We start from the raw sequence: 114,956 nt of genomic DNA on the forward strand, positions 1-114,956 counted from the left end.
GCACGGAGCGTTCCTCGGTGACGACCGTTTCGTGTGGGGCCCGGAGGGGCTGGACGAGGCGGAAGCCTGCCTGCTGGGCCCGGCCGGGTCGCTGAAGGGACTCGACGTTCTGGAGATCGGTGCGGGCGCCGCGCAGTGCTCGCGCTGGCTCGCCGCACAGGGCGCCCGTCCGGTGGCCCTCGACCTCTCCCATCGGCAGCTCCAGCACGCGCTGCGGATCGGCGGCGGCGCTGTTACCGGCGTGCCCCTGGTGCAGGCGGACGCGGGAACGCTGCCTTTCAAGGACGCGTCCTTCGACCTGGCGTGCTCGGCGTACGGGGCGGTGCCGTTCGTCGCCGACCCGGTGAATGTCTTCCGCGAGGTACGGCGTGTCCTGCGGCCCGGTGGGCGCTGGGTCTTCTCCGTCACGCACCCCATCCGCTGGGCCTTCCCCGACGAGCCCGGACCCGAGGGCCTGTCGGTCGCCGCTTCGTACTTCGACCGCACCCCGTACGTCGAGCAGGACGACCAGGGGCGCGCGGTTTACGTGGAGCACCACAGAACGATCGGCGACCGTGTACGGGACGTGGTGGCGGGCGGCTTCCGTCTGGTCGACCTCGTCGAGCCCGAGTGGCCCGCCTGGAACACGCAGGAGTGGGGCGGCTGGTCCCCGTTGCGCGGGAATCTGATCCCGGGAACGGCGATTTTCGTGTGCGTACGAGACTAGGGGCGTGATCCGCACCGACGCCCTTGGGCAGCTTCCCGTACGCACCGCTGTGCCCACTCTGGAGCGCGCCCTGGACGCGCACGGAACCGCGGTGCTGTGCGCGCCGCCGGGGACGGGCAAAACGACCCTTGTTCCGCTCGTACTGGCCGGGCTGCTCGACGAGGGGCGGCCCGTGCGGAGGGTCGTCGTCGCGGAGCCGCGCCGTATCGCGGCCCGGGCCGCCGCCCGGCGCATGGCCTGGCTGCTCGGCGAGAGCGTCGGAGGGCGTGTCGGCTTCACCGTGCGCGGCGAACGGGTGGTGGGGCGCGACACGGTGGTCGAGGTCGTGACCACGGGCGTACTGCTTCAGCGTCTCCAGCGTGACCAGGAACTCGCCGGCGTCGATGTCGTCGTTCTCGACGAGTGCCATGAGCGGCACCTGGACGCGGACACAGTCGCCGCTTTCCTCCTCGACGTACGGGCGACCCTGCGTCCGGAGCTGCGGCTCCTCGCCGCCTCCGCGACGACGGACGCCGAGGGCTGGGCGCGGCTGCTGGGCGACGCCCCGGTGGTGGAGGCGCGGGGCGTCTCGCACCCCGTGGAGACCGTATGGGCGCCGCCCGCCCGCCCGGTGCGTCCGCCGCACGGCATGCGCGTCGATCCGGCGCTGCTGACGCATGTGGCGGCCGTGGTGCGCAGGGCGCTCGCCGAGCGGGAGGGCGACGTGCTGTGCTTCCTGCCGGGCGTGGGCGAGATCGCGCGGGTGGCCGGCCAGCTGGCGGGGGTGGGCGCCGAGGTCCTACAGGTGCACGGCCGGGCGCCGGCCGCCGTGCAGGACGCGGTACTGGCCGGCTCCGCCGGTACGCGCAGGGTGGTGCTGGCGACCGCGGTGGCCGAGTCGAGCCTGACCGTGCCCGGCGTACGGGTCGTTGTGGACGCGGGACTCGCGCGTGAGCCGCGCACGGACCACGCGCGGGGCCTGAGCGCGCTGACGACCGTACGGGCCTCACAAGCCGCCTCACGGCAGCGCGCGGGGCGCGCCGGGCGGGAGGCGCCCGGTGCGGTCTACCGGTGCTGGGACCAGGCCGACGACGTACGGCTGCCGCGCTTCCCGTCCCCCGAGATCAAGGTCGCGGACCTGACCGCGTTCGCCCTCCAGGCGGCGTGCTGGGGCGACCCCGACGCGAGCGGTCTCGCGCTGCTGGACCCGCCGCCGGGCGGTGCGATGGCGGCCGCCCGTGCGGTGCTGGCCGCGATCGGGGCCGTGGACTCTTCCGGCCGGGCGACCGAAAGGGGCGTACGGATGTCCCGCCTCGGCCTGCATCCCCGGCTCGCGCGGGCGCTCGTCGACGGCGCACGGGAGGTCGGCGCGCGCCGTGCGGCCGAGGTGGTCGCCCTGCTCAGCGAGGAGCCGCCGAGGGAGTACGGCGACGACCTGGCCGCCGCCTGGCGCGCGGCCCGCCGCGGGAACGACGCGTACGGGGCGCGCTGGCGCCAGGAGGCGAGGCGGCTGGCTTCGGCGGCGGGCGGTTCGGGCGCCCGGGTCCCCGCGGACGGAGGAGACGATGCCGTTGCCGGCCTCGTGGCCGCCTTCGCGTTTCCCGAGAGGGTCGCGAAGGGCCGGGGTGAGGGCGCCTTCCTCATGGCCTCCGGAACCGGTGCCGAACTCGGCGACGGGTCCCGGCTGCGCAGTGCGCCGTGGCTGGCGGTCGCCGTCGCCGACCGTCCCGTCCATGCCGCGTCGGCGCGCGTACGCCTGGCCGCCGTCATCGACGAGGGCGCCGCGAAGCTGGCGGCCGAGCATCTGCTCGTGTCCGGCGAAGAGGTGCGCTGGGAGGACGGGGATGTCGTGGCGCGGCATGTGCAGCGCCTCGGTGCGGTGGAACTGACCGTACGGACGCTCAAAAAGCCGGATTCGGAACGCGTACGGGAAGCGCTGCTCGACGGTCTGCGGCGCGAGGGCCTCGGGCTGCTGCGCTGGACACGCGACGCGCAGGCGCTGCGGGAGCGCCTCGCCTTCCTGCACAGGGTGCTGGGTGAGCCCTGGCCGGACGTGTCCCACGCGGCGCTGACGGAACGTACCGGCGAATGGCTGGAGCCGGAGCTGTCACGGGCGCGGCGCAGGGCCGACCTGGGCCGGATCGAGGCGGGCCAGGCACTGAACCGGCTCCTGCCGTGGGCGTCCGGCGACGCGGCCCGGCTGAACGAGCTGGCGCCGGAGCGGATCGAGGTGCCGAGCGGGTCGCGGATCCGGGTGGAGTACGGCGGGGAGCAGCCCGTACTGGCGGTGAAGCTCCAGGAGATGTTCGGGCTGGCCGAGACGCCGCGCGTGGCCGGGGTGCCGTTGCTGGTGCACCTGCTGTCCCCCGCGGGGCGCCCGGCGGCCGTCACCGCCGATCTGGCGTCCTTCTGGCGGGACGGCTACCGCGCGGTGCGGGCGGAACTGCGCGGCCGCTACCCGAAGCACCCGTGGCCGGAGGATCCGGCGGCGGCGCCGGCGACGAAGTACACGAAGGCGCGTCTCGGGCGGGGCTGAGCCCGGCGGAAGCGGGAACGCTCACGCGCCGACCGGCTCCGGACGCAGCGCTTCGTCTTCGGCCGTATCCCCCGGCCGGCGGCTGCGCGCCTCCAGGTACAGGGCGAGCGCGAGCAGGGCCCCGCCGAGGAACAGAAAGCCCCAGGGAAGGTACGAGGTGAGCATGAGCACCGCGACGCGGTTCGTCCTGACCAGCTCGACGGTGGAGTCGATGTAGTCCTCGCGCATCTTCACGTGACCGGCGAAAGCGGTGACCTTGTCGCGGCCGCCGAGCAGACTGCCGCCGCGCAGCTCCTCACGGTGGATCTCCTCGCCGTTCACGGGAGCGCCCGTAACGGGGTCGACCCAGAACATGCGCTTGGTGGTGTACCAGCGTGTCGTGCCGGTCTGCTCCTCCAGCTTCGTCGCGTCGATCCCCGGCATGGGCATCTTCTTCGGGTACTTGACCTTCGTCCAGGGGATGGTCTGCTCGAAGTAATAGACGTCCATTCCACGGAACGTCCGCTCGCCCTTGTAGTGGATCGGGGCGGAGGTGCGGGTCTGGGCGTCGAAGTACTCGTAGTCGCGCTTCTCGGTGAGGAACGGCCACTTGAATTCGATGCCCTCGCGCCTGACCCGGTCGCCGTCGACCATCTCTCCCGTGGCGTGCACCGGGGCCTGACTGTGGGCGTCGAAGATGTATCGCTCGGGAATGGCCGAAACCATCTTGCCGTCGGGGCCCTGTACGTACGAGAGCGAGTCCCAGACGACCACGTCGCGGCCCGCGCTCCGCTCGATCTTCTCGGACTCCTCGACGTTGCCCTTGAGGGTCTGGACGATGGTGACCTTCTCGACCTTCTTCGCCTTCATGGAGCTGTACTCGAGAAGCGTCGCGGGCTTCGCCTCGAGCACCATCTCCTGGTACTGGCCGGCCGGGATCTTGGCGAGGCGGGGGAAGGCGTACCAGCGCAGCAGCGGTGACAGGGCGGCGAAGAAGACCGCGAAGGCGAGCAGGACCAGACTGGCTTTACGGCGCACTTCGGGTCCCCCTACTTCTTCGGCCCGGGAACGGTCGTCAGGAGCGGCTTGGGCGAGGTCTCCCCCGGCGGGGCGCCGACGGCCGTGACGGTGAGGACGAGCGCCAGGGCGGCTGCCAGCCCGATGGCGGCGGCGACGAGAGCACGCATGCTCGGCCTCCCGGGATCTGATACGGCGTCAGGGCGGGGGCACCGTAGCAATGCGGCGGCGAGATGAGAACACGTTGCACCGACATGCCGCTGCCCCGCCCGCAGTACGGTCCGGGCGGGGCAGCGTCGGCAGGTCCGTGAGGAGCGCCGTTACGCGGTGGGGGTGGCGGACGGGGACGGCGACGGGTCGTCCGCCGGTGCGGTGGTGGCCGCGGTGACGGTCAGTTCGACGGTGAGGACCACGCCGTCGGCGGTCGTGAGACGCAGCTTGTACGTTCCCGCGTTGCCGTCGGTGTAGATCTCGGGAAGCTTCAGCAGGCCGTTGGCGTCGGTCTTGAGAGCGGTCAGGGTACGGACCGTCTTGCCGTCGGCGTCCTTGAAGTACGGCCCCTTGTCGTTCTCGACGGGCTTGTCCGCGTCATCCGTGACCATCGTCGCGGTCACTCCGACACCCGCCGCGGCCTTGCCCTTGTACGTCGCCTTCACCTCGACCGCGTCGGCGAAGGAACCGCCGGTCCGGGCCTTGAGTTCCTCGTCGGAGGTACGGGCCAGCGCGTCGGACCGCGGGGCGGGGGCCGGCTTGGATTTGACGGTGGCGGCGAAGTCCACGGCAGGGGCAGCGGTGCCGAGCGCCTTGGCATGCACCATGAACCTGCCCGTCCGGCCGCCCGCGCTGAGCGCGGGCGCGGTGGCGATGCCGTCGATACCGGTGGTGACGACCACGCGGGTCGCGGCGCCCGGGAAGCGCGCCGCCGTCTCGCCGACGATCCAGAATTGGACCTTGGCGCTCGCGACGGTCTTGCCGGCGGAGGTCCTGGCCCGCACACGCAGCCGGTCGGTGAACTTCTCCCCCTCGGTGGCGGACACGCTCGCACTGCCGAGACGTTCCAGGGCGGCGACGGACGCCGGGGGCGGCGTGGGCGGAGGCGTAGTGGGCGGAGGCGTGGTGGTCGGAGGCGTGGTGGTCGGAGGCTTGGCCGGCGGCGTGGTCGGCGGCTTGACGCCATCGCCACCGGGCTTTCCGGGCTTTCCGGGCTTGGAGGTGTCCGGGTTCGACGGCGGGGTCGTCCCACCGGGAACGCCAGGGCGACTGTTGCCACCGCCGCGTCCGCTGCCGTCGCCGTGACTGTCGGGTTCGCCGCTGCCCGGCAGGACGCCGGAGCCGTCCGGCACCTCGTGGTTGCCGCGCCGGTAGTAGTCGAACCACGACATGACCGTACGCAGGTACTCCCGCGAGCGGTTGTAGCCGAGGATCGCCTGCTCGAGATCGTCCGCCACCGACAGGTCGCGGTTGTTGGCGCAGAGGTAGCGGCCGGCGGCGAGCGCGGCGTCGTAGATGTTGTTCGGGTCCTTGCGGCCGTCGTCGTTGCCGTCCTGGCCCCAGGTCGCCCAGGTGGAAGGGATGAACTGCATCGGGCCGACCGCGCGGTCGTGCGTCACGTCTCCGTCGTACGCACCGTTGTCGGTGTCGGAGATGTTGGCGAAGCCGACGCCGTTGAGCTGCGGGCCGAGGATCGGTGTCAGGGTCGTGCCGTTGGCGTTGACACGGCCGCCGCGCGCCTGGCCCGACTCGACCTTGCCGATGGCGGCGAGCAGCTGCCACGGGAGACGGCAGCCGGGTTTGATGTCCCTGATGGTCTCTTCGGCCCGCTTGTACGCGGCCAGGACCGTGGCGGGTATGCCGGCTTCGGCGGGGCCGGTCGCCGCGGGGAGGTCGATCGAAGTGCCCGGTTTGTTCGGCTTGTTCGGCGTATTCAGGGGCGGGAGGTCGGTGAAGTACGGCGAGTTGCCCGTCACCGCGGTGCCGGGCGGCTCGGTCGCCTCTGCGGCTCTCTCCCCGACGGTCGCCGAAGTACTGCCCGGCGCCTCGGAGGCGGAGAGCGCTGCCACTACGAGCGCTGCCACCGTCGTGGCTGTCGCCCCCTTGCGCAGCCTGCGACCGAATTGCGCTGCCATACGTCTGGCCCCTCCCGTCAACGGCTGTCCGCGCTCCCCAGCGCGAGGACTCAGGTGACACTACGACAACTCCGGGCGCCGGGACACCGGCCGCTGTCGTCTTATTGCTGGTTGTTCACCGAAACTCAACTCGGAACCATCGACAGCATCTGATCGTCATTGATCAGAAGCGGCCCAAGGGGGACTTTTGCCATTCACGCTCAGCCACGCGGCTGCGGTTCTGCCGGGCATCCGACGGGATGGCACCGCTCGCGGACCGCTGCTCGCATCGGCGCTCGTAGCCGGGTCGTTCGCGCCCGACATGACCTACTTCGCGGCCACAGCCGTACCGGCCGCGATGGCCTTCGGGGACGTCACGCACTCCCTGCCGGGCCTCGTCACTGTCGACGTACTGATCACGGCCGCGCTCGTCGGCCTGTGGCTGCTCATGCGCGAACCCCTGCTCGCGCTGGTGCCACGGCGCCGGCAGGCCCGCTTCCACGGCTTCGTACGCGGCCGGGACTGGAACGGGACACAACTGCCCTCACTGGCCTGGCGGTTCTTCCTCTCGGCCGTCATCGGCAGTTGCACGCATGTCTTCTGGGACAGCTTCACGCATCTCGACCGGTGGGGCACGAAGGTCCTGCCGGTGCTCGGCGAGACCGTCGCCGGCTTCCCGATGTACATGTACGCGCAGTACGGCGGCTCGGCGGTGGCCCTCGCGGTGATCGTGTGGTTCACGGTCTCGGCGCTGCGGCGCAGGCCGGACGGGCCCGCCCCCGCCTCCGTACCGCTGCTGGACGCGCGCGGGAGGTGGGCCGCCGGGGGACTGCTCGCGCTGTGCGTGCTGACCGGCGTCGTGCACCGGTGCGTTCGCTGGTACGCCGCTCAGACCGTGCAGCTGACGCCACTCGACCTCGTCCCGACAGCGTGCTTCGGCGCCGGCGCGGGGCTCGCCGTGGGGCTTGTGCTGTACGCCGTGGGGGTGCGGCTGTGGCTGCGCGGCGCGCCGCAGCGGGCCGCCGCCCTCACGGACGGCGGCCCTCAGTCGCCGGACGGGCGCGAGTTGCCCGTACGAGCCGGAACCTCCGGCCGGTCCGGCGGCTGAGGACACTCCTCCTGAGAGCGGGAACGGGTGCGAGTGCGCGTGCGGGCGCAGGCGCGGATGGCGGATGTCAGTGCGCGGCGGACTCCCAGTCGGTTCCCACGCCCACCGACACATCGAGCGGGGCGCGCAGGCTGACGGCGCCGGCCATCTCGCGGCGGACGATCTCCTCCACCCGCTCGCGCTCGCCGGGGGCCAGTTCCAGCACGATTTCGTCGTGGACCTGAAGCAGCATCCGGGTGTTCAGGTCCGCCTCCGTCAGCGCCCGGTCGACGTTCAGCATCGCGACCTTCACGATGTCGGCGGCCGTACCCTGGATCGGAGCGTTCAGCGCCATCCGCTCGGCCGCCTCGCGGCGCTGACGGTTGTCGCTGTTCAGGTCCGGGAGATAGCGGCGGCGCCCGAGCATCGTCGCCGTGTACCCGGTGGCCCGCGCCTCGTCGACGGCACGCCGCAGGTAGTCCCGTACACCGCCGAACCGCTCGAAGTACGTGTCCATGAGGACCCGGGCCTCGCCCGCGTCGATGTTCAGCTGCTGTGACAGACCGAAGGCGGAGAGGCCGTAGGCCAGGCCGTACGACATGGCCTTGATCTTGCGTCGCATCTCCGCGTCGACAGCGGACCGCTCCACGCCGAACACCTGGGAGGCGACGGTGGTGTGAAGGTCCTCGCCGGAGGTGAAAGCCTCGATCAGGCCCTCGTCCTCCGACAGGTGCGCCATCACGCGCAGCTCGATCTGGCTGTAGTCCGCCGTCATCAGCGACTCGAAGCCCTCGCCGACGACGAAACCGCGGCGGATGGCACGGCCCTCGTCCGTACGCACCGGCACGTTCTGCAGGTTCGGGTCGGTGGAGGAGAGGCGGCCGGTCGCCGCTACTGTCTGGCTGAAGGTGGTGTGGATCCGGCCGTCGCCGGCGATCGTCTTGATCAGCCCCTCGACCGTGGACCGCAGCCGGGCCTGCTCACGGTGGCGCAGCATGATCACCGGCAGTTCGTGCTCGGTCTGGGCGGCCAGCCAGGCCAGTGCGTCCGCGTCCGTGGTGTAACCGGTCTTGGTCTTCTTCGTCTTGGGGAGATTCAGCTCACCGAAGAAGACCTCCTGGAGCTGCTTGGGCGAGCCGAGATTGAACTCGTGGCCCACCGAAGCGTGCGCCTCCTTCACCGCCTGCTGCACCGCGCCGGCGAACTGCTGCTCCATCGCCTCCAGATGGGCGCGGTCGGCCGGAATGCCGGACCGCTCCAGCCGGGCCAGGAGCAGGGACGTGGGCAGCTCCACATCGTGCAGCAGCTCGGTCGCGCCCACCTCCTTCAGCTTCTCGCCGAACGCCTCGCCCAGATCGAGGACCGCGCGGGCCTGCGCCATCAGGGCATCGGCCTCCGCCTGATCGTCCTCCTCCGAGCCGAAGGCCAGCTGACCGTCGGCGGCGGCCGGGGCCAGCTCACGGTGGAGGTACTCGACGGACAGGGCGTCCAGCGCGAACGACCGGCGGCCGGGCTTGACCAGATAGGCGGCGAGCGCGGTGTCCATCGTGATGCCCGCGATGTGCCAGCCGTGCTCGGGGAAGACCCGCAGCGCGTCCTTGGCGTTGTGCATCACCTTCGGCCGGGCCGCGTCGGCGAGCCAGGCGACGAAGGCCCGCTCGTCCGACTCGTCCAGCTCGGTCGTGTCGAACCAGGCCGCCTTGCCGTCGGCGGCCGCCAGCGCGACCTCGCTGACATTGCCGACACCCAGGGCCCAGGTCGCCACGGTCGACACGCCGAGCGGCTGCCCGCCGTGCTGCTCCAGCCACGCCGCCACCTCGCCGGCGCGCAGCACCGTACCGTCCAGCTCGACACCGGCGTCCGGGGCCGGGGCCTCTTCCTCCTCCGCGCCGGGGTCGACGGCGAGCAGCCGCTCCCGCAGGCTCGGGTTGCGGATCTCCAGGACCTCCAGGAACCCCTTCAGCGCGGACCTGTCGTACGGCGCGCGCTCCAGGTCCGCCACAGCCTTCGGCAGATCCACGTCACGGACCAGCTCGGTCAGGTGGCGGTTGAGCTTGACCGACTCCAGGTGGTCGCGCAGGGCCTGCCCGACCTTGCCCTTGACCTCGTCGGCACGCTCGACCAGCTCCGAGAACGAACCGAACTGGTTGATCCACTTCGTCGCGGTCTTCTCACCGACGCCGGGGATGCCCGGCAGGTTGTCCGACGGGTCGCCGCGCAGGGCGGCGAAGTCCGGGTACTGCGACGGGGTCAGACCGTACTTCTCCGCGACCTTCTCCGGAGTGAACCGGGTCAGCTCAGAGACACCCTTGGTCGGATACAGGACGGTCACATGGTCGGAGACCAGTTGGAAGGAGTCCCGGTCGCCGGTGACGATCAGTACGTCGAAGCCGGCGGCCTCGGCCTGGGTGGCGAGGGTGGCGATGATGTCGTCGGCCTCGAAGCCGTCCACCGCGAACCGCTCCGCGTTCATGGTGTCCAGCAGCTCGCCGATCAGCTCGACCTGCCCCTTGAACTCGTCAGGGGTCTTCGAGCGGTTCGCCTTGTACTCCGGGAAGTCGGCCGAGCGCCACGTCTTGCGCGACACGTCGAAGGCCACCGCGAAATGCGTGGGCGCCTCGTCGCGCAGCGTGTTCGCCAGCATCGACGCGAAGCCGTAGATGGCATTCGTCGGCTGGCCGCTCGCGGTCGTGAAATTCTCCGCGGGCAGCGCGAAGAACGCTCGGTACGCCAGGGAGTGCCCGTCCATGAGGAGCAGGCGGGGACGGTTTTCTGCGGTCTTCTTCGATGCTGTCTCTGACACGCCTCCGATCCTAGGCGGCACCACTGACAATCCGGCCCGCACGGTCGGGACTGTCAGCGCTGCGTGGCAGGATCGGAGACGTACGTAACAGAACCGCACGCTCAAAGGGGAGCGCCATGGCTGCCAAGCCGCCCGCAGGTGACCCGGTCCAGGACGCGCCACAGGTCGCGGCCCCCCAGCACGCGGCGGCAGGGCTCCCCGCCATCGGGCACACGCTGAAGATGGCGCAGCAGCAGATGGGGGTTCGCCGCACCGCGCAGACCCTCCTCAAGGTCAACCAGAAGGACGGTTTCGACTGTCCCGGCTGCGCCTGGCCCGAGGAGGACAAGCGGCACACGGCGGAGTTCTGCGAGAACGGCGCGAAGGCCGTCGCCGAGGAGGCGACCCTGCGCCGCGTCACCCCGGACTTCTTCGCCGCGCACCCCGTCGCCGACCTGGCCACGCGCAGCGGGTACTGGCTGGGTCAGCAGGGCCGCATCACCCAGCCCATGCTTCTGGAAAGAGGGGCTCTCGCAGAAGGTGCCGACCGGTACGAAGCGGTGACCTGGGAGCGGGCCTTCGAGATCATGGCCGAGGAACTCACGGCACTCGACTCCCCCGACGAGGCCGTCTTCTACACATCGGGCCGCACCAGCAACGAGGCGGCGTTCCTGCTCCAGCTCTTCGCCCGCGAATTCGGCACCAACAACCTGCCGGACTGCTCCAACATGTGCCACGAGTCATCGGGCTCGGCCCTGACGCAGACCATCGGCATCGGCAAGGGCAGCGTCTCCCTCGAAGACCTGCACCAGGCCGACCTGATCATCGTCGCCGGGCAGAACCCGGGCACCAACCACCCGCGGATGCTCACCGCCCTGGAGAAGGCCAAGTCCGCCGGCGCGAAGATCATCTCGGTGAACCCGCTCCCCGAAGCCGGACTGGAGCGCTTCAAGAACCCGCAGACCCCCCAGGGCATGATCAAGGGAGCGGCTCTCACTGACCTCTTCCTCCAGATCCGCCTCGGCGGCGACCAGGCCCTCTTCCGCCTGCTCAACAAGCTGATCCTCGAAGCCGAAGGCGCCGTCGACGAAGAGTTCGTACGCGAACACACCCACGGGTACGAGGACTTCGCAGCGGCCGCCCGCGCCGCCGACTGGGACGAGACCCTCGCCGCGACCGGCCTGGAGCGCGCGAAGATCGAGCAGGCCCTCGCCATGGTCCTCGCATCGAAGCGCACCATCGTGTGCTGGGCCATGGGGCTGACCCAGCACAAGCACGCCGTGCCGACCATCCGCGAAGTCGTCAACTTCCTGCTGCTGCGCGGCAACATCGGCCGCCCCGGCGCCGGAGTGTGCCCCGTGCGCGGCCACTCCAACGTGCAGGGCGACCGCACCATGGGCATCTTCGAGCGCCCCGCCCCCGCCTTCCTCGACGCGCTCGACAAGGAATTCGGGATCACGTCACCCCGCCACCACGGATTCGACGTCGTACGGTCCATCCAGGCGCTGCGCGACGGCGAAGCGAAGGTCTTCTTCGCCATGGGCGGCAACTTCGTCGGCGCCACCCCGGACACTGACGTCACCGAAGCCGCGATGCGCAAGGCGCGCCTGACCGTCCACGTGTCGACGAAACTGAACCGCTCGCACGCCGTCACCGGCGCCCGCGCGCTGATCCTGCCCACCCTCGGGCGCACCGACAAGGACGTACAGGCGGGTGGCAAGCAGTTCGTCACCGTCGAGGACTCCATGGGCATGGTGCACGCCTCGCGCGGCAATCTCGCCCCCGCGAGCACCCATCTGCTGTCCGAGCCGGCCATCGTCGCCCGCCTCGCGCGGGCCGTCCTCGGCCCCGCGTCGCACACCCCGTGGGAAGACTTCGAGAAGGACTACGGCACGATCCGCGACCGGATCTCCCGCGTCGTCCCCGGCTTCGAGGACTTCAACGCACGCGTCGCCCGCCCCGGCGGCTTCACCCTGCCGCACGGACCGCGCGACGAACGCCGCTTCACCACAGCCACCGGCAAGGCCAACTTCACCGCCGCGCCCGTCGAGTACCCCGAGCTCCCCAAGGGACGGCTGCTGCTCCAGACGCTGCGTTCGCACGACCAGTACAACACCACGATCTACGGCCTCGACGACCGCTACCGCGGCATCAAGGGCGGCCGCCGCGTCGTCCTCGTCAACCCGGAAGACGCCCGCGAGCTGGGTCTCGCCGACGGGGCGTACACCGACCTCGTCAGCGAGTGGAAGGACGGCGTCGAACGGCGTGCCCCCGGATTTCGGGTGGTGCACTACCCGACCGCGCGCGGCTGCGCCGCCGCCTACTATCCGGAAACCAATGTGCTGGTGCCTCTCGACGCCACCGCGGACACCAGCAACACCCCCGCCAGCAAGTCCGTCGTCGTACGTCTGGAACAATCACCCACCGCCTAAGCGTTCGCTTAAGGACGATGGATGCCGTACGACGATCGGAGCCGGGCCCCATGGGCGAGCAGACCGCAGGTGTGAAGTTCCCGCAAGAGGTCATCGACGAGTACGCCCAGCTGGGCGTCGACCTGCCCGCTCTCTTCTCCGCCGGAGACCTCGGCACCCGCATGGGCGTACAGATCGTCGAGGCCTCCGCGGAGCGCGTCGTCGGCACCATGCCCGTCGAAGGCAACACCCAGCCGTACGGGCTGCTGCACGGCGGGGCCTCCGCCGTGCTCGCCGAGACCCTCGGCTCCGTCGGCTCGATGCTGCACGGCGGCGCCTCCAAACTCGCCGTCGGCGTCGACCTCAACTGCACACACCACCGGGGCGCCCGCAGCGGCCTGGTGACCGGTGTGGCCACCCCCGTCCACCGCGGACGCTCCACCGCCACGTACGAAATCGTCATCACGGACGAGCAGGACAAGCGGGTCTGCACGGCCCGCCTGACCTGCCTGCTGCGCGACGCGGACGGCGTCAAGGGCTGAGCGGGACCGGTCAGCCCCTCACGGAGCGACCGGCAGCGTCACACTGCTGACCCCGGCCCGGACCGTCATCCGCGTCCCGGCCGGGTACCGCAGCGTGTAGTCGTAGTCCGTCGAGATCAGCACCACACCCAGCCGGTGCCCCTTCTTGACGACGTACTCCTGCGGCTGCATGTCCCACTCCAGCCGGTACTCACGGCCCTCCACGACCCGGTCCTGGCGCGCCTCGGATGTCCGGTTACGGGCGTCCAGCCAGCCCCGTGACACGATCTTGAAGTCGGCCGTCTCCATACGGTGCCTCGTCCGGTATGCGCACCCCGTGTCCGCTGAGCCCGGGACGCCCTCGCCGTAACAGACCTGCTGCGAGGTGTCCGTCATCGTGCCCGCCGTCGCCCGGCTGTCCGAGCCGTAATCGACCAGCAGCGCCGTCACATACGGTGACGTCCCCGTGAGTGAGGCGCGCACCGAAACGCGCGGCACACCGTTCACCCGAAGATCCTCCGCCAGCGGTCCGCTCGTGTACGCCAGCCGGTTCCCGTTCGCCACGTCCGGGGCGGCCACCAGCCGCTCGGCCTTGACCGTACGGCCCGCATCCGTCAACGCCTGCCGCACCGGCGGCCCCGGCTTCGACGACAGCCCGGCGTCCGCGTTCAGCCGCAGCTTCAGCGCACGCGTACCGCGCGCCGGCCAGTCCGTCTGCCGCTGCCAGCTGAAGTCGGCCTGCTCCACATCCACCTTCGGCTCGTCCAGGGCGCCGTTCTTCAACCCGTAGAGCCAGTAGTCGAACCACTGGTGCGTCTGGCGCAGCCACTCCTCCATGCGCAGCGGCATCGGGTTGCTGTGCCCCGCCTGGTGCAGCCACATCTTGCGCGGAACACCGTGCTTCTTCAGCGCGTCCCACAGGGCGACGGAGTGCTTGGTCTTCACGTTCCAGTCGTTGAAACCATGGACGACGAAAACCCCGGCCTTGATCCTGCCGACGTCCTTGATGTAGTCGCGTTCCTTCCAGAACGGCCCGAAGTCCCCTGTCCTACGGTCTTGTTCGGCGGTCAGCCCGTCCAGCACCGGCTTGCAGATCTCCTGGTCGGCCCGGCTGTAGACGCCCTTGGCGAGGATGTCGGTGTCCTCGCCCTGATAGCCGCCGGGCGCCGCGACTCCGCCGTTGGCCCGGTAGTAGTCGTACCAGGAGGAGATCCCCGAGATCGGCACGATCGCCTTCAGGCCCTCAACTCCCCTGGAGGCTACGGCGGTCGGCAGTGTCCCGTTGTACGAGATGCCCATCATCGCCGCGTTGCCCGTCGACCAGGCCGCGCCGACCGGCTTGCCCTCCAGGTCCCAGCCCTTCGCGCGCCCGTTCAGCCAGTCCACGGCCGCCTTCGCGCCGAGCGTCTCGTTACTCCCGCCGGACGTCGGACAACCGGTCGCACCGCCCGTCCCCACGCTGTCGACCTGCGCCACCGCATAGCCGCGCGGCAGGAAGTAGTTGTCGTAATAGCCGGCGTACGGAACGGCAGGCCCGACCAGACCCGGCGTACGCACATCCGGGGCCAGCAGATTGCCTCGTCCTTCCGGCAGCCCGTCCTCGTCCAAGTCGACGTTGTGGAACGGGACATCGGGCCCACCACCCCAGTACGGGCTCGCCTCGATGATCGTGGCGGCCTTCAGCCCCGCGTCCGTCTCCTTCGGCCGCAGGATCCGCATCCGTACCGTGTCCCGCCTGCCGTCACGGTCGCTGTCCACCTCCGTCTCGATGTCCACCTGCTGGTAGACGGCGTCGGCGCGGGAGAACACCGGGCGGGTCTCATTGCCGACGATCTTCAGAGCGGGTACGGGTACGGGTGCCGGTTCGGCGGCGGGCTCGCCGTCCGCCTGCGCGGCGGGCGCGGGAAACGCCGCGAGCAGGGACGCGGCCAGCGCCGCCACGCCCAGCCGCCGCAGTGCCGTACCGCGCGTACGTATACCGGTTGATCTCGCCATCGTGGCTGCCTCCAAGGGGCCCGGGGCTGACGATCACGCGAAGAGCGCGCACACATTCCACCGCGCCCACCTCTTCGGCACCAGACCCCAACACCCTTCACGGGCACCCCTCTTGCCCCACCCTCGGCCCAACCGGTTCACTGTCCCCCACCGCCACAGGAGAACGCCGCCGGTCACCACCACCGGCGACACCCCCTGCAACGCCAGCAACGTCGCCCACCGGCTCGACACCCCTGGAGGGCGCGACTTCCTCGTGCCGTTCGCCCGGCTCACCTGACCTCCGGGCCGCCCGTACGGCAGCTCCATCCCAACCGCCCGAAAGTAACGGAGCGTAACAATAGGGCGATCCGCGAGAGGCTTCACAGACCCCGGAGCCGCACAAGCCGCCGCTTCACCCGGCGGCGTACACGACACCTCCACATCTCAGGTGTCAGCAGCATGATCGCCCCAAGCGCCTTAGCGGAACTGCAAATTCTCAGCATGTGAGAAGCCGTTGGGCCAGGCAAGAAGTTCCATTCTGTCCGCATTTATACACCAACCGTTCCCCATGGCATAACAAGACAGTCACACATACCGCTGCATGCTCCCCGAGTCCTTCACCTACGCCTAGAGTCACGGCCAGTCACCGCGCCGCCGGGCGCGTCTGCTGCACGGCCTTGTACCGACCCAGTACGGCCCGGCGATCGTCACGGCACCTCAGCAGAGGAGGCCGCGCCAGGGAAAGGACATTTCGTGCGACACCGTTCTTTGCTCATACTCACCACAGCGCTCACCACCGGAGCACTGACTCTCACCGCTTGTGGGTCGCGAGACGACACCGACAAGAAGAGCAGCGGCGACACCACCACCGTCGTCATCGGAGTCGACGCACCCCTCACCGGAGACCTCTCCGCCCTCGGCCTCGGCATCAAGAACTCCGCCGACCTCGCCGTGAAGAACGCCAACAAGGACAAGACCGTCCCCGGCGTCGAGTTCAAGATCGAAGCGCTTGACGACCAGGCGCAGCCTTCCACCGGACAGGCGAACGCCACGAAATTCATCGGCAAGAAGGACGTCCTCGGCGTCGTCGGCCCGCTGAACTCCGGCGTCGCCCAGTCGATGCAGAAGCCCCTCAACGACGCCAGTCTCACCCAGGTCTCCCCCGCCAACACGGGCACCGAGCTGACCCAGGGCAACAACTGGAAGACCGGCGACAAGAAGCGCGGCTACAAGACCTACTTCCGTACCGCCACCACGGACCAGATCCAGGGCGCCTTCGCGGCGAAGTACCTCTTCAACGACGCGAAGATCAAGGAGGTGTACCTGATCGACGACCAGAAGCCCTACGGCGCCGGTCTGGCAGCCTCCTTCAAAACCACCTTCACCAAGCTCGGCGGCAAGATCGTCGGATCGGACAACGTAAACCCCGACGACCGCGACTTCAACTCCGTCGTGACCAAGGTCAAGAAGACCGGCGCGAAGGCCGTCTACTACGGCGGTGAGTACCCCGCCGCAGGGCCCCTGAGCCAGCAGCTCAAGGCCAGCGTCAAGATCCCGCTCATGGGCGGCGACGGCATGTACAGCGCCGAGTTCATCAAGCTCAACAAGAAGGCCGAAGGCGACATCGCCACCTCGGTCGGCAAGCCCGTCGAGGAGCTCGACTCGGCCAAGAAGTTCATCGCCGACTACAAGGCCGCCGGCTACGAGGACGCCTACGAGGCCTACGGCGGCGGCACCTACGACGCCACCTGGTCGATCATCGAGGCCGTCAAGCTCGTCGTCTCCGAGAACGACGGCAAGCTCCCCGACGATGCCCGCGCCAAGGTCCTCGAGGCCATGAGCAAGATCAAGTTCGATGGTGTCACCGGCCCGGTCTCCTTCGACGAATACGGCGACACCACCAACACCATGATGACCGCCTACCAGGTCACCAATGGCGTGTGGAAGTCGAAGCTCAGCGAGGAGTACAAGGGCTGACCCGGTCCCCCTGATCCGACTCCCCGGATCACGCACAGACACCAGACCGCGCGGGAGCGCTACGAACGCTCCCGCGCGGCGCCACATCCGAACCACCCCACGGAGGCCCTGCGGTGCACGAACTGCCGCAACAGCTGGCCAATGGACTCATCCTCGGCGCGATGTACGGTCTCATCGCGATCGGCTACACGATGGTCTATGGAATTGTCCAGCTCATCAACTTCGCCCATGGCGAGATCTTCATGATCGGGGGCTTCGGTGCCCTCACGGTCTACTTCTGGCTGCCGACCGGTTTCTCGCTCCTCGCCGCAATCCCACTCATGATCCTCGGCGGCGTCATATGCGCCGTCGCCGTCGGCACCGCAGCTGAACGCTTCGCCTACCGACCACTGCGCAGCGCACCCCGGCTGGCACCACTGATCACCGCCATCGGCCTGTCACTCGTACTCCAGCAGGCCATCTGGATGTGGTACCCCGACGCCAAGAAGGACGTCTCCTTCCCCCAGTTCGACGGCGAAGGCTTCGAACTCCTCGGGGCCAACATCCAGCCCGGCGACCTCTTCGTGATCATCGCCGCGCCCCTGTGCATGATCGCCCTCGGCCTCTTCGTCTCGAAGACCCGCTCCGGCCGCGGCATGCAGGCAACCGCCCAGGACCCCGACACCGCCAAGCTCATGGGCATCAACACCGACCGCATCATCGTCATGGCCTTCGCCATCGGTGCCGCGTTCGCCGCGATCGCCGCAGTCGCCTACGGCCTCAAGCAAGGCCAAGTCGGCTTCCGCATGGGCTTCATCATGGGCCTCAAGGCCTTCACCGCAGCCGTGCTCGGCGGCATCGGCAACATCTACGGAGCCATGCTCGGCGGCGTCGTACTCGGAGTCGCCGAGTCCCTCGCCACCGGCTACATGGCCGAAGTTCCCGGCATGGAACTCTTCGGCGGCGGCGCCTGGAAGGACGTATGGGCCTTCGTGCTTCTCATCGTCGTCCTCCTCGTGCGACCCCAGGGCCTGCTCGGCGAACGCGTCGCGGATCGGGCGTGATACCCATGACCAGCACCAAGACCACCACCGCCCCCGCACAAAGGCACCCGGCAGCCATCCCGCTGCCCGCCCCCGCAGCCCGCCTCGCCACCACCACGGGCGCGTTCCTCACCCTGGCAGGCACCTTCCTCGCCTGGACCTGGACCGACGAGTTCCCCGGCGACCTCACCGTCACCGGCTACCCCGGCGGCCTCCAAGTCCTCACCCTCATCGGGTCCGCACTCACCCTGCTGTTCCTCCTCTCCGGATACGGCGTCCGCGGCCTCGGCTGGCTCACCCCGGGCGGCACCAACAGCCCGGTCATCCTGCTCACCCTCGGCACCCTCGGCACCACCGGCTACACCATCGGCGCCATCTCCACAACGCTCGGCGGCGTCGTCAACCTCGAACCCGGCGCCTGGGTCAGCGGCATCGGAGCGCTCATCGCCGCCGTCGCGGCCCTCGGCCTCCCCGCCGACCAGCCCCACAGGGAAGACCAGGGCAAACTCAACGCCTGGCAGCGCCTGCGGCACAGCATCACAGCCCCCGACCCGGAACGCGCCAAGGAGCTCCCGTCCTGGGCCGAGATCCTGATCATCGCCGCGTCCTTCGGAGTAGCGCTGTACGTCTTCACGTACGGCATCGACACCGACTACACCGAACTCTTCATCGGCTTCATCATCACGGTCGCCTTCGGCTTCACAGCACTCAGCCGCGCCGGACTCATCTCCCGCGTCACCGCGCTCACGGCCAAGCACCGCAACGTCACCCTCACCGCCGCACTCGTCGCAGCGTTCTGCTTCCCCTTCACCCAGCAGAACGAGGAATACGCCCTCATCGGCGCCAACATCCTCATCTTCGCGACCGTCGCGCTCGGCCTCAACGTGGTCGTCGGCCTCGCCGGCCTCCTCGACCTCGGATACGTCGCCTTCCTCGGCGTCGGCGCCTACGCCGCCGCCCTGGTCTCCGGCTCCCCGCTCTCCCCCATCGGCGTCCAGTTCCCCTTCTGGGCCGCCGTCCTCACCGGCGCCGCCGCATCGCTCATATTCGGCGTCGTCATCGGAGCACCGACCCTGCGGCTGCGCGGCGACTACCTCGCCATCGTCACCCTCGGCTTCGGCGAGATCTTCCGCCTCACCGTCAACGCACTCAACGGCAACAGCGGCCCCGATATCACCAACGGCTCCCAGGGCATCCCCAGCATCCCCGACCTCAACATCTTCGGATTCGACTTCGGGATCAGCCACAGCATCGCCGGCTTCACCCTCGGCAGGTCCGCCAACTACTACCTGCTGATGCTCCTCTTCACCGCCGTCGTCGTCCTCGTCTTCCGCCGCTCCGGCGAATCCAGGATCGGCCGCGCCTGGGTCGCCATCCGCGAAGACGAGACCGCCGCCACCGCCATGGGCATCAACGCCTTCCGCCTCAAGCTGATGGCGTTCGCACTCGGCGCCACCCTGGCCGGCCTCGCCGGCACCGTACAGGCGCACGTCTCGTACACCGTGACACCCGAGCAGTACCAGTTCGCCGGATCGGTACCGCCCAACTCCGCGTTCCTCCTCGCCGCCGTCATCCTCGGCGGCATGGGAACCCTCAGCGGACCCCTCGTCGGCGCCGCACTGCTCTACCTCATCCCGGCCAAACTGCAGTTCATGCAGGACTTCCAGCTCCTCCTCTTCGGGCTCGCGCTCATCCTCCTGATGCGCTTCCGCCCCGAAGGACTCGTGGCCGACCGCAGGAAGCAGCTCGAATTCCACGAGAACGACCAACTCGACGTACCTGACGAGGGCTTGCCCGAAGGCGCCACCGGCGTCACCAAGGCAGGGGCGTGAACAACATGACACCCACCACCACAACCAAGACGGACACCAGCGGAACCACCGCCGAAACCGTGCTCGACGCCAGCGGCGTCACCATGCGCTTCGGCGGCCTCACCGCCGTACGCTCCGTGGACCTCACCGTCCGCGCAGGCGAAATCGTCGGACTCATCGGCCCCAACGGCGCAGGAAAGACCACCTTCTTCAACTGCCTCACCGGGCTGTACGTCCCCACCGAAGGCAAGGTCTCCTACAAGGGCACCGTCCTGCCGCCCAAGCCCCACCTCGTCACCCAGGCCGGCATCGCCCGCACCTTCCAGAACATCAGGCTCTTCGCCAACATGACCGTCCTGGAAAACGTCCTCGTCGGACGCCACACCAGGACCAAGGAAGGCCTCTGGTCCGCCCTCCTGCGCGGACCCGGCTTCAAGAAAGCCGAAGAAGCCTCCCACAAGCGCGCCATGGAACTGCTGGAGTTCATCGGCCTCGACCACAAGGCCGACCACCTCTCCCGCAACCTCCCCTACGGCGAACAGCGCAAGCTCGAAATCGCCCGCGCCCTCGCGAGCGACCCCGGCCTGCTGCTCCTCGACGAGCCCACGGCCGGCATGAACCCGCAGGAAACCCGCGCCGCCGAAGAACTCATCTTCGCAATCCGGGACATGGGCATCGCCGTACTCGTCATCGAGCACGACATGCGCTTCATCTTCAACCTCTGCGACCGCGTCGCCTGCCTGGTCCAGGGCGAGAAGCTCGTCGAAGGCGACCCGGCCACCGTCCAGGGCGACGAGCGTGTTGTCGCCGCCTACCTCGGTACGCCGTTCGAAGGCGCACCGGGGGCGGAGGAGGTCGCCGAGGTGGAAGCGGCGGAGGCACACAGCGCGGCGAGCGCGGCCAGCGCCGACAGTGCCACCACCACCACCGACAGCACCACCAGCACCACCAGCGAGACCGGCGACACCAGCACGGAAGGAGAAACCAAGTGACCGCACTGCTCGAGGTCGAAGACCTCCGGGTCGCCTACGGCAAGATCGAAGCCGTAAAGGGCATCTCCTTCAGCGTCGAAGCCGGCCAGATCGTCACCCTCATCGGCACCAACGGAGCGGGCAAAACCACCACCCTGCGCACCCTCTCCGGGCTCCTCAAGCCGCTCGCCGGCAAGATCCTCTTCGAGGGCAAGCCGCTCCACGGAATCCCCGCGCACAAGATCGTCTCACTGGGCCTCGCCCACTCCCCCGAGGGACGCCACATCTTCCCCCGGCTGACGATCACCGAGAACCTCAAACTCGGCGCGTACCTCCGTGACGACAAAGCGGGCATAGAGAAGGACATCCAGCGGGCCTACGACCTCTTCCCCATCCTGGGTGAACGAAGGAAGCAGGCCGCCGGAACCCTCTCCGGCGGCGAGCAGCAGATGCTCGCCATGGGACGCGCGCTGATGTCCCGGCCGAAGCTCCTCATGCTGGACGAGCCGTCCATGGGCCTCTCCCCGATCATGATGCAGAAGATCATGGAGACCATCGTCGAGCTCAAGTCCAACGGCACGACGATCCTGCTCGTCGAGCAGAACGCCCAGGCCGCGCTCTCCCTGGCCGACCACGGCCACGTCATGGAGGTCGGCAAGATCGTCCTCACGGGGACGGGCCAGAGCCTGCTCCACGACGAGTCGGTCCGCAAGGCGTACCTCGGCGAGGACTGACCGTACGTCCATAAGGAAGGAGGCCGTCCCCGCGCAGTGCGGGGACGGCCTCCTTCTTACGTGTACTACTCGCCCTTCGCGGCCTTCTTCTCCTCGGCGTCCTCGATGACCGCCTCCGCGACCTGCTGCATGGACAGGCGACGGTCCATCGACGTCTTCTGAATCCACCGGAACGCGGCCGGCTCAGTCAGCCCGTACTGCGTCTGCAATACCGACTTCGCCCGGTCCACCAGCTTCCGCGTCTCCAGCCGCTGCGTGAGGTCCGCGACCTCGTTCTCCAACGCCTTCAGCTCCGTGAACCGCGAGACAGCCATCTCGATGGCCGGTACGACGTCACTCTTGCTGAACGGCTTCACGAGGTACGCCATCGCACCGGCGTCCCGCGCCCGCTCGACAAGATCGCGCTGCGAGAACGCGGTCAGCATGAGGACGGGAGCGATCGACTCCTCGGTGATCTTCTCGGCGGCGGAGATCCCGTCCAGCACCGGCATCTTCACGTCGAGGATGACGAGGTCGGGCCGGTGCTCACGGGCGAGCTCGATGGCCTGCTGCCCGTCACCGGCCTCGCCCACGACCGCATAGCCCTCTTCCTCGAGCATCTCTTTGAGGTCGAGGCGGATGAGGGCTTCGTCCTCGGCGATGACGACGCGGGTCGTCAGCGGCGGGACGTGCGACTTGTTGTCGTCGTCGGCGACGGGCTGGGGCGACTCGGGGGTGGTCACGGGGCTCCTCGTTCAAAGGCAGGTGCAGCTCTCCATGAGCCTACCTAGCTGCGGTATGGTGGACGCGCAGTGGGTCGAGGATAACCTTCGATTCCACGAGCCCCGGTAGTCCAATTGGCGAGAGACGATGGATTCAAAACCCATACAGTGTCGGTTCGAATCCGACTCGGGGCACTTTTCCTTGGATTCGAAGGCCGCAGCGGAATCCTCGGTTTCCACGTGAACGTGTGAACGTTGCGCCGTTCCAGCCCCGAGCCGACAAGATCGAGTCAGGCTCGGGCGCATGTACGACCTTGACACGCGCCAGAGGGCTCTGACACTTGTCGCCCAAGGCCACAGCCTCAACTCCGTGAGCAAGCGGACCGGAATATCCCGGTCCGCCATTCGAGAGTGGCAGACTCGAATCGAACCGGCGCCGCGCATGCTCGGACAAGCGGCACCATGCCCAAGGTGCCTGCCCGTAGCCGGAGTTCCCGCCGACACCTCCGCGTACGCATACTTGCTGGGCCTCTACCTCGGCGACGGCTGTATCAGCCCGCACCGTCGCGGCGGCTACCACCTTCGTATTGCGTGCGCTGATGCTTGGCCCGGGCTGATCGACCTATGCCGCGAAGCCATCACAGCGGTCCGCCCGGAAGATTCCGTCTACGTCCTCCAGAGGGAGGGCTGCGCGATGGTCACTAGCTACAGCCGCCATTGGCTGTGCCTTTTCCCGCAGCACGGCCCGGGCAAGAAGCACGAACGCGCGATCTCACTCGCCCCTTGGCAACAGGCCCTTGTGGACATCAATCCTTGGGAGTTCATCCGTGGTCTCATCCACTCGGACGGGTGCCGGATCACCAACTGGACCACCCGCCAGGTCGGCGGTGAGCGAAAGCGCTATGAGTACCCGCGGTACTTCTTCACCAACACATCCGTCGACATCCTGCGCCTCTTCACTGACAACCTCGACGCGGTCGGCGTCGAGTGGAAGCCGTCCCGTCAAAGCCGTGCCGCCCAGAGCATCTCGGTCGCCAAACGCGCGTCCGTCGCATTGATGGACGCCCACATCGGGCCGAAACACTGACTCCGTACGGGTAGGGCCCCCTGGGGTGGGGGGCCCGTATCCCGTGCCGACGAGGGTGGGTCAGCTGCGGGTGTCGTCCTCGCCGATGTGGTGGACGCGGAGGAGGTTGGTGGAGCCTGAGATGCCGGGCGGGGAGCCGGCGGTGATGATCACGACGTCGCCCTTCTTGCACCGGCCGATGCGCAGGAGGTGTTCGTCGACCTGGGCGACCATGGCGTCGGTGGAGTCGACGTGCGGGCCGAGGAAGGTTTCGACGCCCCAGGTGAGGTTGAGCTGGGAGCGGGTCGCCGGGTCGGGTGTGAAGGCGAGCAGTGGGATGGGTGAGCGGTAGCGGGAGAGGCGCTTGACGGTGTCGCCGGACTGGGTGAAGGCGACGAGGAACTTCGCGCCGAGGAAGTCGCCGATGTCTGCGGCGGCGCGGGCGACGGCTCCGCCCTGGGTGCGGGGCTTGTTGCGTTCGGTGAGCGGCGGGAGCCCCTTGGCGAGGAGGTCTTCCTCTGCGGCTTCGACGATGCGGCCCATGGTTTTGACCGTCTCGATGGGGTACTTGCCCACGCTGGTTTCGCCGGAGAGCATCACCGCGTCGGTGCCGTCGATGACGGCGTTGGCGACGTCGGAGGCTTCGGCGCGGGTGGGGCGGGAGTTTTCGATCATCGAGTCGAGCATCTGGGTGGCGACGATGACGGGTTTGGCGTTGCGCTTGGCGAGTTTGATGGCTCGCTTTTGGACGATCGGGACTTGTTCGAGGGGCATTTCGACGCCGAGGTCGCCGCGGGCGACCATGATGCCGTCGAAGGCGGCGACGATGTCGTCGATGTTTTCGACGGCTTGCGGCTTTTCGATCTTTGCGATGACGGGGAGGTGGCGGCCTTCTTCCTTCATGATGCGGTGGACGTCTTCGATGTCGTGTCCGCTGCGTACGAAGGAGAGGGCGATGATGTCGGCTCCGGTGCGCAGGGCCCAGCGGAGGTCTTCGATGTCTTTTTCGGAGAGTGCGGGTACGGATACGGCGACGCCGGGGAGGTTGAGGCCTTTGTGGTCGGAGACCATGCCTCCTTCGATGACGAGGGTCTGGACGCGAGGTCCGTCGACGCCGGTGACTTCGAGGGTGACCTTGCCGTCGTCGACGAGGATGCGTTCGCCTGTGGTGACGTCGCCGGCGAGGCCTTCGTAGGTGGTGCCGCAGGTGTGGCGGTCGCCTTCGACGGGTTCGACGGTGATGGTGAAGTCGTCGCCTCGTTCAAGGAGTACGGGTCCTTCGCGGAAGCGTCCGAGGCGGATCTTCGGGCCTTGAAGGTCGGCGAGTACGCCGACGCTGCGGCCGGTTTCGTCGGAGGCTTTGCGTACGCGCTGGTAGCGCTCCTCGTGTTCGGCGTAGGTGCCGTGGCTGAGGTTGAAGCGGGCGATGTCCATTCCGGCTTCGACCAGTGCCTTGATCTGGTCGTATGTGTCGGTGGCGGGCCCCAGGGTACAAACGATTTTTGCTCGGCGCATAGGTCGAGCCTAGGGCTTACCAGCCAGTAGACAATTGGCTGCACGTGACTGTCCAACGACCTTTGCATGAAAGGTTATTGACAAGTGTTGAATTGTGCACGGGGGTGCTCTGATGAGCAGTCAGAGTTGGGGCGGGGTCATGATGAAGCGGGCGTTGACGAGGGCGTGGACGGTCTGGCGTTGGGGTTCGAGGTCGAGGGCGGGGGCGTCTTCGGCCATTTCGGAGCTCATGGCCCGGCGTGCGAATCCGCCTGCGTAGCCGGCGTGTACGGGGTGGGCTTCTTCGGCGCCTGGGTCGGCCAGTTCGGTGAGGGCTGCGAGGTCGGCGCCGAGGGCCTGGGCGTATTCGCGGGCGCGTTTGACGGCTTCTCGTACGGCTTGGCGGCGCACTTCGCCGTATGCGGGTGAGTCGGGGCGCATGGCCCACCAGGGGCCGTCGACCTGGGTGAGTTCGAGGTCGGCGAGGCGGGTGGTGAGTTCGCCGAGTGCGGTGAAGTCGGTGAGTACGGCGGTGATGCGGACGCGGCCGTGGTAGGCGCGGATGCGGTCGCCGCGGCCGTGCTTGGTGAGTTCGGGGCTGATGGAGAAGGCGCCGGTTTCCAGCTTTTCGACGGCGTCGCCGTAGGTCTTGACGAGGTCGAGTGCGTGGCCGTTGCGGCGGGTGAGGTCTTCGAGTGCGGTGCGGCGGTCTGTACCGCGGGCGCTGACGGTGATGCCGATGTGGGCGATTTCGGGTTCGAATTCGAGGCGTGCTTCGCCTTGGACGGCGAGGCGGGGGGCTTCGGGGGTGCCGTACGGGGCGGCTGCGGGGCTCGGTTGGTCGGTCACGCTCTCCACTGTCGCACCCGGGTGTGACAACGGGCGGTCATCAGATCGAAACCCGCCAGGGGTGTTGCCCGATGTGGCTCCTGGGCCAGAATCTACGCGCGTCGCATTGCGCGTTGGATTGCGCGTTGGATCAAGTCAAGGAGACAAGAATGCCACTGAACCGTAGGACGTTCCTGGGCCGTTCGGCCGCTGCGGGGGCCGGTGTGGCGATGGCCGGCGGGGCTGTCGCCGCACCTGCCGAAGCGCACGGCGCCGGGCACGGGCGAGGCCGTCCGCCGAAGCGGTACTCCTTCACCGTCATGGGCACCACGGACCTGCACGGCAATGTCTTCAACTGGGACTACTTCACGGACAAGGAGTTCGACGACAAGGCGCACAACGATGTGGGCCTGGCGAAGATCTCCACCCTGGTCAACCAGATCCGCGAGGAGAAGGGCCGCCGTAACACGCTGCTCATCGACGCGGGCGACACCATCCAGGGAACGCAGCTTTCGTACTACTACGCCAAGGTCGACCCGATCACCGCGAAGCACGGCCCTGTGCACCCGATGGCGCAGTCGATGAACGCCATCGGGTACGACGCGGCCGCTCTCGGGAACCACGAGTTCAACTACGGCATACCGGTGTTGCGCAAGTTCGAGGAGCAGTGCGATTTTCCGCTCCTCGGTGCGAACGCTCTGGACGCGAAGACGCTGCGTCCGGCGTTTCCGCCGTACTTCATGAAGAGGCTGCGTACGCCGCACGGCCGTGATGTGCGGGTGGCGGTGCTCGGTCTGACGAACCCGGGTATCGCGATCTGGGACAAGCAGAACGTTCAGGGGAAGATGACGTTCCCGGGTCTGGAGGAGCAGGCGGCGAAGTGGGTGCCGAAGCTGCGTTCCATGGGTGCGGATGTTGTCGTCGTGTCGGCGCACTCGGGTTCGAGCGGGACGTCGTCGTACGGTGACCAGCTTCCGTACGTCGAGAACGCGGCGGCTCTGGTGGCCGAGCAGGTTCCCGGGATCGACGCGATCCTCGTGGGGCACGCGCACACGGAGATTGCCGAGTACGTCGTGGAGAACAAGGAGACGGGCAAGAAGGTCGTCCTGTCGGAGCCGCTGAAGTGGGGGCAGCGGCTGACGCTGTTCGACTTCGATCTGGTGTGGTCGAAGGGCCGTTGGGTGGTGGAGAAGGTCGGGGCGAAGGTCCTGAACTCCAATACGGTCGCCGAGGACCCGGAGATCACGAAGCTGCTCGGTGACGAGCACGAGAGGGTCGTGGCGTACGTCAATCAGGTCATCGGTACGTCGACGGCCGCGATGGCGACGGCTGAGGCGGCGTGGAAGGACGAGCCGCTGATCGACCTGATCAATCACGTACAGGCCCAGACGGTGAAGGCGGCGCTGGCGGGCGGGGCGTATGCGGCGATGCCGGTGCTGTCGCAGGCGTCGTGTTTCTCGCGGACGGCGAAGGTCCCTGCGGGCGAAGTGACGATCAAGGACGCAGCGGGTCTGTATCCGTTCGAGAACACGCTTGAGGCGCGGCTGCTCACCGGTGCGCAGTTGAAGGAGTACTTGGAGTTCTCGGCGCGGTACTACGTGCAGACTGCGGCGGGGGCTCCGGTGGACACGGCGAAGTTGACGAACGCGGGGAACACCCCTGATTACAACTACGACGTGGTGTCGGGCGTGACGTACGAGGTCGACATCGCGAAGCCGGCCGGTGCTCGGATCGTGAATCTCGCGTTCGAGGGCAAGCCGGTGGTTGCGGCGGCGGAGTTCGTGCTGGCGGTCAACAATTACCGGGCGAGTGGCGGCGGGGCGTTTCCGCATGTCGCGGGTGCGAAGCAGTTGTGGGCGAATTCGGAGGAGATCCGGAACACGATCATTACGTGGGTGAAGGCGAAGGGGACGCTGGATCCGGTGGAGTTCGCGGCGGTGGGGTGGAAGCTGACGCGCGACGGTGTGCCGGTGTTCTAGGTGGGTGCGGGATCTTCGGGAGTGTGTTCCCAATCGCCGGACGGGCTGATTTTGCCGGTGTACGGTCGTCGCGACGACAGCGGATCGAAGGCTGGAGTGGGGGATGGGGAGCGGCATTCGTTACCGGGCTGAGCGGATCGCTCTTGCCCTCATGGCTGCGGCCGGCGTTGGGGTTCTGCTCGCCGACATGCTGGGGTGGCTCGACAAGCTGGCTCCTGGTGGTGCGCTCCCGAAGATCACGTTGCTCATTTTGAGTACGGTCACGTTGTTCCTCCTGTTGGAGGTCGATCGCCTGAAGGTGCTCGATCATGTCGACGAGCAGCTTTCCAAGCTGGATATCGATGCCATTGCGCGCGAGCTGAAGCAGGAGCATTACGGGGGCGTGATCCGGGTGCACCAGCGCTTTCCGGAGGCGACGTTCACCGGGTGGGTCGGGGACGCCGGTCACGAGGTGACCATTCTTCAGACGTGGATTCCGAACCTCCACAGGTTCCACAGTGAGTTGAGGAAGGCGATCGTCGACCGGCGGGTGCAGGTGCGCGTCTTGCTGTTGCATCCCCACTCGCCCGTGGCGCGGCTGCGCGACGAGGCGTTGCGCACCGTACGGGACCCTGCGCAGGAGGAGGACGTGGAGCGAGGCATCGAGCGGTGCCTGTCGCTCCTCGGGTCCGTCTTCCACGACGTTCCGGAGGAGGAGCGGGCGCGGCTTCAGGTGTGCGTGTACAACTCCTTGCCGTCGGTTGCCGTGTTCAAGGCCGACGAGCATTATCTGGTCAGCTCGTTTCTGCACGGCCAGCTCGCCATCGAGTCCACCCAGATCGAGATCGACGGCGAGGACACCGTGATGGGCAGGGAGGTCCAGCGGGAGCTGGACACGTTGTGGAGCATCGGCCGCAATGTGGATCTCCGTGACTGGCGCCAGTCGGTCAGAAACATCAGCCTGTGATCTGGGGGACGGAGAACGGAGGATGGTCATGCGAGAGCTGGACAGGTTCGAGGACGAACTGATCGAGCGGTTCAAAGGGCATCCGGTACTGACGAACATCGCGTTGCTCGCGGAGGAGGACTTCGCCGCGATGCTGTTGCAGCGGCGGTTTGTGTCGCTGGCGTTCACGCCGTCGTACGACCTGGCGATCGATCTGCTGCGCGACGAGGCGGGGCTGCGGATCGCGCGGGTCATTCTGCGTGAGGAGTATCCGGACGGTCAGGGGAACACGCGCTCGCACCGCGAGGACATGAAGGACGATCTGCTTCGGCTCGGCGTCTCCAGGGGGGCCCTTGTCGGGTCGAGGCCGACAGCGGCGACGAAGCGGGTCATCGACGAGACGTTCGAGCTGATCGCTGATGCGGGTGCCCGTGACGACGCCGATGTGCGGTTGTTGACGATTCTGCGGTTCTGGGGAGAGGTCCTGGTCTCCGTCGAGTACGGGCGGTTGTGGGAGCGGATGGCGCCTGTGCTGACGCGCGAAGGTGAGAGCCGCTCGCGCTTCTACTATCCGCATCATGTGCACGACGCGAAGGCGAACTCGCTCGCGACCGTGTCTCTGCTGTCCACCACGCACTCGGATCGCCTGGCCACGCGGTTGAGCGAGCTTCTTGCCCGTGAGGCGTCGGCCGACTGCTTCAGGGAAGTGGAGGAGCGGTCCCTTCAGTTGAAGGAGAGCTTCTACGACCAGTTCCTGCCGGCCCTGGAAGGCGTCGGGGCCTGAAGCGGGCGCGGTGCCCGCTTCTCGCACATTGCGGCCTAGTTGCCTCGTGACCATGTGGCCTGATGGCCTAGTGGCTGAGTTGCTTAGTGGCCTTGGGCCAGCGGGGTCAGGGCCGGTTGCTGGGCGGGGACCCGGGGGGCCTCGCGGCGTTCCAGGCCGAAGTTGGTGAACGCTGTGCGGCTCGGCAGCGGGTAGGGGTCCTTGCCGGTCAGGGAGTTGAGGATCGTCGCGCTGCGCCATGCGGCGAGGCCGAGGTCGGGCGCGCCGACGCCGTGGGTGTGCCGCTCGGCGTTCTGTACGTACACCGATCCGGTCACGGCGGGGTCGAGGACGATACGGAACTGGTCGTCGATCCTGGGCCGCTCGGCGGCGTCACGGCGGATGTGGGCGTCGAGTCCCGCGAGGAGTTGCCCGAGGGGGCGTTCGCGGTAGCCGGTGGCGAGGATGACGGCGTCGGTGGTGAGGCGGGAGCGGGTGCCCTGCTGGAGGTGCTCGAGGTGGAGCTCGACCTTGGTGGTGCCGACGCGTCCTGCGGTACGTACGGAGACTCCCGGGGTGAGGACCGCGTCGGGCCAGCCGCCGTGGAGGCTGCGCTGGTAGAGCTCTTCGTGGATGGCGGCGATGGTTTCGGCGTCGATGCCCTTGTGGAGCTGCCACTGGCGGGGGCCGAGGTCGTCGCGTACGGACTCGGGCAGGGCGTGGAAGTAGCGGCTGTAGTCGGGTGTGAAGTGCTCCAGGCCGAGCTTGGAGTACTCCATGGGGGCGAAGGCTTCGGTCCTGGCGAGCCAGGTGATCTTTTCGCGGCCGGTGGGGCGGGCGCGCAGCAGGTCGAGGAAGACTTCCGCGCCGGACTGTCCCGATCCGATGACGGTGATGTGTTCGGCAGCCAGGAACCGTTGGCGGTGGGCGAGGTATTCGGACGAGTGGATGACGGGGACTGTGGGGGCTTCGGCGAGTGGTTTGAGGGGTTCGGGGATGTAGGGCTGTGTGCCGACACCGACGGCGACGTTGCGGGTGTAGGCGCGGCCGAGGGCTTCGGCTTCGCCGTCGGCGTCGAGCTGGGTGAAGTCGACTTCGAAGGCGTCGCGTTCGGCGTTCCAGCGGACGGCGTCGACCTGGTGGCCGAAGTGGAGGCCGGGGAGGTTGCCGCTGACCCAGCGGCAGTAGGCGTCGTATTCGGCGCGCTGGATGTGGAAGCGCTCGGCGAAGTAGAAGGGGAAGAGGCGTTCGCGGGTGCGCAGGTAGTTGAGGAACGACCAGGGGCTGGCGGGGTCGGCGAGGGTGACGAGGTCGGCGAGGAAGGGGACTTGGAGGGTGGCGCCTTCGATGAGGAGGCCGGGGTGCCAGTGGAAGGTGGGGCGTTGTTCGTAGAAGGCGGTGGTGAGGCCGCCGTGTACGCCGTCGGCGAGGGCGGCGAGGGAGAGGTTGAACGGGCCGATGCCGATGCCGACCAGGTCGTGGGGCTGTTCGGGTTCTTGGGGCTGTGGGGCGGCGGTCATCGGTGGGTGCTGCCTTCCGGGAGTGACACGGGTGAGGGGTTGGAGAGCAGTGACAGGAGTGTTTCCAGGTCGCTGTGGGTGGTGTGGGGGTTGAGGACGGTGGCTTTGAGCCAGAGTCGTTCGTCGGCGCGGGCGCGGCCGAGGACGGCTCGGCCTTGTGTGAGGAGGGTGCGGCGGATGGTGGCGATGTCGTCGTCGGTGGCGCCGGTGGGGCGGAAGAGGACGGTGCTGATGGCGGGGCGGTCGTGGAGTTCGAGGCCGGGGGTGTTCTCGATGAGGTCGGCGAGGTGCTGGGCGGCGGCGCAGGTGCGGTCGACGAGGTCGGCGAGGCCTTGGCGGCCGAGGGCGCGGAGCGTGACGGCGATCTTGAGGATGTCGGGGCGTCGGGTCGTACGCAGGGAGCGGCCGAGGAGGTCGGGGAGGCCGGCTTCGGTGTCGTCGTCGGCGTTGAGGTAGTCGGCCTGGTGGCCGAGGGGGGTCAGGGTGGCGGCGTCGGGGACGGCCAGGAGTCCTGCGGCGACGGGCTGCCAGCCCAGTTTGTGCAGGTCGAGGGTGATGGTGTGGGCGCGGTCGAGGCCGGCGAGGCGGGTTTTGTGTACGTCGCTGAAGAGCAGGGGGCCGCCGTATGCGGCGTCGACGTGGAGTTCGGCGTGGTGGCGTGCGCAGAGGTCGGCGATTTCGTGGAGCGGGTCGATGCGGCCGGTGTCGGTGGTGCCGGCGGTGGCGGCGACCAGGAGGGGTGGGTGGTGGTGCAGGTCGGTGAGGGCTTCGTCCAGTGCGGCGAGGTCGATGACTCCGGTGGGGGCGGGGACGGTCACCGGTTCGGGGAGGCCGAGGAGCCAGGCGGCGCGGGGCAGTGAGTGGTGGGCGTTGGCGCCGTGGACGAGTTGTACGGGGCCGTGGCGTTCGCGGGCGAGGAGGAGGGCGAGGTGGTTGGATTCCGTGCCGCCGGTGGTGACGAGGGCGTCGGGTGCGGGGGCGTGGGGGTAGACCTCGGCGGCGATCGTACGGGCGACGAGGGCTTCCAGGGCTGAGGCGGCGGGTGCCTGGTCCCAGGAGTCCATGGACGGGTTGAGCGCGGATGCGGCGAGGTCGGCGGCGACGGCCACGGCGAGCGGCGGGGTGTGCAGGTGTGCGACGCACAGGGGGTCGGCAGGGTCTGCGGCGCCGTGGGCGAGTGCGTGGACGAGGGTACGCAGGGCTTCTTCGGCTCCGGTGCCGATGTCGGGCAGTACGGGGCGGGCGGTGTCAAGGAGTTGTTCCGTGACGGCGTCCGGTCCGCCGGTGGGGAGTGGCCCGCCGCGGGCGAGGGCGCCTTCGTGGAGGGCGTCGAGGACGGTGGCGAGCAGGGGCCGCAGCGCAGCGGCCCCGCCCGCACCGCCGGCGAGGGGCGGGAGGGGGGTGCCGGGGGGCGGCGTACTCATGCGGGGTCCTTCGGGTGCGCTGGGCTGGCACACCAGCGTGTACAGGCATGAGCCGGCGCGTCCGGGGTGCTCAACGATCTCAACCCGAAAGTGGTACTGCCTTACGGGCGAGGGCGGTTGGTCCGCGCGGAGCTGGTATGGGGTCGGTGCCGCCCCGGGGCGTCTCCTCGGATGCCGAACGTTCGGGTACTGGGTGTTGTTCGGGCTGGTTGCGTTCGACACCCTGCGGGGAGCGCCCCGGTGCGTCCCCTCCCGGCACCGTGTGGTCCTACGGGGGTGGGGCGGGGCCGGAAGTCCGGGGCGCGGGCCGCGCCTACGGGGCGGCGGCGGGGCCCCGGGGGCAGCGGCCCTGCCTCGGTTGACCCCGCCTGGGGCCTGGGGTCAGTGGTCCCGTACTTGGAGCGCTCGGTGCAGGTCGTCGAGCTGGTCCAGCAGTTTGCGGCGTAGGGCCGGGATCATTTCGGTGTCGTGCAGGAATTCTTCGCCGAGGCGCAGGGAGTCCTTGTCGACGGCGAAGTGGGGGAATGCGTAGCGGCCCGCGGCTTCGGCGATAGCGGGGCCGCGGCGGTCCGCGACGGCCTTGGCGTCGCGGTAGTAGCGGGGGATGTAGTCGCGTACGAGAGGGGCCTGTTCGGGTTGCCAGAAGCCTTGGGCGGTGGCGCTGAAGAGGTAGTTGGAGAGGGTGTCGTCCTCGAACATGCGGGTCCAGGCCGCGGCTTTGGCCTCGGGTGTGGGCAGAGCGGCGCGGCAGCGGGCGGCGCCTTCCTGGCCGGCGGCGCTGGGGTCGCGGTCGAGTTCGGCGGAGATGGCGGCTTCGTCGGTGGCGCCGAGTACGGCGAGGCGGCGCAGGATGCGCCAGCGCAGTTCGGGGTCGAGTTCGGGGCCGCCGGGGACGCCGCCGCCGTGGAGCCAGTCCTGGATGCCGTCGGGCTGGGTGGCGGAGTCGATGAAGTGGCGTACGGCGGTGAGGCGCAGGCCGGTGCCGTTGCCGTCCTCGGTGCGGCGGAGGAGGTCTCGGCAGATGGTGGTGAGGGTGGCGAGGGCGGTGGGGCGTTCGGACAGGGGGAGGTAGCGGTCCGTGATCTGGGTGTGGGCGAAGGTGAGTACGCCCTGGACGATCGCGAGGTCGGTTTCCTCGGGGAGGTGGGCGCGGGCGGCTTCCAGGTATGCGACGGGTTCGAGTTCACCGTCGCGCACCATGTCGCGCAGCGCGTTCCACAGGACGGCGCGGGTGAGTGGGTCGGGGAGGGCGGAGAGGTTGCGCAGGGCCGGCTCTTCGGACTCCTCGTCGAGACGGATCTTGGCGTAGGTCAGGTCGCCGTCGTTGAGGACGACGAGTGCGGGTCGGCGGCCGGGGCGTACCGTCACGGAATCGCCCTGCGGTACGTCGACTTCGAACCGTTCGCGCAGGTTCAGGCTCCGGCCGTCGAGGGGGTCGCGGTCGTAGGCGCCGACGGCGATGCGGTGGGGGCGGCTGCCTCGCTGGTCGACGGTGAGGTGCCACATGCCCTCGGCCTCCCCGATGGCGGGGGTGAGGGTGTCGACGCCCGTGGTGCGCAGCCAATGGTCCGCCCAGGCGTGGACGTCGCGGTCGGTGGCGGAGGCGAGGTTGTCGATGAAGTCGGCGAGGGTGGCGTTGGCGAACTTGTGGCGGGCGAAGTGGGTGTTGATGCCGGCCAGGAAGTCCTTCTCGCCGAGCCAGGCGACGAGTTGGCGCAGGGCGGAGGCGCCCTTGGCGTAGGAGATGCCGTCGAAGTTGAGCATGGCGGACGCGGTGTCGGGGACGGCGTCCGGGTCGGGGGCGACGGGGTGGGTGGAGGGGCGTTGGTCGGCGTCGTAACCCCAGCCCTTGCGGGCGACGGCGAAGTCGGTCCAGGTGTCGGCGAAGCGGGTGGCTTCGGTGAGGGTCTGGTAGCCCATGTACTCGGCGAAGGACTCGTTGAGCCAGATGTCGTCCCACCACTGGAGGGTGACGAGGTCGCCGAACCACATGTGGGCCATTTCGTGGGCGATGACCATGGCGCGGGTCTGGCGTTCGGTGTCGGTGACGGCGGAGCGGTAGATGAATTCGTCGCGGAAGGTGACGAGGCCGGGGTTTTCCATGGCGCCGGCGTTGAATTCGGGGACGAACGCCTGGTCGTAGGAGTCGAAGGGGTAGGGCTCTTCGAACTTCTCGTGGTAGCGGTCGTAGCAGGCGCGGGTGATGCCGAGGATCTCGTCGGCGTCGGTGTTGAGGTACGGCGCGAGGGAGCGGCGGCAGTGGATGCCGAAGGGCAGGCCGGCGTGTTCGGTGCGTACGGAGTGCCAGGGGCCTGCGGCGACGGCGACGAGGTAGGTGGAGATGAGGGGGGTGGGGGCGATGTTCCAGCGGCCCGCGCCCTGGTGTTCGGCGATGCCGTTGCCGAGGACGGTCCAGGCTTCGGGGGCGGTGACGGTGAGGGCGAAGACGGCTTTGAGGTCGGGCTGGTCGAAGGCGGCGAAGACGCGCTGGACGTCGTCCATGAAGAGCTGGGTGTAGACGTACGTCTCGCCGTCGGTGGGGTCGGTGAAGCGGTGCATGCCTTCGCCGGTGCGGGAGTAGCGCATGGCGGCGTCGATGCGCAGCTCGTGTTCGCCTGCGGTGAGGCCGGTGAGGGGGAGGCGGTTGTCGACGAGCTTTTCGGGGTCCAGGGGCTGTCCGTCGAGGGTGACGGTGCGCAGGGCGGCGGGCTTGAGCTCGACGAAGGTGTTACCGGCCGTGCGGGCGGTGAAGGTGATGACGGTGCGGGAGTCGAAGGTCTCTTCGCCGCGGGTCAGGTCGAGGCCGATCGTGTACCGGTGGACGTCGATGAGCTGGGCTCGGGTCTGCGCTTCGTCGCGCGTCAGTACGGACATGGGGACATGCTGCCCGATGGGGCGCGGGTGGCACAGCGGGTGGCTGTACGTCGGCCGTATGACCGCCGACCGGCTGCGGGCGCTACTGCCCCGGCGCCTGTACGGGCAGGTCCCGCTCGGCGGCCGCGTCCGCCGGGCGCCGCCGGTGCGCCAGCCACTGAACCCCGTCGGAGCCCGCCTCTAGGACTTCGCGATCGTTTCGTGGTGGCGGATGACCTCCGCGATGATGAAATTGAGCAGTTTCTCGGCGAAGGCCGGATCCAGTTTGGCGTTTTCCGCGAGTTCGCGCAGGCGGACGATCTGGCGGGCCTCGCGGGCCGGGTCGGCGGGCGGCAGCTGGTGCTGGGCCTTGAGGTGGCCGACCTGCTGGGTGCATTTGAAGCGCTCGGCGAGCATGTGGACGACGGCGGCGTCGATGTTGTCGATGCTGTCGCGCAGCCGGCTCAGTTCGGCGATGACGGACTCGTCGATTTCGCTGGGTTCGCTGGAGGTCATGGTCAGCGAGCTTACGTCGGTCGGGTCGCGATGGTCGGCGGGTGTTCGGGATCTGGGATCTGGTGGCTCCAGCCGCCGTGGACGGCGCGGCCCTGCTGTTCCCGGAAGCGTACGGGGGCCATGCCGACGCGGCGGGTGAAGAGGCGGGAGAAGTAGGCGGGGTCGTCGTAGCCGACGCGGCGGGCGACGGCGGCCACGGGGAGTTCGGTGGCGGCGAGGAGCTCCTTGGCGCGGCCGAGGCGGATGCCGAGGAGGTAGTCCTTGGGGCTGCATCCGGCGGCGCGGCGTACGGCGGTGCGCAGCTCGGTGGGGGTCATGCCGTGGCGGGAGGCGTGCTCGGTGACGGACAGCGGCTGGAAGGCGTCGCGGGCGAGGGCCTGGAGTACGGGGTCTCCGTCGGTTCCGACATCGGCGCGGGCGCGGCGGAGGGCGACGAGGAGTTCGTGGACGGCGGCGCCGGTCTCGACTTCGAGGAGGGGGTTTCCTCGGCGGGCGGCGCGGGCGATGCGGCCGACGGCTGCTCGCGCGGCGGCGGTGTCGGCGAGGGGGACGACGGGGCGGTCGGGTTCTATGTAGCCGAGTTCGGTGTACGTGGTGGTGGCCGGCCCGGTGAAGTCGACGAAGCTCTCGTCCCAGCCGGTGGCGGGGTCGGGTCCGTAATGGTGGGGTATGCCGGGTATGAGCCAGATCAGGGCAGGGGCGGTGACGCCGGTGCGTCGTCCGTCGGGGCCGCGGTACCAGCCGCTGCCCGCGCTGATGACGACGGCGACGTGGTGGTCGAGGGTGCGGGGGCCGACGGTGGGCAGTGCGCCGTGCTGGAGGCCGACTCCGAGGCACACCAGGCCGAGCTTGTGGTGGGTGGGGCTGGGGGTGAAATAGCGCATCCAGGTGTGGTACATCCGCTTCCGTTTTCCTCCCGCCCTGCTCATGCGGCGTTCCGCCGGTGATCCGTTGTGTCCAAACAGCGTTGATCTTTGTCCATGGACGTCTCCGCCGCCAGAGGGTGAGGTTAAGGCGCTGGCAGTGGAGCGAGAGGCGGGGACCGTGGCTGACTTCACGGTGGGTGAGAAGGATTTTGAGCTGGACGGGCGGCCGGTGCGGCTGTTGTCGGGGGCTTTGCACTATTTCCGGGTGCATGAGGAGCAGTGGGGGCACCGGCTCGCGATGCTGCGTGCCATGGGGCTGAACTGTGTCGAGACGTACGTTCCGTGGAACCTGCACGAGCCGGAGCCCGGGCGGCTGCGGGACGCGGGCGCGCTGGGCCGGTTCCTGGACGCGGCGCGGGAGGCGGGGCTGTGGGCGATCGTGCGTCCGGGACCGTACATCTGTGCCGAGTGGGAGAACGGCGGGCTGCCGCACTGGCTGACGGGAGCGCTCGGCACGCGCGTGCGCACGCGCGACGCGGAGTATCTGGGGCATGTGGAGCGGTGGTTCGGGCAGCTGCTGCCACAGGTGGTGGCGCGGCAGATCGACCGGGGCGGCCCGGTGATCATGGTGCAGGTCGAGAACGAGTACGGCAGCTACGGCTCGGACCAGGTGTATCTGCGGCATCTGACGGAGTTCCTGCGGGGGTGCGGGGTGAGAGTCCCCCTGTTCACTTCGGACGGGCCCGAGGACCACATGCTGACAGGCGGTTCGGTGCCGGGGGTGCCGGCGACGGCGAACTTCGGGTCGGGGGCGCGCGAGGGCTTCGAGGTCCTGCGTCGGTACCAGCCTTCCGGTCCTTTGATGTGCATGGAGTTCTGGTGCGGGTGGTTCGACCACTGGGGTGCGGATCAGGTCGTACGGGATCCCGAGGACGCGGCGGCGGCACTGAGCGAGATCCTTGAGTGCGGCGCCTCGGTCAACATCTATATGGCGCACGGGGGCACGAATTTCGCCGGCTGGTCGGGGGCGAACCGTTCGGGGCAGCTCCACGAGGGGCAACTGCAGCCGACCGTGACGTCGTACGACTATGACGCGCCCGTCGACGAGTACGGCCGCCCCACGGAGAAGTTCTGGCTGTTCCGGGACATCCTGGCGCTGTACCGGGACGACGAGGCCCCGCTGCCGGACGTGCCGGCCGCGCCCGGCACGCTGGGTGAGCCGGTGCGGGCGGAGATCGCGGAGTGGGCGCCGCTCGGCGACGTACTGGAGGTGCTCGGCGGCCCGGAGACGGAGCGTGCGATGCCGCCGACGTTCGAGGAGCTGGGGGTGGACCGGGGGCTTGTCCGCTACCGGGTGGACGTGCCGGGGCCGCGCCGGGCGTATCCGCTGGGCGTGAGGGGGCTGAGGGACCTCGCTGTGGTGTACGTCGACGGGGTGCGGGCGGGGGTGCTCGGCGGCGGGGCGGGTGATTACGCGGCGCTGGACGAGCCCGTGGCGGGGCCCGCTTCGGTGGAGCTGTGGGTGGAGTCGCTGGGCCGGGTCAATTACGGGCCGCGTGTCGGCGAGACGAAGGGCATCACGGGCGGCGTACTGCACGAGCGGCAGTACCTGCACGGTGTACGGGCGCGGGGACTGTGCCTGGACGCGTTCGAGGACGCGGACGCGGTCGGGAAGGTTCCGTACCGTTCCCTGGAAGCGGCGGCGGGCGCGGGCGCGTCGGGGCTGTTCCGGGGAACGTTCGAAGTCCGTGGCGCGGGCGACGCGTCGCTGCGCCTGCCGGGCTGGGAACGGGGCTTCGTGTGGGTGAACGGCTTCTGCCTGGGCCGGTACTGGGCGGTGGGGCCTCAGGAGACTCTGTACGTTCCCGGGCCCGTTCTGCGGGAGGGTACGAACGAGGTGTGGGTCCTGGAGCTGGAGAGCGCCGGTGAGCGCTCCCTGGAGTTCTCCTGACGAAGCCTGAACGCCCTGGAGGGCCCGTCTCTTTGTAAGGACCGGCCCTCCAGGGCGTTACCCCTTACATCCCTTACGCCTCACGCACTTCGAAGGCGTCGAGGACGAACTCCGCCGTCCCGTCGCTACCGGTCTTGCGCAGACCGACCCACGTCTCGCCCTTCGCCGGAGCCGTGAACTCGTAGCTCAGCACCGTCGGTTCGGTGGCGGCGGGCAGCGGCTGGTGGTCCAGTTCCCGGGCGGCCGGTTCGTCGACGCCGGTGATCCAGGCGTACTGCCCGGCCTTCTCGTTCTCGTAGCGGAAGGAGACCCGGTAGCGCTTGCCGGCCTGGAAACGGACCGTGTGCTGCACGGTCCGGTAGACCAGGCCGTCGTTCTCACCGCGCGACTTGAGCGATTCCGAACCGTCGATGACGTCGTCGATCGTCTTGCCGTTCCAGCCGCGCTGCGTGAACGGGGCGTGCCGTTGCGCGATGTGGGTGCGCGGGTCGGTGGAGCCGCCGGCGTCGCCCTTCACGAAAACGCCCCACCCTTGCGGCACGTTCTGGAAGCCCTCGAAGGCGACTGTGCCGGCCTTCGTGCTTCGCTTCGCGGGAACGATCCGTACGTTGTCGAAGCGCACCCGTGCGTCGCCCGCGTCTGCCCGCAGGGCGAGGTCGACCCTGCCGCCGCCGTCCGGCACGGTGAAGTACGTGAACATCCGCTGGAAGCGGGTGTCGTGCTTGCGGTCGGCGGCGACGAGATTGACGGCCGTGGAGGAGTCGGTCCAGTTCTCGGCCGTGGTCCCGTCGGCGGTCCGTACGGTGAGCGCCGCCCGGCGCCGCTCCCCCGCCTTCGCGCCGACCTCGACCTGCACGGACGCGACGTACGTTCCGGGTGCGAGGCGCGCGAGCCGCTGGCCGACGGCGGCGGCTCCGCCCGCGCCGACGACCAGCTCGTAGTCGCCGATCGCACTCAGCTCGACGGAGGCCGGTCCGCTGACGGTCCACCCGTCCAGGGAGCCGGAGTTGAAGCCCGGGTCGTGCGTCGGTGTCGCCTGCCCCCATTCCGGGTCGGCCGTTGCCCGCACCCGGGTGCGGTAGACGACGTACGGCTGCTTCGCCTCGGCGTCGATGGTGACCTTTCCGGCGCGTACGGGAACGTCACGGACGTACTCCCGCCCCTGGTCGGTGAGCTTGTAGAGCGCCACCTTCGACGCGCCCGCCCAGCCGCGCGGCAGCTGCCAGTCGCTGCTGCCGCCCGCCGGGTTGTAGTGGTAGAGCTTCGAAGGGTCGGCGGCCTCACGGGGCTCCCAGGGCAGCAGGTAGCGCCCGGCGTCGTACACGGTCCGTCCGTCGGTGGTGATGCGCCGCGCGCCGTCCGCGTCGTTCACGGACGTCTTCGTGGGGCCGAAGAAGGTGATCTCGTGCGCGCCCCAGGCCTTGACCGGATACGCCTGGAGGTACTTGGCGGGCAGGCTGTCGGTCCAGATCAGCTGGTAGAAGGTGTTCCAGTCGGTCTTGTTGACCCAGCCCTCGAAGTTCCCGGTACGCGGGATGCCGAGGAGGGTCGGCCACTTGTCGGCGAAGACATCCTTCTGGTGGTTGCGGATGAAGCGGATCAGCTGGGAGTTGATGCCGCGCGAGGTGTCACCGCCGTAGTCCACCTCGGTGGCCCAGTGCGCCCACAGGGCCGAGCGTTCCAGGCCGTGCCCCCATTCGGTGGTGACCTGCCAGCCCTGTTCGCGCAGGGCCCGCTGCAACCGGTCCGAGGTCCAGCCGGACTCGCGGAAGACGTCGATGTAGAGCATGTTCAGGGCGGGGTCGGTTTCGTCCCGCAGGTCCTGGAAGCGCTTGACGATGTCGCCGGACACGAGATCGCGCCGCTGGTCGATGCGGTAGCTCTGGTCGAGCCAGTCCCACTGTTCGTTGGTCTTGTCGACGAGCGTTTCGGAGAACGCGTTCGCGACGGGGTACGACTCGGTGGCGTTCACGTGAACGCCGAAATCGCTTCCCCATTTGCGGCCTTCGCGCACCAGGGTGTTGAGGTCGGTGAGGCCGCCCGCGCGCTTGTTGTGGTTGCCCGCGTAGTCGGGGTGTGCGGAGTCGTGGCCCTCCGACTGGTAACCCTTGAGGAGCGTGTACTGGCGCAGGCCGTCCGTCGCGAGGGAGACCCGTTTGACGTTGTCGAGCGTCGCGAGGAACGGGTTGGTGGCCTGGCTGGCGAAGTTGAAAGGGATGTGCGGGACGACGCGCAGGTGCTGCTCGTCCGCGCCCAGCGGCGTCACCATGATGTCGCGGAAAGCGATGGCGGCGTCCTGCCAGTCCACGACGCCGTCGCCGTTGCGGTCACCGGTGATGACCACGGTGGCGTACGGGAGCGGCTCGGTGGCGTTCACGGGAGCGGTCGCGGCGCGGTGCGTCCACTGTCCGCACGACAGCTGCGCCTTGACGTAACCGTCCCTCTTGAGGGTCTGCCGCCACAGCCGGCCGTTCTCCCAGGTGGTGCCCGCGGCGCTGTCGGGCTTGTCGTACGACGTGTTGGTCTCGACGGCGCCGCCGAGCCGGTCGTGGGCGACGACGGCGTACGCGCAGCCGAGCGGCGAGGCGTCGGGGACGGTGTCCGGTGCGGGCTTCACGAGTGTGTCGCCGCTCTTGGCCTTGTCGAGCTGGATGCGCGCGGCGAGCAGCGTGGCGCCGGGCTGGTCGCTGCGTACCGACAGGAACGCGAGCGCGGGTATCTGGAGGGTGCCGACGCGCAGTGCGGCGGTGTCGGCGATCTTCGTGACCCGCCAGTCGACGTGCCGGCCGGTGACCCGGATCTCCACGTGGATCTCGGTTCCGCCGTCGAAGGTGAGGATGTACGCCGCCTGGTCGCGTCCCGCGCGGGCGGTCACTTCGGGCGTACGGGCGGTTTGGTCGATCAGTACCGAGGTGACGGGGTCTTCCTGCCCGTACAGCTTGGCGCCCGTTCTCCGGTCGGTGTACGACACGATGCGCGGGAAGCGGGGGTCGACGCGCACCTCCAGTTCACGGGAGCGCAGCACGGTCTCGCCCTGCGCCGCCCGGGCGGTGGCGGAGGGCCCGGTGAGGGCCAGGCCCGCGCCCGCCAGTGCGGTGGCGGCGGTGGCGGCCACTACGGTCCTGCGGCTCGGTCCGGGGTCTTGTGCGTGCACGCTCGCTCTCCTGTCGCTCGACGTCGTCTGTGCACGCCAACATGCGCCGAGAGGGGCGGGTGCGCCTATGGACAAAGGTGGGGCGGGTGTTGGACTAACGCGTCCAGCACCCGCCCGTCAAAGCTCGTTCAGGGGTGGTTCACTGGCCGGGTCAGAGACCCGCGGCAGCCGACTTGATGGCGGCGGCGAAGGTGGACACCTCGGTGTACACACCGGGGTAGTCGGGACGTGCGCAGCCATTGCCCCAGCTGACTATCCCGACCTGTATCCAGGCGTTGGTGTTGTCCCTGCGGAACATCGGGCCGCCCGAGTCGCCCTGGCAGGTGTCGACACCGCCCGCGGTGAAGCCGGCGCAGATTTCCTCACCCGCCACCAGCTCGGGGTACGAACGCTTGCAGCTGGCGTCGGAGACGAACGGGACCTGGGCCTTGAGGAGGTAGCGCTGCTGGCTGCCGCCTTCCCTGGCCGCGCCCCAGCCGGCGACGGTGAACGTGCCGCTGTTGTACGCGGTCGTGTCGGCGATCTTCAGGGTGGGCAGTTCGATGGGCGTGGCGAGCTTGATCAGCGCCCAGTCCTTGCCCGTGCCGTTGTAGCCGGGGGCTTGGAGGACCTTGGTGGACCTGACCTTGATGGCGCTGGAGCTGCGCAGGTCGACCACACCGGCGGTGGCGGTGATGCTGGTGTTGTTGCCGGATCCGTTCACGCAGTGGGCGGCGGTCAGGACGATGTCCTTGGCGTAGAGCGAGCCGCCGCAGCCCATCGAGAGCCGGACCATGAACGGGAACTCGCCCTGGGCGGCGCGGGTTCCGCCGACGACGGGCGGTGTCGCCGCGGAGGCCGCGGACGCACCGGCGGGCTGGATGCTGACCGCGGCGAGGATCACTGCGCCGGCGGCGGCACATCTCTTGAAGGCACGCAGAAGGTTCTTCAACGAACTGCCTCTCGTGGGAAACCGTGGGGGGTCGTTGTGCACGCGCACGACGGAAGGCACGCACGCCAACGAAGAGATGGCATGCGCCCGTCAAGGCGTTGCTGGATTATGTGGAGCTGTTCACCCGCCCGACAAGGGAGGCATTCCAGCCAGATCCCAGCCGCCCCCCGCGCACCCGCCGGGCGCCGCGATCCGCGATCCGCGATCCGCGATCCGCGATCCGCCGAAGCTCGCCGAATCCGCCTACAGTGGAGACCTGTTCACCGTCGTACCGCAGATCTGTGGGGGTGAGTGCGGACGTGACCACCGGGAGCGGGAGCGCGGTCGTACACGGCTATCCGCATCTGGCCACCGTGCGGTCCGCCCTCGCCGCGCTTCACAAGCGCCTCTCGTACGACGGCGTGCACTCCTACGCCCCGAGCGTCTTCCCCGTCGACGTGGCCTTCTCCGACCAGGACGATCTCCACCTCGGCACCCAGCGCGTGGCCCGCGTGATCGTCCAGCACCTGCGTCTGCCGGATGCCCGCGTGATCGTGAGCTTCCGCGAGATGGAGCATGCCGCGAGCGTGGAGCTGGCGGCGGGTCCGGAGTACTTCATCGAGCTCAACGCCCGCTTCCGGGCCCACCGCGGCGACATCGGGGCCGCGCTCGCCCACGAGATCACCCATGTGCTGCTGCACCGGCTCGGCCTCTCCTTCCCCGGCACCCGCGACAACGAGATCCTCACCGACACCGTGACGACGTATCTCGGGGCGGGCTGGCTGCTGCTCGACGCGTTCCGCGAGGACGGCGCGTCCAGTCAGAAGCTCGGCTATCTCACCCCGGAGGAGTTCGGGTACGTACTGGCGAAGCGGGCGATCGCCTTCGGCGAGGACCCCGCGCCCTGGTTCACCAGCGCGCAGGCCTACACGGCGTACACGAAGGGCCTCGCGCAGGCCCGCCACGACGAGCGGCAGCCTCCGCTGACCGCCGCGGGCTGGGCGGGGCGTCGGAGGTACGCCAAGGAGCGGCGGCACGCACAGGAGAACGGCAGCCGTACGGACCACGGTTCCTCGTCCTCCTCGTCGTACGCCTTCGAGGGCGGCGGGCGCGAGACGCTGCGCGTGTCGTTCCCGTGTCCCACATGCCAGCAGCGCATCCGCGTTCCCGTGAGCGGCCGTGTACGGGCGCGCTGCGCGCTGTGCCGCACGATTCTCGAATGCGACACCTGAACACGCGCACGTAGGGTCGAAGCATGAGAGACGATCCGGCAGCGGGTCCGCAGACCCTGACCGAAGCCGTGTACAGCGGCGAGGACGACGACGTCGTACGGCTGCTGCGCTCCGGCGTACCGGCCGGGACCACCAACGACGAGGGCGAGACCGCCCTCTACAGGGCGTCCGTGCAAAACCGCCCGGGCATGGTGCGGCTGCTGCTCGCGGCGGGCGCCGATCCCGACCGGGCGAGCGGCCGGGAGGGCGGCGACCTGCCGCTGTGCGGCGCGGCGGTCGGAGGTCACACAGCGGTGGTGGAGGCCCTGCTGGCGGCGGGTGCGACGCCCGACCTGCGTGAGGCGTTCGGATTCACCGCGATGGCCTGGGCCGTCCGGCAGGGGCACCCGGACACCGTCGAGGCGCTTCTGGAGTACGGCGCCGATCCCGACCTCCTCGCTCCCGGGACGGAGCCGCCGCTGGTGCTCGCCGCGCGGCGCGGGTCCACCGAGACCGTACGGACCCTTCTGCGGCACGGCGCGTCCGCGCGACAGGAGGCGCTGGAGGAGGCGCGGCGCTGGCTCGAAGTCGACGTGGAGGAGGAGCTGCGGGCGGGGCTTCTGGAGACCTTCGCCGACGGTGCGGCCGAGCCCGAGACGGCCACCAGCCGCATCGAAAAGGACGGCGGGGAGACCGTCGTCGTCGAGCTGCTGCGGGACGGCAGGCCGTCGGCCGGCACCGAGCAGCAGACCGGGCACGCGGCGATCGCCACTCTCCTGGAGGAGCGGCTCGCCATCCGTACGCCCTTCGAGGAGCTCGCCGACCGGGCCCTGAGCGGCGGTGATCCCGGCCGGGACGAGTGGATGGAGGCCGTGGCCGCACTGTGGCGGCGCGGTGACGAGGAGACGTTCCAGGCGGCGGCCGCGTGGTGTGCGAGCGGTGACCCGCTGCGGCAGGCGTTCGCCGCCGATGTTCTGGCGCAGCTCGGCTTCGAGCAGGGCGGAAAGCCGTTCGCCGCGCGCGCCCTGCCGCTGCTGCGGGAGTTGGCGCGCGAGGCGCGGGAATCGGATTCCGAGCTGGCGCAGGCGGCGGTGCTGGCACTGGGGCACCACGGCGATCCTGCGGCCCTTCCCGAGATCCTGCGCCACGCAGGCCACCCCGACGCCGATGTACGTCACCGGGTGGCCCTCTCCCTCATCGGGCTTGTCCCCGCCGGTCACCGGGAGGGTGCGGCGGCGCTGATCGCGCTCAGCCGCGACGCGGACGACGAGGTGCGCGACTGGGCGACGCTGGCGCTCGCCGGTCTCGACGCCGATACGCCGGAGATCCGCGAGGCGCTGGCGGACCGCCTGGAGGACCACGACCCCGACACGGCGGCGGAGGCGGCGCGCGGTCTGGCGGTGCGCGGGGACGCGCGGGCGGCGGAGGCGCTGGGCCGGCTGCTGCGGGACGAGGACCCGCAGGGGTACGCGTACGCGACGGCGGTCGAGGCGCTGGAGTACGTGGAGGACGCGACGGTGAAGCGCCAACTGGAGCGAACACCGCCGCGCTACCGGTGAGGGACCTTCCCCCCGGCCCCCTACCGCGCCCCGTACACCCCGCCCGGTGTCGCCGACTCCGTCAGGAGCTTCGATGCCGCCTCGCCCGCCTCCGCCGGGGTCCAGCGTGCTCCCTTGTCCGCCGTGGGGCCCGGGCGCCAGCCCTCCATGACCGTGATGCGGCCCCCCTCCGCTTCGAAGACCCGGCCGGTCACCCCGGCCGAAGCCGCCGAGCCCAGCCAGACCACCAGCGGCGAGACGTTCTCCGGGGCCATCGCGTCGAACTCGTCGTCCGCTCCCGGCGGCGCCATCGTCTCGGCGAAGGTCCGCTCCGTCATGCGCGTACGGGCCGCCGGTGCGATCGCGTTGACCTGGACTCCGTACCGGCGCATCTCCTCCGCCGCGACCAGCGTCAGCCCGACGATCCCCGCCTTCGCAGCCGAGTAGTTGCCCTGCCCCACGCTCCCCAACAGGCCCGCTCCCGAAGTGGTGTTGACGACCCGGGCCACGACCTCCCGACCCGCCTTCGCCTTCGCCCGCCAGTACTCCGCGGCGTACTTCAGCGGCAGGAAGTGACCCTTCAGGTGTACGTGCATGACCGCGTCCCAGTCGTCCTCTTCCAGGTTGACCAGCATCCGGTCCCGCAGGAAACCGGCGTTGTTGATGAGGGTGTCGAGCCGCCCGAACGTCTCGACCGCCGTGGCCACCAGCGACGCCGCACCCTCCGCCGTCGCGATGTCCCCGCCGTGGGCCACCGCCTCTCCCCCCGCCGCCAGGATCTCCTCCACCACCCGCTGCGCGGGGCCCCCCGACGCCCCCGCGCCGTCCGGCCCGGCCCCCAGGTCGTTGACGACCACCTTCGCGCCCTCCGCCGCGAAGGCCAGGGCGTGCGCCCGGCCGAGCCCTCGCCCCGCGCCCGTCACGACGACGACTCGTCCGGTGCAGATTCCCGTTCCCATTCCCGTTCCCGTTCCCATTCCCATTCCGGTTCCGGTTCCGGTTCCGATTCGCGTCATTTCGCATCTCCTTGTCGGCTGTTGGCTGTTGCCGCGTCGAGGAAGGCGGGGCGTTCGCCGCCGCCGTGGACGAGGAGTGACGCACCGCTCACGTACGCCGCCCGCCCGGAGGCGAGGAAGACGGCCGCGTCGCCGATCTCGCCGGGTTCCGCGAGCCGGCCCGCCGGGACCGTCCGGCCTACCGCCGCGATGCCGGCCTCGTCGCCGTAGTGCAGGTGCGAGCGCTCGGTGCGGACCATGCCGAGGACGAGCGTGTTCACCCGTACGTCGGGCGCCCACTCCACCGCCATCGACCTGGCCAGGCTCTCCAGCCCCGCCTTGGCCGCTCCGTACGCCGCCGTCCCCGGCGAGGGTCTGGCCCCGCTGACGCTGCCGATCATCACCACCGATCCCCCGGACGCCCGAAGGTGTTCGTACGCCGCCAAGGAGGCCGTCAGCGGTGCGGTCAGGTTCAGTGCGAGGACCCGCGCGTGGCGGGCGGCATCGGCCTCCCCCAGCAGCCGGTACGGCGTCCCGCCCGCGTTGTTGACCAGTACGTCGAGCCGTCCGTACGTCGCCACCACACCGGCGAAAAAGTCCTGGACGGCAACCTCGTTCCGCAGGTCCAGCGGCCGGAACTCCGCCTCCCGGCCTGCCGCCTCCACCACCTCGTCCGGCGGCCGGCGCGCGCAGACCACCACGCGCGCCCCCGCCGCCAGGAACGCCCGCGCGATGCCGACGCCGACGCCGCGCGTGCCGCCGGTGACGACGGCGACCCTCCCGTTCAGTTCCATTCGCTGCTACCTTCCCCACCTAACAAATGTTTGGTGGAAAGGTAGCTGATCCGCTCATGGGTGTCTCCACCTCAAGCCCGGAAGGCCCCGAAGGCCCGGACAAGGGCGTCTCCGTCGTCACCGTCGACTTCCCGCCCGTCAACGCACTTCCCGTGCAGGGCTGGTACGACCTCGCCGACGCCCTCCGTACCGCCGGCCGCGACCCCGACGTCCGCTGCGTCGTCCTCGCCGCCGAGGGCCGCGGCTTCAACGCCGGGGTGGACATCAAGGAGCTGCAGCGCGACACCGGCCACGCCTCCCTCGTCGGCGCCAACCGCGGCTGCGCCGAGGCGTTCGCCGCCGTCTACGAGTGCGAGGTGCCCGTCGTCGCGGCCGTGGGCGGCTTCTGCCTCGGCGGCGGCATCGGCCTGGCCGGCAACGCCGACGCGATCGTCGCGTCCGACGACGCCACCTTCGGCCTGCCCGAGCTGGACCGCGGCGCGCTCGGCGCCGCCACCCACCTCGCCCGCCTCGTCCCGCAGCACCTGATGCGCGCGCTGTACTACACCTCGCGCACCGCCACCGCCGCCGAACTGCACGCCCACGGCTCGGTCTGGAAGGTCGTCCCGCGCGAGGAACTCCTCGGCGAAGCCCTCGCCCTGGCGCGTGAGATCGCGCAGAAGGACGGCAGCCTCATCCGGCTGGCCAAGGCCGCCATCAACGGCATCGACCCCGTGGACGTACGCCGCAGCTACCGCTTCGAGCAGGGCTTCACCTTCGAGGCAAACCTCACCGGCATCGCGGACCGCGTCCGTAACACCTTCGGCGACAACCTCGGCGACACCTCCCCCTACTCCTCGGTCCAGGAGGACACACAACCGTGACCGACAAGACGATGACTCCCGAAGAGGCCGTCGCCCGGCTCCGCAGCGGCATGACGGTCGGCATCGGCGGCTGGGGCTCGCGCCGCAAACCGATGGCCCTCGTCCGAGCACTGCTCCGTTCCGAGATCACTGATCTCACTGTCGTCTCGTACGGCGGCCCGGACGTCGGTCTGCTCGCCGCCGCCGGAAAGATCCGCAAGCTCGTCACCGCCTTCGTCACCCTCGACTCGATCCCCCTGGAGCCACATTTCCGTACGGCCCGCCAGAACGGCGCAATCGAACTCACCGAGATCGACGAGGCGATGTTCATGTGGGGGCTGCACGCCGCCGCCAACCGCCTCCCGTTCCTGCCCGTCCGAGCCGGCGTCGGCTCGGACGTAATGCGCGTCAATCCATCGCTCCGCACGGTCACTTCGCCGTACGCCGACGGAGAGGAGTTCGTCGCCGTACCCGCCCTGCGCCTGGACGCCGCGCTGGTCCACATGAACCGCGCCGACCGGCTCGGCAACGGCCAGTACCTCGGCCCCGACCCGTACTTCGACGACCTCTTCTGCGAGGCCGCCGACACGGCGTACGTCTCGTGCGAGCAGGTGGTCGAGACGGCGGAACTGACGAAGGAGGCGCCACCGCAGAGCCTCCTCCTCAATCGCCACTACGTGACCGGCGTGATCGAGACACCGAACGGCGCGCACTTCACCTCCTGCGCCCCCGACTACGAACGCGACGAAGCCTTCCAGCGGGTGTACGCCGCCACCCCCTGGCCCGAGTTTGCCGAGCGCTTCCTGTCCGGTGACGAGACGGCCTACCAGTGCGCCGTACAGGCGTGGCACGAGGAGCAGAAGTGACCCGCACAGGCACAAGCACAGACACCAGCGCAGCCGCATCCACAGCCACCCGCGCCGAGTACTGCGTCATCGCCTGCGCCGAAGCCTGGCGCGACAACGGCGAGATCCTCGCCGGCCCCATGGGCACCATCCCCGCCATCGGCGCCCGCCTCGCCAAGCGCACCTTCTCCCCCGACCTCCTCCTCACCGACGGCGAGGCCATGCTGGTCGGCGTCGACGGGACGCCGGAGGGCTGGCTCCCGTACCGCCGGCACCTCGCCATGGTCACCGGCGGCAGACGCCACGTCATGATGGGCGCAAGCCAGATCGACCGATTCGGCAACCAGAACATCTCCTGCATCGGCGACTGGCAGCAGCCCGCCCGTCAGCTCCTCGGCGTACGCGGCGCTCCGGTCAACACGCTCAACAACCCGACGAGTTACTGGGTGCCGAAGCACTCCACCCGTGTCTTCGTCGACAAGGTCGACATGGTGTCGGGCGTCGGTTACGACAGCGCGGCCGCCGCGGGCCCGAGCGCCACCCGCTACCACCGCATCCCGCGCGTCGTCACCGACCTCGGCGTCCTCGACTTCGACACCCCCGACCACTCGATGCGCCTCGCCGCCCTCCACCCCGGCGTCACGGCCGCCCGGATCCAGGAAGCGACGGGCTTCGCCCTCACCGTCCCCGCGGACGTACCGCACACCCGCGAGCCCTCCCCCGAGGAACTCCGCCTGATCCGCGAGGTCATCGACCCGGACGGACTGCGCGACAGGGAGGTCAAGCCCTGATGGAGACGGCGCTCACCACCCTCACCGGCGTCAGGTGTCCCATCGTCCAGACCGGCATGGGCTGGGTCGCGGGCCCCCGTCTCGTCTCGGCGGCCGCCAACGCGGGCGCGCTCGGCATCCTCGCCTCCGCGACGATGACCACCGAGCAGCTCCGCCACGCCGTGCGCGAGGTCAAGTCCCGTACCGACTCGCACTTCGGCGTCAACCTGCGCGCCGACGCGGACGATGCGCGGGCGCGCGTACGGATCATCATCGACGAGGGCGTGAAGGTCGCCTCCTTCGCGCTCGCGCCCTCCAGGGACCTGATCGCGGAGCTGAAGGACGCGGGTGTCGTGGTCGTCCCGTCCATCGGCGCGCGCAGACACGCGGAGAAGGTGGCCGCGTGGGGCGCGGACGCGGTCATGGTGCAGGGCGGCGAGGGCGGCGGGCACACCGGGGAGGTGGCAACCACGGTGCTGCTGCCCCAGGTTGTGGACGCGGTGGACATTCCCGTGATCGCTGCGGGCGGATTCTGCGACGGCCGCGGTCTGGTCGCCGCGCTCGCGTACGGGGCGGCCGGCATCGGGATGGGCACGCGCTTCCTGCTCACGTCCGACTCGACGGTCCCGGACGCGGTCAAGGCCCGCTACCTGGCAGCGAGCGTCAAGGACGTCACCGTCACGACGGCCGTCGACGGCCTCCCGCACCGCATGCTCCGTACGGACCTCGTCAACTCCCTCGAACGCGCGGGCCGCACGAAGGCGCTCGCCCGGGCGGTGCGCCACGCGGCCGGCTTCAGGAGGATCTCCGGCCTGAGCTGGGCCGCGATGCTTCGCGACGGCCTGGCCATGAAACACGGCAAGGACCTGACCTGGAGCCAGGTCCTGCTGGCCGCCAACACTCCGATGCTGCTCAGGGCGTCCATGGTCGAGGGCCGCACCGATCTCGGCGTAATGGCGTCCGGGCAGGTCGCGGGCCTGATCGACGATCTGCCGTCCTGCGCGGAACTGGTGGCACGTGTCATGGCCGAAGCAAACGAAACGCTCGAACGATTCCAGGCACCCATGGTTTCGCCCCGCACCCTGCCGACACCAGGGTGATTCCCTCTCCTCACAGGAGTTGTCAGATGAGCCGTGTCCGAACCCGCCTCGGCCTGACCACCGGAGCGGTCTTCTCCGCTCTCGCGATCGGCTGCCTGCCGGCGTCGGCTGCCGCCGCGCCCACGGCGGTCACCACCGCTGCCGTCACCCATGCCGAAACGGTCCGCCAGATCCCCCTCCAGGGCGCGACGAACGTCCGTGACCTGGGCGGGTACCGCACGTACACAGGACACACCGTCCGTTACGGACAGGTCTACCGCGCCGACGCGCTCAGCAAGCTGACGGAAGCCGATGTCGCAGCCCTCGGCCGGCTCGGCCTGACGAAGGTCGTCGACTTCCGGGTCCCCGTTGAGGTCCAGTACGACGGCACGGACCGCCTGCCGCCCGGCCTCACGGCCACGCCCCGGCCCGTCACCGACAACGGTCTGTTCGCGCAGCTGATCACCGCCATCGGGTCCAGGGACCCGGTACGGCAGGAGGAGATGCTGGGGGACGGCAAGGCCGCGGCGTTCATGCGGGACGTCTACCGTACGTTCGTCACGAACGCGGAGAACCGGGCGCGGTTCGCCGAGACGCTGCGCGACACGGCGAACAGCAACCACCGCGCACCGCTGCTGTACCACTGCACTTCGGGCAAGGACCGTACGGGCTGGCTGAGTTACGTACTGCTTCGGGCGCTCGGCGTACCGTCGCGCACGGCGGAGCGGGACTATCTGGCGTCGAACACGTATCGCGCGGCGCACGACGCCAAGGTTCGTGAGGGGCTGAAGCAGTCCGGGATGATGCAGAACCCGGATCTGCTGATTCCGCTCCAGGAGGTACGGATGGACTATCTGGACTCGGCGCTGGAACAGATGGAGGCGGAGTACGGCGGCCTCGACCGTTACCTCACGAAGGGCCTCGGCCTTGACCGCAGTACGCTCGCGAAGCTCCGGGCGGGAATGCTGCGCCACTAAGGCGCCCACCCCTCCCGGAGACTGTGGCTTCGCCTCGGGCCCCAGCCGTCAAACGCCGGACGGGCTGAATGCGGCGCAAGGGAATGGACACGCCGGCTCACCCACCCCGGGAAAGCGCAAACCCGGCCGGGCAAGAATGCAGCCCGGCCGGGCGAAGCGAAAACTGTGCCCGGCGGATCAAGCCCGTCCGGCGTTTGCAGGCTTGCCCCCGGACGCGGCGGAGCCGCAAAGTGTCCCAGCGGGAAGGGGCGGGGCGGGGCGGCGAAAAGCCCCGCAGGGCAAGGCTCTTACCCAGCCGCCCTTACCCAGCCGCCACTACCCGGCCGCCACTACGCAGCCGCGCTCCGGCCGCCGCCCTGCCCACGGCCACCACGGCCACGCCCGCCGCCACCGGCCTGCGCACGACCGCCGGAAGCCGGCGCACGACCACCGGCGCCACCCCGGCTACCGGCCCCCGCACCGGCACCGGCGCCCGCCTGCGTACGACGACCACCCGCACCGCCCTGCGCCCGCTCACCAGTGCCGCGACCTCCGCCGCCGCCCTGGGCGCGCTCGCCCTGCGTACGACCGCCGCCCTGCGTACGAGCGCCTCCACCCACGCCACCGCCGCCACCGCGACCCGCGCCACCACCACGGCCACCGCTCTGCTGCGGACGCCGCTTCGGCTTCGCGGAAGCCTGCTGCTGCTGCGGGACCTCGATCACGATGGCGACGCCCGAAGGCTCGCGCGCACCCGTGATCCGGGTCAGCTCGTCGTCGCTGGACTTGACCCGCGCGGTCTGCGGAACGATGCCGGCGGCCGACATCAGCTGCGTCATCTCGCGCTTCTCGTCGGGCAGCACCAGCGTGACCACGCTGCCGGACTCGCCCGCACGGGCGGTACGCCCGCCACGGTGCAGGTAGTCCTTGTGATCGGTCGGCGGGTCGACGTTGACGACCAGGTCGAGGTCGTCGACATGGATGCCGCGCGCCGCCACATTGGTCGCCACCAGCGCCGTGACCTGCCCGGTCTTGAACTGGTCGAGCGTCCGGTTGCGCTGCGGCTGCGACCGGCCGCCGTGCAGCGCCGCCGCGTACACACCGCTGGCCAGCAGCCGCTTCGCAAAGCGGTCCGCCGCGCGCTTGGTGTCCACGAAGAGGATGACCCGCCCTTCACGCGCGGCGATACGCGTGGCGACGGCCTTCTTGTCGGTCTCGTCGGCGACGTACAGCACGTGGTGCTCCATCGTCGTCACCGCGCCCGCCGACGGGTCGACGGAGTGGACCACCGGGTCCGTCAGGAACATCCGTACGAGACGGTCGACGTTGCGGTCGAGCGTCGCGGAGAACAGCATCCGCTGCCCGTCCGGCTCCACCTGCTTCAGCAGCGCTGTGACCTGCGGAAGGAAGCCCATGTCGGCCATCTGGTCGGCCTCGTCCAGGACGGTGATCGACACCTGGCCGAGGTCCGCGTCGCCGCGCTCGATGAGGTCCTTGAGCCGCCCGGGGGTGGCCACGAGCACCTCGGCTCCACGCCGCAGCGTGTTCGCCTGCTTGGTGATCGACATACCACCGACGACCGTGGCCATCCGCAGGTTCACGGACGTTGCGTACGGCGTGAGCGCGTCGGTGACCTGCTGCGCGAGCTCGCGGGTGGGCACCAGGACGAGCGCGAGCGGCGCGCGCGGCTCGGAACGCCGGCCCGCGGTGCGGGCCAGCAGCCCGAGACCGAAGGCGAGCGTCTTGCCGGAACCGGTACGCCCACGGCCGAGGATGTCGCGGCCCGCGAGCGTGTTCGGCAGGGTCGCGCCCTGAATGGGGAAGGGCTCGGTCACACCCTGGGCCGCCAGGGTCTTGAGCAGGGCTGCGGGCATGTCGAGATCGGCGAAGTTCTCGACGGCCGGCAGCGCCGGGGTGATCGTCTCCGGCATCGCGAATTCACCCTGCACAGGTGTGGCCCTGCGGGCGGGACCCTTTGCGGGGGCCTTGCCGCGAGCGGCCTGCGGGGAACGATTGCGGGCGGGACGCGCGGAGCGTGTGCTGGTGGCGGCGGCGGGGCGTTCGGAGCGGGTCATTCAGGTTTTGCCTTCCTGGAAACAAGCACAAGCCGGGGCCCGCACCTTCACGGTGCGGGCCCCGGCTGGCGAGGTATCGCGTCGGCGAATTAGGCCGGGACGATGTTCTCCGCCTGCGGGCCCTTCTGGCCCTGCGTGACGTCGAAGGAGACCTTCTGGCCCTCCTGGAGCTCACGGAAGCCCTGGGTGGCAATGTTCGAGTAGTGAGCGAAGACGTCAGCGCCGCCGCCGTCCTGCTCGATGAAGCCGAAGCCCTTTTCCGAGTTGAACCACTTCACGGTTCCAGTAGCCATGTCATTCTCCTAAAAACTGGGGCAGATCCGGAAATCCGCACTGTACGGATTCCACGTCGCCGCAATGAGCCCCATCCGGAGAACCGGAAAACAAAATGCGCCTGAGGAAGCATTCCCGTCAGGCGCACATAATGTTTATGGGTACCAAAACTGCAACTCGTCCACTCTAACACGATGGCGCCGGAGCACCACCCCTCGGCCGCAGGAAGATCGTCGTACGGGCGGCGCGGGCCGGGCGCGCGTTCCCTCCGCGCGTTCCCTTCCCATCCGGCCGCAACGGCTCACACGCGTTCGATGATCGTCACGTTCGCCTGGCCGCCGCCCTCGCACATCGTCTGGAGGCCGAATCGGCCCCCCGTCCGCTCCAGTTCGTGGAGCAGCGTCGTCATCAGCCTGACTCCGGTCGCCCCCAAGGGGTGGCCCAACGCGATCGCGCCGCCGTTGACGTTCACCCGGGCGGGGTCCGCGCCCGTGTCCTTCAGCCAGGCCAGCACGACAGGCGCGAACGCCTCGTTGATCTCGACCAGGTCGATGTCCTCGATGGTCATGCCTGCCTTCTTCAGCGCGTACGCCGTCGCCGGGATCGGCGCGGACAGCATCCGGATTGGGTCCTCGCCCCGCACCGACAGGTGGTGGATGCGGGCTCGCGGCGTCAACCCGTACTCCGCGACCGCCCGTTCGGACGCGATCAGCATCGCGGCCGCCCCGTCCGAGACCTGTGACGAGCACGCCGCCGTAATCGTGCCGCCCTCCAGAACCGGCTTCAGCCCCGCCATCTTCTCCAGTGTGGTGCCGCGGCGCGGCCCCTCGTCGACCGTCACGTCCCCGTAGGCCACCGTCTCCCGCTCGAAACGCCCCTCGTCGATCGCGCGTACCGCCCGCTGATGCGACCGGAGCGCGAACTCCTCCATGTCGAGCCGGGAGATGCCCCACTTCTCGGCGATCAGCTGCGCCCCGTGGAACTGGTTCACCGGCTGCGAGCCGTACCGCGCCCGCCAGCCCTCCGAGCCCGCGAACGGGCCCTCCGTGAGCCCCAGTGGCTGGGCCGCCTGCCGGGAGGCGAAGGCGATCGGGATCTGCGTCATGTTCTGGACGCCGCCGGCGACCACCAGGTCCTGCGTCCCCGACATGACGCCCTGCGCGGCGAAGTGCACGGCCTGCTGCGAGGACCCGCACTGCCGGTCGATCGTGACCCCGGGCACCTCCTGGGGCAGCCCGGCCGCCAGCCATGCCGTACGGGCGATGTCACCGGCCTGCGGCCCCACCGTGTCCAGGCAGCCGAAGACGACGTCCTCCACCGCCGAAGGGTCGATGCCGGAGCGCGAGACGAGAGCCTTCAGGACGTGTGCCCCGAGGTCGGCCGGGTGGACGGCCGCGAGGCCTCCCTTGCGCCGGCCGACGGGCGTGCGTACCGCTTCGACTATGTAGGCCTCGGCCATGTCTGCTGCTCCTTCGCTTTCACGGAAGACGGGCGGTGTGAAGACGGGCGGTGTTACGTACTGCGCAGAGCGATGCCGTCCAGGACCATCGACAGGTACTGGCGGGCGATCTCCTCGGGGCTGTGCAGACCGCCCGGCCGGTACCAGGACGCCGCGACCCACACGGTGTCGCGGACGAAGCGATAGGTGAGCCGGATGTCGAGGTCGGCGCGGAAGACCCGCGCCGCGACCCCGCGTTCCAGCGTCCCCAGCCACGCCTTCTCGAATTTCTGCTGCGAGTCGGCGAGGTAGTGGAAGCGCGGCTGCGCGGACAGATGCCTGGACTCCTTCTGGTAGATCGCGACGGCGGCGCGGTGCCGGTCGATCTCCCGGAAGGACTCGGTGACGAGCGCCTCGATGGTCTCTCTCGGCCCAAGCCCGGCGGCGAGGACGGCGTCGTACCCCTCCCAGAGCTCGTCCAGGAAGGTCGAGAGGATCTCGTCGAGCATCGATTCCTTGGAATCGAAGTGGTAGTAGAGGCTGCCCGCGAGCATGCCCGCCGCGTCCGCGACCTTGCGGACGGTGGTGGCGTTGTAGCCCTGGGCGGCGAACACCTCGGCCGCCGTGTCGAGGAGTTCGCGGCGGCGCTCGGGCGAGGCGGTCACCTGGTTCTTCTTCTTGTTAGGCACGCTGCCATTGTCCGCCTAGGCCCGCTGGCTGCTGATGGAGACCGTCTCGCCGGTCATGTACGAGGAGTAGTCGCCGGCGAGGAAGACGATGACGTTCGCGACCTCCCAGGGCTCGGCACAGCGCCCGAACGCCTCACGTTCGGTGAGTTCGGCCAGCAGCTCGGCCGAGGTCACCTTCACCAGGTGCGGATGCATGGCGAGGCTGGGGGCGACCGCGTTGACGCGCACCCCGTACGCCGCCGCCTCGACCGCCGCGCACCGGGTGAGCGCCATGACGCCGGCCTTCGCGGCGGCGTAGTGGGCCTGGCCCGCCTGGGCACGCCAGCCGACGACGGAGGCGTTGTTGACGACGACGCCGCCCCGGCCGGCGGCCTTCATGGTCCGCAGAGCCGCCCGGGTGCAGCGGAACGTGCCGTTCAGCGTTACGTCGATGACCTTGGACCACTGCTCGTCGGTCATGTCGACGAGCTCGGCCGTGCCGCCGAGGCCCGCGTTGTTGACGACGATGTCCGGGCCGCCGTGTTCACGTACAGCGAGGTCGAAGAGCGCCTGCACCTGCGCCTCTTCGGTGACGTCGCACGGCAGGGAGGCGACGTTCGCGGCACCGAACTCTGCGGCGAGCGCCTCCTCGGTCTCCTTCAGGCGGCGTGCGTGGGCGTCGCCGATGAGGATGCGCGCGCCCTCCTCCAGGAACTTGCGCGCTGTGGCGCCGCCGATACCGGCGCCGGCTGCGGCGGTGATGACAGCGGTACGCCCCTTGAGCAGCCCGTGTCCCGGTACGTACTCGGGTGCCCTCATGCCCGTGCCTCCCACGACGCTGATCCCTCGACGCTGCTCACGCCCGTACGTTAACCTACCAAACACTTGTTAGGGAAGGATGAGCTGATGCCCACTGCCCCCGAGGAACGCGCCCAGCGCCACGAACCCGTGCTGTACGAGCGTGTCGGCCCGCTCGCGTACGTCACCCTCAACCGCCCGCGCTACCGCAACGCGCAGAACTCGGCGATGACCTACGCCCTGGACGCCGCCTTCTACCGCGCGGCGGCGGACTCCGACGTCAAGGTGATCGTGCTGGCGGGAGCCGGCGACCACTTCTCCGCCGGTCACGACATCGGCACCCCCGAGCGCGACGCCCACCTCCCCTTCGAGCGCAAAGCGGGCCTCTGGTGGGACCACTGCGACAAGCAGGGCGCCGAGTCGCGATTCGCGCGTGAGTCGGAGGTCTATCTGGGGATGTGCCGGCGCTGGCGCGAGCTGCCGAAACCGGTCGTCGCGTCTGTCCAGGGAGCGTGCGTCGCCGGCGGCCTGATGCTCGCCTGGGTCTGCGACCTGATCGTCGCTTCCGAGGACGCGTTCTTCGCCGATCCGGTGGTGCGCATGGGCATTCCCGGGGTCGAGTACTTCGCGCACCCGTGGGTGATGCCGCCGCGGATCGCCAAGGAGTTCCTCTACACGGGCGACCGGATGCCCGCACGCAGGGCGTACGAGGTCGGCATGGTCAACCGCGTCGTGGAACGGGCCGAACTCGCGGAGCGTACCGAGGAACTGGCTCTTCGGATCGCCGAGATGCCGCGCCTGGGACTGGCCCTCACCAAGCGGGCCGTCAACCAGGCGGAGGACCTTCAGGGCATGCACACCGGCATGGACTCGGTCTTCGGACTGCACCACCTCGCGCACGCCCACAACGCCGAGACCGCGGCCGATCCGCTCGGCGGGATGGATGTGTCCGCGATGAAGAAGGCGAGCACCTGATGGACCTGCGGCACACTCCCGAGGAGGCCGCCTTCCGCGTCGAGGCACGGGCGTGGCTGGCGGCGCACGTCCCCGCTCAGCCCCTCCCTTCCCTGGAGACCCAGGAGGGTTTCGCCGCTCATCGCGCGTGGGAGGCACGGTTGCACGCGGACCGGTGGTCGGTGGTGTCGTGGCCCGAGGAGTACGGCGGCCGGGGCGTCGACATCTTCAAGTGGCTGATTTTCGAGGAGGAGTACTTCGCGGCGGGCGCCCCGGGGCGCGTCTCGCAGAACGGCATCAGTCTCCTCGCGCCGACGCTCTTCGACCACGCGACCGCCGGGCAGCGCGCCCGCGTGCTGCCGTCCATGGCGAGCGGTGAGGTGATCTGGGCGCAGGCCTGGTCCGAGCCGGAGGCGGGCTCGGACCTCGCCTCCCTCAAGTCCCGCGCCGTACGGACGGACGGCGGGTGGCTGCTGTCGGGGCAGAAGACGTGGTCGTCACGGGCCGCCTTCGCGGACCGGGCCTTCGGAATCTTCCGTACGGATCCGGCCGCGGCGAAGCCCCACCACGGCCTGACCTACCTGATGTTCGACCTGCGGGCGGACGGGGTCACGGTCCGCCCCATCGGCCGGCTCGACGGCAAGCCCGCCTTCGCGGAGCTCTTCCTGGACGAGGTGTTCGTACCGGACGAGGATGTCATCGGGGAGCCGGGGCAGGGCTGGCGGATCGCCATGTCGACGACCGGGAACGAACGCGGGCTGACTCTGCGCTCCCCCGGCCGTTTCGTCGCCGCCGCGGACCGGCTCGTGCGGCAGTGGCGTACGTCGGCGGACCCTTCGGACACGGCCCTGCGTGACCGGGTGGCGGACGCGGTCGTCGGCGCGCGCGCCTATCAGCTCTTCACGTACGCCAACGCTTCGCGCTTCGCGGCGGGCGCGGTCATCGGAGCGGAGTCCAGCCTCAACAAGGTCTTCTGGTCCGACTACGACATCGCTCTGCACGAGACAGCGCTCGATCTGCTGGGCGCGGACGGGGAGCTGGCGCGGGGCGAGTGGGCGGAGGGTTATCTGTTCTCGCTCGCCGGGCCGATCTACGCGGGGACGAACGAGATCCAGCGCGACATCATCGCCGAGCGCCTGCTCGGCCTCCCGAAGGGCCGCCGCTGATGAGGTTCCTGTTGAACGACGAACAGGCCGCTTTCGGACGTTCCCTGGACGCGATGCTGACGGCTGCCGATACGCCGTCGGTCGTACGGTCCTGGGCGGCCGAAAACGCCGTTCCCGGGAACGCACTGTGGGCCCGGCTCGCCGGGGCGGGGGTTTTCGCGCTGGCCGTTCCCGAGGCGTACGAGGGGGTGGGGCCGCTGCCGGTCGAACTGGCGGTGGCCTGTGTGGAACTCGGGCGGCATGCCGTGCCCGGTCCGGTGGTGGAGACCGTCGCAGCCGCCGCCCTGCTGGCCCACCTCGCCGAGCACGGCGAGGACGGCCCCGCGAAGCGGCTGCTGCCGGCGCTGGCCTCGGGCGGGGCGAGCGCGACGCTCACGCTTCCGGGCGGCGGGCCGTACGCGCTGGACGCGGATTCGGCGACGTACCTCCTCACCGTGCACGGCGACGAGCTGCGGCTCGCTCCCGGGTACGGCGCGCTCCACGCGTCCGCGGATCCGGCGCGACGGCTGTACCGGCCGGAGCCGGGCGGCGAACTGCTCGCCTCGGGGCCCGCCGTGACAACAGCCGCCGGGTACGCCGCCGACCGCGCGGCGTTCGCCACCGCCGCGCAGGCGCTGGGCACGGGGCTGGCGCTGCTGGACCGGACGGTGACGTACGCCGGGCAGCGCACCCAGTTCGGGACGCCCATCGGCGGCTTCCAGGCGGTGAAGCACCGGCTGGCCGACACCCTGATCGGGCTGGAGTTCGCCCGGCCGCTGCTCTTCGGCGCCGCGCTGTCGATGACGACCGCCGACATCGCCGCCGCGAAGCTCACGGCGGGCGAGGCCGCGTACGCCGCCGCCCGGACCGCACTCCAACTGCACGGGGCGGTCGGCTACACGGAGGAGCTGGACCTCTCACTCTGGCTCCGCAAGGCCCGCCCGCTGCGGGACGCATGGGGGACACCGTCGGAGTGCCGGTCGAAGGTACTGGCTGCTGCCGCATGACGCACGCAGGGGCGCGATCCCCACCCACGCCACGCGGCACCCGCCCCCGCAGGCCCCTCAGTCCTCTCAGTCCTCTCAGTCCGCTGAGTCCTCCAGGGCCGGTCCGTCGCCGTTGCCCCGGCGGATCGTGCGTACCGGGCGGCCCGGCCGCCAGGCCCGTACGACCAGCGCGTCGCCCTCGATCGACGTCCCGACCACCTCGGTCGGCTCCACCCGGAACAGATGGAACGGCTCCGGCGGCTTGATCTCCCCGGCGAACCGGGCGATCACGTCGGCATCCGTAACCTCCACCGCCCGGCCACTGATCCGCACGTCCCCGTCCCGCATCTCCTCCCCCGCTCCCGGATTCGCCTGAACGGCGAAGCGCGGATCGCGTCGGAGGTCCTGCGCCTTGCGCGAGTTCGGCATCATGCCGAGCCACAGCTCACCGTGCAGGAAAGTCACTTCGAGCCCGGTCACGCGCGGTGATCCGCCCTTGCGGATCGTCGCGAGGACATGATGCCTGTACTGCTGGAACCGCCGCCGCACCGCGTCCGCGAGCTCCGGTTTCGCCGCCTGAAAGTCTGCCCAACTGACAACCATCATGGCGTTATTGAACCCGGAATACCCGACACCTCTTGTCGGGTATCGGAATCCTCCCGGCGATAGGGTCCGCCGCATGATCGCCGAACTTCCGTGCGGGGGGGCTGGACTGCGCCGACCCCCTCGCCCACTTTCAACGCGGCCGCCGGGGGCCCGGATGCGGCCGCGGCTCAGCCGCTCGCGAGGGCAAGGGTGAGGGTGACGACCGCCGCGTGCCCCTGGGCGGACAGGGCGCCCGGTGATCCGGTCACCACGGCGTCGTACCGGTCAAGGGAGTTGCCGGCGAACGACGCGCTCCCGTCGAGTGCGACGATCACCACCGCTCCGCCGGGCGGGACCGCGACGTTCAGGCTGCCGCGCAGCACGCCGACCCGCGCGGCTGTGCGGCCCCTGCGGTACATGACGTTGAGGTTCACGACCCGGCCGTCGAGCAGCCGGCAGTCGGTGGCGGCGTCCCCGGGGAAGTCCTGCGGGACGTAACACTCGTCGACAAGGCGCCGCGCCCCGCCCACCGTGAGATCCATCCCCGCGCCTTCGGCCATCGTCAGGATCCGGTCCACCTCGGGGAACCCCGAGAACGGCCCGTCCTTCTCGACCTCCGCGAGGCTGATCCGCCAGTCGAAGCCGGCCATCCCGGCGCCGTCGGGGGAAGCCACGACCTCGCGGGTGATCCCGCCGCCGTTCTTCCACGCCACGGCCTCGCGGTCGGCCGCCCGCAGCACCCTCACCGTCATCGCACGATGCCCTGCGCGCGCGCCGCCGCCAGCCAGAGGGGGAACTCGCGCACCACCTGGTCGTACAGCTCCGCGTCCGAGACCTGGCGCGGATCCAGCCCGGCGTGGAAGTAGCCCGCGTTGTCGACCGGACGCCTCGCCGGGACGGCCAGCTCGTCGAGCTTGCGCAGGAAGTCGAACTGCGTGCTGCGCGTGTTGCCGAAGCCCACGAACTGCCAGAACAGCGGCAGCTTCGCGGCCTTGCAGACGTACCGCTCCGCCGCGAGCTTGTTGATCGGGCCGCCGTCGGTCTGGAAGACGACCAGTGCGGGCGCGGTCGATCCGCTGTCGAGATAGTGGTCGATCACCGCGTCCATGGCCAGGTGGTAGCTGGTCTTGCCCATGTGGCCGAGCCCGGCGACGATCTTGTCGATCCGGCCCTGGTGGTTGTCGAGGGCGATGTCCGTGATCGCGTCGACGTCCGTCGAGAAGAAGACGAGGGGCACACTGCCGTCGTCGTCGAGATTGGCCGAGAGCCCGAGCACCCGGTCGGCGAGCGCCTGCACGCTGCCGTCCTGGTAGTACGGCCTCATCGAGCCCGAGTAGTCGAGAACCAGGTAGACGGCCGCGCGCTGCCCGCTCAGCCCGTGTTTCCGCAGCGAGACCCCTGCGCTCTTGTAGAAGCTGACGAGCGCGGGCGCGGTCTCCTCGACCTTGTGGAGGTCTATCGCCACGAGAGGTCTCCGTTTCATACGGGGTTATGGGGCACGGGGCTGAGAAGCCGACGCGAACCGGCAGCCTCAGCAGGCCTGCTGAGGCTACGGCACCGAGACGCCCTCTCTACGGCTGCGTTCCACGCCCGCGTTCCGGCGCTTCCAGCTCCTCGATGTCCGCCAGCATGGCGTCGGCCAGGTCCCGCTGGGAGGCGTAGTACCGCTCAGCCCACTTGAGGGTGAGTGTGGGATAGGCCCACGCCGCCTCCCCCTTCGCACTCTCGATGTCCGTAAGCGCGCGCCGGCGCATCTCCTGCGCGAACTCCCTGTGCTGTGCGAGTACTTCGCGCATCTGCTCGGGCTCGAGGAGATGGCCGAGCCAGAGCCGCAGCATCGGCCCGTGCTTGAGCACCGGCGGGTCGACGGGGGCCTCGCGCGCCCAGGTGCGTACGGCGTCCATGCCCTCGCCGGTGATCCTGTACACGCGCTTGTCGCGGGTGCCGGTGTCCTGGGCGACCATGCGCGAGGTCGCGAATCCGGCGTTCTCCAGCCGCTTCAGCTCGCTGTAGATCTGGCTGAACGACGGGCTCCAGTAAAAGAAGCGCAGCGACTCGTCCGACCACTTCTTGAGGTCGTAACCGGACAGCTCCGCACCGAAGGACAGCAGTCCGAGCACGGCCCAGCTCGTCGCCGGCAGCGCGGGCCGCTCCTCTTCCCTCCCCTGCTCCTTCTTCGTCACGGGCCGCAGTCTACGGGCGGACATGACGGCTGCCCTTCCCCTCTGAGCTGTATGCCTGATAGGAGTATTTCCATTAGGCATAGCCCACTGCGCAGGCGGCCACTGGGGGGCAAGTGAGCGTCATCTCGCTGGACGGCAAGGTCGTCGTCATCACGGGCGCGGGCCGCGGCCAGGGCGCGGCCGCGGCCCGGCTCCTCGCCGAGGCCGGCGCGCGCGTGGTCGTCACCGACGTACGGGAGGAAGAGGGCCGGGAGGTCGCGAAAGGCCTCGGCAAACAAGGCCTGTTCGTACGTCATGACGTGTCGTCGCAGGAGAGCTGGGCCGAGACGGTCTCGGCCGCGCTCGCCGCGTACGGCCGGATGGACGCCCTCGTGAACAACGCCGCCCTGTGGCGCACCGCGTCCGTGGAGAACGAGACCGTCGAGAACTTCGAGGCTCTGGTACGGGTCAACCTCCTCGGCCCGTTCCTCGGCATCCAGGCCGTCGTCCCCGCGATGAAGGAAGCCGGCGGCGGCTCGGTCGTGAACGTCTCCTCGACGGCCGGCCTGGTCGGCATCCCCGGCCATGCGGCGTACGGGTCCACGAAGTTCGGCCTGCGCGGGCTGACCCGCTCCTGCGCGCTGGACCTCGCGCCGTACAGGATCCGTGTCAACTCCGTCCACCCGGGCGCCATCGACACCCCCATGGTGTCTTCGGTCGCGGACCGGGACTGGTCGCATCTGCCGCTCGGGCGGATGGGGCGGCCCGAGGAGGTCGGCGAACTCGTCCGCTTCCTCGTGTCGGACGCGTCCTCCTACATCACCGGCGCCGAGCTCACAGTGGACGGCGGGGCGACGACGGGGTGACGACGGGGTGACTGGCGCCCGGCGGCCGGCGCCGGCGCGACGCCGCCGGCACCACCACCGACCGCCCGGTCCCGATCCGTGCGTTATCTTGATCGGCGCCGACCCCCACCGGCTCTCCCCCGTTAGCCCAGAAGTCCTAGGAGCCGGCCGTGGAAGCCGCTGTCACGACGTGTTACCGCCACCCCAAGTACGAGACGTACGTGAGCTGCACGCGCTGCGAGCGGTTCATCTGCCCCGACTGCATGCGCGAGGCGGCCGTCGGACACCAGTGCCCCGAGTGCGTGAGGGAAGGCCACAAGTCCGTACGCCAGGCCCGTACGGTCTTCGGCGGCGCGGTGGCCGGGGCGGCCGCGCCGGTGGTGACGTACACCCTGATCGCGCTGAACGTCCTCGCCTACCTCGGTGAACTGGCGCGCCCCGACCTCGTCGAGCGGTTCGGCATGCTCGGCTGGGGCCTGCTGGGCCCCGAGGGCGGCGTCTACCCCGTCCCGACCGTCGTCGGGGTGGCCGAGGGCGAGTGGTACCGGCTGTTCACCGGAGCGTTTCTCCACCTGCCCCCGACCGGCGGCAGCTTCGGGGTGATGCACATCATCATGAACATGTTCTGCCTCTGGAACGTGGGCAGGACGGTCGAGGACCAGCTCGGCCGGGCGCGCTACGCCGGTCTCTACCTGCTGTCCGCGCTCGGCGGTTCGGTACTGGTCTATCTGATCGCGCCGCACACCATCGTCGTGGGGGCCTCGGGCGCGATCTTCGGCGTCTCCGCGTCGTACTACGTGATCTGCCGCCGCCTGGGCCGCGACATGCGGGCCGTCAACCGCTTCATGGCGGGCCTCATGATCTGGATGGTGGTCTCCGCCCTGTTCGCCTCCTGGCAGGCCCACCTGGGCGGCCTGCTCACCGGCGGCCTGGTCAGCCTGGCCCTGGCGTACGCGCCCCGCAAGAACCGCACCGCGATCCAGGTGGCCGCGGGCGCCGGGGTGCTGGTGCTGCTGGTCGCGCTCGTACTGATGAAGACCTCGGCGCTCACCTCCTTCGTCGCCTGACCGGCACGCACCTCACCAGCCGGCCTGCTCCTGGAAGGCGGGCAGCTCGAAGATCCGCTGCTTTCCGGTGTCGTCCATCAACTCCACCAGCGGCAGCACCAGTTCCCACAGGTCACGCTTGTCGACCTCGCGGGCGAGCGCGTCCAGCTCGCCGTCCGCGAGGCTCGCCGCCGCGTCCGCGACCGTCCTGCGGGACTCGGCGGGCAGCACGTCCACCAGCGGCAGGAACTCCGCCCACAGCCCCGTCGCCACCACCGCCCGTACGACCTGTCCCAGTACGTCGGCCGAGCGCAGCGACGGCAGACCCGCGACCGCCCGCCGCTCCTCCTCCCCCAGCAGGGCGACGAGCGGCAGCAGCGACTCCCACAGGTCCTGCTCCGCCACCACCCGCACCAGCGGGTCGAGCCGCTCCTCGGGCTGCGCGGCCGCGAGCGAGGCGATGCGGCCGCGCTGCGCGTCCGGGACCATGCCGGCGACGGCGAGCGCCTCGGGCCACAGCCCGCTCTCGGCCGCCGAGGCGATGACGGCGGCGAGCCGCTCCTCGCCCATCAGCTCGACGATCCGGCCGAGGCGCTCCGGCATGTCGATGGCGAAGCCGGTGCGCAGTACCACGTCGTCGGGCACCTGCGGCAGGATCCGCTCCAGCGCCGAGTCGCGCAGGTGGCCGACGAAGCGGCCCATGGTGAGGTGGTCGCCGCGTTCCGCGAGGGTGACGGCGATCCGTACGAGCAGGTCCTCGTCCAGCCGGTCGACGATGCCCGGGATGCGGCGCGGGTCGAGATGCGCGCAGGACTCTGCGGTGAAGGACACCGGCAGCTTCTCGATAATGTCCGCGGCGCGCGGCGGTTCGAGCTTGCCCGCCACGGCTGCGGCGAGGCGCGGCCCGAGCGCCTTCTGCGAGATGGCGGCGGCGACACCGGCCGGGACGAGCTTGGTGGCTTTCGCGATCCGGTCGAGCATCTCGGGCGTACGGTCGAACAGCGAGGCGACGGCCTGTTCGCGCAGGCGGCGTACGTCGTCGGCGGGGAGGGTGCGCAGGAAGGCGAGGCGCTCGGGGGCCTCGCCGACGAGTGCGGCGATCTTCTCGGTCTCGGCCCTGTTGCGGAGCTTGTCCATGTCGGAGATCACCGGCTCACTTGAAGAGGATGCGGCGTACGGGGCCACGGGCCAGGGCGGGGACGAGCCCCAGGGCTTCCTCCGCCGCGTCGCCGAGCCCGGAAGCCCGCTTCTCGCGCTCGCGGCGCAACGCGTCGGCCAGTCGCGCGAGTTGGCTGTCCTCCAGCCGGACGACACTCGGGGGCGGCTGTGCCCCGCCCAGTTCCGTGGTCAGTTCTGTCAGCGCTGTCATGCCCCGACACACTGGAGCGCAATTGACTTTTAGTCAATAGATGGCGCTGGACCTCGACTCCGCGCGAAGAGCGCGGCCGTCGGACAACGCGCCGCGGCGCCCACCCAATGTCCGGTCGGGGACAGGGCAGGCGCCGCGTTCAGTTCCGTACGCCGTTGTACGGGACGTCTTTTGGGGGGGCGTACGTCAGACAGTCAGTGCACGGTCCGTCGGCTTCACCGGGGCAGGCAGCTCGCTGGCCCCCGTCAGGAACCGGTCCACACCGCGAGCGGCCGACCGCCCCTCGGCGATCGCCCACACGATGAGCGACTGACCGCGACCCGCGTCACCGGCGACGAAGACGCCGCCGACGTTCGTAGCGTAGTCGCCGTCGCGCGCCACGTTGCCGCGCGCGTCGAGCTCCAGGCCGAACTGCTGGACCAGACCGTTCTCCTGGTCCGTGCCGGTGAAGCCCATCGCCAGCGTGACGAGCTGAGCGGGGATCTTGCGCTCCGTGCCCGGCTTCTGCTCCAGCTTGCCGTCCTTGAACTCCACCTCGACGAGGTGCAGGAACTGGACGTTGCCGTCCTCGTCGCCCTCGAAGTGGGTGGTGGAGACGGAGTAGACCCGCTCGCCGCCCTCCTCGTGCGCGGAGGTGACCTTGTAGAGCATCGGGAAGGTCGGCCACGGCTGGTTGGCGTTACGGTCCTCGCCCGGCTTCGGCATGATCTCCAGCTGCGTGACGGAGGCCGCGCCCTGGCGGTGGGCGGTGCCCACGCAGTCCGCGCCGGTGTCGCCGCCGCCGATGACCACGACGTGCTTGCCCTCGGCGGTGATCGGGGAGACCGTCAGGTCGCCCTCCTGCACCTTGTTGGCGAGCGGCAGGTACTCCATCGCGAAGTGGATGCCGTTCAGCTCGCGGCCCGGGACGGGCAGGTCGCGGGAGACCGTCGCGCCGGCGGCGATGACCACCGCGTCGTACCGGCGCCGCAGCTTCGCGGCGTCGATGTCGCGGCCGATCTCCACCTCCGTACGGAACTTGGTGCCCTCCGCGCGCATCTGCTCGATGCGGCGGTTGATGTGCACCTTCTCCATCTTGAACTCGGGGATGCCGTAGCGCAGCAGCCCGCCGATGCGGTCGGCGCGCTCGTACACAGCGACGGTGTGACCGGCCCGCGTCAGCTGCTGAGCCGCTGCGAGACCGGCAGGCCCCGAGCCGATGACGGCAACAGTCTTGCCCGACAGACGCTCCGGCGGCTGCGGCGTGACGTCGCCGTTGCCCCACGCCTTGTCGATGATCGAGACCTCGACGTTCTTGATGGTCACGGCCGGCTGGTTGATGCCGAGCACGCACGCCGACTCGCACGGAGCCGGGCACAGCCGCCCGGTGAACTCCGGGAAGTTGTTCGTCGCGTGCAGCCGCTCGCTCGCCGCCGCCCAGTCCTCGCGGTAGGCGTAGTCGTTCCACTCGGGAATCAGATTCCCCAGCGGACAGCCGTTGTGACAGAACGGAATGCCGCAGTCCATGCAGCGCCCGGCCTGCTTGCTGATGATCGGCAGCAGGGAGCCGGGAACGTAGACCTCGTTCCAGTCCTTGACGCGCTCACCGGCGGGACGGGTCTTGGCGACCTCGCGGCCGGTGGTCAGGAAGCCCTTGGGGTCAGCCATTGGTCGCCGCCTCCATCATCTTCTCGGTGGTCTCCTGCTCGGAGAGACCGGCGAGCTCAGCGGCGTCCTTGGCGGCGAGCACTGCCTTGTACGTGGACGGGATGATCTTGCTGAAGCGGGCCACGGCGGTGTCCCACTCGGCCAGCAGCTTGGAAGCGACCGTCGAACCGGTCTCCTCCTCATGGCGGCGCACCACATCGTGCAGCCACAGCTTGTCGGCGTCGTCGAGCGCCTCGACCGCCCCGGCGTTGCCGGAGTTGACGTTGTCCGGGTCGAGGTCGATGACGTACGCGACACCGCCGGACATGCCGGCCGCGAAGTTGCGCCCGGTCTCGCCCAGCACCACCGCGCGACCGCCGGTCATGTACTCGCAGCCGTGGTCGCCCACGCCCTCGGAGACGACCGTGGCGCCGGAGTTACGGACGCAGAAGCGCTCGCCCGTCCTGCCCCGCAGGAAGAGCTCGCCCCCCGTCGCGCCGTAAGCGATCGTGTTGCCCGCGATCGTCGAGTACTCGGCGAGGTGGTCGGCGCCCCGGTCCGGCCGGACCACGATCCGGCCGCCCGAAAGCCCCTTGCCCACATAGTCGTTGGCGTCGCCTTCGAGCCGCAGCGTGACACCGCGCGGCACGAAAGCACCGAAGGACTGGCCCGCCGATCCCGTGAAGGTGATGTCGATGGTGTCGTCGGGCAGACCGGCCCCGCCGAACTTCTTCGTCACCTCGTGACCGAGCATCGTGCCGACGGTCCGGTTGATGTTGCGGATCGCGACCTGCGCGCGCACCGGCCCTGCGGCCTCGGCGCTGTCCACGGCCAGGGCGTCGGCGGCGAGCTTGATCAGCTCGTTGTCGAGCGCCTTCTCCAGCGCGTGGTCCTGGGTCGTGATCTGGTGGCGCACAGCGCCTTCCGGCAGCTCGGGCACGTAGAAGAGCGGCTTCAGGTCGAGACCCTGCGCCTTCCAGTGGTCCACGGCCGCGTCGGTGTCGAGCAGCTCGGCGTGGCCGACGGCCTCTTCGAGCGTACGGAAACCGAGCTCGGCCAGCAGCTCGCGCACTTCCTCGGCGATGAACTGGAAGAAGTTCACGATGTACTCGGCCTTGCCGGAGAACCGCTCGCGCAGAACGGGGTTCTGCGTGGCGATGCCGACCGGGCAGGTGTCCAGGTGGCAGACGCGCATCATGACGCAGCCGGAGACGACGAGCGGCGCGGTCGCGAAACCGAACTCCTCGGCGCCGAGCAGCGCGGCGATGATGACGTCGCGGCCGGTCTTCAGCTGGCCGTCGGTCTGGACGACGATACGGTCGCGCAGCCCGTTGAGCAGCAGCGTCTGCTGGGTCTCGGCGAGCCCGAGCTCCCACGGCCCGCCCGCGTGCTTCAGCGAAGTAAGCGGAGAAGCACCTGTACCACCATCATGGCCCGAGATCAGCACCACATCGGCGTGCGCCTTGGACACACCAGCAGCGACCGTGCCGACCCCGACCTCCGACACCAGCTTCACGTGGATACGCGCGGCCGGGTTGGCGTTCTTGAGGTCGTGGATCAGCTGAGCCAGGTCCTCGATCGAGTAGATGTCGTGGTGCGGCGGCGGCGAGATGAGCCCCACACCCGGCGTCGAGTGCCGGGTCTTGGCCACCCACGGGTAGACCTTGTGACCGGGCAGCTGACCGCCCTCACCGGGCTTCGCGCCCTGCGCCATCTTGATCTGGATGTCGTCGGCGTTGACGAGGTATTCGCTCGTCACACCGAATCGCCCGGAAGCGACCTGCTTGATGCTGGAGCGCCGCGCCGGGTCGTACAGCCGCTCGGCGTCCTCGCCGCCCTCACCGGTGTTGGACTTGCCGCCCAGCTGGTTCATGGCGATGGCAAGCGTCTCGTGCGCTTCCTGCGAGATGGAGCCGTACGACATGGCGCCGGTGGAGAAGCGCTTGACGATCTCGGAGACCGGCTCGACCTCATCGATCGAAATAGCCTCGCGACCGCTCTTGAACCCGAACAGCCCACGCAGCGTCATCAGCCGCTCGGACTGCTCGTTCACGCGCTCCGTGTACTGCTTGAAGATGTCGTACCGGCGGCCACGCGTGGCGTGCTGGAGGCGGAAGACCGTCTCCGGGTCGAACAGGTGCGGCTCACCTTCGCGCCGCCACTGGTACTCGCCGCCGATCTCCAGCGCGCGGTGCGCGGAGGGAACACCGGAGGCGGGGTAGCCCTTGGCGTGCCGGGCGGCGACCTCCTTGGCGATCACATCGAGACCCGCGCCGCCGATCTTGGTCGCCGTACCGTTGAAGTACCTCTCGACGAAGGCCTCGTCCAGACCGACAGCCTCGAAGACCTGCGCGCCCCGGTAGGAGGCGACGGTCGAGATGCCCATCTTCGACATGACCTTCAGGACGCCCTTGCCGAGCGCGTAGATCAGATTCCGGATGGCCTGCTCGGGCTCGGCGCCCTCGATGAACGTACCGGCGCGGACGAGGTCCTCCACGGACTCCATCGCGAGGTACGGGTTGACGGCGGCCGCACCGAAGCCGATGAGCAGCGCGACATGGTGCACCTCGCGCACATCGCCGGCCTCGACGAGCAGCCCCACCTGGGTGCGCTGCTTCGTAAGGATCAGGTGGTGGTGCACAGCGGAAGTCAGCAGCAGCGACGGGATCGGCGCGTGCTCGGCGTCCGAGTGCCGGTCGGAGAGCACGATCAGGCGGGCGCCGGCCTCGATGGCGGCGTCGGCCTCGACGCAGATCTCCTCGATACGGGCGGCCAGGGCGTCCCCGCCACCGCTGACGCGGTAAAGACCGGACAGCGTGGCGGCCGTCAGGCCCGGCATGTCGCCGTCGGCGTTGATGTGTATGAGCTTGGCCAGCTCGTCGTTGTCGATCACCGGGAACGGCAGCGTGACATTGCGGCAGGTCGCGGCGGTCGGCTCCAGGATGTTGCCCTGCGGGCCGAGCGAGGAGCGCAGCGAGGTGACGAGCTCCTCGCGGATGGCGTCCAGCGGCGGGTTGGTGACCTGCGCGAAGAGCTGGGTGAAGTAGTCGAAGAGCAGCCGGGGCCGCTCGGACAGTGCCGCGATGGGCGAGTCCGTACCCATGGACCCGAGCGGTTCGCCGCCCGTACGAGCCATCGGCGCGAGGATGACGCGCAGCTCTTCCTCGGTGTACCCGAAGGTCTGCTGCCTGCGAGTGACCGACGCATGCGTGTGCACGATGTGCTCACGCTCGGGCAGGTCCTCCAGCTCGATCTCGCCGGCTTCCAGCCACTCCTGGTACGGAGCCTCGGCCGCGAGACCGGCCTTGATCTCGTCGTCCTCGATGATCCGGTGCTCGGCGGTGTCGACGAGGAACATCTTGCCGGGCTGCAGGCGCCCCTTGCGGACAACCTTCGCCGGGTCGATGTCCAGCACGCCCACCTCGGACGACAGCACGACAAGCCCGTCATCGGTCACCCAGTAGCGACCGGGACGCAGACCGTTGCGGTCGAGTACGGCGCCGACCTGGGTGCCGTCGGTGAAGGTGACGCAGGCCGGGCCGTCCCAGGGCTCCATCATCGTGGCGTGGTACTGGTAAAAGGCCCGCCGGGCCGGGTCCATCGAGTCGTGGTTCTCCCACGCCTCGGGGACCATCATCAGCACGGCGTGCGGCAGCGAGCGCCCACCGAGGTGCAGCAGCTCCAGTACCTCGTCGAAGGACGCGGAGTCGGAGGCGTCGGGCGTACAGACGGGGAAGATCCGCTCCAGCTTGTCCGCACCGAACAGGTCGGACGCGAGCTGGGACTCACGGGCCTTCATCCAGTTCCGGTTGCCCTTGACCGTGTTGATCTCGCCGTTGTGCGCGACGAAGCGGTACGGGTGGGCGAGCGGCCAGCTGGGGAAGGTGTTCGTCGAGAACCGCGAATGGACAAGGGCCACAGTCGTCGCGAAGCGCCGGTCGGACAGGTCCGGGAAGAACGGCTCGAGCTGGCCGGTGGTGAGCATGCCCTTGTAGACGATCGTCCGTGCGGAGAGCGACGGGAAGTAGACACCGGCCTCACGCTCGGCGCGCTTGCGCAGCACGAAGGCCTTGCGGTCGAGCTCAAGACCCGTCGACGTACCGTCCGCCACGAAGATCTGGGCGAAGGCGGGCATGGTGGCACGCGCCCCGTTGCCGAGCAGCGACGGCGTGACGGGAACCTCACGCCACCCCAGGACCTCAAGGCCCTCTTCGGCGGCGATGGTCTCGATCTCGGAGACGGCCTGTGCGGAGCCGTCTGCGGGGAGGAAACCAATACCGACGGCGTACGCCCCGGCCTCCGGAAGGTCGAACTCGGTGACCTCGCGCAGGAAGGCGTCGGGAACCTGGAGCAGGATTCCGGCGCCGTCGCCGGAGTCGGGCTCGGATCCTGTGGCACCGCGGTGTTCGAGGTTGCGCAGTACGGTCAGCGCCTGCTCGACCAGCTCATGGCTGGCCACACCGGTAAGGGTGGCCACAAAGCCGACGCCACAGGCGTCGTGCTCGTTACGGGGGTCGTACATCCCCTGCTGGGCGGGGCGACCGTCCATGGGCGACCAGGCGTCGGAACGCATTGGCACTCCCGTCGTCGTCGTGGCATATGCAACTACCGAGGGACGACGTTGGCCCTCCGCGAAATTTCGTGCAGGTTACATGATGGCTGGCTTCTCGCGAAGTGGATAGCGCATTCCAGCATGCGGACACCGCTCATAGCGGTGCAGGTGACTCAAAGGCGGACGGACCGACAAACATCCGGTCGTCACAGAGCAGGCTTCATTGCCTGCGGTGTCGAGGGCTCTTGCCCGGTGGTTGCGAAGACGAAACCACCGAGTAACAGATTACTTATGTGGAGCCCCGCATAGCATCTCACCCTATGGCGGTTCCGAACAGAGCGCCGAGGGCGTACGTCACACCTGCCGCGGCCCCGCCCAGCGCCAGCTGCCTCAGTCCACTGAACCACCAGGACCGCGCCGTCACCCTCGCCACGAGCGCCCCGCAGGCGAACAGCCCGACGAGCGCCAGCAGCACCGCGGGCCACATCGTCGAGGCCCCGAGCAGATAAGGCAGTACGGGCAACAAAGCACCCAGCGCGAACGCCCCGAACGACGATACGGCGGCGACCAGGGGTGAGGGAAGGTCCCCCGGATCGATACCGAGCTCCTCGCGCGCGTGGATCTCCAGCGCCTGCTCGGGGTCCCGGGACAACTGCGTGGCGACCTCACGCGCCAGCCGCGCCTCCACCCCCCGCGACTCGTAGAGCGCGGCGAGCTCCTCCAGCTCGTCCTTGGGATGCTTCCGCAACTCCATCCGCTCAACATCGAGTTCGGCTTCGACGAGCTCGCGCTGCGAGGCCACGGAGGTGTATTCACCGGCCGCCATGGAGAAGGCGCCGGCGGCAAGCCCCGCAAGCCCGGTGATGACGATCGTCTGCTGCCCCACCGACCCACCGGCCACCCCGGTCATCAGCGCCAGGTTGGACACCAGACCGTCCATGGCCCCGAAGACCGCCGGGCGCAGCCAACCCCCATTGACGTCACGGTGCGTGTGGTTGTCGCGGTGCGCCTCGTGGAGCGTCGCCTCGGTCTCGATGATGGCCATGTCGCCAGTTCCCCTCTCGCCGGAGGCGGGGCCGTCCGCGGCCCCTCCACCCCCTCAACACCATCGAAAGTACGCACGATTCAAACGCCCCGCCAGCAAGGCAGGCCGTACTTACCTGCAGCTCAGACCCCACGCCGACCGGGTGACGCTGACGTTTCGGAGCCTTTGCCGGGCCCTCGCGTGGCACAGATCCAGGAACGAGCCCAGGGAGTTGATTGCATGCAATCCCGCACCGATCACGGCCGCGCGCTGCAGGCCCTGCGCGAACTTCACGCCGTTCGCGCGCTCCGCGACAGGGGGCGGGGCGCCCTGCTCGGCCTGGCGGTGGGCGACGCGCTCGGGGCCCCTGCGGAGAACATGAAACCCTCCGAGATCCGCCGCCGTTGGGGCCGTATCGAAGGCTTCGTGTCCTCCGACCCCGCCGGTACGGACGACACGGAGTACGCGATCTTCTCGGGCCTCCTCCTGGCCCGCCACGGCTCGGCGCTCACCGTGGCCCACGTCGAGAACGCCTGGCACCTGTGGATCGCCGACCTGGACGAAGGCCCATTCCGTGGCGCGGGCTTCAGCGAGCGCGGCACGCTGGAAAACCTCCGCCGGGGCCTGGCCGCCCCCATCTCCGCCCAGCACCGCCACGCGTGGAGCGACGGCCTGGCGATGCGCGCCGCCCCGTTCGGCGTCTTCGCGGCGGGCCGCCCGGCGGAGGCGGCGCGGCTGGTGGCGATCGACGGCTGCGTGAGTCACGAGGGCGAAGGCATCTACGGTGGCCAGGCGGTGGCGGCGGGCGTGGCGGTGGCCATGACGGGCGGCACCCCTTCAGCGATCACCGCCGCGGCGCTCTCCGTCATCCCGTCCGACTCCTGGACAGCCCGCTCCCTGCGCCGCGCGGTGGCCGCGGCACCGCAGGGCGAACGCGCGGTGCGCTCGGCGGTGGTGATCGGCGGCTACCCCTGGACGGACCTGGCCCCGGAGGCGGTGGGCCTGGCCTTCGGCGCGTTCGCGGCGTCCCGCGGCGACTTCACCACCGCAGTCCTGACGGCGGTCAACATGGGCCGCGACGCGGACACCACGGCAGCGGTGGCAGGCGCCCTGGCCGGCGCCCTGTGCGGCGCGGGGGCGATCCCCCCGGCCTGGGCGGCGGTGATCGCCCCGGCGCGAGGCAGCTGCCTCCCGTCGATGCGAAACCACCACGTCCTGGACGTGGCGGACCTACTGACCCCGGACGACGACCCGCCTTGGCACGACGGCCCCACCAGGGGGGCCACCCCCTCACCGGGCAGCACTGCGGGCACCACGCCCTCACGCGGCGGAACCGCAGGCACGAGCGTCCACACGCTCCGGGCAGCCTCATGACCCCGCGCGAGGCCGGGAGCGGAGCCGGTCCGAGCCCCGAAACCGAAGCGGACCCACCCCCACGAGCCGGAGTCGCACTGGCAGTAGCAGCCCCGCCCACATTCACCCCAACCCCAACCGCAACCCCAACCCCTACGCCTGCGGCGGGTCCGCGCCGGATCGAAGGGCTCCTCCTCGGGCTGGCCGCAGGGGACGCCGCCGGATGGCCCGCCGCCCGCCACCGCGCCGCCCGCATGCCCGACTGGACCCGCCGCCTCACCCGCGAACTCGACACCTTCGCCGAGCAGAACGCCACCACCACCCTCCCCGTCCCCATCGCCCTGAACCAGCCCCCCGAACCCCTGCGCCTCGGCCCCTCCGACGACGCGGAGTGGGCCGCCTTCACCGCCGGTACGATCCTCGCCGCCGCCCCCGGCAAGATCCGCGCCGCCGTCGACCGTGCCTGGACCGCCCTCGCCGCCGAGGTCGCCGCCGCCGCCGACCGCGCCCCCGAGGTCGAGTCCGCCGTACTCCCCCTCCGCGCCCGGATCTCCGTACGCGCCGGCCTCGGCAACCTCGCCACCGGTCTGCGCCCGCCCGCGACCGGCCACGACAACCCGCACTACTTCGACGACGCCGCCTGTATCCGCGCCGCCGTCCTGGCCGCCGTCCACCCCGGCGACCCGGCCGCCGCCGCCGAGCTGGCCGAGTTCGACGCCCGCTACACCCAGGACGGCGACGGCGTCCACGGCGCCCGCGCCATGGCCGCGGCAATCGCGGCGGCCCTCGGCGGCGCCGGGGTCGACGACGCGGTGGACGCCGCTTTGGCCCAGCTCCCGGAAGCCACCGAGATCGGCCGCAACGCGGCCCACGCCGTACACCTGGCCCGTAAAGCCCAAGCCACTTCCCCACACTCACCCGGCGGAGCCTTCGCCCTGGTCCCCACCCTCGAGCACCAGATCGTCGACCACGTCTACAGCTACGGCATCGCCGCCGCCGAAACGGTCCCCGTCGCTCTCGCCCTCGCCACCGCCGCCCGCGGCCGCGTCACCGAGGCCGTACCCGCGGCGGCCTGCCTGTCCCGCGTAGCCGACTCCGCCCCCGCCCTCGCCGGCGCACTGACCGGCGCACTCTGCGGCGGCGACGCGCTGCCGGCCGGCTGGCGCGACACCTGCCGCACCCTGGTCGGCTGCGCGCTCCCCCGCCTGGCAGGCAAGGACCTGGTGGATCTGGCGGCACAACTGACACAACTCCACCCCCACTCCACGAACGGACGAAACACCACATGACGACATTCCCCCCACTGACCCTCGAAGACCGGGTCACCGGCAGCCTGGTCGGCGCAGCCGTGGGCGACGCGCTGGGCGGCCCGGTCGAAGGCTGGTCCCCCGAGCAGATCTCCGAACGGCACGGCGGCCGCGTCCACGGCATCGTCGGCCCGTTCCACGAAGACTGGCGTACGGCGCGCCCCATCGCCCCGTACCACAAGGGCGACGGCCACATCACCGACGACACACTCATGACCCACGCCCTGGTCCGCGTGTACGACGCCGTACGCGACCACCTGGACGCCTACGCGATCGCCGACCACCTCGTCCCGGAACTCATCGAATCCCCGGTCTGGATCCCGGAGTTGGAATCAAAGGCCCTCCCTCTCCAGCGCATCTTCCTCGCCGAGAAGTGGATCGTCGCCCGCCTCCACAACGGCCACGTGGACCCGCGCGAAGCCGGCACCGGCAACATCGTCAACTGCGGCGCGGCGATGTACATGGCCCCGGTCGGCCTGGTCAACGCGGGCAATCCCACCGCGGCGTACGCCGAGGCGATCGACGTGGCCGGCGCTCACCAGTCGTCGTACGGCCGCGAGGCAGCCGGCGTCTTCGCCGCAGCCGTAGCCGCCGCCTGCACCCCCGGCGCCACACCGGCCACAGTCGTCGACACGTGCCTGTCCCTGGCGAAGGACGGCACCCGCACAGCAATCGAAGCAGTAGCCGAAACCGCCGTCCGCCACCACGACTTCGAATCCGCACTCACCCCCCTCCGCAACGCCGTCGCACCCTTCGACACCGTCGGCCCGGACTACCGCAAACCGACCCTCGCCGCCCGCCGCCCCTCCCGCCTCCACTCCATCGAGGAACTCCCCATCGCCCTCGGCATGCTCCTGGTCGCAGGCGGCGACTACCGCCACACAGTCCTGGGCTCGGTCAACTACGGCCGCGACTGCGACTCGATCGCCACGATGAGTGGCGCGATCTCCGGTGCTCTGTACGGCGAATCAGCGATCCCCTCCGACTGGGCGAAAACGGTCGCGGAGGCCAGCCGAACCGACCTGCACGCCCCGCCCCGCACCCTCACGGCCGTGACCCGCGAGATCTACACCCGCGACACGGAACGCCGCCGCACCCACGAGGCCACATTCGAAGCGCTGGCAGGCAGACCATGCGACTGACCTGGGTACAGCCCGAGGACTTGATCACCCACGAGCTGCGCCAGGCAGCAGAAGACGGCCGCGACGCGACAACGATCCGCAAGCGCTGGCAGTCAGCAGGCGGCCCCCCGGCCCCACCGAACACAGGCGCGTCCCCCACCCCCGCACCCCCACACCTGCGCACCTTGGCCGAACGCCTCCTGAACGACCTCTCCCAACTCCCCACCCCGCCAACAGAACCAACCAGCCTCCCGGCGATCAGATCAGCGTGCCCGGGTTGGCCCGACCGGACCGCCCCGCGCCCCAGCCCCGCCGAACAAGCCACGGTGCCGGGAGGGGACGTGCCGGGACGCGCCCGCAGGGGCCCGGTCTCGCATGCGCGGTGCCAGGAGGGGACGTGCAGGGGCGCTCCCCGCAGGGCGTTGAACGCAACCACCCCAACGAACCCCGACGTACCCGAACGTTCGACGCCCGAGGAGACGCCCCGGCGCGGCACCGACCCCAAAGCCCCCGCGAACCGCGCGGGCCGCACCCCCGCGAACCCGGGCAACGCCCCCGCGAACCCGGGCCGCACTCGCCCCGCAGAGCCCGACGAAGCCCCCCTCCTCACCCGCCTGCACGCCGCCTGGCTGGGCCGCGCAGCCGGCTGCCTCCTGGGAAAGCCGGTCGAAAAGCTCCCCCTCACCGCCATCCGCCAACTGGCCGCCGCCACCGGCAACTGGCCCCTGGAAACGTGGTTCACCGCGCAGGGCGTCCCCCGCGACCTCCTCACCCGCCACCCCTGGAACCGCCGCTCCGCCCCCACCTCCCTCGCCGAGAACATCAACGGCATGCCCGAGGACGACGACCTGAACTACCCCCTCCTGAACCTGCTCCTCCTCCAACGCCACACCAAGGCCTTCACCCCCGCCCACCTGGCCGGCCTCTGGCTCGACGAACTCCCCGCCGGCCGCACCTTCACCGCCGAACGCATCGCCTACCGCAACCTCCTCCAAGGCCTGGCACCGCCGCACACCGCAACGCACCACAACCCCTTCCGTGAATGGATCGGCGCCCTGATCCGCGCCGACGTCCACGGCTGGACGAACCCCGGCAACCCGGCCGCCGCCGCCGAGCAGGCCCACAGAGACGCCACCCTCACCCACACAGCCAACGGCGTGTACGGCGCGATGTTCATCGCCGCGACCATCGCCGAAGCCGCCGCCGGCAAAACCGACGTACACCACTGCCTGCACACCGGCCTGACCGTCGTCCCCCCGAAGTCCCGCCTGGCACAAGCAGTCCGCTACGGCATCGATACGGCGGCCAAAGCACCCAGAGCCGCCTTCGACACCGTCGTGGACGACCTCCACGCCACCTACGGACACCACCACTGGGTGCACGTACTCCCGAACGCCGCCCTGATCGCAGCCGCCCTCACCCACGCCGACGGCGACTTCGCCGCCTCGATCTGCCGGGCCGTGTCCGGCGGCTGGGACACCGACTCCAACGGAGCCACCGCCGGCAGCATCGCCGGCCTCATCGCCGGCTCCCCGGAAGCCATCCCCGCCCAGTGGACCGCCCCCCTCCGCAACCGCCTCGCCACCTCCATCGCCGGCTTCGACGGCATCGGCTTCGACACCCTGGCCCAGCTCACTCACACGGAGGCACTCCGCCCATGACCGTGCCGCCCACACCCACAACACCCCGCCCCCAAACAGCGCCAACGCCAACACCAACGCCGCCACCCCACCCCCTCACCGGCCTCCGCGTCCTGGACCTGGCCACCCTCTTCGCCGGCCCCCTGGCCGCCACCATGCTCGGCGACTTCGGCGCGGACGTGATCAAGGTCGAGCACCCCACCAAACCCGACCCGTCCCGAGGCCACGGCCCGTCCAAGGACGGCATCGGCCTGTGGTGGAAACTCCTGGGCCGCAACAAGCGCACGATCACCCTCGACCTCTCCGCCCCCACCGGCCGCGACGCCCTCCTACGACTCGCCGCCACCACAGACGTAATCATCGAGAACTTCCGCCCGGGCACCCTGGAGAGATGGGGCCTCGGCCCAGCCGAGCTGAGCGCGGCGAACCCCCGCCTGGTCCTGGCCCGCGTCACCGGCTTCGGCCAGTTCGGCCCGTACTCGCACCGCCCGGGCTTCGGCACACTCGCGGAGGCGATGAGCGGTTTCGCGGCGATCACCGGCGAGCCCGAAGGGCCGCCCACGCTCCCCCCGTTCGGCCTGGCCGACTCCATCGCGGCCCTCGCCACCGCCTACGCGGTAATGACCGCGCTCACAGCCCGCACCACAACCCACCGTGGCCAGGTGGTCGACATGGCCATCATCGAACCGATCCTCACCATCCTCGGCCCGCACCCGCTCTGGTACGACCAACTCGGCTACATCCAGCCCCGCACCGGCAACCGCTCCCGCAACAACGCCCCCCGCAACACCTACCGCACCGCCGACGGCGCCTGGGTGGCCGTCTCCACATCGGCCCAGTCAGTCGCCGAGCGCGTGATGCACCTGGTAGGCCGCCCCGACCTGATCGACGAGCCGTGGTTCACCACGGGCAGCGGCCGAGCCGAGCACGCCGACGAACTCGACGAGGCGGTCGGCCACTGGATCTCCCGCCGCACCCGGGACGAGGCACTCGCCGCGTTCGAAAAGGCCGAAGCCGCGATCGCCCCCGTCTACGACGTACAGGACGTCATGACCGACCCCCAGTACCGCGCCCTGGACACCATCACCGAAATCGAGGACCCGGAACTCGGCCCGCTCCGCATGCAGAATGTCCTCTTCCGCCTCTCGGAGACCCCCGGCGCGATCCGCTGGGCCGGCCGCCCGCACAACGCCGACACGGAAGCGGTGCTCACCGAAGCGGGGCTCACGGCAACCGAGATCGCCACGCTCCGAGCGACCGGAGGCACCCGATGACAACACCGCTGACGCCCCTGACCTGGCTGTACGTACCGGGTGACCGCCCGGAAACCGTCACCAAGGCGCTGCGGTCCGGCGCCGACGTAGTGATCGTCGACCTGGAGGACGCGGTCGCGCCCGACCGCAAGGAGTACGCCCGCTCAGCGACCGCCGAGCTGCTCACCGAGCGCCATTCGCCCCCGGTCCACGTGCGGGTGAACGCCCTCGGCAGCCCCTTCGCCACGGCGGATCTGCACGCCCTGGCCCGGCTGCCCGGCCTCTCGGCCCTCCGCCTCCCGAAGGTCACGGACCCGACCCAGGTACGCCACGTCGCGAAGACGATGCCGGACGTCCCCCTGTACGCCCTCCTCGAATCGGCACTCGGCATCGAGTACGCGCACGCGATCGCCGGCGCGCACCCCTCGCTGCGGGGCATCGCTCTCGGCGAGGCGGACCTGTGTGCGGATCTGGGCGTACGGGACGACACCGGGCTCGCGTGGCCGCGCGGCCGGGTGGTGGTCGCCGCACGGGCGGCGGGTCTGGAGCCGCCGGTCCAGTCGGTGCACCCCGACATCCGGGACCTGGAGGGACTGGCGGCGTCGTGTGCGCGGGGCCGGGCGCTGGGCTTCCTGGGCCGTACGGCGCTGCACCCCCGCCAACTGCCGGTGATCGAGCGCGCGTTCCTCCCCACACCGCAGGAGGTCGAGCAGGCAGAGGAAATCGTCAAAGCCGCAGCGACGGACGGGGGCGCACTGGCGCTCCCCGACGGCCGCTTCGTAGACGCGGCGGTGGTAACGGCCGCCCACCGAACCCTGTCCCTGGCGTCCCGGCGGTTTTCCGACGGAGCGGAGTTCCCGGCCGGGGCCGGGCGGAACCTTCCGACCCGGGTCTGGCAGGCGAAGGAGACAATCCGCCGGACGCGCTAGTCCTTGGCCTCGGCGTCGGCCTTGCCCGGCGCATCGCTGTCGGCACCAGCACCAGCATCGGCTTCGGCCCCGGCGTCGGAATTGGCAGCGCCGTCACCGTCGCCACCCCCCGCCGAACCCCCCGCGTCGCCCTTCTCCGACTTCTCCGAAGCAACCGGCTCAACGATCTCCTCGCGCCCCGGCCTCACCTTCGCCGAGATCACGAAGTACGCGACGGCGAGCACGAAGACAACGATCGAGGTCCACACATTGAGCCGCAGCCCCAGCACATGGTGCGCCTCATCGACCCGCATGTACTCGATCCAGCCACGCCCCGCGCAGTACAGCGCGACGTACAGCGCGAAGACCCTGCCGTGCCCGAGCTTGAAGCGACGGTCGGCCCAGATGACGACCAGCGCCGCCCCGATGCACCACAGCGACTCGTACAGGAAGGTCGGGTGGTACGTCCCCGCCTCACGGTTCACGCCCTCGGAGATCTTGAGCGCCCACGGCACATCCGTCGGCCGCCCGTACAGCTCCTGGTTGAACCAGTTGCCCCAGCGGCCGATCGCCTGCGCGAAGGCGAGACCGGGAGCCATCGCGTCGGCCCAGGCCGGGAGCGGGATCCCGCGGCGGCGGCAGCCGATCCAGGCGCCGACCGCGCCGAGAGCCACGGCGCCCCAGATACCGAGGCCGCCCTCCCAGATCTTGAAGGCGTCGACCCAGTTCTGACCCTCGCTGAAGTACAGCTGGTAATCAGTGATGACGTGATAGAGCCGCCCGCCGACGAGGCCGAACGGCACCGCCCACACGGCGATGTCGGCCACCGTGCCGGCTTTACCTCCCCGGGCGACCCAGCGCTTGTTGCCGTACCAGACGGCCACAAAAACGCCAATGATGATGCAGAACGCGTAGCCGCGGAGCGGGATCGGTCCGAGCTCGATCACACCGGTCGACGGGCTGGGGATATAGGCAAGTTCCATGGCAGGGTCGACGCTACCTTGCCGGGCGGGACGTACGGCAACCCACCCGGCAACGTCTGGATAACGGGCCAGACCCACGGCTCAGACCGGCCCGCACCCACACCCAGGCCCTACGGCGCACCCGGAGGCACGTACCCCTGGGGCACAGACCCCGGGGGCACGGAGGCCGGCGGGGAAGCCTGAGGCATGGAAGCCGGCGGTGCGGGCGGCTGGGAAGCGGCGGCCGGCGGCACGGAAGAGGCCGGAGGCGCGGGCGCCGGCGGTGTGGCGGCACCCGTCGGCGTCGCGGCACCCGTCGGCGTAGCCGTAGCCGTCCCCGCCTTCTTCCCCCGGTTCGCCTCGGCGACCCACTTCTTCAGATTCTCCGGCGAGATCTGCTCGTTGCCCTTCTTCGGGAAGATCGATTCGCCGTTCAGCTGCACGGTCGGCGTCCCGCTGAAGTTCCCCTTCTGGAACGCCTCGTTGGACTTCCGCACCCAGCCGTTGTGCGTCCCGTCGGCCACGCACTGCTTGAACGGTTCCGTGACGAGCCCGTCGACCTTCCCCGCCAGCTCGATCAGCCGGCTGTCCCTGCTGAAGGCGTCGTCGGTCTCGGGCGGCTGGTTCTGGTACAGCACGTCGTGGTACGGCGCGAACTTGCCCACGTCCTGCGCACAGGCCGCCGCATTGGCCGCCTTCAGTGACCCCGAGCCACCCATGTTCCCGTCGATGAGCGTGGCCAGGTGGTACTCCGTCTTGATCTGCCCCGCCGCCTCCAGCTCATGGATCGTGTCCCGGAAGGCGTTCTCGAACTGGGCGCAGGCCGGGCAGCGGAAGTCCTCCCACACGGTGAGCGTCGACGGCGCGTCCTTCGCCCCCACCGGGATCGTCGGACCGCCCTCGTCACCCGCGCCCTGGGGAGCCACCACCGCACTCGCACTGTCGTCGCCGTCGCCGTCCGAGCCCGAGTTCGCGGCGAGAATGCCCACCACGGCGGCCAGGCCCAGCACCCCGACCACGGCGCCGGCCACGATCAGTGTCCGCCTGCGCCTGTCACGCGCCTTCTGCGCCTCGCGCTCCTGGATCAGGCGCTCGCGGGCGGTTCGTTTTCCCTCACGGTTCTTGTCACTCACACCCGCAGCAACGAACCGGGGAGGCACCAGCGTGCCTCCCCGGTCCAGGTCCACCCGTACGAGCTACACCGCTCAGGTGTTCGCGTCAGGCCTGCGCGCCGCTCCTGCGGACGCCTTCCGCCAGCTCACCGGCCAGCGCCCGTACCGCCTCGAGACCGGCCGCCGCGTCCGGCGCGTCCAGCAGCCGCTGGACAAAAGCAGAGCCCACGATCACACCGTCGGCGAAGGCGGCGACCTCCTTGGCCTGCACGGCGTTGGAGACCCCGAGCCCGACGCACACCGGCAGCTCGGTCGTCGCCCGCGTCCGCCGCACCAGATCCTGCGCCTGCGCGCCCACCGACTCACGCGTGCCGGTCACGCCCATCAGCGAGGCCGCGTAGACGAACCCCGACCCGGCCGCAGTGATCGTCGCGAGCCGCTCGTCCTTGCTGCTCGGCGCGACCACGAAGACCGTGGCCAGACCGTGCTTCTCGGCGTGCTCGCGCCACAGCGCGGACTCCTGCACCGGCAGGTCGGGCAGGATGCAGCCCGCGCCGCCCGCCTCGGCCAGTTCCGCCGTGAAGCGCTCGACGCCGTACCGGTCGATCGGGTTCCAGTACGTCATGACGAGCACCGGGGCCCCGGTCGCCTCGTGCGCTTCCCGGACCGTGCGCATCACGTCGGCGATCTTCACGCCGCCCCGCAGCGCGATGTCGTCGGCGGTCTGGATGACCGGCCCGTCGAGCACCGGGTCGCTGTGCGGCAGCCCGATCTCGACGACGTCCGCGCCACCCGCGATGACGGCCTTGACCGCGTCGATGCCACCGTCGACCGTCGGGAATCCGGCCGGGAGGTAGGCGATGAGAGCCGCCCGGTCCTCGGACTTGGCCCGCTCCAGGGTCTCGGTCAGCAGCTGAATGTTCCCGCTCACTTGGTGTCCCTCTGGATCTCGGCGGCGCCGTTGACGGCGGAGGCGTCGGCCTCGACCGTGGCGTCGGCGCCGGTGTCGTACAGACCGAAGTAACGGGCGGCCGTGTCCATGTCCTTGTCGCCGCGACCGGACAGGTTGACCAGGATCAGCCCGTCCTTGCCCAGCTCCTTGCCGAGCTCCAGCGCACCGGCGAGCGCGTGCGCGCTCTCGATGGCCGGGATGATGCCCTCGGTGCGGGACAGGAGCAGCAGCGACTGCATCGCCGCGTCGTCCGTGACGGCCCGGTACTCGCCGCGCCCGCTGTCCTTGAGGTACGCGTGCTCGGGGCCGATGCCGGGGTAGTCGAGGCCTGCCGAGATCGAGTAGGGCTCGGTGATCTGGCCCTCCTCGTCCTGGAGGACGTACGACCGCGAGCCGTGCAGAATGCCGGGCTCGCCCGCCGACAGGGTGGCCGCGTGCTCACCGGTCGCGATGCCGTGCCCGGCGGGCTCACAGCCGACAAGACGCACGTCCGCGTCCGGGATGAACGCGTGAAAAAGGCCGATGGCGTTGGACCCGCCACCGACACACGCGACGGCCGCGTCCGGCAGCCGGCCCGCCCGCTCCAGGATCTGGCGGCGGGCCTCGACGCCGATGACCCGGTGGAAGTCGCGGACCATGGCGGGGAAGGGGTGCGGTCCGGCGACCGTGCCGAAGAGGTAGTGCGTACGGTCGACGTTGGCGACCCAGTCGCGGAACGCCTCGTTGATGGCGTCCTTCAGCGTCCGGCTGCCGGACTTCACGGCGATGACCTCGGCGCCGAGCATCCGCATCCGGGCGACGTTGAGTGCCTGGCGCTGGGTGTCGATCTCGCCCATGTAGATGGTGCATTCGAGGCCGAACAGGGCGCACGCGGTGGCGGTGGCGACGCCGTGCTGGCCGGCTCCGGTCTCCGCGATCACGCGCGTCTTGCCCATGCGCTTGGTGAGCAGCGCCTGACCCAGCACGTTGTTGATCTTGTGCGAGCCGGTGTGGTTGAGGTCTTCCCGCTTGAGGAAGATCCGCGCCCCGCCGGCGTGTTCGGCGAACCGCGGCACCTCTGTCAGTGAACTGGGCCGGCCCGTGTAGTTGACCATGAGCTCGTTCAGCTCGGCCGCGAAGGCCGGGTCGGACTTGGCCTTGTCGTATTCGACGGCGACCTCGTCGACCGCGGCGACGAGCGCCTCGGGGATGAACTTGCCGCCGTACGCGCCGAAGTAGCCCTCGGCGTTGGGGACGGTGCCCTCGGGGTCCGGAATGAAGAAGTCAGAAGACATCCGACGTACTCCTCAGAAGGGGCTCGCGCCCCATGAAAGATCAACGGGTGGACTTGACCGTATGCGCCGCGCGCGAGTCCGCGCCGGTACGCCTCGCAGGGCGTCCGGACGTGACGAATCGCTACAGCGCGCCTTCGGCGCGACGCCATCGCATGCCGTTGATCTGCCCGGGCTCGGAACCGATGTGGTACCGCACCCGCCGTCCCCGCACCCGCCGCGCCGGAGCCCGGCACCCGCGCGGACGGCACCCGCGCGCCAGCGGCGCGTGCGGGTCGCGCGCCTGCGCCCCGGCGAACGGGCGAAGACCCGGCCGGGCGAGTGCGACGGTACGGCGGATGGCGGTCATGGGAGTCTTCGGTCAGCTCCGGCCGTGGCGCAGGGCGGGATGGGCCCCCGCGGCGACCAGGTCGGCGACGGCGCCCTTCGGGTCGCGGCCGGTGACCAGCGACTCGCCGACGAGCACCGCGTCGGCGCCCGCGTTGGCGTACGCGATGAGGTCGTGCGGGCCGCGAACGCCGGACTCGGCGACCGTGACGATGCCTGCCGGGATCTCGGGGGCGACCCGCTCGAACGTGCCGCGGTCGACCTTGAGCGTCTTGAGGTCACGCGTGTTGATGCCGATGATCTTCGCGCCGGCCTCGACCGCGCGCTCGACCTCTTCCTCGTCGTGCGCCTCGACCAGCGGCGTGAGCCCGATGGACTCGGCCCGCTCGATCAGGGAGACGAGGGCCTCCTGCTCAAGGGCGGCCACGATCAGCAGCGCCAGGTCGGCACCGTACGCACGCGCCTCCCACAGCTGGTAGGCCGTGACGATGAAGTCCTTGCGCAGCACCGGGATGTCGACCTTGGCGCGTACGGCCTCGAGGTCGGCCAGCGAGCCGCCGAAGCGACGCTGCTCGGTGAGTACGGAGATGACGGCCGCGCCGCCCGCTTCGTAGTCGGCGGCGAGGCCCGCGGGGTCCGCGATGGCGGCGAGTGCGCCCTTGGACGGGCTGGCGCGCTTGACCTCGCAGATGACCTTGACGCCGTCGCCGCGCAGTGCGGCGACCCCGTCCTTGGCCGGGGCTGCCTTCGCCGCGCGGTCCTTGAGCTCGTCGAGACTGACGCTTGCCTGCCGCTCCGCAAGGTCGGCGAGCACGCCTTCGATGATCTCGTCGAGCACACTCACGCGAGCGGCCCCCTTCCAGGAGGGTGATGGTGGACCAGGATCAGCCATACCAATGCTATCCGCAGGTGGCCTCAGGTCTCGCATCGAGCCGCGATCAGTCCCACTACCTGGGACTTCACGGCGCGAGCGCTGAGCCGAACGGCAGGTTCCGGACGACGCCGAAGACCGCCGCCACGGCGCCGATGCTCCACCACCAGACGGGCCCGAGGGTGATCCGCATCGGGATTCCCCGGCGTGCGCGAACCACCCAGACGGCCCACAGCACGGCGCAGACCCCGTACCCGACGACGGCCATGGCGTTGGCGCCGAACGCGGCGGCCAGATCTCCGGTGGCGACGGCGTGCGCGCTCCGCAGCCCGCCGCAGCCGGGGCAGTAGATGCCGGTGAACTGCAGGAGCGGGCAGACGGGGTAGTGGCCCGGCTCGTTGGGGTCGACCGTGCCGACGTACGCGAAGGCCGCCATGACACCCGCCAGCGCGCCGGCCGGCGCGGCGAGCCGCCGGGCGAGCGACGCGGGAGCGGGCCCCGCGGGGTGCGGCGAGGGCGGCGGCGAAGGGGCCGGGGAGGGCGAAGGCACGGTATCCACGCGCCGATTGTCCCCGCTCATGAGGAAAGGCGCAGCCCGTCGGGGGCTGCGCCTCGCATCAGCACCGGCGAAGGCCGGGCCGGAAAGCCCGTCAGCGGGCCTGGATCTGGCTGTGGGGCTGCGCCCGGCCGGCCTCTTCGCGGGCCCGGCGCATCTCGTCGGACTCCTTCGCCATGCCGAGACCCGCGGCCTTCATGGCCATTCCGACCACACCACCGAGCAGTATCACGACGACTCCGGCCCAGAAGCCGAGCGGATTGGCCAGCACCGTGAAGGCGCCCGAAATGCAGAAACCGATGAAGGTGATGGTGGCACCGGTCCAGGCGGCCGGGGTGTGTCCGTGGCTGCTGCCCGCCATGAGTTGCTCCTCGTTGCTGTTGCTCTGTGGTGAGGTGGTGAGTCCGTGAGTCGTACGTCGTCGCTCATTGTCCCGTACGAGGACGGGCGACGTGATCTCGGGGGTCATGCCTCGCGCGTCGGGTCCTCGCCGCGATCGAGGGCCTTCCAGAGGTCCTCGGGCCGGTCCGGGTCAGGGGCGGCGGGCGCCTTGCGGGGCCGCGGGCTGCCGTCGCGCTCGTAACGGCCGGACATGGCGGGCCACTTCCTGCCGCACCACAGCGCGAGCAGTCCGGCGCCCAGGATCAGCAGTCCGCCGGCCGCGGTCACGTACGGCCAGGCGGTGTGCGTCAGCGAGCCGGCCGTCGCGGCGGCGTCGCCGGTCATCTTCGCGGCCTTCTCGTCGAGCGCCGCGCCGCCGGAGGCGCCGAGCAGGGCGGTGACGGCGGCGCCCGCGCCGCTCAGCGTGAGCAGCCCGGCGACCAGCAGCCGGCCCGCCCTGCGGACGGCGAAGACCGCGACGAGCGCGGCGAGGCCGACGATGGCCAGCGCCGCGGGCGCGCCGGTGACGTCCTGCCCTTCGGCCTGGAGGGGCAGCGCGCCGCCCGGGACCAAGGCCGTGCCCTCGGCCCAGGTACGGCCCGAGGCGAGGAGTACGACGGCGGCGCCGACGGCACCGAGCAGCAGCGCGGCGGCGAGACTGCGACGGCCCGTGGAGGCGGCCGGCGCGCTCTCGCTGCGCGGAAGCGGAAGGGGTACGGGGGATGCGGCACTCACGCACACCACTATCCCTTACGTCCCGATCGCGCTCAGAGGCGGTTCGCCGTGTGCACCGCGCGCAGTACCGCGGCCGCCTTGTTGCGGCATTCGGTGTCCTCGGCGACGGGATCCGAGTCGGCCACGACACCCGCTCCGGCCTGCACGTATGCCGTGCCGTCGCGGAGCAGGGCGGTGCGGATGGCGATGGCGGTGTCGGAGTCGCCGGCGAAGTCGAGGTAGCCGACGCAGCCGCCGTACAGGCCGCGCCGCGACGGCTCCAGCTCCTCGATGATCTGCATGGCGCGCGGCTTGGGCGCTCCGGACAGCGTCCCCGCCGGGAAGCAGGCCGTCAGTACGTCGAAGGCACTACGACCCGGTGCGACGCGCCCCGTCACGGTCGACACGATGTGCATGACGTGCGAGTAGCGCTCGACGGACATGAAGTCGACGACTTCGACGCTCCCCGGCTCGCAGACGCGGCCCAGGTCGTTGCGGCCGAGGTCGACGAGCATCAGGTGCTCGGCGCGCTCCTTGGGGTCGGCGAGCAGCTCGTCGGCGAGGGCCTGGTCCTCCTGCGGCGTGGCGCCGCGGTGGCGGGTCCCGGCGATCGGGTGCACCATGGCGCGCCCGTCCTCGACCTTGACCAGCGCCTCGGGGCTGGAGCCGACGACGTCGAAGCCGTCGAAGCGGAAGAGGTACATGTACGGCGACGGGTTCGTGGCGCGCAGCACCCGGTAGACGTCCAGCGCGCTCGCCGTGCACGGCGTCTCGAAGCGCTGGGACGGTACGACCTGGAAGGCCTCGCCCGCCCGGATGCGCTCCTTGATGTCGTCGACGGCCTCCTGGTACGCCTTGCCGCCCCACAGCGCCGTGTACGGCGGCAGCTCGGACGGCGGCAGGGCGGCGGGCGCGGTCGGCACGGCCCGGCAGAGGTCGGCCTCCATCGCGTCGAGCCGGCTGACGGCGTCCGCGAACGCCTCGTCGACACCGGTGTCGAGGTCGTTGTGGTTGATCGCGTTGGCGATCAGCAGGACCGAGCCGTCCCAGTGGTCGAGTACAGCGAGGTCCGAGGTCAGCAGCATGGTCAGCTCGGGCAGCTGGAGATCGTCGCGGCCGCTCTCCCCGATCTTCTCCAGGCGGCGTACGACGTCGTAACCGAGGTAGCCGACCATGCCGCCGGTGAACGGCGGCAGGCCGCCCGCGAGGTCGCGCGGGGTGTGCAGGGCCTCGATCGTGACACGCAGCGCTTCGAGCGGGTCCCCGTCCACCGGTACGCCGACGGGGGGCGTCCCGAGCCAGTGCGCCTGACCGTCGCGGGCGGTGAGCGTGGCGGCGCTGCGTACGCCGACGAAGGAATACCGGGACCAGGAGCGGCCGTTCTCGGCGGACTCCAGGAGGAAAGTTCCGGAGCGCTCGGCGGCGAGCTTGCGGTAGAGGCCGACCGGGGTGTCGCCGTCCGCGAGCAGCCTGCGGCTGACGGGGATGACACGCCGGTCGACGGCCAGCTTGCGGAAGGTCTCGATGTCCATTGATTCGGCGCCTTACTTCGCGAGCGGGAGGAGGACGTCGGAGTCGAAGCAGGTGCGGTCGCCGGTGTGGCAGGCGGCGCCGACCTGGTCGACCCGGACCAGCACGGTGTCGGCGTCGCAGTCCAGCGCGACGGACTTGACGTGCTGGAAGTGACCGGAGGTGTCGCCCTTGACCCAGTACTCCTGGCGGCTGCGCGACCAGTACGTGCAGCGGCCGGTGGTGAGGGTGCGGTGGAGCGCCTCGTCGTCCATCCAGCCGAGCATGAGCACTTCACCGGTGTCGTACTGCTGGGCGATGGCCGGCACCAGGCCGTCGGCGCTCCGCTTGAGGCGGGCGGCGACGGCGGGGTCGAGGCTGCTGGGAGGGGGCGTACTGGTCATGTCCGCCATTGTGCCGCGCCCACGGGCCACGCCACGGACGCCGTCCGGTCATTGGACGCGCGGCGCCGTGGCCGTGGCGGGGGTTACGGCCGTACGCTGGCCGTCATGTCGACCCATGCAAAGCGTGAACGCCTCCTCCTCGCCGATCTGCTGGAGGCGGCCGGACCCGGTGCCCCGACGCTGTGCGACGGCTGGACCACCCGCGAACTCGCCGCCCATGTGGTGGTGCGCGAGCGCCGCGCGGACGCGGCGGGCGGGATAGTGCTGGCTGCTCTGAAGAGCCGGCTGGAGCGGGTGCAGGCGGAGTTCGCCGCGAAGCCGTACGAGGAGCTGATCCAGCTCATCCGTACGGGACCGCCACGGATGTCTCCGTACGCCCTGAAGCAGCTCGACGAGGCCGCGAACACCGTCGAGTTCTACGTCCATGCCGAGGATGTCCGGCGGGCGCAGCCCGACTGGACGCCGCGCGAGCTCGACGCGGTCTTCGCGAACGCCCTGTGGTCCCGGCTCGAGAAGGCGGCACGCGTCCTCGGCCGCAAGGCGCCGGTGGGCGTCGTGCTGCGACGCCCGGACGGACAGACGGCGGTGGCGCATCGGGGGACGCCGGTGGTGACGGTCACGGGTGAGCCGGGTGAGCTGGTCCTGTTCGCCTTCGGGCGGCAGGACGTGGCGCGGGTGGAGATGGAGGGCGACAAGGACGCGATCGAGCGCCTGCGCGACGCGAAGCTGGGCATCGCGATGTAGCGGGCCACCGGCCCATCGCGCCCTGCGGGGCTTTCCAGCCCGGCCCGGCAAATCCAGCCCGTCCGGGGTCCGGGGCTTGCCCCGGGTTCGGGAAGGGGCGGGTAGGGGAACAGCGCCGCAGGCACCGCACCCCACCCCTACCGCCCTTTACCGCACCGGGTGGCCGGCTTCGCGCAGGGTGTCCTTGACCTGGGAGATCCGCAGGTCGCCGAAGTGGAACACCGACGCCGCGAGCACCGCGTCCGCACCGGCCGCGATCGCCGGCGGGAAGTGGGCGAGGCGCCCCGCGCCGCCGGACGCGATCACCGGGACGGTGACGTGCTTGCGCACCGCCGCGATCATCTCCGTGTCGTACCCGTCCTTCGTGCCGTCCGCGTCCATCGAGTTGAGCAGGATCTCGCCCGCGCCCAGCTCCGCCGCCCGGTGCGCCCACTCGACCGCGTCGATGCCGGCGGACTTGCGGCCGCCGTGCGTCGTGACCTCGAAGGATCCCGATGCCGTACGCCGCGCGTCTACGGACAGCACCAGCACCTGCCGGCCGAAGCGCTCCGCGATCTCGCGGATCAGGTCGGGCCGGGCGATGGCGGCGGTGTTCACGCCGACCTTGTCCGCGCCGGCCCGCAGCAGCTTGTCGACGTCCTCGGTGGTGCGTACGCCGCCGCCGACCGTCAGCGGGATGAAGACCTGCTCGGCGGTGCGCCGCACCACGTCGTACGTCGTCTCCCGGTTGCCGGACGACGCGGTGATGTCGAGGAACGTCAGCTCGTCGGCGCCCTCCGCGTCGTACAGCTTCGCCATCTCGACGGGGTCACCGGCGTCGCGCAGGTTCTGGAAGTTGACGCCCTTGACGACCCGGCCGTTGTCGACGTCCAGGCAGGGGATCACTCGGACCGCGAGGGTCATGAGTCCCGACCTCCTCGGTCTCCTCGGTAGGCCTCGATCTCGATCTCGACCACCAGGCTCGGGTCCACGAAGCCCGAGACAATGATCATCGACGCCGCCGGGCGGACATCGTCGAACAGCTCCTTGTGGGCGCGGCCCACGTCGTCTACGTCCCGCGCGTGCGTGATGTACATGCGGGTGCGGACCACATCCTCACGGCCCAGGCCGAGCTCCTCCAGCGCGCCGAAGGCGACGCCGAAGGCGGTGAGGGTCTGCTGGTACGGCGTACCGGCGTCGATGACGCCGTCCACGACCGACGTGCAGCCCGACACCAGGACCAGGCCGTTACCCAGCTCCACCGCGCGGGAGTAGCCGAACTGCTCCTCCCACGGGGCGCCGGTCGTGACCTTGCGTACGGAACCGGAAGAGGAAACCGTCATGCGGACACCGCCGCGAGCGCCTCTTCGAGCGTGAACGCCTTCGCGTACAGCGCCTTGCCCACGATCGCGCCCTCCACGCCCTCGGGCACGAGCGACGCGATCGCGCGCAGGTCGTCGAGGGAGGAGACGCCGCCGGAGGCGACGACGGGCTTGTCGGTCGCGGCGCAGACGTTCTTCAGGAGCTCCAGGTTCGGGCCCTGGAGCGTGCCGTCCTTGGCGATGTCGGTGACGACGTACCGCGCGCAGCCCTCGGAGTCGAGGCGTGCCAGCGTCTCGTAGAGGTCGCCGCCGTCTCGGGTCCAGCCGCGCCCACGCAGGGTCGTGCCACGTACGTCCAGGCCGACGGCGATCTTGTCGCCGTACTCAGCGATGACCTTGGCGACCCACTCGGGGGTCTCCAGCGCGGCCGTGCCGAGGTTGACGCGCTTGCAGCCGGTGGCGAGCGCCGCGGCGAGCGAGGCGTCGTCGCGGATGCCGCCGGACAGCTCGACCTTGATGTCCATGGAACGGGCGACCTCGGCGATCTGGGCCCGGTTGTCACCGGTGCCGAACGCCGCGTCGAGGTCGACCAGGTGCAGCCACTCGGCGCCCGCCTGCTGCCAGGCGAGGGCCGCCTGGAGCGGATCGCCGTACGACGTCTCCGAGCCGGACTCACCGTGGACGAGACGCACGGCCTGGCCGTCGCGCACGTCGACGGCGGGGAGCAGTTCAAGCTTCGCGGTGTTCGCGGAGGACATCAGAGGGTTCCGATCCAGTTGGTCAGCAGCTGGGCGCCGGCGTCGCCGGACTTCTCGGGGTGGAACTGGGTCGCCCACAGCGCGCCGTTCTCGACGGCCGCCACGAAGGGCTCGCCGTGCGTGGTCCAGGTGACCTTGGGCGCACGGATCTTGGCGTTGGTGACTTCCAGGCTCCAGTCGTGCACGGCGTACGAGTGCACGAAGTAGTAGCGCGCGTCGGCGTCGAGGCCGGCGAACAGCTCACTGCCCTGCGGCGCCCGGACCGTGTTCCAGCCCATGTGCGGGACGACCGGCGCCTGGAGCGGGCCGACCGTGCCGGGCCACTCGTCGAGGCCTTCGGTCTCCACGCCGTGCTCGATGCCGCGCTCGAAGAGGATCTGCATGCCGACGCAGATGCCCATGACCGGGCGGCCGCCGGAAAGCCTTCGGCCGACGATCCAGTCGCCGCGCGCCTCGCGCAGCCCCTTCATGCAGGCGGAGAAGGCACCGACGCCCGGGACGAGCAGCCCGTCGGCGTTCATGGCCTTGTCGAAGTCGCGGGTGATCTCGACGTCCGCGCCGACGTGCGCGAGCGCCCGCTCGGCGGAACGTACGTTGCCGAAGCCGTAGTCGAAGACGACGACCTTCTTGCTCGCGTCGCTCATTCCCAGATCCCTTGGATTCGCATGACACCGGCGACCAGGCACATCACGGCGCCGATACCGAGGAGCACGATGACGCCCTTGGGCAGCTGCTGCTTCCAGAAGGAGTACACGCCTCCGAGGAGGAACAGCCCCACGACGATCAGGATCGTCGAGAGGCCTGTCACAGTGCGCCCTTGGTCGAGGGGAGGATGCCGGCGGCGCGCGGGTCGTGCTCGGACGCGTACCGCAGGGCGCGGGCCAGGGCCTTGAACTGGCACTCCACGATGTGGTGCGCGTTGCGCCCGTACGGGACGTGCACGTGCAGGGCGATCTGGGCCTGCGCGACGAAGGACTCCAGGATGTGCCGGGTCATCGTCGTGTCGTACTCGCCGATCATCGGCGCCATCTTCTCCGGCTCCGTGTGTACGAGGTACGGGCGGCCGGAGAGGTCCACGGTGACCTGGGCGAGCGACTCGTCCAGCGGCACCGTGCAGTTGCCGAAGCGGTAGATGCCGACCTTGTCGCCGAGCGCCTGCTTGAAGGCGGCGCCGAGCGCGAGGGCGGTGTCCTCGATCGTGTGGTGCGAGTCGATGTGCAGGTCGCCGTCGGTCTTCACGGTGAGGTCGAAGAGGCCGTGGCGGCCGAGCTGGTCGAGCATGTGGTCGTAGAAGCCGACGCCTGTCGACACATCGACCTTGCCGGTGCCGTCGAGGTCGATCTCGACGAGGACCGAGGTCTCCTTGGTGGTGCGCTCGACGCGTCCTATGCGGCTCATGAACTGTGCTCCTTCTTGAGTTCGCGTACCGCATCGAGGAACGCGTCGTTCTCTTCGGGGGTGCCGGCGGTGACCCGCAGCCAGCCCGGTACGCCGTTGTCACGGACCAGGACGCCCTGGTCGAGGATCCGCTGCCACGCCTGGTGGGAGCCTGCCGCGCCGTCGAACCGGCCGAACTGGACGAAGTTCGCGTCCGAGTCCGTGACCTCGTATCCGATGGCGCGCAGCTCGGTGACCAGGCGGTCCCGCTCGGTCTTGAGCTGCTCGACGTACCCCAGCAGCGTATCGGTGTGCTCCAGCGCGGCGAGCGCGGTGGCCTGTGTGACGGACGACAGGTGGTACGGCAGGCGCACCAGCTGTACGGCGTCGACCACGGCGGGGTCGGCCGCGAGGTAGCCGAGGCGCAGGCCTGCGGCGCCGAAGGCCTTGGACATGGTGCGGGAGAGCACCATGTTCGGCCGGCCCTCGATCAGCGGCAGCAGGGACGGGTGGTGGCTGAATTCGCCGTACGCCTCGTCGACGACCACCAGGGACGGCTTGGCCGCCTGGGCGGCCTCGTACAGCGCGAGGACGGTGTCCGACTCGACCGCGGTGCCCGTGGGGTTGTTGGGCGACGTGATGAAGACGACGTCGGGGCGGTTCTCGGCGATGGACTTCTCGGCCGCCGCGACGTCGATGGTGAAGTCCTCGTGGCGCGGCCCGGAGATCCAGCCCGTGCCGGTGCCGCGCGAGATGAGGCCGTGCATCGAGTACGACGGCTCGAAGCCGATCGCTGTACGGCCCGGACCGCCGAAGGTCTGGAGCAGCTGCTGGATGACCTCGTTGGAGCCGTTGGCCGCCCACACGTTGGCCATCCCGACCTCGTGGCCCGCGGTGCGGGTGAGGTAGCGGGCCAGCTCGGTGCGCAGCTCGACGGCGTCCCGGTCCGGGTAGCGGTTGAGCTCGCGGGCGGCGTCGCGCACACGCTCGGCGATGCGCTCGACGAGCGCCTCGGGGAGCGGGTACGGGTTCTCGTTGGTGTTGAGGCGTACGGGTACGTCGAGCTGGGGCGCGCCGTAGGGGGACTTGCCGCGCAGCTCGTCGCGGATGGGGAGGTCGTCGATACGGACGGTGTTACGCGTCATTCCGTCGGCACCTTCCATCCGAAGCGCGCCTTCAGGGCAGCCCCGTGCGCCGGCAGGTCCTCCGCCTCCGCCAGCGTCACCACGTGGTGCGTGACCTCGGCGAGTGCGTCGCGCGTGTAGTCCACGATGTGGATGCCGCGCAGGAACGACTGGACCGACAGGCCCGACGAGTGGCAGGCGCAGCCGCCGGTCGGCAGGACGTGGTTGGAGCCGGCGCAGTAGTCGCCGAGCGAGACGGGCGCCCACGGGCCGACGAAGATCGCACCCGCGTTGCGTACGCGCCTGGCCAGCGCGGCGGCGTCGGCGGTCTGGATCTCCAGGTGCTCGGCGCCGTACGCGTCGACGACCTTGAGGCCCTCCTCCATGGAGTCGACCAGGACGATGGAGGACTGCTTTCCGGCCAGCGCCGGAATGATCCGGTCGTCACTGTGCTTCGTGGCCGCGACCTGCGGACCCAGCTCCTTCTCGACCGCGTCCGCGAGCTCCTCGGAGTCCGTCACCAGGACGGCGGCGGCCAGCGGGTCGTGCTCGGCCTGGCTGATCAGGTCGGCTGCGACGTGCGCCGGGTCGGCCGTCTCGTCGGCGAGGACCGCGATCTCGGTCGGGCCGGCCTCGGTGTCGATGCCGATCAGGCCGGTGAAGTACCGCTTGGCCGCCGCGACCCAGATGTTGCCGGGCCCCGTGACCATGTTGACCGGGGCGCACTCGTCGGTCCCGTACGCGAACATCGCGACGGCCGTGGCACCGCCCGCCGCGTACACCTCGTCGATTCCGAGCAGCGCGCAGGCCGCCAGGATCGTGGGGTGCGGAAGGCCGTCGAACTCCTTCTGGGCGGGGGACGCGAGCGCGATGGACTCGACGCCCGCCTCCTGCGCCGGGACCACGTTCATGATCACGGAGGAGGGGTAGACGGACCGCCCACCGGGGGCGTAGAGGCCCACGCGTCCGACCGGCACCCATCGCTCGGTGACCGTGCCGCCGGGCACGACCTGGGTGGTGTGCTCGCTGCGGCGCTGCTCGCGGTGAACGATGCGGGCGCGCCGGATCGACTCCTCCAGAGCCGCCCTGACCTTGGGGTCGAGCTGCTCCAGGGCGGTGCTGAGCGCTTCAACCGGAACCCGTACGCGCTCCAGCTTCACGCCGTCGAATTTCTCCGCGTACTCGATCAGCGCCGCCGTGCCCCGATGATGCACGTCCTCGCAGATCGGACGCACCTTTTCGAGGGCGGCCTGGACGTCGAAGTCGGCACGGGGCAGCAGGTCGCGCAGGTCGGCGCCCTCGGGGAGGGCGTCACCGCGCAGATCGATTCGAGAGATCACGCTGCCAATTCTCTCAGACCCCATCCGGCAGCCGAGCCTCCGTATCACTGGCTGATACACGCCCCAGGAGTCTTTCGTAACCACTAGCGTTCAGCCCGTCACCCAGAGGGAAGAACGGCTGTACGAATCGGCGAAAGGGGCGGCCTTGACCGAGCCGCAGCAAGACGTCGAAGCGCCCGACTGGCTCAGTGCCTCGGAAATCGGCATGTGGCAGGCGTTCCGCAACGGCAGTACGTATGACCTTCGCACTCGCAATCCCGTACTCGACGATCCGCTGGCGGCCAGGCCGTGGCCCCCCGAACGCAGTGTCCGCGCGCGCGTCGTCGCGCTGCTGCTGCTCAGTGGGCCGCCCGCGCTGCCCGGGCGGGTCGCCGCCCTCAAGCTCAGCGGCGTACAGATCACCGGGACGCTCAAGCTCGCCGGCGGCCGCGTCGAGCCGTACGTCGAGCTGAACAACTGCCGCTTCGAGAAGGAGGTACTGCTGCCCGAGTGCCACTTCACCACGCTGCGCATGGTGGGCTGCTCCATTCCCAGGCTGGAGGCGGCCCGGCTGCACACCGAGGGCGATCTGCACCTGCCGCGCTGCAGCGTGCCCGGCGGCATCCGGCTCACCGACGCGCAGATCGGCACGGATCTGCTGATCAACCAGATCGTCGTACGCCAGGACCGCAACGGCCGTTCGATCGCGGCCGACGGGCTGTGCGTCGCCCAGGACCTCCAGGCGGAGATGATCGAGTCGCACGGCGAGTTCAGCCTGCGCGGCGCGAAGGTCGGGGTCTCGCTGAGTCTGCGCGGCAGCAGGCTGCGCAGGCCGTACGGCGTGGAGGGGCGGCGTGCGCTGAACGCCCCGCAGCTGACCGTGGAGCGCACGCTCTACATGACACCGGCCGGCATCGGGCCCAGGGGCGCGGCGCCGGGGACCACTCCTCCGTACGGCATCGGGAACACGCCGGTACGCGGCACGCGCGTGCAGCGGTTCGAGTGCGAGGGCGGACTGCGGCTGGACGACGGGCGGTTCGGCGACGCGGTGGACTTCGACGGGGCTCGGTTCGTCATGTCGCTCGGGCAGGAGCTGTCGCTGCGCCGGGTCCAGACGCCCGAGCTGCGGTTTCTGTGCGAACGGCCCGAGGAGGGGAAGGTCGTGCTGTCCGGCGCGAAGGTCGGCAACCTGGTGGACAAGGCCGACAGCTGGCCGCGGCCGGGCGGCCTGACCATGGGCGGCTTCACGTACGAGAACCTCGTACCGCGCGGGCTGTTCCCGCTCTCGCGGCGGCTGGAGTGGGTGACGGCCGCGACTCCGGAGTACGCACCCGAGCCGTACGAGCGGCTGGCGGCCGTCCTGCGCAACAGCGGGGAGGACGCCGACGCCCGCGAGGTGCTGCTGGCCAAGCAGCGAAGACGGCGCGAGACGCTGCCGCTCGCCGGGAAGCTCTGGGGCTTCCTGCAGGACTGGACGGTGGCGTACGGCTACCGTCCGGGCCGGGCGGCGGTGTGGATGGCGGTGCTGTGGGCGGCGGGCGCGGTGGCTTTCGCGCGGCTCGATCCGCCCGCGATCAACCCGGAGCAGCACCCGCGGTGGAACGCCTCCCTGTACGCCCTCGACCTGTTGCTGCCGGTGATCAATCTGGGCCAGGACGGATACTGGCAGCTGGAAGGCGCCTGGCAATGGGCGGCGGCGGGCCTGATCCTGCTCGGCTGGATCCTGGCGACGACGGTGGCGGCGGGAGCGTCACGGCTGCTGCGGCGGGGCTGAGAGCCGGGACGGGGGTTACCGGAGCGCCACGGTAGCCCCCACCCCTCCGCTTCCTTTACCGTCCCTTGACTGATGGTGGCACAACCTTTCCAGCCGATACGAAAGCTTCACCGCCATCCCCTGGCGCTGCCCCGACCTGCGGTTTTCAATGGTTCGCACCATGCCATTCCTTCGCGCTCTGATCAGCACCGCGCGCATGATCCGCCACACCTCGGATCTGGGCGCCGGTCTGCTCGGCGACGACGAGGTGCTCCTCGACGTACCCGACGAGCGCCTGGGGCCGACCCTCGTCGCCGCCGCCCTCGGCGACCACGGGCCCGCGGCCAAGCTGCTCGCCACCACCCGTGAGGGCGCCGAGTGGGAGAACCGTGACCGGTACACCACCCGCCTGGCCACCTTCGCGCACAGCCGCGAGGACTGGCTCAGCGACTGGCTGGCCGCCTCCCCGCGCGACCCCGACGCCCTGCTCGTGAAGGCCGAGCTGTCCGTACGCAGGGCTTGGGAGTCGCCTGCCCGCGCCGAGCAGCTGCGTGACGTCGGCCCGCTGATCGAGGCGGCGGCCGACGCCGCTCCGCGCGACCCGGTGCCGTGGCGCATCGCCCTCGACCACGCGCGCGGCACACACGCGGCGCATTCCGCCTTCGAGGAGCTGTGGGCGGAGGCGGTGGGCCGCTCCTCGCACCACTACGGGTGCCACGTCTCCGCTCTCCAGTACCTCTGCGCCCAGTGGTACGGCTCGCACCGCGAGTGCTTCGACTTCGCCGAACAGGCCGCCGAGGACGCCCTGCCCGGATCGTTGGTGCAGGCCTTGCCCGTACGAGCGGCCTTCGCGCACCTGCTGAGCGCCGGCGGCGGCACGGCCGGGCCCACCACGGGGACGGTGCCCGAGCGCGTCGACGCGGCGGCCGATCTCGCGATCGCCCTGTCCGCCGAGTACCCGGCGGGCGACGCGTGGCCGGCGGAGGTCCGCAACCTGCTGACGTACGTCCTGGTCGCCAGGGGGCGGTGGGCCGACGCCCTGGAACAGTTCCGGCTGATCGGGCCGTACGCGACCTCGTTTCCCTGGGCGTATCTGAGCGAGGACGTGCTGGGGCACTTCCTGGAACTGCGCGACACCGCGAGGTTCCAGGTCGCCTCGGCCACGCCTTTAGGGCCTTTGCGCAGGACGGCCCGCCGGGTCAGGTCCGGCGGCCATTACGCTTGACCGCTGTGACCACCGCTCGCCTTCCCCTCTTCCCGCTGAACTCGGTGCTGTTCCCCGGCCTGGTGCTGCCGCTGAACATCTTCGAGGAGCGTTATCGCGCCATGATGCGCGACCTGTCGAAGGGCGCGGACTCAGGCGGCTCCGCAGACTCTCCCCGAACGCCCGGCCCCGGTGACCCGGACGACGAACCGCGCCGTTTCGTGGTCGTCGCCATCCGCGACGGCCGTGAGGTGGCCACCACCGGGCCCGGCATGCCGGACGCCACGACGATGGCCGAGCGGGGTCCCGCCGCCGGCTTCGGGCCGGACCCGGTCCAGGCTTTCCACCGGGTGGGCTGCATCGCGGACGCCGCGACGATCCGTGAGCGCGAGGACGGCGGCTACGAAGTACTGGCCACCGGGACGACCCGTGTCAGGATCCTCTCCGTCGACGCGAGCGGCCCGTACCTCACCGCCGAGGTGGAGGAGCTGACCGAGGAGCCCGGCGACGACGCGGGCGCGCTGGCGGAGGGCGTACTGCGGGCGTTCCGCAGCTACCAGAAGCGGCTGGCGGGAGCGCAGGAGCGCTCGCTGACCACGGGCGCGGAGCTGCCGGACGAGCCGTCGGTGGTCTCGTACCTGGTGGCCGCCGCGACGGTACTGGACATCCCGACGAAGCAGCGCCTGCTGCAGGCGCCCGACACCGCGACGCGCCTGCGCGAGGAGCTGAAGCTGCTGCGCGCGGAGACAGCGGTGATCCGCCATCTCCCGTCGCTGCCCGCCGTGGAACTGACCCGGGCGCCCACCAGCGCCAACTGACCAGCGACCGGAGGCAGACCGCAGTGGCAAAGAAGAAGCACCAGGCCGGAGGCACCCCGGCGACGGTCGCCCTGGCGGCGGCGGGGACGGCGTACATCCTGCACGCGTACGAGCACGATCCGGCGTCCCCGTCGTACGGCGAGGAGGCGGCGCAGGCGATGGACGTCTCGCCGGACCGGGTCTTCAAGACCCTGGTGGCAGACATCGACGGCACGTTGACGGTCGCGGTCGTGCCGGTGGCGGGCTCGCTCGACCTCAAGGCGCTGGCGGCGGCCGTGGGCGGCAAGCGCGCGGCGATGGCGGACCCGGTGGCGGCGGAACGCACCACGGGCTACGTCCGGGGCGGCATCTCCCCCCTGGGCCAGCGCAAGAAGCTCCGCACGGTCCTGGACGCCTCGGCCTCGTCGTACGACACGGTGTGCGTCTCGGCGGGCCGGCGCGGCCTGGAGGTCGAACTCTCCCCGACGGACCTGGCGGCACTGACCGACGCGGTCATAGCACCGATCGGCCGCGCGGCCTGACGCGTCCCTGCGTCTTTTCAGCCCGTCCGGCGCTTGAGGGCCGGGGTCTGGGGCAGAGCCCCCACGCGGCGGAGCCGCAAAGTGTCACCAGTGGGAAGGGGCGGGTAGGGAGAAGGCCCGCCCCGGGCGTCAGCTCGGCGGCGCACCGTCACCCGAACCCGAACCCGCACCGGGCATCGGCATCGGCTCCCCCCACCCCGCCACCCACTCCGGCTCCGGATCCCGCGGTCCGAAAAGCGCCGTCAGGCCCAGGTGGACGAGCATCGCGGCCATCGGCCACGCCAGCAGCGCCCCCTTCGCCCCCAGTTGGAGCGGCGCGTCGAACTCCACGCCCTGGCCGACCTCCCGCGCGCGCTCGACCACGTTGTCCGTCGGCCCGAGCCAGACGCCCGTCCACCACGCGAGCAGCGAGCCGAGCAGTCCGCCCAGCGCCAGCCCGACGACCAGCGGGATACCGCCGCGTCGGTTGAACAAGAAGACCAGGGCCGCGCCGACCGCGCCGAACGCGAGCGCCAGCAGCACGAACGTGCCGTCCGCGCCGACCGCTTCCTCACCTTCGGTGTCCTTGAGGAAGACGGCCTTGTCGGTGGAGATCAGCGGCACCCGCGGCGCCAGCCACAGCCACAGCAGCCCGAGCGCGACACCCAGGACCGTCAGCGCCAGGACCACCACAGCGGCCCTGACCACTTCCGAAGACAGGCTGGGGTCACCCTTTTCCCCGCCGGCGGCGGGCCCGGCACCGTGGCCGGGGTGCGGCTGGTACGGCGGCCGGGGAGCGCCCCCGGCTTCGGACTTCTGCCAGGGGTCGTTCGGCGGCTGCTGGTGAGGCGGCGTCAGAGGAGCGGTCACCCTGCCATCGTGCCAGGCGCTCCGGCCGTGCGCCTCACCGGACCGCTGCCCGCCGGTACGCCCACGTCGCGACCGCCAGCGACACGACTCCGACCGCCGCACACACCGCCAGGTCGAGCGCCACGGCGGGCCAGTCCGGATGGGCGTCGAACGTCCGCGCGAAGGCCTCGACGCCGTACGTCGAAGGCAGCAGGTCCCGGGCGTACGAGATGGGTACGGGCAGCCGTTCGGCCGGCAGCACCCCGAGCAGCAGCGCCGCCGACATGCCCAGCTGCCCGAGCAGCGTCGCGAGTTCCTGGCGCGGCGCGAGCAGCCCGAGCGCCGCGCCGAGACCGGCGAGCGCGGCTCCCGCGAGCGGGACGACGGCCGCCAGGATCCACAGATGCGTGAGCGGCAGCTGGAAGAGCACGCAGCCCACGACGGCCGTGACGGCCGTGCCGGGCACGGTGAAGGAGGCGTACGCGGCGGCCGCCCCCAGCACCACGGCGGCCGGCGGCACCGGCAGCGTGGCGTAGTGGTCGAGGCCGCCGCTGGCCCGCAGCTGCCCGAAGTACTGGGCGAGGAGATTCAGGGCGACAAAGGCAACGACAAGCACGCTCGACCCGGCGACGACCGCCCGCGCCTCGTCGCCCCCGTCGACGACCCCGCGCATCAGGACCATGATCCCGACGGACTGGAACGTCGCCACGAAGAGCAGCGGGATGCGCGCCACCCGCGCCCGGGACAACTGGGCCCGGTAGACGGCGGCGAGCGACGGCAACAGCCGCGCGCGAGGGGCGAGCGGCGCGGGCACGTCGCCGGTCACACCGGCCGGAGCCGTGTCCCTCGCCACCCCGATCCGCACGGAGCCGGTCTCCGCCTTCGCCTCCGCAGGCACGACACTCACGCCTTGACCAGCCCCTTCGTACCGTTCGTGCTTCCGCCGAGCGCCAGGTAGACGTCTTCGAGGCTCGGCGTCGCCAGCGTGAAGTCGTCGAGCGCCGCGAACGCCCTGCCCCCGGTCACGGCCGCGACGGCCGCGCGCGCCTCGTCGGGAGCCAGCCGCAGCACCCAGCGCCGCCCGGACTCCTGCGCGGACTCGCGCAGCGCGGCGACCTCGGGCACGTCCAGCGGTGCCCGCTCCCGCCACACGAGGTCGAGCCGCACCTCACCGGCGACACGCGACTTGAGCCCGGCGGGGCTGTCGCACGCGATCACCCGGCCGCCCTCCAGCACGGCGACGCGGTCCAGCACCGTCTCGGCCTCGATGACATTGTGCGTAACGAGCAGCACGGTCGCACCGTTCTCCGCCCGCCGCCGGTCGACGGCCGCCCACACCGCGCGGCGCGCGACGGGGTCCATGCCGGTGGTCGGTTCGTCCAGTACGAGCACGGGCCGCTCGCCCACCAGCACGGCGGCGAAACAGGCGAGCCGCCGCTGTCCCCCGGACAGTTTCTTGAGCGGCCGGCCGGCGATCCCGCCAAGACCGAGCTCTTCGAGTACGTCGTCCCGCTCGGCCCGTGCGGCCTTCGCGCTGAGCCCGCGCAGTCGTCCGGTCGTCTCGGCGGCGAGCGAAACGGTCAGTTCGTCGAGCGCGGTCGACTCCTGCCCGAGATACGCGACGAGCCGCGAGGCGCGCTCGGGATGCCGGACGAGATCGTGCCCCAGCAGTTCGACGCTGCCGGAGTCCGGCCGCATGAGTCCGGTGAGCTGGCGTACGAGGGTGGACTTCCCGGCGCCGTTGGGTCCGAGCAGCCCGAAGATCTCACCGCGGTGTACGTCGAGGGAGATCCCGTCGGTGGCCCGCACGGCCGGCGTCGCGGGCACTCCGCGGCGGCCCCGGGCGGCGGGATACGTCTTGACCAGGTCCCGCACGGCACACACGACTGCCGTACTGCGTCCCGCCTGCGCTGTGCCCGTACTCACGAGGGACGAGCCTACGGGGTTCCGGGCCGGTCGCGGTCCCCGGGGCGGTGCGGGGTCCCGCTGCGCGGGGTGGGGAAGAGCCCCGCGGGGCGCCCGCCCGCAGCCCCTACTCCCCCGCCGTCGCGTGCTCCGCCGCCGCCCGTACGTCGATCTCGCGCCAGAAGCCCGCCCTGATCGCGTACCGGTCGTGCTCGTCGATCTGGTCGTCCTTGTGTGCCAGCAGGCCGAACCGTGCCGCGTAGCGCAGCAGTTCGCCGTCGATCCGGTGCGGGATCCTCGGATACATCGTGGAGAGCTTCTGGGTGTGGCCGGGGTCCGGGAGCCGTTCCATCCACCGCCGGGCGAAGACCTGGCCGACCTCGAAGGGGTCGCCGCCGACCGTGGTGATGTCTTCCTCACGGTCCGCCCAGCGCTGCTCCGCGCTCGTCAGCTGCGCCAGTGTCGGCAGCGAGGCCGTCTCGGCCGGCTCGCCGAGCGGGCTGCCGTTGCCGGGCCGCTCCGCCCAGCCCTTGTCGGACGACCACCGCAGCGTCGCCCCGGCAGCCGCGCCCGTCGCCCCGGCCCCGTTCGGATGCGGGTGCTGCGCCGCCTGCGCGCCGGGACCGCGCAGCCCGGCAAGGTCCTTCGGCGTCGGCACGCCCCGGGCGCCGTGTGCCGGATGCGGCTCCTCGGACCCGTTCGCGGCAGCGGTGGACGCGGCAGCCGGCGGGGCCGCCGCCGGATCCGCCTCCCTCGCGGCGCCGTTCCGTACGGCCGTACCCGCCGCCGCGTCCCCGGCCGCCGCCTGCGCCTGCGCCCGCGCCGCCCGCTCGGCCCGTTCCGCCCGCTCCGCCGAAGCCGCGAGCGCCGACTCCGGCAGTGGAGCCGACAGAATCGCGGCGATTTCCGGCCGCGGTACCGGCGGCGGCGCGCAGATCCCGGTGAGGTCCTTGGCCCGTACGGCCTTGGTGATCCAGGCCCGGTCCAGGACGCGCCGCTCGTCGGCCTCGGCGACCAGGTCCTCGGACTGGTTGTAGTCCCCGTCGGCGGCCTGCACGGCCCACAGGTGCACCGCTACGCCGTGTTCCTTGGCGGACATCAGCCCCGGCAGCAGATCGCCGTCCCCGGTCACGAGCACGATGTCCGAGCAGGCGCGATTTCTGGCGAGCTCGGTCAGCTCCGCGTGCATCGCCGCGTCGACGCCCTTCTGAGCCCACCGCCCGTCGCTCCGGGTCAGTGCGCCGAGCCTGACCGTCACGCGCGGCATGACCCGCAGCCGCCGGTGCTCGGGCTGCGGAACGCGGTCGGGCGCGCCGTCGAACCAGTAGATGCGAAGCAGCGGCTGCTGCGTATCCGCTTCGGCCCGTTCTCGCAGGCCCTGGATGAGGGCCGCGTGATCCACGGAGATTCGGGAGCGGGCCGGTTCCCCGGCGAGCAGGCTCGCGGCGGCGCCCAGCAAATAGCCGGCGTCCACCAGGACGACGCAGCGGTCCACGCGTTCCACCCTCTTTCGGGAACCTCGGGATCGAAAGGTGCTTCGGCAGTTCGGGAGTGCTTCGGGCTTTCTTCGAGTCTGCCCGACTGCGTGAGGGTTAACGGCCGGAACTCGATCATCGGCGTGGCGGATGCCGAAGTTGCTTCGCAGCAGCCCCAATTACGCACGGTAATGATCCAAAATGCGCGGTTTGTCGTCCTGTGTGAATCTGGTCCCGGCCCTGGCCCCCAGAACCCCCACAGGAGGCAACACCATGGCCAAGAACAAGAATCGCAAGCAGGGCGCTCCACAGGACCGCGCGTCCTCGGTGGCGCGTGGAACCGAGCAGGCCAAGGACAGTGCCTTCGAGTCCCACGCCCAGCCGCAGACGCACGCTCAGGGCAGCCCTGCCGATGTTGCCCGTAAGCACCAGCGGCGCTTCGGCCACAACTGATCACGCCGCGCGAGTACCGGCGTAAGCACGTCGCGAGTACACAATGCGGAAGGGGCACACCCGTGACGACGGGTGTGCCCCTTCTCAGTACGTGACTCAGCCCGCCAGGCAGGACGGGCCGAGCAGCACCTTCAAGTCGCCGAACAGCGCCGGGTCCGGCTGCACGCGGTGCCGGTCGAGCCGCAGCACCGTCGTCTTGCGGGCCCCCTGGAGCTTGATCCGGACCTCCGTGTTGCCCCGGTGGTGCTTGAGGATCTCGCCGAGCTTGGTCACCATCGGCGGCGTCACCTTCACCGTCGGGATGGTGAGGACCACCGGCGCGTTCGTCCCCGCCGACGACACGTCCGGCACCATCAGCTCCATCGCGACGAGCCGCGGAACGTCCTCGCGCTTGTCGAGCCGGCCCTTGACGAAGACCACCGTGTCCTCGACGAGCTGGGTCGACACGAGCTGGTACGTCGCCGGGAAGAACATGCACTCGATGGAGCCGGCCAGGTCCTCGACGGTCGCGATCGCCCAGGCGTTGCCCTGCTTGGTCATCTTGCGCTGGAGGCCCGAGATGATGCCGCCGATGGTGACGATCGCGCCGTCGGAGTGCTCACCGCCGGTGAGCTGGGAGATCGCGGCGTCGGCCTTGTCGCTCAGTACGTGCTCGATGCCGAAGAGCGGGTGGTCGGACACGTACAGCCCGAGCATCTCCCGCTCCTGCGCGAGCAGGTAGGACTTCTCCCACTCGATGTCGGAGAACTCCACGTCGAGCCCGAAGCCCGGCTCGTCGCTCTCCTCCTCGCCCATGCCGCCGAAGAGGTCGAACTGCCCCTCCGCCTCCTTGCGCTTGACCTGCACCACGTTGTCGATCATCGGCTCGTGGTGCGCGACGAGGCCCTTGCGGGTGTGGCCCATCTCGTCGAAGGCACCGGCCTTGATGAGGGATTCGACGGTCCGCTTGTTGCAGACGACCGCCTCGACCTTGTCCAGGAAGTCGGGGAAGGTGCTGTACTTCCCCTTCGCCTTGCGGCACCTGATGATCGAGTCCACGACGTTCTGGCCGACGTTACGGATGGCGGTCAGGCCGAACAGGATCACGTCGTCGCCCTGCGCGGCGAAGTTCGACTGCGACTCGTTCACGTTCGGCGGGAGCACCTTGATGCCCATGCGCCGGCACTCGTTCAGATAGACGGCCGACTTGTCCTTGTCGTCCTTGACCGAGGTCAGCAGCGCCGCCATGTACTCGGCGGGGTAGTTCGCCTTGAGGTACGCCGTCCAGTAGGTGACCAGTCCGTACGCCGAGGAGTGCGCCTTGTTGAACGCGTAGCCGGCGAAGGGGACCAGTACGTCCCACAGCGCCTGGATCGCCGCGTCGGAGTACCCCTTCTTCTTCGCGCCGGCCTGGAAGAGCACGAAGTTCTTCTGCAGCTCGTCGGGCTTCTTCTTGCCCATGACGCGGCGCAGGATGTCGGCCTCGCCGAGCGAGTAGCCCGCGATGATCTGCGCGGCCTTCTGCACCTGCTCCTGGTACACGATCAGGCCGTGGGTGAGGCCGAGGACCTCCTTGAGAGGCTCCTCCAGCTCCGGGTGGATCGGCGTGATCTCCTGCTGGCCGTTCTTGCGCAGCGCGTAGTTCGTGTGCGAGTTCATGCCCATCGGGCCCGGCCGGTAGAGGGCCGAGACGGCGGAAATGTCCTCGAAGTTGTCGGGCTTCATCAGCCGCAGCAGGGACCGCATCGGGCCGCCGTCGAACTGGAACACGCCGAGCGTGTCACCGCGGCACAGCAGCTCGTACGTCTTGGGGTCGTCCAGCGGGAGGCTGAGCAGCTCCAGGTCGATGGCCTTGTTGGACTTCACCATCTTGACGGCGTCGTCCATGATCGTCAGGTTGCGCAGGCCGAGGAAGTCCATCTTCAGCAGGCCGAGCGACTCACAGCTCGGGTAGTCCCACTGCGTGATCGTGACGTTGTCGGAGTGCCGCACCCAGACGGGGACGTGGTCGGTGATCGTCTCGCTGGACATGATCACGCCAGCCGCGTGCACGCCCATCTGCCGGACCAGGCCCTCGACACCCTTCGCCGTGTCGATGACCTTCTTCACGTCCGGCTCGTTCTCGTACATCCCCCGGATCTCGCCCGCCTCGCTGTAGCGCGGGTGCTTCGGGTCGGTGATGCCGTTGAGGTCGATGCCCTTGCCGAGGACGTCGGCGGGCATGGCCTTGGTGAGCCGGTCGCCCATCGCGTACGGGTAGCCGAGGACGCGCGCGGAGTCCTTGATCGCGTTCTTGGCCTTGATCTTGCCGTACGTACCGATCATGGCGACCTTGTCGGCGCCGTACTTCTCGGTGACGTACCTGATCACCTCACCGCGCCTGCGCTCGTCGAAGTCGATGTCGACATCGGGCATCGAGATGCGCTCGGGGTTGAGGAACCGCTCGAAGATCAGGCCGTGCTCGATCGGGTCGAGGTCGGTGATGCCCATGGCGTACGCGACGATCGAACCGGCCGCGGAGCCTCGGCCGGGGCCGACCGCGATGCCGTTGTTCTTCGCCCACATGATGAAGTCGGCGACCACGAGGAAGTACCCCGGGAAGCCCATGTCGATGATGATGCCCATCTCGTACTCGACCTGCTTGAGCCGGTCGTCCGGGATGCCGTTCGGGAAGCGGCGGGCCATGCCGCGCATAGTCTCCTCGCGGAACCACGTCACCTCGGTGAAGCCCTCGGGCACGTCGAACTTGGGCATCAGGTTCCGCTCCTTGAACCAGCCCTCCGTGTCGATCTGCTGCGCGACCAGGAGCGTGTTGGCGCAGCCTTCCTGCCAGGCGTCGGAGGAGTCGACGGCGTACATCTCGTCGGTCGACTTCAGGTAGTAGCCGGTGCCGTCGAAGCGGAAGCGGTCCGGGTCCGAGAGGTTCTTGCCGGTCTGGATGCACAGGAGCGCGTCGTGCGCCGTCGCCTCGCCCGCGTAGGTGTAGTGCGAGTCGTTGGTGACCAGCGGCGGGATGTTCAGCTTCTTGCCGATCTCCAGCAGCCCCTCACGGACCCGGCGCTCGATCTCGATGCCGTGGTCCATCAGCTCCAGGAAGTACCGGCCCTCGCCGAAGATGTCCTTGTAGTCGGACGCGGCCTGGACCGCCTCGTCGAACTGCCCGAGCCGCAGCCGGGTCTGGACCTCGCCGGACGGGCACCCGGTGGAGGCGATCAGGCCCTCGGACCACTGGGAGATGGTCTCCTTGTCCATGCGCGGCCACTTCGTCAGCCAGCCCTCGGCGTACGCGTCGGAGGACAGCCGGAAGAGGTTGTGCAGGCCGGTCTTGTTCGCCGCCCAGATCGTCTTGTGCGTATAACCACCCGAACCGGACACGTCGTCGCGCTTCTGATGCGGCTGGCCCCACTGGATGCGCCGCTTGTTGCGCCGCGACTCGGGCGCGACGTACGCCTCGATTCCGATGATCGGCGTCACCCCCGCCTTCTTCGCCGAATGGAAGAAGTCGTACGCCCCGTGCAGGTTGCCGTGGTCGGTCATCGCGATGTGCGACATGCCCATCTCGTTGCAGGCCTCGAACATGTCCTTGAGCCGCGCGGCACCGTCCAGCAGCGAGTACTGGGTGTGTACGTGAAGGTGCGTAAAGGGCGGCTTGGTCACGGCGAAGGCCTCCGGCAAAACGGTCGGTGACGGGTTGGGGGGACAGCTCGGAAGTCTACGTCGGCCGACTGACAACGAGGGGGCACTCACGAGTACGGTCGGGCGTTGGACACAGGGAATCACCTGTCCCATTTGCCATGTACGTCATGCACCAGGAGGCCACCGGCGATGTCGGTCCAGCAGACAGACGCAACTCAGCGCGGCGAGCAGATCCTCGCCGTCTTCGAGACCGCGTTCGGCAGGCTCCTGGCCGCCGACCCGGCCGCCTTCCGGGTGAAATTCCGCAAGATGGCCGCCTCCTCCTTCGCCTTCTACCGGGGCACGGCCGGCCTGTTCTACGCCGACCTGGAACGCGAGCAGAACGCCGGGCCGTACCTGGACGAGCGGACCGGGCGGGTGTGGATCCACGGCGATCTGCACGCCGAGAATTTCGGCACGTACATGGACTCCCAGGGCCGGCTGATCTTCAACGTCAACGACTTCGACGAGGCGTACGTCGGCCCCTTCACCTGGGACCTCAAGCGCTTCGCCGCCTCCGTCGCGCTCATCGGCTACACCAAGGCGCTGAGCGACGAGCAGATCACCGAGCTGGTGCGGACGTACGCCGCCTCCTACCGCGAGCGCATCCACGCCCTGGCGACCGGCGCGAAGAACGACGAGGTGCCGCCCTTCACGCTGGACACGGCCGAGGGCCCGTTGCTGGGCGCGCTGCGCTCGGCCCGTTCGCTGACCCGCTTCGGGCTGCTCGACTCGATGACCGAGATCCGCGACTTCGAGCGCCGCTTCGCGCCCGGCGGCGGCTCCATCGACCTCGACGCCGCCACCCGCTACAAGGTCCTGGCGGCCTTCGACGGCTATCTGGAGACGCTGCCCGAGTCCAGCCTGACCCGGCCCGACTCCTACCGCGTGAAGGACGTGGTGGGGCGGCGCGGCATCGGGATCGGGTCCGCCGGCCTGCCGTCGTACAACATCCTGCTCGAAGGCAACAGCGACGCGCTGGAGAACGACGTCGTGATCTACATGAAGCAGGCGCAGACCCCGGCGGTCTCCCGGCACATCACCGACGGCACCGTCCGCGAGTACTTCCAGCACGAGGGCCACCGCACGGTGATCTCGCAGCGCGCCCTGCAGGCGCACGCGGACCCGTGGCTGGGCTGGACCGAGCTGGACGGCTCGGGGCAGCTGGTCGCGGAGGTCTCGCCGTACGCCGTGGACCTGGACTGGTCGGACATAGACGACCTCGACGAGATCGCGGCGGTCGTCGCCGACCTCGGCCGGGCGACGGCCACCATGCACTCGGCGGCGGACGACGAGAGCGGCCACTCGCTGGTGCCGTTCTCCACGGAGCGGGCGATCGACGCGGCGATCGCGGGCGACGAGGACAGCTTCGAGGACCTGCTCGTGGACTTCGCGCACTCCTACGGGGCGCGGGCGCGGGCCGACCACCAGATCTTCGTGGACCTGTTCCGCAATGGCCGGATCCCCGGCCTCGGATAGGCGGGCGGCCACGGCTTTAGGGCTCCCTTACAGGAAGCCGTGGCAAACTCACGTTCTATGGACGTATCAGGGACGCAGCTGAGGGCGGTGCGTGCGGCGGTTTTCACCGCGCTCGTCGTCACTCTCTCCACCGCGTCCCACGTGCTCCTGTCCCGGGTCCCGCTGCCGCTGCCCGTGGTCGCGGGGATCGCGGCCGCCGTGTTCGCCGTCGCGTACGCCCTGGCGGGGCGGGAGCGCGGCTTCGGCGCCATCGCCGGTCTGCTCGTACCGCTGGAGCTGGCCGCCGACACCGTCTTCACCACCGGACAGCATCTCTGTTACGGGCCGGCGGGCGGGCCGGTCGCCGGCTCCCTGCGCTCGGTCGGGTTCGACGTGCTGTGCGGCGGCAGTGGCGGGGCCGAGAGCGGGCTCGGCGCCCCGCTCGTACGGGCCACGGGCACCCAGGAGAGCGCCGCCGCTCTCCTCAGCTCCCCCGCTCCCGCACTCCCCTGGGTGCTGCTCGCCGCCCATGTCGCGGTCGGGCTGCTCGCCGCGGCCTGGCTGCGGCGCGGTGAGGCGGCGCTCGCGGGCCTGGTACGGACCGTGGCCGCGTTCACCTTCCGGCCGCTGCTGATCGCGGCCGCCGCGACGGGCGCGGCACATCTGCCCGTACGCCGCACGGTGCGGCCGGCCCGCCGGGTCCGTACCGCTTCTCGCGGCCGTCTGTTCGTGCACTCCGTGGGCCGCAGGGGTCCGCCGCGCTCGGCATGCGTTTTCGCCTGAGCCCAGCAACCCCACTCCCCCAGTCCCGTACGGAGAACACCACCATGAGCGCACGCAACAACCAGGCCAACAAGGCAGCGGCCCGCGAGCGGCTGCGCGCCGAGCGCGAACGCCAGGCCAAGAAGGACAGGACCCGCCGGCAGCTGATCGTCGCCCTTTCGATAGTCGGCGTCCTCGCGGTCGCCGGCGGCGTCGGATACGGCGTCATGCAGGCGAACCAGCCGTCCGCCTGGGAGGCCGCCAAGAACGAGAAGCAGGTCACCGCTCCCGCGAACACCGAGGGCAAGGACGGCACGACCGTCGTCGTCGGCAAGAAGGACGCCAAGAAGACGCTGGAGCTGTACGAGGACTCGCGCTGTCCCGTCTGCGCGACCTTCGAGCAGGCGAACGGCGAGACGATCGAGGAGGACGTCGAGGCCGGCAAGTACAAGGTCAAGTACATCGGCGCGACCTTCATCGACCGGACCATCCCCGGCGAGGGCTCGCGCAACGCGCTCAGCGCGCTGGGCGCCGCGCTCGACGTCGGCCCGGAGGCGTTCCTGGAGTACAAGGGCGCGCTGTACTCGCAGAAGAACCACCCGGAGGAGCAGGACGACAAGTTCGCCGAGGACGACTACCTGATCAAGGTGGCCGACGAGGTGGACGCCCTCAAGGACAACAAGAAGTTCCAGCAGAACGTGCAGGACGGCACCTTCGACGCCTGGGCGCTGAAGATGTCGGCCGTCTTCGACGCCAGCGACGTGAAGGGCACCCCGGCGCTCAAGATGGACGGCAAGACGGTCACCGGGTCGGACGGCAAGAACCCGCCCATGACGCCGGCGGAGTTCAAGACCGCCATCGAGAAGGCTCTCAAGGGGTAGCGGACACACGGCACTTCACCCGAGGGTGGGCGAACGTTCTTGCGTTTGCCCACCCTTGAGCCGTACTGCTCAGTAATGTACGGCCGTGACCAGTCGATTCGCTTCATCTCCCAGCCGCCGTACGGCTCTCAAGGCCGCTGCCGCCACCGCTGTCGCCGTCCCCGTCATGTCCGGTGCGCGCGCTGCCGCCGCCGTGCAGGGACCCGAATTCCTCCATGGAGTCGCTTCCGGCGACCCGCTGCCCGACGGCGTCCTGTTGTGGACCCGGATAACCCCCTCCCCCGACGCCCTGCCCGGCTCCGGCAAGGGGCCCGATGTGGCGGTGACGTGGGAGGTCGCCGAGGACAGGGGATTCTCGAAGACCGTCGCCCGCGGCACGACGACCGCGAGCGCGGCCACCGACCACACCGTCAAGGCCGACGTAAGGGGCTTGGCCGCGGCGACCGCCTATTACTTCCGCTTCACCGTGGGCGATGTCGTGTCCCCCACCGCCCGCACGCGTACCGCTCCCGCCGCCGACGCCGCCACGCCCGGTGTGCGCTTCGGCGTGGTCTCCTGCGCCAACTGGGAGTCGGGTTACTTCTCGGCGTACCGGCATCTCGCCGCCCGCACCGACCTGGACGCGGTGCTCCACCTCGGCGACTACCTCTACGAGTACGCGACCGGCGGCTACCCCACACCTCCGTACGTCGTACGGCAGCACGAACCCGCCCACGAGATCCTCACGCTCGCCGACTACCGCACCCGCCACGGCAAGTACAAGACCGACGCCGACCTCCAGGCCCTGCACGCCACGCACCCGGTCATAGCGATCTGGGACGACCACGAGGTCGCCAACGACGCCTGGTCGGGCGGCGCGCAGAACCACACGCCTGGCGCGGAGGGCGAGTGGTCCGCCCGCGTGGCCGCCGCCAAGCAGGCGTACTTCGAGTGGATGCCGGTCCGCGCCTCCACCGAGGGCACCGTCTACCGCCGGCTGCGCTTCGGCAAGCTGGCCGATCTGCACCTGCTCGACCTGAGATCGTTCCGCTCGCAGCAGGCGGCGATCGGCAGCGGCTCGGTCGACGACCCGGAGCGCACGCTCACGGGCCGCGCCCAGCTGGACTGGCTCAAGTCGGGGCTCGCCTCCTCCGACGCCGCCTGGAAGCTGGTCGGTACGTCGGTGATGATCTCGCCGGTGGCCTTCGGGTCCGTGCCGGCCCATCTGCTGGAGCCGCTGGCCGAGTTGCTCGGTCTGCCCAAGGAGGGCCTCGCGGTCAATGTCGACCAGTGGGACGGCTACACCGACGACCGCAAGGAGCTGATCACGCACCTGAGGGACCGGGCGATCAGAAACACGGTCTTCCTGACCGGTGACATCCACATGGCCTGGGCCAACGATGTGCCGGTCAGGGCGGCGACGTATCCGCTCTCGCCGTCGGCGGCGACCGAGTTCGTGGTCACGTCGGTGTCCTCGGACAACCTCGACGACATCCTGCACGTCGCGCCGCAGACCGTCTCGCTGGTCGCGGCCACCGCGGTCAAGGCCGCCAACCGCCATGTGAAGTGGCTGGACATGGACTCGCACGGCTACGGCGTTCTCGACGTGACGAGCGAGCGCTCGCAGATGGACTACTTCGTCGTCTCCGACAAGACGCGGCAGGACGCGACCGCGCGGTGGGCGCGCTCGTACCGCACGCTCAGCGGAACGCAGAAGGTCGAACGGGTGAACCAGCCGGTCCGCTGACAGGCGATTTTCAGCCACCACGCGGCCTGTTACGAGCAGATCACGCCAGGAGGCGGGTGGTGTAAATCCGCCATCCGAATGCGGACACACCACCCGCCGCGGTAGCCCCAGGCCTTACCTCGGCATCTCAAAGTCTGGACCAGGCTGAAAGTTTTCGTCCCGATGCCCCAATTGATCTGAGGATTGATTGGGCTTGATCGCTTCTCATGGAGATCTGACATGCACACATAACCTCCGGGCAGCGGCGAGGAACCCACCCTCGCCCACCCCCGCGAGGAGTCAACGTGCGTGCTCTTGCTCGTATATCCCCCCTTCTGCGCAGACGGTTCATCGGTACGGCAGTGATGGCCGGAACCCTGGCCCTGTCCACCCTCTCCGCACCCGCCGGCATCGCCGTGGCCAAGGCGCCCGCCGAGAAGTGCGTCGAGGAGACCTCCACGAGCACCGCCCGTGAGGCGCGCCCGACCGGCGACCCGCACGCCCATGAGCCCAACGAGGTGACCGAGGCCAAGGCCAAGGCCATGGACGCGGACCTGCGCAAGAGACTCGACAAGCTGCGCACGTCGGGCGGCGCCGCCAGGGACTTCTCCGCCACCGCCGTGACGAACATCCCCGTGTACTTCCACGTCGTGCACAGCGGTACCACCGGCAAGCTGACGACGACCGACATCAACAACCAGATGGCGGTCCTCAATTCGGCGTTCGGCGGCCAGGGCACCGGCAACGTGAACTCCAACTTCCAGTTCACGCTGGCCGCCACGGACTACACGGACAACGCCTCCTGGTACAACCTGGCGTCCGGTTCGACCGCCGAGAAGCAGATGAAGGCAGCCCTGCGCAAGGGCGGCGCGGGCGCGCTCAACTTCTACACCGCCAACCTCAGCGGCGGCCTGCTCGGCTGGGCGACCTTCCCGAGCTCGTACAACTCCAACCCGACGATGGACGGCGTCGTCGTCCTCGACACCTCGCTCCCCGGCGGCAGCGCCGCCAACTACAACGAGGGCGACACCGCCACCCACGAGGTCGGCCACTGGCTGGGGCTCTACCACACCTTCCAGGGCGGCTGTAACGGCAACGGCGACTACGTCACCGACACCCCGGCCGAGAAGAGCGCCG

Annotated in this window: 100 protein-coding genes and 1 tRNA gene (2 of these 101 cut by a window edge); 46 read left to right on the forward strand and 55 right to left on the reverse strand. The window is 70.1% G+C overall.

The window, feature by feature from the left end:
- Together AC1P0E_RS07585 and hrpB are read left to right on the forward strand one after the other, a co-directional pair.
- Positions 1-706, forward strand: partial view of a class I SAM-dependent methyltransferase gene (locus tag AC1P0E_RS07585; protein ID WP_482741384.1) — the 3' portion only. 164 nt of this gene lie to the left of the window's left edge; 706 of the gene's 870 nt are visible here — the last part of the coding sequence; the start codon falls outside the window, past its left edge; its stop codon occupies positions 704-706.
- Positions 707-710: 4 nt separating this feature from the next.
- Positions 711-3,221, forward strand: coding sequence for an ATP-dependent helicase HrpB (gene hrpB / locus AC1P0E_RS07590; protein WP_482741385.1), 2,511 nt, complete (start codon positions 711-713; stop codon positions 3,219-3,221).
- 21 nt (positions 3,222-3,242) lie between these two features.
- Here hrpB and pgfA read toward each other — a convergent pair whose 3' ends face one another.
- The 3 genes from pgfA to AC1P0E_RS07605 form a co-directional block, all read right to left on the reverse strand.
- Entirely contained in the window at positions 3,243-4,238 is a 996-nt protein-coding gene (gene pgfA / locus AC1P0E_RS07595; RefSeq protein ID WP_482741386.1) for a cell envelope lipid trafficking protein PgfA, read from the reverse strand.
- A gap of 11 nt (positions 4,239-4,249) precedes the next feature.
- Positions 4,250-4,387, reverse strand: coding sequence for an SPW_0924 family protein (locus AC1P0E_RS07600; RefSeq protein WP_454376792.1), 138 nt, complete (start codon positions 4,385-4,387; stop codon positions 4,250-4,252).
- Between the two features lie 150 nt (positions 4,388-4,537).
- Entirely contained in the window at positions 4,538-6,343 is a 1,806-nt protein-coding gene (locus AC1P0E_RS07605) for a lytic transglycosylase domain-containing protein (protein ID WP_482741387.1), read from the reverse strand.
- Positions 6,344-6,530: 187 nt separating this feature from the next.
- Between AC1P0E_RS07605 and AC1P0E_RS07610 the strand changes: the two genes are divergently transcribed.
- Positions 6,531-7,430 carry a DUF4184 family protein gene (locus AC1P0E_RS07610; RefSeq protein ID WP_482741388.1) on the forward strand — a complete coding sequence of 300 codons (900 nt, stop codon included), beginning with the start codon at positions 6,531-6,533 and terminating at the stop codon, positions 7,428-7,430.
- A gap of 67 nt (positions 7,431-7,497) precedes the next feature.
- On the opposite strand, the gene polA is transcribed toward AC1P0E_RS07610, so the two are convergent.
- Positions 7,498-10,158 carry a DNA polymerase I gene (gene polA, locus AC1P0E_RS07615; protein WP_482745681.1) on the reverse strand — a complete coding sequence of 887 codons (2,661 nt, stop codon included), beginning with the start codon at positions 10,156-10,158 and terminating at the stop codon, positions 7,498-7,500.
- A gap of 170 nt (positions 10,159-10,328) precedes the next feature.
- Between polA and AC1P0E_RS07620 the strand changes: the two genes are divergently transcribed.
- Both AC1P0E_RS07620 and AC1P0E_RS07625 read left to right on the forward strand, forming a co-directional pair.
- The gene (locus AC1P0E_RS07620) at positions 10,329-12,623 is read left to right on the forward strand and encodes an FdhF/YdeP family oxidoreductase (protein ID WP_482741389.1); all 2,295 of its coding nucleotides are present in this window, start codon (positions 10,329-10,331) and stop codon (positions 12,621-12,623) included.
- Positions 12,624-12,673: 50 nt separating this feature from the next.
- Positions 12,674-13,144: a PaaI family thioesterase gene (locus tag AC1P0E_RS07625; RefSeq protein ID WP_482741390.1), complete on the forward strand. Its 471-nt coding sequence runs from the start codon at positions 12,674-12,676 to the stop codon at positions 13,142-13,144.
- An 18-nt stretch (positions 13,145-13,162) separates the two neighbouring features.
- Here the strand turns inward: AC1P0E_RS07625 and AC1P0E_RS07630 are convergent, their stop codons facing one another.
- Positions 13,163-15,118: a Xaa-Pro dipeptidyl-peptidase gene (locus AC1P0E_RS07630; protein ID WP_482741391.1), complete on the reverse strand. Its 1,956-nt coding sequence runs from the start codon at positions 15,116-15,118 to the stop codon at positions 13,163-13,165.
- 747 nt (positions 15,119-15,865) lie between these two features.
- Here AC1P0E_RS07630 and AC1P0E_RS07635 point away from each other — a divergent pair.
- The 5 genes from AC1P0E_RS07635 (at position 15,866) to AC1P0E_RS07655 (ending at position 21,612) form a co-directional block, all read left to right on the forward strand.
- Positions 15,866-17,074 carry a branched-chain amino acid ABC transporter substrate-binding protein gene (locus AC1P0E_RS07635; protein WP_482745682.1) on the forward strand — a complete coding sequence of 403 codons (1,209 nt, stop codon included), beginning with the start codon at positions 15,866-15,868 and terminating at the stop codon, positions 17,072-17,074.
- Between the two features lie 113 nt (positions 17,075-17,187).
- Positions 17,188-18,117: a branched-chain amino acid ABC transporter permease gene (locus tag AC1P0E_RS07640; RefSeq protein WP_482741392.1), complete on the forward strand. Its 930-nt coding sequence runs from the start codon at positions 17,188-17,190 to the stop codon at positions 18,115-18,117.
- 5 nt (positions 18,118-18,122) lie between these two features.
- Positions 18,123-19,928, forward strand: coding sequence for a branched-chain amino acid ABC transporter permease (locus AC1P0E_RS07645; RefSeq protein ID WP_482741393.1), 1,806 nt, complete (start codon positions 18,123-18,125; stop codon positions 19,926-19,928).
- Positions 19,929-19,933: 5 nt separating this feature from the next.
- Positions 19,934-20,899: an ABC transporter ATP-binding protein gene (locus AC1P0E_RS07650; protein WP_482741394.1), complete on the forward strand. Its 966-nt coding sequence runs from the start codon at positions 19,934-19,936 to the stop codon at positions 20,897-20,899.
- Positions 20,896-21,612, forward strand: a complete 717-nt coding sequence (locus AC1P0E_RS07655; protein WP_482741395.1) for an ABC transporter ATP-binding protein — start codon at positions 20,896-20,898, stop codon at positions 21,610-21,612. Before AC1P0E_RS07650 ends, AC1P0E_RS07655 begins: the two co-directional genes overlap by 4 nt.
- A 65-nt stretch (positions 21,613-21,677) precedes the next feature.
- Here AC1P0E_RS07655 and AC1P0E_RS07660 read toward each other — a convergent pair whose 3' ends face one another.
- Positions 21,678-22,334, reverse strand: a complete 657-nt coding sequence (locus tag AC1P0E_RS07660) for an ANTAR domain-containing response regulator (protein ID WP_138895096.1) — start codon at positions 22,332-22,334, stop codon at positions 21,678-21,680.
- 99 nt (positions 22,335-22,433) lie between these two features.
- On the opposite strand from AC1P0E_RS07660, the gene AC1P0E_RS07665 reads away from it, so the two are divergent.
- Positions 22,434-22,508, forward strand: a tRNA-Leu gene (locus tag AC1P0E_RS07665).
- A 109-nt stretch (positions 22,509-22,617) separates the two neighbouring features.
- Positions 22,618-23,400, forward strand: a complete 783-nt coding sequence (locus tag AC1P0E_RS07670) for a helix-turn-helix domain-containing protein (protein WP_482741396.1) — start codon at positions 22,618-22,620, stop codon at positions 23,398-23,400.
- 60 nt (positions 23,401-23,460) lie between these two features.
- Here AC1P0E_RS07670 and pyk read toward each other — a convergent pair whose 3' ends face one another.
- Both pyk and AC1P0E_RS07680 read right to left on the reverse strand, forming a co-directional pair.
- On the reverse strand, positions 23,461-24,894 hold the full coding sequence (pyk, locus tag AC1P0E_RS07675) for a pyruvate kinase (RefSeq protein ID WP_482741397.1): 1,434 nt from the start codon (positions 24,892-24,894) through the stop codon (positions 23,461-23,463).
- A 120-nt stretch (positions 24,895-25,014) separates the two neighbouring features.
- Entirely contained in the window at positions 25,015-25,731 is a 717-nt protein-coding gene (locus AC1P0E_RS07680) for an SIMPL domain-containing protein (RefSeq protein ID WP_482741398.1), read from the reverse strand.
- A gap of 140 nt (positions 25,732-25,871) precedes the next feature.
- Between AC1P0E_RS07680 and AC1P0E_RS07685 the strand changes: the two genes are divergently transcribed.
- From AC1P0E_RS07685 to AC1P0E_RS07695, 3 genes are all read left to right on the forward strand, one after another.
- The gene (locus AC1P0E_RS07685; protein WP_482741399.1) at positions 25,872-27,680 is read left to right on the forward strand and encodes a bifunctional metallophosphatase/5'-nucleotidase; all 1,809 of its coding nucleotides are present in this window, start codon (positions 25,872-25,874) and stop codon (positions 27,678-27,680) included.
- Between the two features lie 103 nt (positions 27,681-27,783).
- A complete protein-coding gene (locus AC1P0E_RS07690) occupies positions 27,784-28,626 on the forward strand; it encodes a hypothetical protein (protein WP_482741400.1) in 843 nt (280 codons plus the stop codon).
- A gap of 28 nt (positions 28,627-28,654) precedes the next feature.
- Positions 28,655-29,389: a hypothetical protein gene (locus AC1P0E_RS07695; protein ID WP_482741401.1), complete on the forward strand. Its 735-nt coding sequence runs from the start codon at positions 28,655-28,657 to the stop codon at positions 29,387-29,389.
- 83 nt (positions 29,390-29,472) lie between these two features.
- On the opposite strand, the gene AC1P0E_RS07700 is transcribed toward AC1P0E_RS07695, so the two are convergent.
- The 3 genes from AC1P0E_RS07700 to pepN all read right to left on the reverse strand — a co-directional run bounded on the left by AC1P0E_RS07700 (position 29,473) and on the right by pepN (position 35,186).
- Positions 29,473-30,888 carry a lysine N(6)-hydroxylase/L-ornithine N(5)-oxygenase family protein gene (locus AC1P0E_RS07700; RefSeq protein WP_482741402.1) on the reverse strand — a complete coding sequence of 472 codons (1,416 nt, stop codon included), beginning with the start codon at positions 30,886-30,888 and terminating at the stop codon, positions 29,473-29,475.
- Positions 30,885-32,312: a pyridoxal phosphate-dependent decarboxylase family protein gene (locus tag AC1P0E_RS07705; protein WP_482741403.1), complete on the reverse strand. Its 1,428-nt coding sequence runs from the start codon at positions 32,310-32,312 to the stop codon at positions 30,885-30,887. The genes AC1P0E_RS07700 and AC1P0E_RS07705 overlap by 4 nt, the downstream gene beginning before the upstream one ends.
- Before the next feature lie 381 nt (positions 32,313-32,693).
- The gene (gene pepN, locus AC1P0E_RS07710; RefSeq protein ID WP_482741404.1) at positions 32,694-35,186 is read right to left on the reverse strand and encodes an aminopeptidase N; all 2,493 of its coding nucleotides are present in this window, start codon (positions 35,184-35,186) and stop codon (positions 32,694-32,696) included.
- A 16-nt stretch (positions 35,187-35,202) separates the two neighbouring features.
- Between pepN and AC1P0E_RS07715 the strand changes: the two genes are divergently transcribed.
- On the forward strand, positions 35,203-35,370 hold the full coding sequence (locus AC1P0E_RS07715) for a hypothetical protein (protein WP_482741405.1): 168 nt from the start codon (positions 35,203-35,205) through the stop codon (positions 35,368-35,370).
- On the opposite strand, the gene AC1P0E_RS07720 is transcribed toward AC1P0E_RS07715, so the two are convergent.
- Entirely contained in the window at positions 35,367-35,681 is a 315-nt protein-coding gene (locus AC1P0E_RS07720) for a chorismate mutase (protein ID WP_482741406.1), read from the reverse strand. The genes AC1P0E_RS07715 and AC1P0E_RS07720 overlap by 4 nt on opposite strands.
- An 11-nt stretch (positions 35,682-35,692) precedes the next feature.
- Positions 35,693-36,580, reverse strand: a complete 888-nt coding sequence (locus AC1P0E_RS07725; RefSeq protein WP_482745683.1) for a helix-turn-helix domain-containing protein — start codon at positions 36,578-36,580, stop codon at positions 35,693-35,695.
- 145 nt (positions 36,581-36,725) lie between these two features.
- Here AC1P0E_RS07725 and AC1P0E_RS07730 point away from each other — a divergent pair, with 145 nt between their 5' ends.
- On the forward strand, positions 36,726-38,498 hold the full coding sequence (locus tag AC1P0E_RS07730; protein ID WP_482741407.1) for a glycoside hydrolase family 35 protein: 1,773 nt from the start codon (positions 36,726-36,728) through the stop codon (positions 38,496-38,498).
- 73 nt (positions 38,499-38,571) lie between these two features.
- Here AC1P0E_RS07730 and AC1P0E_RS07735 read toward each other — a convergent pair whose 3' ends face one another.
- The gene (locus AC1P0E_RS07735) at positions 38,572-41,652 is read right to left on the reverse strand and encodes an endo-alpha-N-acetylgalactosaminidase family protein (protein ID WP_482741408.1); all 3,081 of its coding nucleotides are present in this window, start codon (positions 41,650-41,652) and stop codon (positions 38,572-38,574) included.
- A gap of 151 nt (positions 41,653-41,803) precedes the next feature.
- Positions 41,804-42,583: a S1 family peptidase gene (locus tag AC1P0E_RS07740; protein ID WP_482741409.1), complete on the reverse strand. Its 780-nt coding sequence runs from the start codon at positions 42,581-42,583 to the stop codon at positions 41,804-41,806.
- Positions 42,584-42,882: 299 nt separating this feature from the next.
- Here AC1P0E_RS07740 and AC1P0E_RS07745 point away from each other — a divergent pair, with 299 nt between their 5' ends.
- A complete protein-coding gene (locus tag AC1P0E_RS07745) occupies positions 42,883-43,794 on the forward strand; it encodes a hypothetical protein (protein ID WP_482741410.1) in 912 nt (303 codons plus the stop codon).
- Between the two features lie 23 nt (positions 43,795-43,817).
- Complete coding sequence (locus tag AC1P0E_RS07750) at positions 43,818-45,332, forward strand: ankyrin repeat domain-containing protein (protein WP_482741411.1); 1,515 nt, start codon at positions 43,818-43,820, stop codon at positions 45,330-45,332.
- A gap of 20 nt (positions 45,333-45,352) precedes the next feature.
- Here AC1P0E_RS07750 and AC1P0E_RS07755 read toward each other — a convergent pair whose 3' ends face one another.
- A complete protein-coding gene (locus AC1P0E_RS07755) occupies positions 45,353-46,270 on the reverse strand; it encodes an SDR family oxidoreductase (protein ID WP_482741412.1) in 918 nt (305 codons plus the stop codon).
- 53 nt (positions 46,271-46,323) lie between these two features.
- Positions 46,324-47,100, reverse strand: a complete 777-nt coding sequence (locus tag AC1P0E_RS07760; RefSeq protein WP_482741413.1) for an SDR family oxidoreductase — start codon at positions 47,098-47,100, stop codon at positions 46,324-46,326.
- Between the two features lie 56 nt (positions 47,101-47,156).
- Here AC1P0E_RS07760 and AC1P0E_RS07765 point away from each other — a divergent pair, with 56 nt between their 5' ends.
- The 5 genes from AC1P0E_RS07765 to AC1P0E_RS07785 are packed head-to-tail and all read left to right on the forward strand — an operon-like array spanning position 47,157 to position 51,613.
- Positions 47,157-47,963, forward strand: coding sequence for an enoyl-CoA hydratase family protein (locus AC1P0E_RS07765; protein WP_482741414.1), 807 nt, complete (start codon positions 47,157-47,159; stop codon positions 47,961-47,963).
- Complete coding sequence (locus AC1P0E_RS07770) at positions 47,960-48,808, forward strand: CoA transferase subunit A (RefSeq protein ID WP_482741415.1); 849 nt, start codon at positions 47,960-47,962, stop codon at positions 48,806-48,808. The genes AC1P0E_RS07765 and AC1P0E_RS07770 overlap by 4 nt, the downstream gene beginning before the upstream one ends.
- Positions 48,805-49,578, forward strand: a complete 774-nt coding sequence (locus tag AC1P0E_RS07775; protein WP_482741416.1) for a CoA-transferase subunit beta — start codon at positions 48,805-48,807, stop codon at positions 49,576-49,578. The genes AC1P0E_RS07770 and AC1P0E_RS07775 overlap by 4 nt, the downstream gene beginning before the upstream one ends.
- A complete protein-coding gene (locus AC1P0E_RS07780) occupies positions 49,578-50,657 on the forward strand; it encodes an NAD(P)H-dependent flavin oxidoreductase (protein WP_482741417.1) in 1,080 nt (359 codons plus the stop codon). Before AC1P0E_RS07775 ends, AC1P0E_RS07780 begins: the two co-directional genes overlap by 1 nt.
- A gap of 26 nt (positions 50,658-50,683) precedes the next feature.
- Entirely contained in the window at positions 50,684-51,613 is a 930-nt protein-coding gene (locus AC1P0E_RS07785) for a tyrosine-protein phosphatase (protein WP_482741418.1), read from the forward strand.
- Between the two features lie 329 nt (positions 51,614-51,942).
- Here the strand turns inward: AC1P0E_RS07785 and AC1P0E_RS07790 are convergent, their stop codons facing one another.
- The 5 genes from AC1P0E_RS07790 to AC1P0E_RS07810 all read right to left on the reverse strand — a co-directional run bounded on the left by AC1P0E_RS07790 (position 51,943) and on the right by AC1P0E_RS07810 (position 56,865).
- Positions 51,943-53,667: a DEAD/DEAH box helicase gene (locus tag AC1P0E_RS07790; RefSeq protein WP_482741419.1), complete on the reverse strand. Its 1,725-nt coding sequence runs from the start codon at positions 53,665-53,667 to the stop codon at positions 51,943-51,945.
- 89 nt (positions 53,668-53,756) lie between these two features.
- Positions 53,757-53,960, reverse strand: coding sequence for a cold-shock protein (locus tag AC1P0E_RS07795; protein ID WP_015607926.1), 204 nt, complete (start codon positions 53,958-53,960; stop codon positions 53,757-53,759).
- 281 nt (positions 53,961-54,241) lie between these two features.
- A complete protein-coding gene (locus AC1P0E_RS07800; protein ID WP_482741420.1) occupies positions 54,242-55,399 on the reverse strand; it encodes an acetyl-CoA C-acetyltransferase in 1,158 nt (385 codons plus the stop codon).
- 53 nt (positions 55,400-55,452) lie between these two features.
- Positions 55,453-56,067 (reverse strand): TetR/AcrR family transcriptional regulator, encoded by a 615-nt coding sequence (locus AC1P0E_RS07805; RefSeq protein WP_482741421.1) that lies wholly within the window; start codon positions 56,065-56,067, stop codon positions 55,453-55,455.
- A 15-nt stretch (positions 56,068-56,082) separates the two neighbouring features.
- Positions 56,083-56,865 (reverse strand): SDR family oxidoreductase, encoded by a 783-nt coding sequence (locus AC1P0E_RS07810; RefSeq protein ID WP_482741422.1) that lies wholly within the window; start codon positions 56,863-56,865, stop codon positions 56,083-56,085.
- A gap of 87 nt (positions 56,866-56,952) precedes the next feature.
- Here AC1P0E_RS07810 and AC1P0E_RS07815 point away from each other — a divergent pair, with 87 nt between their 5' ends.
- From AC1P0E_RS07815 to AC1P0E_RS07825, 3 genes are read left to right on the forward strand one after another with little or no spacing between them, the layout of a single operon-like run.
- Positions 56,953-57,819, forward strand: a complete 867-nt coding sequence (locus AC1P0E_RS07815; RefSeq protein WP_482741423.1) for an enoyl-CoA hydratase — start codon at positions 56,953-56,955, stop codon at positions 57,817-57,819.
- On the forward strand, positions 57,819-58,964 hold the full coding sequence (locus AC1P0E_RS07820) for an acyl-CoA dehydrogenase family protein (RefSeq protein WP_482741424.1): 1,146 nt from the start codon (positions 57,819-57,821) through the stop codon (positions 58,962-58,964). The genes AC1P0E_RS07815 and AC1P0E_RS07820 overlap by 1 nt, the downstream gene beginning before the upstream one ends.
- On the forward strand, positions 58,964-59,950 hold the full coding sequence (locus AC1P0E_RS07825) for an acyl-CoA dehydrogenase family protein (RefSeq protein ID WP_482741425.1): 987 nt from the start codon (positions 58,964-58,966) through the stop codon (positions 59,948-59,950). The genes AC1P0E_RS07820 and AC1P0E_RS07825 overlap by 1 nt, the downstream gene beginning before the upstream one ends.
- 75 nt (positions 59,951-60,025) lie before the next feature.
- On the opposite strand, the gene AC1P0E_RS07830 is transcribed toward AC1P0E_RS07825, so the two are convergent.
- The 4 genes from AC1P0E_RS07830 to AC1P0E_RS07845 all read right to left on the reverse strand — a co-directional run bounded on the left by AC1P0E_RS07830 (position 60,026) and on the right by AC1P0E_RS07845 (position 62,721).
- Complete coding sequence (locus tag AC1P0E_RS07830; RefSeq protein ID WP_482741426.1) at positions 60,026-60,535, reverse strand: pyridoxamine 5'-phosphate oxidase family protein; 510 nt, start codon at positions 60,533-60,535, stop codon at positions 60,026-60,028.
- A gap of 167 nt (positions 60,536-60,702) precedes the next feature.
- Positions 60,703-61,266: a HutD/Ves family protein gene (locus AC1P0E_RS07835; RefSeq protein WP_482741427.1), complete on the reverse strand. Its 564-nt coding sequence runs from the start codon at positions 61,264-61,266 to the stop codon at positions 60,703-60,705.
- Positions 61,263-61,997, reverse strand: coding sequence for a VWA domain-containing protein (locus tag AC1P0E_RS07840; protein WP_482741428.1), 735 nt, complete (start codon positions 61,995-61,997; stop codon positions 61,263-61,265). Before AC1P0E_RS07840 ends, AC1P0E_RS07835 begins: the two co-directional genes overlap by 4 nt.
- Positions 61,998-62,085: 88 nt before the next feature.
- Positions 62,086-62,721 (reverse strand): PadR family transcriptional regulator, encoded by a 636-nt coding sequence (locus tag AC1P0E_RS07845; protein ID WP_482741429.1) that lies wholly within the window; start codon positions 62,719-62,721, stop codon positions 62,086-62,088.
- 98 nt (positions 62,722-62,819) lie between these two features.
- Here AC1P0E_RS07845 and AC1P0E_RS07850 point away from each other — a divergent pair, with 98 nt between their 5' ends.
- Positions 62,820-63,542, forward strand: a complete 723-nt coding sequence (locus AC1P0E_RS07850) for a glucose 1-dehydrogenase (protein ID WP_482745684.1) — start codon at positions 62,820-62,822, stop codon at positions 63,540-63,542.
- Positions 63,543-63,691: 149 nt separating this feature from the next.
- A complete protein-coding gene (locus AC1P0E_RS07855) occupies positions 63,692-64,588 on the forward strand; it encodes a rhomboid family intramembrane serine protease (RefSeq protein WP_482741430.1) in 897 nt (298 codons plus the stop codon).
- Positions 64,589-64,600: 12 nt separating this feature from the next.
- Here AC1P0E_RS07855 and AC1P0E_RS07860 read toward each other — a convergent pair whose 3' ends face one another.
- The 5 genes from AC1P0E_RS07860 to AC1P0E_RS07880 all read right to left on the reverse strand — a co-directional run bounded on the left by AC1P0E_RS07860 (position 64,601) and on the right by AC1P0E_RS07880 (position 73,159).
- Positions 64,601-65,716 (reverse strand): hypothetical protein, encoded by a 1,116-nt coding sequence (locus AC1P0E_RS07860; protein ID WP_482741431.1) that lies wholly within the window; start codon positions 65,714-65,716, stop codon positions 64,601-64,603.
- Positions 65,717-65,720: 4 nt separating this feature from the next.
- Positions 65,721-65,936, reverse strand: coding sequence for a hypothetical protein (locus AC1P0E_RS07865; RefSeq protein ID WP_482741432.1), 216 nt, complete (start codon positions 65,934-65,936; stop codon positions 65,721-65,723).
- A gap of 186 nt (positions 65,937-66,122) precedes the next feature.
- Positions 66,123-67,583: a glutamate synthase subunit beta gene (locus AC1P0E_RS07870; protein ID WP_482741433.1), complete on the reverse strand. Its 1,461-nt coding sequence runs from the start codon at positions 67,581-67,583 to the stop codon at positions 66,123-66,125.
- Positions 67,576-72,135, reverse strand: coding sequence for a glutamate synthase large subunit (gene gltB / locus AC1P0E_RS07875; protein WP_482741434.1), 4,560 nt, complete (start codon positions 72,133-72,135; stop codon positions 67,576-67,578). Before gltB ends, AC1P0E_RS07870 begins: the two co-directional genes overlap by 8 nt.
- A 292-nt stretch (positions 72,136-72,427) precedes the next feature.
- On the reverse strand, positions 72,428-73,159 hold the full coding sequence (locus AC1P0E_RS07880) for a VIT1/CCC1 transporter family protein (RefSeq protein ID WP_482741435.1): 732 nt from the start codon (positions 73,157-73,159) through the stop codon (positions 72,428-72,430).
- A 219-nt stretch (positions 73,160-73,378) separates the two neighbouring features.
- On the opposite strand from AC1P0E_RS07880, the gene AC1P0E_RS07885 reads away from it, so the two are divergent.
- Genes AC1P0E_RS07885 through AC1P0E_RS07910 form a run of 6 tightly spaced genes read left to right on the forward strand, consistent with a single transcriptional unit; the run spans position 73,379 to position 80,741 of the window.
- The gene (locus tag AC1P0E_RS07885) at positions 73,379-74,512 is read left to right on the forward strand and encodes an ADP-ribosylglycohydrolase family protein (RefSeq protein ID WP_482741436.1); all 1,134 of its coding nucleotides are present in this window, start codon (positions 73,379-73,381) and stop codon (positions 74,510-74,512) included.
- Positions 74,509-75,780: an ADP-ribosylglycohydrolase family protein gene (locus AC1P0E_RS07890; RefSeq protein WP_482741437.1), complete on the forward strand. Its 1,272-nt coding sequence runs from the start codon at positions 74,509-74,511 to the stop codon at positions 75,778-75,780. Before AC1P0E_RS07885 ends, AC1P0E_RS07890 begins: the two co-directional genes overlap by 4 nt.
- The gene (locus AC1P0E_RS07895; RefSeq protein ID WP_482741438.1) at positions 75,777-76,940 is read left to right on the forward strand and encodes an ADP-ribosylglycohydrolase family protein; all 1,164 of its coding nucleotides are present in this window, start codon (positions 75,777-75,779) and stop codon (positions 76,938-76,940) included. Before AC1P0E_RS07890 ends, AC1P0E_RS07895 begins: the two co-directional genes overlap by 4 nt.
- Positions 76,931-78,580 (forward strand): ADP-ribosylglycohydrolase family protein, encoded by a 1,650-nt coding sequence (locus tag AC1P0E_RS07900; RefSeq protein WP_482741439.1) that lies wholly within the window; start codon positions 76,931-76,933, stop codon positions 78,578-78,580. Before AC1P0E_RS07895 ends, AC1P0E_RS07900 begins: the two co-directional genes overlap by 10 nt.
- On the forward strand, positions 78,577-79,833 hold the full coding sequence (locus tag AC1P0E_RS07905) for a CaiB/BaiF CoA transferase family protein (protein WP_482741440.1): 1,257 nt from the start codon (positions 78,577-78,579) through the stop codon (positions 79,831-79,833). The genes AC1P0E_RS07900 and AC1P0E_RS07905 overlap by 4 nt, the downstream gene beginning before the upstream one ends.
- Positions 79,830-80,741 carry an HpcH/HpaI aldolase/citrate lyase family protein gene (locus tag AC1P0E_RS07910; RefSeq protein ID WP_482741441.1) on the forward strand — a complete coding sequence of 304 codons (912 nt, stop codon included), beginning with the start codon at positions 79,830-79,832 and terminating at the stop codon, positions 80,739-80,741. The genes AC1P0E_RS07905 and AC1P0E_RS07910 overlap by 4 nt, the downstream gene beginning before the upstream one ends.
- Here the strand turns inward: AC1P0E_RS07910 and lgt are convergent.
- The 11 genes from lgt to hisI all read right to left on the reverse strand — a co-directional run bounded on the left by lgt (position 80,738) and on the right by hisI (position 89,779).
- Positions 80,738-81,703: a prolipoprotein diacylglyceryl transferase gene (gene lgt / locus AC1P0E_RS07915; protein WP_482741442.1), complete on the reverse strand. Its 966-nt coding sequence runs from the start codon at positions 81,701-81,703 to the stop codon at positions 80,738-80,740. The two genes, AC1P0E_RS07910 and lgt, sit on opposite strands and share 4 nt — an antisense overlap.
- Positions 81,704-81,813: 110 nt before the next feature.
- Positions 81,814-82,815 carry a DsbA family protein gene (locus AC1P0E_RS07920; protein ID WP_482741443.1) on the reverse strand — a complete coding sequence of 334 codons (1,002 nt, stop codon included), beginning with the start codon at positions 82,813-82,815 and terminating at the stop codon, positions 81,814-81,816.
- 85 nt (positions 82,816-82,900) lie between these two features.
- A complete protein-coding gene (gene trpA, locus AC1P0E_RS07925; protein WP_482741444.1) occupies positions 82,901-83,725 on the reverse strand; it encodes a tryptophan synthase subunit alpha in 825 nt (274 codons plus the stop codon).
- Complete coding sequence (gene trpB, locus AC1P0E_RS07930; protein WP_482741445.1) at positions 83,722-85,020, reverse strand: tryptophan synthase subunit beta; 1,299 nt, start codon at positions 85,018-85,020, stop codon at positions 83,722-83,724. The genes trpA and trpB overlap by 4 nt, the downstream gene beginning before the upstream one ends.
- Positions 85,021-85,141: 121 nt before the next feature.
- Positions 85,142-85,366, reverse strand: a complete 225-nt coding sequence (trpM, locus tag AC1P0E_RS07935; RefSeq protein WP_482741446.1) for a tryptophan biosynthesis modulator TrpM — start codon at positions 85,364-85,366, stop codon at positions 85,142-85,144.
- Positions 85,367-85,378: 12 nt separating this feature from the next.
- A complete protein-coding gene (gene trpC / locus AC1P0E_RS07940; protein WP_482741447.1) occupies positions 85,379-86,188 on the reverse strand; it encodes an indole-3-glycerol phosphate synthase TrpC in 810 nt (269 codons plus the stop codon).
- 115 nt (positions 86,189-86,303) lie between these two features.
- Positions 86,304-86,774 (reverse strand): DUF2752 domain-containing protein, encoded by a 471-nt coding sequence (locus tag AC1P0E_RS07945; protein ID WP_482741448.1) that lies wholly within the window; start codon positions 86,772-86,774, stop codon positions 86,304-86,306.
- 91 nt (positions 86,775-86,865) lie between these two features.
- A complete protein-coding gene (locus AC1P0E_RS07950; protein ID WP_482745685.1) occupies positions 86,866-87,132 on the reverse strand; it encodes an HGxxPAAW family protein in 267 nt (88 codons plus the stop codon).
- 104 nt (positions 87,133-87,236) lie between these two features.
- Positions 87,237-87,887, reverse strand: a complete 651-nt coding sequence (locus AC1P0E_RS07955) for a TIGR02234 family membrane protein (RefSeq protein WP_482741449.1) — start codon at positions 87,885-87,887, stop codon at positions 87,237-87,239.
- 32 nt (positions 87,888-87,919) lie between these two features.
- Positions 87,920-89,398, reverse strand: coding sequence for an anthranilate synthase component I (locus AC1P0E_RS07960; protein WP_482741450.1), 1,479 nt, complete (start codon positions 89,396-89,398; stop codon positions 87,920-87,922).
- A 12-nt stretch (positions 89,399-89,410) separates the two neighbouring features.
- On the reverse strand, positions 89,411-89,779 hold the full coding sequence (gene hisI, locus AC1P0E_RS07965; RefSeq protein WP_482741451.1) for a phosphoribosyl-AMP cyclohydrolase: 369 nt from the start codon (positions 89,777-89,779) through the stop codon (positions 89,411-89,413).
- A 105-nt stretch (positions 89,780-89,884) separates the two neighbouring features.
- On the opposite strand from hisI, the gene AC1P0E_RS07970 reads away from it, so the two are divergent.
- On the forward strand, positions 89,885-90,523 hold the full coding sequence (locus tag AC1P0E_RS07970) for a TIGR03085 family metal-binding protein (protein WP_482741452.1): 639 nt from the start codon (positions 89,885-89,887) through the stop codon (positions 90,521-90,523).
- Positions 90,524-90,670: 147 nt separating this feature from the next.
- Here AC1P0E_RS07970 and hisF read toward each other — a convergent pair whose 3' ends face one another.
- From hisF to hisD, 8 genes are read right to left on the reverse strand one after another with little or no spacing between them, the layout of a single operon-like run.
- Complete coding sequence (hisF, locus tag AC1P0E_RS07975) at positions 90,671-91,426, reverse strand: imidazole glycerol phosphate synthase subunit HisF (RefSeq protein WP_482741453.1); 756 nt, start codon at positions 91,424-91,426, stop codon at positions 90,671-90,673.
- On the reverse strand, positions 91,423-91,845 hold the full coding sequence (locus AC1P0E_RS07980; protein WP_482741454.1) for a RidA family protein: 423 nt from the start codon (positions 91,843-91,845) through the stop codon (positions 91,423-91,425). The genes hisF and AC1P0E_RS07980 overlap by 4 nt, the downstream gene beginning before the upstream one ends.
- Entirely contained in the window at positions 91,842-92,582 is a 741-nt protein-coding gene (gene priA, locus AC1P0E_RS07985; protein ID WP_482741455.1) for a bifunctional 1-(5-phosphoribosyl)-5-((5-phosphoribosylamino)methylideneamino)imidazole-4-carboxamide isomerase/phosphoribosylanthranilate isomerase PriA, read from the reverse strand. Before priA ends, AC1P0E_RS07980 begins: the two co-directional genes overlap by 4 nt.
- Entirely contained in the window at positions 92,582-93,226 is a 645-nt protein-coding gene (gene hisH / locus AC1P0E_RS07990) for an imidazole glycerol phosphate synthase subunit HisH (RefSeq protein ID WP_482741456.1), read from the reverse strand. Before hisH ends, priA begins: the two co-directional genes overlap by 1 nt.
- Positions 93,223-93,390, reverse strand: coding sequence for a hypothetical protein (locus AC1P0E_RS07995; protein ID WP_167368044.1), 168 nt, complete (start codon positions 93,388-93,390; stop codon positions 93,223-93,225). Before AC1P0E_RS07995 ends, hisH begins: the two co-directional genes overlap by 4 nt.
- Positions 93,387-93,980, reverse strand: a complete 594-nt coding sequence (hisB, locus tag AC1P0E_RS08000) for an imidazoleglycerol-phosphate dehydratase HisB (RefSeq protein ID WP_482741457.1) — start codon at positions 93,978-93,980, stop codon at positions 93,387-93,389. The genes AC1P0E_RS07995 and hisB overlap by 4 nt, the downstream gene beginning before the upstream one ends.
- Positions 93,977-95,104, reverse strand: coding sequence for a histidinol-phosphate transaminase (locus tag AC1P0E_RS08005; protein ID WP_482741458.1), 1,128 nt, complete (start codon positions 95,102-95,104; stop codon positions 93,977-93,979). The genes hisB and AC1P0E_RS08005 overlap by 4 nt, the downstream gene beginning before the upstream one ends.
- Positions 95,101-96,423, reverse strand: coding sequence for a histidinol dehydrogenase (hisD, locus tag AC1P0E_RS08010; RefSeq protein WP_482741459.1), 1,323 nt, complete (start codon positions 96,421-96,423; stop codon positions 95,101-95,103). Before hisD ends, AC1P0E_RS08005 begins: the two co-directional genes overlap by 4 nt.
- Positions 96,424-96,628: 205 nt before the next feature.
- Between hisD and AC1P0E_RS08015 the strand changes: the two genes are divergently transcribed.
- The 4 genes from AC1P0E_RS08015 to ybaK all read left to right on the forward strand — a co-directional run bounded on the left by AC1P0E_RS08015 (position 96,629) and on the right by ybaK (position 100,698).
- Complete coding sequence (locus tag AC1P0E_RS08015; RefSeq protein ID WP_482745686.1) at positions 96,629-98,176, forward strand: oxidoreductase; 1,548 nt, start codon at positions 96,629-96,631, stop codon at positions 98,174-98,176.
- A gap of 148 nt (positions 98,177-98,324) precedes the next feature.
- Positions 98,325-99,380, forward strand: a complete 1,056-nt coding sequence (locus AC1P0E_RS08020; RefSeq protein WP_482741460.1) for a hypothetical protein — start codon at positions 98,325-98,327, stop codon at positions 99,378-99,380.
- A 5-nt stretch (positions 99,381-99,385) separates the two neighbouring features.
- Entirely contained in the window at positions 99,386-100,177 is a 792-nt protein-coding gene (locus tag AC1P0E_RS08025) for an LON peptidase substrate-binding domain-containing protein (protein ID WP_482741461.1), read from the forward strand.
- A gap of 23 nt (positions 100,178-100,200) precedes the next feature.
- Entirely contained in the window at positions 100,201-100,698 is a 498-nt protein-coding gene (gene ybaK / locus AC1P0E_RS08030) for a Cys-tRNA(Pro) deacylase (RefSeq protein WP_482741462.1), read from the forward strand.
- A gap of 129 nt (positions 100,699-100,827) precedes the next feature.
- Here the strand turns inward: ybaK and AC1P0E_RS08035 are convergent, their stop codons facing one another.
- From AC1P0E_RS08035 to AC1P0E_RS08050, 4 genes are all read right to left on the reverse strand, one after another.
- Positions 100,828-101,547, reverse strand: coding sequence for a hypothetical protein (locus AC1P0E_RS08035; RefSeq protein WP_482741463.1), 720 nt, complete (start codon positions 101,545-101,547; stop codon positions 100,828-100,830).
- Between the two features lie 34 nt (positions 101,548-101,581).
- On the reverse strand, positions 101,582-102,433 hold the full coding sequence (locus AC1P0E_RS08040) for an ABC transporter permease (protein WP_482741464.1): 852 nt from the start codon (positions 102,431-102,433) through the stop codon (positions 101,582-101,584).
- Positions 102,430-103,410, reverse strand: coding sequence for an ABC transporter ATP-binding protein (locus tag AC1P0E_RS08045; RefSeq protein WP_482745687.1), 981 nt, complete (start codon positions 103,408-103,410; stop codon positions 102,430-102,432). Before AC1P0E_RS08045 ends, AC1P0E_RS08040 begins: the two co-directional genes overlap by 4 nt.
- A 148-nt stretch (positions 103,411-103,558) precedes the next feature.
- On the reverse strand, positions 103,559-104,935 hold the full coding sequence (locus AC1P0E_RS08050) for an NYN domain-containing protein (RefSeq protein ID WP_482741465.1): 1,377 nt from the start codon (positions 104,933-104,935) through the stop codon (positions 103,559-103,561).
- A gap of 244 nt (positions 104,936-105,179) precedes the next feature.
- Between AC1P0E_RS08050 and AC1P0E_RS08055 the strand changes: the two genes are divergently transcribed.
- Positions 105,180-105,359 carry a hypothetical protein gene (locus AC1P0E_RS08055; RefSeq protein WP_482741466.1) on the forward strand — a complete coding sequence of 60 codons (180 nt, stop codon included), beginning with the start codon at positions 105,180-105,182 and terminating at the stop codon, positions 105,357-105,359.
- A 96-nt stretch (positions 105,360-105,455) separates the two neighbouring features.
- Here AC1P0E_RS08055 and dnaE read toward each other — a convergent pair whose 3' ends face one another.
- Complete coding sequence (gene dnaE, locus AC1P0E_RS08060) at positions 105,456-108,995, reverse strand: DNA polymerase III subunit alpha (RefSeq protein ID WP_482741467.1); 3,540 nt, start codon at positions 108,993-108,995, stop codon at positions 105,456-105,458.
- A 168-nt stretch (positions 108,996-109,163) separates the two neighbouring features.
- Here dnaE and AC1P0E_RS08065 point away from each other — a divergent pair, with 168 nt between their 5' ends.
- The 5 genes from AC1P0E_RS08065 to AC1P0E_RS08085 form a co-directional block, all read left to right on the forward strand.
- Positions 109,164-110,492 (forward strand): DUF2252 domain-containing protein, encoded by a 1,329-nt coding sequence (locus AC1P0E_RS08065; protein WP_482741468.1) that lies wholly within the window; start codon positions 109,164-109,166, stop codon positions 110,490-110,492.
- A gap of 57 nt (positions 110,493-110,549) precedes the next feature.
- On the forward strand, positions 110,550-111,254 hold the full coding sequence (locus AC1P0E_RS08070) for a hypothetical protein (RefSeq protein ID WP_482741469.1): 705 nt from the start codon (positions 110,550-110,552) through the stop codon (positions 111,252-111,254).
- A gap of 44 nt (positions 111,255-111,298) precedes the next feature.
- Entirely contained in the window at positions 111,299-112,114 is an 816-nt protein-coding gene (locus tag AC1P0E_RS08075; protein WP_482741470.1) for a DsbA family protein, read from the forward strand.
- Between the two features lie 85 nt (positions 112,115-112,199).
- Positions 112,200-113,840 (forward strand): alkaline phosphatase D family protein, encoded by a 1,641-nt coding sequence (locus AC1P0E_RS08080; protein WP_482741471.1) that lies wholly within the window; start codon positions 112,200-112,202, stop codon positions 113,838-113,840.
- 344 nt (positions 113,841-114,184) lie between these two features.
- Positions 114,185-114,956, forward strand: the 5' portion of a protein-coding gene (locus tag AC1P0E_RS08085; protein ID WP_482745688.1) for a zinc metalloprotease. Its footprint extends 161 nt past the window's final position; 772 of the gene's 933 nt are visible here — the first part of the coding sequence; the start codon lies at positions 114,185-114,187; its stop codon lies off the right edge, out of view.

It is taken from the genome of Streptomyces sp. TRD_SC_5 (genome assembly GCF_056836825.1).

Bases quoted from the DNA above. Each gene is read 5' to 3' on its own strand.
- AC1P0E_RS07830 (WP_482741426.1), bottom strand. From the start codon at position 60,535: ATGATGGTTGTCAGTTGGGCAGACTTTCAGGCGGCGAAACCGGAGCTC.
- AC1P0E_RS07910 (WP_482741441.1), top strand. From the start codon at position 79,830: ATGACAACACCGCTGACGCCCCTGACCTGGCTGTACGTACCGGGTGAC.
- AC1P0E_RS07645 (WP_482741393.1), top strand. From the start codon at position 18,123: ATGACCAGCACCAAGACCACCACCGCCCCCGCACAAAGGCACCCGGCA.
- AC1P0E_RS07870 (WP_482741433.1), bottom strand. From the start codon at position 67,583: ATGGCTGACCCCAAGGGCTTCCTGACCACCGGCCGCGAGGTCGCCAAG.
- trpM (WP_482741446.1), bottom strand. From the start codon at position 85,366: ATGACCGCCATCCGCCGTACCGTCGCACTCGCCCGGCCGGGTCTTCGC.
- AC1P0E_RS07650 (WP_482741394.1), top strand. From the start codon at position 19,934: ATGACACCCACCACCACAACCAAGACGGACACCAGCGGAACCACCGCC.
- AC1P0E_RS07880 (WP_482741435.1), bottom strand. From the start codon at position 73,159: ATGGCCATCATCGAGACCGAGGCGACGCTCCACGAGGCGCACCGCGAC.
- AC1P0E_RS07620 (WP_482741389.1), top strand. From the start codon at position 10,329: ATGGCTGCCAAGCCGCCCGCAGGTGACCCGGTCCAGGACGCGCCACAG.
- AC1P0E_RS07765 (WP_482741414.1), top strand. From the start codon at position 47,157: ATGGGTGTCTCCACCTCAAGCCCGGAAGGCCCCGAAGGCCCGGACAAG.
- AC1P0E_RS07980 (WP_482741454.1), bottom strand. From the start codon at position 91,845: ATGACGGTTTCCTCTTCCGGTTCCGTACGCAAGGTCACGACCGGCGCC.
- AC1P0E_RS07950 (WP_482745685.1), bottom strand. From the start codon at position 87,132: ATGGCGGGCAGCAGCCACGGACACACCCCGGCCGCCTGGACCGGTGCC.
- gltB (WP_482741434.1), bottom strand. From the start codon at position 72,135: ATGCGTTCCGACGCCTGGTCGCCCATGGACGGTCGCCCCGCCCAGCAG.
- AC1P0E_RS07785 (WP_482741418.1), top strand. From the start codon at position 50,684: ATGAGCCGTGTCCGAACCCGCCTCGGCCTGACCACCGGAGCGGTCTTC.
- AC1P0E_RS07705 (WP_482741403.1), bottom strand. From the start codon at position 32,312: ATGAGTACGCCGCCCCCCGGCACCCCCCTCCCGCCCCTCGCCGGCGGT.
- AC1P0E_RS07885 (WP_482741436.1), top strand. From the start codon at position 73,379: ATGCAATCCCGCACCGATCACGGCCGCGCGCTGCAGGCCCTGCGCGAA.
- lgt (WP_482741442.1), bottom strand. From the start codon at position 81,703: ATGGAACTTGCCTATATCCCCAGCCCGTCGACCGGTGTGATCGAGCTC.
- AC1P0E_RS08005 (WP_482741458.1), bottom strand. From the start codon at position 95,104: ATGACGCGTAACACCGTCCGTATCGACGACCTCCCCATCCGCGACGAG.
- AC1P0E_RS07725 (WP_482745683.1), bottom strand. From the start codon at position 36,580: ATGTACCACACCTGGATGCGCTATTTCACCCCCAGCCCCACCCACCAC.
- AC1P0E_RS07815 (WP_482741423.1), top strand. From the start codon at position 56,953: ATGCCCACTGCCCCCGAGGAACGCGCCCAGCGCCACGAACCCGTGCTG.
- AC1P0E_RS07755 (WP_482741412.1), bottom strand. From the start codon at position 46,270: ATGGGAACGGGAATCTGCACCGGACGAGTCGTCGTCGTGACGGGCGCG.
- AC1P0E_RS07820 (WP_482741424.1), top strand. From the start codon at position 57,819: ATGGACCTGCGGCACACTCCCGAGGAGGCCGCCTTCCGCGTCGAGGCA.
- polA (WP_482745681.1), bottom strand. From the start codon at position 10,158: ATGGACGGGCACTCCCTGGCGTACCGAGCGTTCTTCGCGCTGCCCGCG.
- AC1P0E_RS07835 (WP_482741427.1), bottom strand. From the start codon at position 61,266: ATGACGGTGAGGGTGCTGCGGGCGGCCGACCGCGAGGCCGTGGCGTGG.
- AC1P0E_RS07795 (WP_015607926.1), bottom strand. From the start codon at position 53,960: ATGGCTACTGGAACCGTGAAGTGGTTCAACTCGGAAAAGGGCTTCGGC.
- AC1P0E_RS07700 (WP_482741402.1), bottom strand. From the start codon at position 30,888: ATGACCGCCGCCCCACAGCCCCAAGAACCCGAACAGCCCCACGACCTG.
- AC1P0E_RS07715 (WP_482741405.1), top strand. From the start codon at position 35,203: ATGGGGCGCGGGTGGCACAGCGGGTGGCTGTACGTCGGCCGTATGACC.
- AC1P0E_RS07780 (WP_482741417.1), top strand. From the start codon at position 49,578: ATGGAGACGGCGCTCACCACCCTCACCGGCGTCAGGTGTCCCATCGTC.
- AC1P0E_RS08015 (WP_482745686.1), top strand. From the start codon at position 96,629: ATGTGGCAGGCGTTCCGCAACGGCAGTACGTATGACCTTCGCACTCGC.
- AC1P0E_RS07810 (WP_482741422.1), bottom strand. From the start codon at position 56,865: ATGAGGGCACCCGAGTACGTACCGGGACACGGGCTGCTCAAGGGGCGT.
- hisH (WP_482741456.1), bottom strand. From the start codon at position 93,226: ATGAGCGACGCGAGCAAGAAGGTCGTCGTCTTCGACTACGGCTTCGGC.
- AC1P0E_RS07825 (WP_482741425.1), top strand. From the start codon at position 58,964: ATGAGGTTCCTGTTGAACGACGAACAGGCCGCTTTCGGACGTTCCCTG.
- AC1P0E_RS07625 (WP_482741390.1), top strand. From the start codon at position 12,674: ATGGGCGAGCAGACCGCAGGTGTGAAGTTCCCGCAAGAGGTCATCGAC.
- pyk (WP_482741397.1), bottom strand. From the start codon at position 24,894: ATGCGCCGAGCAAAAATCGTTTGTACCCTGGGGCCCGCCACCGACACA.
- pepN (WP_482741404.1), bottom strand. From the start codon at position 35,186: ATGTCCGTACTGACGCGCGACGAAGCGCAGACCCGAGCCCAGCTCATC.
- AC1P0E_RS07905 (WP_482741440.1), top strand. From the start codon at position 78,577: ATGACCGTGCCGCCCACACCCACAACACCCCGCCCCCAAACAGCGCCA.
- trpB (WP_482741445.1), bottom strand. From the start codon at position 85,020: ATGTCTTCTGACTTCTTCATTCCGGACCCCGAGGGCACCGTCCCCAAC.
- AC1P0E_RS07900 (WP_482741439.1), top strand. From the start codon at position 76,931: ATGCGACTGACCTGGGTACAGCCCGAGGACTTGATCACCCACGAGCTG.
- AC1P0E_RS07750 (WP_482741411.1), top strand. From the start codon at position 43,818: ATGAGAGACGATCCGGCAGCGGGTCCGCAGACCCTGACCGAAGCCGTG.
- AC1P0E_RS07685 (WP_482741399.1), top strand. From the start codon at position 25,872: ATGCCACTGAACCGTAGGACGTTCCTGGGCCGTTCGGCCGCTGCGGGG.
- AC1P0E_RS08055 (WP_482741466.1), top strand. From the start codon at position 105,180: ATGGCCAAGAACAAGAATCGCAAGCAGGGCGCTCCACAGGACCGCGCG.
- AC1P0E_RS08020 (WP_482741460.1), top strand. From the start codon at position 98,325: ATGGTTCGCACCATGCCATTCCTTCGCGCTCTGATCAGCACCGCGCGC.
- AC1P0E_RS07720 (WP_482741406.1), bottom strand. From the start codon at position 35,681: ATGACCTCCAGCGAACCCAGCGAAATCGACGAGTCCGTCATCGCCGAA.
- AC1P0E_RS08065 (WP_482741468.1), top strand. From the start codon at position 109,164: ATGTCGGTCCAGCAGACAGACGCAACTCAGCGCGGCGAGCAGATCCTC.
- AC1P0E_RS07840 (WP_482741428.1), bottom strand. From the start codon at position 61,997: ATGAAACGGAGACCTCTCGTGGCGATAGACCTCCACAAGGTCGAGGAG.
- AC1P0E_RS07670 (WP_482741396.1), top strand. From the start codon at position 22,618: ATGTACGACCTTGACACGCGCCAGAGGGCTCTGACACTTGTCGCCCAA.
- AC1P0E_RS07695 (WP_482741401.1), top strand. From the start codon at position 28,655: ATGCGAGAGCTGGACAGGTTCGAGGACGAACTGATCGAGCGGTTCAAA.
- AC1P0E_RS08075 (WP_482741470.1), top strand. From the start codon at position 111,299: ATGAGCGCACGCAACAACCAGGCCAACAAGGCAGCGGCCCGCGAGCGG.
- AC1P0E_RS07970 (WP_482741452.1), top strand. From the start codon at position 89,885: ATGTCGACCCATGCAAAGCGTGAACGCCTCCTCCTCGCCGATCTGCTG.
- AC1P0E_RS07790 (WP_482741419.1), bottom strand. From the start codon at position 53,667: ATGACCCGCTCCGAACGCCCCGCCGCCGCCACCAGCACACGCTCCGCG.
- AC1P0E_RS07895 (WP_482741438.1), top strand. From the start codon at position 75,777: ATGACGACATTCCCCCCACTGACCCTCGAAGACCGGGTCACCGGCAGC.
- hisI (WP_482741451.1), bottom strand. From the start codon at position 89,779: ATGACCAGTACGCCCCCTCCCAGCAGCCTCGACCCCGCCGTCGCCGCC.
- hisF (WP_482741453.1), bottom strand. From the start codon at position 91,426: ATGACCCTCGCGGTCCGAGTGATCCCCTGCCTGGACGTCGACAACGGC.
- AC1P0E_RS07630 (WP_482741391.1), bottom strand. From the start codon at position 15,118: ATGGCGAGATCAACCGGTATACGTACGCGCGGTACGGCACTGCGGCGG.
- AC1P0E_RS07800 (WP_482741420.1), bottom strand. From the start codon at position 55,399: ATGGCCGAGGCCTACATAGTCGAAGCGGTACGCACGCCCGTCGGCCGG.
- AC1P0E_RS07605 (WP_482741387.1), bottom strand. From the start codon at position 6,343: ATGGCAGCGCAATTCGGTCGCAGGCTGCGCAAGGGGGCGACAGCCACG.
- AC1P0E_RS07600 (WP_454376792.1), bottom strand. From the start codon at position 4,387: ATGCGTGCTCTCGTCGCCGCCGCCATCGGGCTGGCAGCCGCCCTGGCG.
- AC1P0E_RS07890 (WP_482741437.1), top strand. From the start codon at position 74,509: ATGACCCCGCGCGAGGCCGGGAGCGGAGCCGGTCCGAGCCCCGAAACC.
- AC1P0E_RS07760 (WP_482741413.1), bottom strand. From the start codon at position 47,100: ATGGAACTGAACGGGAGGGTCGCCGTCGTCACCGGCGGCACGCGCGGC.
- AC1P0E_RS07960 (WP_482741450.1), bottom strand. From the start codon at position 89,398: ATGGACATCGAGACCTTCCGCAAGCTGGCCGTCGACCGGCGTGTCATC.
- AC1P0E_RS08070 (WP_482741469.1), top strand. From the start codon at position 110,550: ATGGACGTATCAGGGACGCAGCTGAGGGCGGTGCGTGCGGCGGTTTTC.
- hisB (WP_482741457.1), bottom strand. From the start codon at position 93,980: ATGAGCCGCATAGGACGCGTCGAGCGCACCACCAAGGAGACCTCGGTC.
- priA (WP_482741455.1), bottom strand. From the start codon at position 92,582: ATGTCCTCCGCGAACACCGCGAAGCTTGAACTGCTCCCCGCCGTCGAC.
- AC1P0E_RS07865 (WP_482741432.1), bottom strand. From the start codon at position 65,936: ATGACAGCGCTGACAGAACTGACCACGGAACTGGGCGGGGCACAGCCG.
- AC1P0E_RS07845 (WP_482741429.1), bottom strand. From the start codon at position 62,721: ATGTCCGCCCGTAGACTGCGGCCCGTGACGAAGAAGGAGCAGGGGAGG.
- AC1P0E_RS07690 (WP_482741400.1), top strand. From the start codon at position 27,784: ATGGGGAGCGGCATTCGTTACCGGGCTGAGCGGATCGCTCTTGCCCTC.